Genomic DNA, 115,343 nt, shown 5'->3' on the forward strand with positions numbered 1-115,343 from the left:
CATACCTACTCGTTGACGCTCTCGGCAGTTGATGCCTCCACAGGGCGAATTGGTATAAAAGTACCCGATATAGACCAGATTAGAGCAGGATGGATTCTGACCTGGAAAGCACTTTAGCAAACTAAATGGTTACTTGTTTCGTTGTGTATGGGTTCCATCAACAATTGCAAATTTTGAAAGGTCAAAGTATAATCTCTTTATTTCTGATACTGAGTAACTTATTTGTTATATCAGCAAGTTTTGCACAAACAAAAACGATACGTTTCAAGAACAAATCAACGCAACGCACAAGTACGATTTCGCACCAGCCAGTACGTTTATCTCCCCAACGTTTACATTTTTGCGGAGAAATCGTTCCGATAGAGCAAGGGGATGTTTCATCAAAACTTGCGCTTGCCTTAGCCAGTAATTCGGGCTACGTCCGTCATCTCAATGGACTTAAAACGCGCTCGGCTCCTTTCTTTTCGCAGATTGAGCCGATTCTGGCGCGCCATAATATTCCCAACGATTTTAAGTACCTACCGCTCATCGAGAGTGCCTGGAAAGCCAATGCCGTATCGTCGGCAGGTGCTATTGGTTACTGGCAGTTTATGGACGATACAGCTCAGGATATGGGCCTTTCGATCGCGGCTGGCAACGATGAACGTACTGATCTGCTTAAATCGACTGAAGCCGCTTGCAAATATCTGAAGTTTCTTTATCGAAAATTGGGTTCGTGGACACTGGTGGCAGCGGCCTACAATGGCGGGGTCGGTATGGTACAGCGTAAAATGTTAAAAACGGGTCATCGAGATTATTACGCAATGACCATGAACGCCGAAACGGGTTATTATTTATACCGGATTCTGGCCATGAAGGAGTTATTTACGAACCCGTCGTATGGCCTTGGTTCAGTAGGTTTAATGCTCGCATCCGTTGGCAATGAATATGAAAAAGAGCGTGAACAAGCTCGACGTATGGGCTGGCTACAGGATGAAGAACCCGAATCAACTGGCATGCCCATCGAATCGCTTGATGAACCAACAACGGCAAGCCGAAGCGAGGCAGTTCTGATGGACAGTTTGCTGGCTGATATGCTCAAAAAGCACTCGTTAAAGCCGTTACTTTTCCCAAGTGATGCCGCTGCCAAACTTGTTCGGGCCGGATTACCTAAAATTGGACAAAGCTGGACATTTGCCCTTACGGAGCCAATTCAGATCGATGATTACGAGCTTAAACCCGGCGACATTTTGTATGCGGTTGTCGATGACATTGACAACCAGAACAATCTATTTCTGCGCGCCACCAAAGCCATTTCAGCCGAAACAAAGACAATTGTTCCGCTTACGTTGATTGCCATGAACCCTGCTACCGGTTTAGCGGGTATACCTCGCCCCAAAATGATCAAAACAGGCTGGGTTGTGCAGTGGAAATTATAAAAAGCAAGCCGAGCTAGAGGATTGCCAATGAATGTAAACAGAAATACCCGACAAGCGCGTTGGGTATTTCTGTTTGTAAACTCTATTTTTTTCACTAGGTCACAGCTTGAAAATTTGCTTCATAAGCACCCATTTTTCGCCGGGTTGTGCCATTGGCAAAGCTTGCTGATACGTCCACATCAATTGCTCCCATTTTTGCACAATCGGGCTGGCGGCATCGGCTGCGGCTTTGGCTTCGAATGAGAACGTAGCCTCGGTTTCCATGATCATAAACAGCCGGTTTCCAATACGGTAAATATCCATCACCGTAATACCCGATTCGCGAATACTGGCTTCAATCTCGGGCCAGATTTGTTCGTGCTGACGCTCGTAATCAGCAATTATGGCAGGGTCGTCTTTAAGGTCGAGGGCGAAACAATAACGCATAGAGTCGTGAAAGCAGCAGAATTACGGTACGTAAGTTTCCAGAACGGTCATATCGCCATCAGGAATAAGCGTAATGTTGTTGACCGAAGCCGGAACAAGTACGCATTCGCCCATCTTAAGCGATACGGAATAACCACCTTGCGTTTCAAGCGTTAAGCCACCAGCCACGCAGATAAGAATTACAAACGAGTCGATGTGTGAATAATCATGTGCAACTTCCTGATTGAAATTCAGCACGTTAGTCACAAAATAATCCGACGTAACAGCATTTACACTCTCGTTAAGCTTCTTATCATACTGCGTTTTGTACTGATCGTAGTGATGATAATCAATCGCATCGACGGCCAGTTCAGTATGTAGTTCGCGTTTTTGTCCCGTTGTGGCATCTACGCGGTCAAAGTCATAAATCCGATACGTAGTGTCGGAGGTTTGCTGAATTTCGGCCAGTAACAAGCCTTTACCGATATAATGCACCCGACCAGCCGGTAGAAAAAATACGTCGCCGGGATTAGCCGATTCAATGTTGAGCAGATCCTGAATCGTATTGTCGGCAACAGCCGCTACGTATTCATCTTTGCTCACTTCCCGATTAAAACCTGAGTTCAGTTTAGCGCCTTCATCGGCCTGCATAATGTACCACATTTCGGTTTTCCCGAAACCGCTCTTCCGTTCTTTTGCCAGTGCATCGTCAGGATGTACCTGAATCGACAGGTCGTCATTGGCATCGATGAATTTGACCAGTAATGGAAATCGGTTTCCGAACTGCTCATAAACGTGTTTGCCAACCAGTTCGCCTTTGTATTCTTCAACCAGTTCACGTAACGATTTACCCTGTAAACTGCCTTCCTTTACAATCGATACGTTGCCTTCTACATCGGATACTTCCCAGGTTTCACCACAATTGGGCAACGGAGCGAAATCCTTCTCCAGAACGGTTTTGATTTTCTGTCCTCCCCAGATTTTATCCTTAAAAATGGTTTCGAACGTCAGCGGATATAACATGTATATGAATGGAAACTAAACAAATGAACGATGCCTGATTAACCTGCAAGGTAAGCTATTTGTTGGCCGATGGCAATTGGCACTACGTTGCTCACCAGAACGAACAGGCTAACTACGTGATTTATATCAGCTTACCAGTTGAACAAATTCATAGTAACAGGACGTAGCCAGAACGTACTTTGCTTTATCAGACTTATCAACCAACGCGCTGATATGTAGCATTTTCAGCGCGGTTAAAACGCTGATAGGTTTCTATCTCTTTCTAAAAACTATAGATATGAAAAAGGAATTTTCTGGTAAAACTGCTCTCATAACTGGCGCTTCGTCAGGCATCGGTAAAGCCATTGCCCTATTATATGGCGAATATGGTGCCAACGTAGTATTATCTGATATTGATGAGGCTAAAGGACTTGACGTAACCGAACAAGTCAAAGCAACGGGAGCGAAAGCCCATTTTGTTAAAACCGATGTATCCGATCCGCAACAATGTGAGCAACTAACTGAGGAAACCATTTCGGTATTTGGTCAGCTTGATATGGCTTGTAACAACGCTGGCATCGGTGGTGAGATGAATGCAACTGCCGATTATTCGCTGGAAGGGTGGCATACTATCATCAACACAAACTTAAACAGTGTGTTCTATTGTCTGAAGTATGAACTGAAGGCCATGCTACGTCAACGTAAGGGCGGCTCTATCATTAATATGGCCTCCATATTGGGGCAGGTTGGTACGGCGACTGCACCGGGCTACGTGGCCGCTAAACATGGTCTTTTAGGACTGACCAAAACCGCAGCTATCGAGTATGCAGCCAAATGCATACGTATCAATTCGGTTGGACCGGCTTATATCGATACGCCTTTGCTCAACGGCTTGCCAGCAGAAGCCAAACAGGCACTCGTTGGCCTGCACCCGATTGGACGGTTAGGCCGTTCTGAAGAAGTGGCCGAACTGGTTATCTGGCTATCGTCCGACAAGGCTTCTTTTGTAACGGGCTCTTATTATCCGGTCGATGGCGGTTATCTGGCTCAATAATATTTTTAACCCCACTCCTAACCCCTCCCCTGAATTCAGGGGAAGGGGATTTTGGCGTAAGATTTCGTCCAAATTCAGAAGTAAGATCAGACAACAAGAGCAACTTTTTGAATTCTATATCAAAAAACGACCTCGCGCTTTTTCTAAACACGAGGTCGTTTTTATGTCAGCTTATTAACCAACTACTACGCAATCTTCCGGCAAGCGCTGGTGTTCAAGATAGGTTAAATTATTGAGTGTGGTGTACGCAATCTGCTCCATTGCTTCGCGTGTGAAAAAGCCCTGATGCGACGTAACCAGTACGTTCGGCAAATGAGTCAGCATGTCGAGTTCAGAATCGGGCATTTCTTTTTCTGACCAATCGGAATAGAAAAAATCGTCTTCCAGTTCATATACATCCATGCCCAATGCGCCCAGACGGCCATTTTGTAAAGCTTCCAGCACCGACGTAGCATCCATCAGCCCTCCCCTGCCTGTATTGATCAGGTAAGCGCCAACTTTCATTAGCTTTAGCGTGTCAGCGTTGATAAGATGGTGCGTTTCGGGCGTTAACGGACAATGGAGTGTCACTACGTCGGCATGGTTCAGGAGTTCGTTAAGCGGCAAATATTCAACGCCAAGTTGCTGCAAAACAGCCGATTTAACTTTATCGTAAGCCAGTACGTGACATCCAAAACCAAGCATAATCCGGGCAAAGGCAATTCCTATTTTACCCGTACCAATAACCCCAACCCGCTTGCCATATAAATCGAAACCCATCAGCTCATCAAGACGGAAGTCATTCGTTTTAGTACGTTGATAGGCCAGATGCGTTTTTCGATTCAAGGCCATCAATAACGCCACCGAATGTTCGGCAACCGAATGGGGTGAATACGTTGGCACACGCAGAATACGAATACCAAGCTGACGAGCCATTGACACATCGACCTGATTATAACCCGTACAACGTAGCGCAACCAAGCGAATATTCTGCTTGGCGAGTTGCCGAAGTACAGTTTCTGTCAGTTTATCATTCACAAATACGCAAACAGCATCGTTCCCAGCCACCAGATGAACGGTTTCGGGAGTTAGCGTTTGTGGTAAAAAAGTTAGTCGATGCCGATGATTCTGGTTAGCAGCTTCCAGAAAGGGCTGCTCATACGGATGACAGCTAAAAAATGCTACGTTCATAATCAACTCTGTTTGAAGATTTATTACTACCACTCGTATCAGACTACAGCCAGTAGTGGTACATCGGTCAGGCGGGCCATGCGTTGCGTTTCTCCTTCTGAGAACAGTTTCCAGAGCCAGCTACGTGTTTGTGGCAGCATAATCAGCAAGTCGGCTTTGGTGTCGCGCGTAAATGCCAGCAAAGTAGTATAGAGTTCGTTGCCAGTAATCAGGCTTAAGGTATGCGGCTGATCGATCAGCAAGCGTCTTATTTGCTCCGCTTTCTCTCTCACGCGGCTATCGTTTGGATCTTCGCACACACAAGCGACATTGATAACGATACCTAATGCTTTCGCAAACGTGAGGGTTTTTTCAAGTGAAATAGCATTTGGAGGTTCGGCAAGATTGATGCTCAGCACAGCATTTTTCAATCCGGCATAGCCAACCGTCGGCGGAATAAGCAACAGAGGAACTTCTGTTTCGGCCACCATACCTGTTGCAATACTTCCTAATAATTGCGTACTCTGTGGAGCCGTACCAACGGTCGACATCACCAGTAAATCTGCCCGTTCGGTCTTCGCAACCTCTCGAATAACGTTCATGACACGCCCTTCTCTGGCAATGCAGCGTATCGATACATTACCCTCTATTTTACTCTGAAGTTCGCTGGCTAACTTTCGTAATTCCTTCGCGCTTTGGTCCCGAACAGCTTCCTGCGAGAGCGGAAAATTGCCCGTTTTAGCCGGATTCTCAGGCCAGACATGGTATGCATGGCACAAGACCAACGTAGCATTCAGATCGAGAGCCAGTTTACAGGCGAATTGGGCGGCATGGCGGGCATTTATCGAAAAGTCGGTAGCATAGACGATGGTTTTCATAGCAGGCAGAGGATGGTTTGTTCTTTTTTGATGATGTAAAACTACCATCACTCCGGCCAGCTAGCCCTGATAAAAATCAGGCGGGCAGGTAACTTTTACCTGCCCGCCCAACAATTAACACTATTGATAATCAACTTAATTTTCCTGTTCCGATGCTTTATAAACACCAACTTCGGCTAACTCAACAGCGCCATTGGCATTAGTAATAAATAGCCGGATTTTCGATGATTTCACAGCGGGGAAACGTAGCAGTCGTTTATGACCAACAGTGGTGAAACTCTGGATTGATTTCCACTCGCTTCCATCCCAATATTCGACGCGGCCGCTGGCAATACGTTGTCCGCTGGCAATATTTTCCTGAATCGAAATGCGGTCGAATGATTGCTCGCCAATCAGATCAATTGTAATCGGTTGATTAGCCGCAGCTTTCACAAACGTATTCAGTTGTTTATCGATCAGCTTTGGCTGTTTTGCCACCAGATTGGTTTTAAAGGTTTGGTTCAGAATTATCCGAAACTCCTTCAGGCTGGCAACATCCGCGTCCGAAAAAAGTCCTTCCCGGTTTGGTGGTACGTTGAGCAGCAACAAGCTATTACGTCCGACAGACTGGTAATATAAATCGACAAGATTTTTACCCGAACGCACTTTCGCATCTTCAGCAGCGTGATAAAACCAGCCCGGACGTATCGATACGTCGGTTTCGGCAGGTACCCACTGTTTCCCCGCAGCATCGCCCCGATTGAGGTATTTTGGATCGGCCTTACCCGGCGTCAACCCTTCGGTATTGATAGTCGACCAGCAAGTTTCACCCGCATTCCCAGCTTCGTTACCTACCCAGCGCACATCAGGGCCAGCGTCGGAAAACATAACAGCATTCGGCTGTAATTCACGCACTAACGCCCAATAACCCGCAAAATCGTAGGTCATGTCTTTGGCATTTTCACCCTTTGCCCCATCGAACCATACTTCCGAAATCGGGTCGTAATTAGTCAATAGCTCGCGCAACTGACTTTTGTAATAATCGTTATAGGATGCGGTGCCGTAACGTGGCTCATGACGATCCCAGGGCGAGAGATAAACGCCAAACTTCAAACCAAATTCGCGACAAGCGTCCGCAACTTCTTTCACTACGTCGCCTTTACCGTTTTTCCATGGGCTATTTTTAACCGAATGTTCCGTCATTTTAGACGGCCACAGGCAGAAACCATCGTGGTGCTTGGCAGTAATAATGGCCATTTTGAAACCTGCCTCTTTCAACGATTTAATCCACTGACGAGCATCGAGCTTGGTCGGGTTGAAAATAGCCGGACTTTCGGTACCGTCGCCCCACTCTTTGTCGGTATACGTATTGACGGTGAAATGCAGGAACGCTGTCGTTTCGAGTTGCTGCCAGTTAAGCTGGCGGGAAGTAGGCTTAGGTTGTGCAAAAGCAAGCGTTGTTGCCAGCACCGCTAACGTAGTAGTTTTAAGAAAGTTAGAGGCTTTGAAACGTACCATCAATTCTAGTTTTAGTTATCGTTTGTGGGCTTTACATTAAAGAATCTGTTCCAGCATCTGAATATAGCCTTTGACGCCTTCGTCGATTTCGCGCAGATAAATAAATTCATCAGCCGAATGCGAACGCCCGGAGTGTCCCGGCCCGCATTTCAGCGAAGGGCAATTCAACAGGGCCTGATCGGACGTAGTGGGTGAACCGTATGTATGACGCCCCAGCGCAAGGCCCGCCTTTACAATCGGATGATCGACCGGAATACTCGATGGCTTAAGCCGAATCGATCGCGGATGCACGTCTGCTTTAATATTCGCCTTAATGGTGTCGATGATTTCCTCCAAGCTATACTGTTCGGTTACGCGCACATCAATCGTAAACGTACACGTATCAGGTACTACGTTATGCTGCGTACCTGCGTTAATGATCGTCACCGACATTTTTACCGGCCCCAGCGTAGGCGATACGTTCGGAAACTGATACGTAGTGAGCCAGTTAATATCCTGAATGGCTTTATAAATAGCATTATCGCCTTCGTTACGTGCCGCGTGACCGCTTACACCACGCGCCGTACAATCGATTACAAGCAATCCTTTTTCAGCTACTGCCAGTTGCATCTCAGTAGGTTCGCCCACAATTGCAAAGCTGATAAGTGGCAACAAGGGTTCAATAAGCTCCAGCCCTTCCTTACCTGATATTTCTTCTTCGGCCGTGGCCGCCATTACGATATTGTAAGCCATGTCGCTACGTTCGTAGAAATACGCAAATGTGGCTAGTAACGAAACCAGACAACCACCGGCATCATTACTACCTAGGCCAAACAACTTGTCATCCTGCTCCAGTGGATTGAATGGGTCGAGCGTCCACGATTTATTAGGCTTAACGGTGTCGTGGTGAGAGTTGAGTAGTAATGTCGGTTTAGTTTCGTCGAAATGACGGTTTTTCGCCCATATGTTATTTTTGAGCCGCTCAAACGGAATATGCTTTTCCGTAAAGAAAGCTTCTATCAGTTTGGCCGTCTGATCTTCTTCACGGCTAAACGAAGGCGTTGCAATCAATTGTTTCAGAAGAGCAAGCGCATCGGCAGCAAGAGCCGTTTGCGACGCATTTGACGTGGTTGGTTGGTTCATAAAAAAAACGTTGGCCGCCCAAAGATACAGCCAACGTTACAATTAATGGTCGTTCTAAACAATCGTCGTGGTTACGCTTCGTCAAATTTGACCCCGCGCTCACGCAGAAAGGACTTGATGACATCGACGTGCACACATCTACCTACGTTCAGAAACGGATAGTTCGATACGCGGGTTTTTCGGCCATTGATCAACACTTCCTGATTTTCGATATCGAAACCGAGGTGCAGATGGTTCGTAGCCGACTGCATACCATAAACTATACCATTTGTATCGAACAAAGGGCCGCCACTTTGTCCGCGCAGACCGGGCGTACTCATTTCGACCCCAACAATTCCACTCTTATCGGCCGTTAGCCGGGTCACAATTCCATCAATCGGAAAGCTTGGCGAAACCAGTCTTCCTACGGTTGTCCACTCAATATCATCGACAGATGGATTGTAGCGAAAGTTTGTAAACTCAGGAAATGGATAGCCTAATCGACACAAAGTCCGACCAGGCTTTACGCGGCTTGAATCGCCCAGAAACGTAGCGTGTGAGCGATACAACAAACGATTGTACCCTCTGAAACGTAGCAAAGCCAAATCCTGAGTTGGATGCAAATCAATGTCCAGGTGCTCAAACTGATCGACACAACCAACAAAATTGTTACGTATCCGAGTAATGGTATCGATACTCAGCTTAAACTCTGTTTCAAGTTTACTGATGAGATGAGCCGCGTTTTTATCACGTAGCGCGTCGCGCCTGGCCCCCTGAAACTGTCGATAGTTATGATAAATAGCATCGCTTTGCGCAATTAATTCGGCAACATGCTTACACGTAACGGCACAGGCTTCCTGATTCACAAAAAAAAGTGTAGCCGTACCGGGTACAATGTCGTTGTGACCGTAAATGCGAATAATGGAATGTAAGGAGCGGGTAAACGAATCAACGCGTTCGATGGCGTCAACAAACATAATGGATTAGTAGAGTTGAAAACTGCCCAAATCGGGTAGCACGCAAGTTAACCAATCCTGTTCACCCGCGAATCAGGTGTGGCCCAAATTCTAACAACTCATCGTGGATTTGTTTTTGTGGAATCGCGAATACCCAGCGGCCCTGGCACTGTTGAGTCAGTTGTTTGCCCGTTGGCTCCTTCAATACTTTTTCGGGTAGCTGCCGACGTATCTTCAACTTCATTTGATTCAACCCGTGCTGTGGAATCGGTACTAACTCCATCAATACTATTCTGATTCTGGCTGCATTTCTGAATAATCAATCCCAGCACCAGCACAGCCATAGCGATAACTGCCCAACGTAGCCAGCGAACATTTTCATTTCGACGGTCGCCCTCTGCACTTTTTGGAATATTTGGGTTTACTACGTTGCTACTAAAACTATCCACTCCCTGCACTTCGGTCTGTGGACCTGCGGTTGTTTGTAGTTCATCGAAACCTAACAAACTTTCTATGCTTTCAAGGCCATTAGGAATGGTTTTACGAAACTCTGTTGCCTGACCTAGCAATAAGGTTTCGAGGCTCTCACTGGTCAGTCCTTTATCTTGTTCCTGACGGCCTAAGACGCCCATCAGTGTGGAGGCTACCAAACCAAGAATGGTCTGTGCAGATTGGGGCTTCACTCCGCTATACGTGCTAATCAGCTCAGTAACACGTATTTGTTTTTCATCGAAAATATGCGTCAGAAAGTTTCGGCCCGCTGTAACAACCTCGGATATATCCGGGTGATGATCCAGAGTTTGACTAATCTCTAGAGGTGTGTTACTATAATCGCCTTTATCCAGAAAGCTTACGGTATCCGATGAGCCACCCGTTGCCTGGATACGACGCGTAAGGCCACCCAATAATGTAGGAATAGCCCCATTAATAGCTTTTAACGTATTGGCGGGCGATTCGTTTAGTACGCTACTCAGTTTATCGACTACACCTGGGGTAAACTGTTCTTTCAGATAGGATATTAAATGGACAGCCATGTTATCATCGTTGAGTTTGTTCAAATAAACAGGCCACCAACCCGAATGTTATAGCTTAGACCATAATGTTATAGAGTTATGAGGTTATAGGGTTGGTTATAAAGTTATAGGGTTGTAAAGTTGGAGAACGCGTCAGCCAACCTTACAACCCTATAACCTTCTAACTCTACAATTCTACAGTTGCGGGATGCGCAGAACCTGATCAGGATAAATTTTATCAGGATCGCTCAACATTGGCTTGTTGGCTTCGAAGATGACGCCGTATTTCATTGGATCGCCATATACTTCTTTGGCAATTTTCGACAGCGAATCGCCCGATTTTACGGTATAGTATTGTCCTTCTGGAGTTGGTTCATCAACCACCAGTTGGTTATCTACTGCCGATACGCCTTCTACGTTACCAACGGCAAGCGCAATTTTTTCAGCGTCTTCCTGCGTTTTCACTGAACCCGTTAGCGTAACCGTATCGCCTTTTGTTTTCACAGTCAGACTATTATACGAAAGACCTAACTTCTTCACATGATCGAGTAGTGCCTGAGCCCGTACTGGTTCCACTTTTTCAACTTCGGCAGGAGCCGCTGCTGGTTCGTCGTTTTTAAATATTTTTTCGCCTACGCCTTTAAAAAATGATAAGAGACCCATTGGTTTGGTTGCGGTTTAATGAAACATGTAGTAAATGGCTGGCAATTACGCCAACCGATTGAATTTAAACAACATCTATGTGTATAGATTGTTCAACATAAGACGCAAACGAATACAGGAAGTTACGCGAAAGCAGGTTAATTTTTCGTTACGTTCTAAATCACTTTTCTCAAACGCTATAGTCCCAATGCTACGTTCTGGAAAGCCCTGCTGGCAATTTACTCTGCTGGTAGCTGTATGTTTAAGTGCCTGTCGGAATAACGACTTCGACCCGAATGGAACCACCACTACGCCCTCAAAAGGGAATGCCGATTTCGCAAAATACGTAGCGGTAGGAAATTCATTAACCGCCGGCTATGCCGATGGTGGACTTTATCGGGATAGTCAGTTAAATGCTTACCCTAATATTCTGGCGAATCAGTTTAAAACCGTGGGTGGTGGCAATTTTGTGCAGCCGTTGTTTACAGAAGCACAGGCAACGGGCACTGGCTATCTTAAGCTGATTCGTGTTCCCGACCCAGCCAATCCGTTATCGTTATTAACGTCTATAACTCAGGCGGCACCGGGAGCCGTTCGGGCTACAAATTCGAGTGGAAACCCTTTGTACACTAAGTTTACCGACACCAACCAAAATCTGGGGGTGCCTTCAATTAAAGTTGCTGATATTTTCACAACGGGTTATGGTTCTGTAATGGGCAATCCCTATTTCGAACGGCTGGTTGCCGACCAGACCACTACGTATTTTCAGTACGTTAGCAACAATCTGAACGGAGCCACTTTTTTCTCATGTTGGTTGGGCAATAATGATGCACTCACCTTTGCTATCACTGGGGGCGTATCGCCGTTGACGAGCACTACGTTGTTTACTACCAATTTTGCGGCTATAATGGATAAACTGACGGAAGGGGGGCGTAAAGGGGTTGTTGTGGGTATTCCATCGATTACCAATTCACCTTATTTTACTACGTTGGCGTTGCCACTGGTTGTTTTACAACTCAACTTTTTGTTGAAACCAGCAACACCAATTACTGGGTTGGTGATTCAAACCGCAAAGGGCATTCGGGCTACTCAAACCGGCGATTTACTCATGTTACCTAACGCCACGGAATACGCAAACCTGGGTAGTACTACTGTGGGTAGCAAAAATGGGCCGTATGGATTAAGCACAACCAATCCACTACCAACGCAATACGTGCTCGACTTCGATGAAGTAACTCAGTTAACTACGGGCATTTCGCAGTTCAACTCCATTATGAAAGCGCAGGCCGATGCCAAAGGAGTTGCCTATGTTGACCCAAATCCGATTCTGGCTCAAATTGCTTCAGCAGAAGGGCTTACCCAAAATAGTATTACCTACAGATCCAGCTTTATTCAGGGTGGCGTGTTTAGTCTCGATGGTATTCACTTAACACCTGCGGGTTATGCACTGATGGCCAATGAGATCATTAAAGGAATCAATACAAAATATAACGCTACTATTCCACAAGCTAATCCAGCCAGCTACCGGCGTGTGTTGCTTCAACAATAACCTATCATGAAGTTTTTTGAATCTTTCTTAATTGCCCTTCTGCTTTGCTTCAGCAATGTAGTTATTGCCCAGATTCCCAATCTTGAACTTGGCGTTAGAGCGGGCGGTACGTTCAGTCACGGTTTTACAACAATTCCGAGCCAAACGGTTGGAACTGTGCAGACACCCTCTCTCGAAAATAAAAGTAATGGTATTGGCATTGGATATACTGCTGGCATCTGGGCCCGAAAAAATTTCAGCAATTTTTTCATTCAGGCCGAGGTTACTTATAACCAATACCTGTTGAAGCAGAAAGCGAACGTAACACTCGATGTAAATGCGAGTTCCAGCTTAGCGAATGCGCTCCCGATCAGTGTTCAGCCGGGCCTACTGAGTGCTACGTTAGACGCAGTCTCGGAATCAGTACTGGAAGGTATCAACGTCCCGATTCTGGTTGGGAAACGCTGGATGGATGGAAAACTAAGAGGTTACGCTGGCCCAACGCTCATTTTTGTGCAAAAGGCAGAAGTTCGGCGGGTTACGTCAGGGATTATCAATGCAAACTCAAACGTGACGTTTCCAGAGACACCTATTCCGCCCACAACCGGCACAACCAATCTACTGAATAAGTACGAAGCGCAGAATCTGGAAGTGAAAGATATTACGTATGCACTGGAAATTGGGGCAGGTTATACACCCTTAAAAAATCTGGATGTAGACATACGCTACGCCTTACCTGTTGGTGGTGTTTATAAAGACAATACCATAAAAGGCTTCCTCGGTATAGCTTCTATTTCGCTGGGATACAAGCTATTCTAATTGTAGGTCAGCCGTCGCTTTTTAAGATGAAAGCAACGGCTGACTCGTTTATTCTTCTGTAAGTCGATAATTAAGCCCGGCCGGATTGAGTTTATAACGCTTCATCTGGATACCGCCCGATGGCTCAGCGTTTGCGTCTCCGGAGCGATAAACCGGAAATTTCCGGCACAATACGTCCCGTTCAACCCAAAGTGTGTCATGGCCCATATAACCTTCTGCTGGCGGCAATTGCCAATTCGTTAGCGTAATATCGGCTTTTCTATCGGCCAGAAACTGCCAGGCATATACGCGGCCAAACGAGCCACTTCCATTACTGACGGTATAGACATAGAGTTCAGGAAATCGGTTTCCATCTAAATCGGCAACCTCAGCCCCTTCTACGGCTCCGTCGATACGTACCCGAAAATTTGTTAGCAGTAACTCTCCACGATATGCCTTCACAACCAACTCACGAACAGCACCTGTATCGGCCGTAGTTATGGCAAACCTGAATACGTTGAATGTCAACACTTTGTTATAAAGCGGAGCTGTCTGTTTTTGCAGATTGCCTACTTTCGTTTGCACAAAGGCATTACGTTGCGGGTTGCCCTGAGCCAACTGGGCAAGCCATAGCAGACTCAAGAAACAGCAACCTAATTTCACATTCATTGATTTCGTATACGGTAATCCCTAGCCCATAACGCTCCGAAATCAAAAAAAGTTGATTGCTTTACACTTCCAGAAACGTTTCGCCAACGGAGGTCAGCTTAAGCAGGGTTGGTAACACTTGCCGACCTTTTTCGGTCAGACTGTACTCAACGCGAGGGGGCACTTCATTATACGATTTCTTTTCAATGACCCCTAACGTAGTTAACGCCTTGAGCTCCTGAATTAGTACTTTCTCGCTAACATCAGGAATCATCCGCCGTAACTCACCATACCGTCTTGCTTCGGTGCCCAATTGGTAAATAATGTATAAACGCCATTTACCACATATAATGTCCAGTGTTTTTCTAAGAATTAATTGCCTCGAATCTGTAGGCGTTTTCAGTTTGACTTGTTCATTCATAGGATAAAAATAACTAACCTTTTGGTAGGCAATGCACTGATTAAAAGGCATTTATGACCCATAAATATAGGTATTTATAGCTAACCTATACAATATGGCTCCAGTCAAAAACTAGCAAATATTTTCAGCTAATAGTTAACTAATTGCTAATCAACTACACAAGAAGTTAAATAGAGGAATCAGCATACACTTCTTGCTATCGTATAAGTCGACTGCGTAGAACTAATACGATTTTTTACATACAACAACTTCTTGAATTAGTTGTTTTGCATACCTTTATTTACAGTACGATTAAACAAACTATTTCGATTCCTGCTTGAAAACCTTGCTTGTTGTGGCTGGTCCAACGGCCGTTGGGAAAACCGCCCTTTGCATTCAATTAGCCAAGAAATTAAACACTGCTGTTGTCTCTGCCGACTCCCGGCAATTATATCAGGAGTTGACAATCGGTACGGCTAAGCCTTCTGCCGATGAAATGGACGGCGTGCCCCATTATTTTATCGGCTCACATTCAATTACCGATTCTGTAAATGCCGGACGTTATGAGCGCGAGTGCCTTGCGCTCTTGGGTGAGTTGTTCCAGAAAAACGATGTTGTTATTTTATCGGGAGGAACGGGCCTGTATATCAACGCTGTTTGTTTCGGGCTCGATGATATGCCCCTAGTTGATGCTACACTTCGCCAGCAAATTTTTCAGCGTTTGCAGCAGGAAGGCCTTGAATCCCTACAGAAAGAATTACACCGATTAGACCCTGTTTATGCGCAAACGGCCGACTTACAGAATCCCGTTCGCGTAACGCGTGCGTTGGAGGTTTGTTTGACAACTGGCCGACCTTATTCATCGTATCGACGTAAACAGCCTGCCGAGCGACCGTTTCGTTCTGTGCTGGTTACGCTTGAACGGCCACGTGAAGAGCTGTATGAGCGAATTGAGAAGCGAGTTGATAAAATGTTAGGTAACGGTCTACTCGAAGAAGTAAGGTCATTGACCGACTATCGTTTATTACCTGCTTTACAGACAGTTGGCTATCAGGAAGTTTTTCCTTATCTGGATGGGACCTATGATTATGAAGAAATGGTTAGTCTGCTTAAACGAAACTCCCGACGTTACGCAAAACGGCAGATGACCTGGTTTCGTAATCAGGGTAATTATAAATCAATATCTCTGCGAAATAATCAGTTAGCAGAACAGAATATCCTCCGTCTGCTAACCAATTCATAATTATTGGGCTCTATAGGCCAGCATACCTCCAATTACGTTACGGACGTTGTTAAAGCCGTTTTGTTCCAGAATTTGCTGAGCCATTCCGCTACGTTTACCCGACCGGCAGTGTACAATAACCTCCTCATCCTGTAAGCCATCCAATTCATCCAACCGATGTGGCAAATCGCCCAGCGGAATCAACGTAGCACCGATGTTATCCTCTTCGTATTCGTTTGGTTCGCGAACATCGAAAAGATTCAATTTTTCGCCCTTGTCGAGCCGTTCTTTTAGCTCCTGTACGGTAATATCCATAATAATTGTGTCAATAGCCGCCCACAGCGACTGTACATAAAATGTTTATTAGTGTTGAATGATTATTTTCTGTACGGCGGTACGTTGGTCAGCAAAAAGCCGAACCAGGTAGAGTCCGTCGGGTAGATGACTCACATCTAACGTTTGCTGTCCACGACCGGGTTCAACTGCGAGTACTGTCCGGCCGCTGCTGTTCATAATTTCCAGCCGATTCAGCGTCTGATTATCCCAACGTAACAAACCAGCCGTAGGGTTCGGATACGTATATAATGGCGCAAGCGGTTCAGGTGTTGCCGTAACAATACTATCAGGGCGTGCGCCCATAACCGGACGTAGCATAAAAGCACCAGGTACGTTAAGCGATGACGATGCCAGATTTTGCTCCCAGTTTGTGCCGCCGTTATAGAAAATATGTGCGCCAAATGGACTGTTCTTATCAAAGCCGATACGTAGCAATGTGGTATCCGTGCTGCTAATTTGCTGATAACCAACATAAAATGTATCTTTCACCGATACGCTTTTGGTAAACTTAAAATCTACAAATCCATTACGTGTATTCGGATACTGTGTAGTGAACGCCTGCTGATAGATCGCCGTACCGGGTCTGCCCCCATTGTTCGAAAATACTTTAATCACAAACGACTGCCCCGTCTGATTCGTTGTAAACGGAACAATACAGGCACGAACGCCCCCAATTGCATCGGGTTTATTAAGAATAAACCGTACGGCAATTTGTTCACGCTGTCTGATTTGCTGAGCATATTCCCACGTGCCATCGTCGTAGGCATAATAATCATCTAACACGGCCACAGACGAAATTGTATCGTTACGTCGTAAATCTACTTCTGGAATGGAAGGATTCTGGTTATCAGTTGTCCCTAAAGTGACTTTATAACGTAGTAAAGCTCTTGTAGCCGAGCCCAGGTTGGTAGCGGGAGTCGCTTTTATAGACTTGCGTAGTGAACTTAACTGCCCTAAAATCAAGCCATCTTCTTTATAATCCTGTATAACACGCCCAGATACCTCATCCCTCACAAGAAGACCAACTCCAATCACATTGAAGCCATTGAAGAGGTTATTTATGTCGGTCGTAACGGTATCAGCCGTTTCAGCAACGGGGTTCACGTTATATTGTGATAACGGCATTGCCATGTACCGCTTAAAAAACGACGTAAGAGGCTGTCGGGTAGCTACGTCCTTAACGTATATATCGTTTAAAGAACGGCCCTTGTTTACGTAAATATAGTCTATGTTCCACGTATCGAATGGCCCTGAAGACCGACCAAACGACCTAAATCTAAATGCAAAATTTGCGTGCAAAAAGATTGACCTATCTACGGCAACAAACTCCTGTAAAAAATTATTATTGATTGTTCCACCTGCTTTCGCCCAGACCGTTCGCCAGATACCACCATTATCCAAAAACTGAAGGGTTAACGAATCAGCAGGCAAACGGCTCAACGAATCTCCTGCATCGGGCAATTCACCCAAACCTCTGATTTGCCAATAAAAACTCAGGTATACCTTGCTATCGGCGGTCAGACCAGATAAATTGATAGGTAGCGACTCCAACGTATCAGTATAGTCCTGTGCGAGTGGATTGTTGATTTGGTACGGCCGACCATTTTGTTTTAACCCATCGAACGACGCTACGTTAATGGTCGGATGGTTTATCGACATGGTGTTATTGATATACACACCACTACCCCCTCGCCAGCGAGCGGGGTCGGCCACATCGATACCGGGTCGACCGGTCGCCGTTGAAAAATCCTCGAAAAAAGGTAAACTCAGCGGTGTCTGTGCCAACACACCTGAACCGCACAGCACAAGCAATAAACCGCACAAAAATCGGCTGGCAAACGGTAAAAAAACCTGTCGAAGAAAAGCAATTTTCATGTACTGATGTTGCCAGAAGCGGTTTTTACTGATCGGGTTCTACGGGCCCAACGATCCATAAATCCATTGTTTCGCCCACACGAATGCGCTCGCCCGACCTAGCTTCGGGCCGTTGCCGAACTACCGTGCCTACTTCCTTTTCGGGGTCATCAACAGAAATAATCGTGCCGACTTTCAGACTCGAGCCTTGAATGGTCAGTTTAGCTTCGTCGAGCGGCTTACCTACAACGTCAGGAACCTCAAACATCGTATTACCCAGCCCATCACCAATTTCAAGATCTATTTTCGCCCCCTTCGGCACGGGTGTTCCGGGCGTAATTTCTTTTCCGTTATAGAGCTGATGAAGCACTTTATTTTTACCAACATCGGGAACATAGGTCCGTTCGCCTTCTTCCAGCCCAAGTGAACGTAGCATCAAAGCCGCACTCCGGTCAATCATATCGACCAGTTTGGGCATGGCTACCATCGGAGCAACGCGCTTGGTGAGGGTTATGTATATTTTTCGATCCTCTTTCACTTTGGCATTGGCTCTGGGATACTGCTGAATCACCGTAAGCGGTTCCTTACCCGCTACAAACGTACAATCTTCTACTTCGTAGCGCAGGTCGCGATCTTCCAGTACGTTGGTCATTTCATCATAACTCATCGACGTAACATCGGGTACCGTAATAGTCTGGCCGTGGTTGGTCGTAAAAGGTAGGTAGATAAAGAAAAAACCCAGAAATAAAACAGCCAGCAAAGCCAGAATTATTCCTAGTTGAACCAGCAAGTCTGAAAACGAGCGGGTGCTGATTTTTGCCATTCAGATGGGAGAATTTGGTAAATCGAATAACCGTTGTTTACAAAAGTAGTAGAAATCCAATGCCTACTATCGATACGCAAACAGCATTTTTTTGATGTACTTTCCAATAATGTCGAATTCCAGATTTACCATATCACCAACTTTCAGGTCGGAGAACGTAGTGTGCTCGTAAGTATATGGAATAATGGTTACCCGAAATTGATTGGATTGCGCATTAAAAACGGTTAAACTCACGCCATTGATACAAATAGACCCTTTTTCGACCGTCACGTTCTGTTCTGTGGCTTCGCCGGGTAGCGGTTCGTACGAAAAATCGTAAAGCCAGCTCCCGTTCATATCCGTTACGTTGGTACAAATTCCTGTCTGGTCAACGTGTCCCTGCACAATGTGCCCGTCAAAACGACCGTTGGCTGGCATGCACCGTTCGAGATTCACTCGGTCGCCAATTTTCAGAGCACTTAGATTGGTTTTTTTGAGAGTTTCGTCAACAGCCGTTACGGTATAACTGCCATCGGCAACACTCGTTACGGTCAGGCAAACACCGTTGTGACTTACACTCTGGTCTATTTTCAGTTCAGCCGAAAGAGCCGCTTCGATTCGAAAAGTCAGGTTGGTTCCGTCAGGTTCAATAGCCGTTACGCGGCCCGTTGTTTCAACAATTCCAGTAAACATGAGAGTCAATAATCGTCAGTCAATAATCCTTCGAAGGTGCCGTATACTACGTAGTGCTACGTATGTTTTACTTCCGCACGACTTCTATGAACAATGAACTTCCAAAAGGGGTTCGACGTAGCATTTTTTGCTCGGTTCTAACAATTCGATATAGCGTCTGATTAATCCAGTTAGCCGGTAAATACACATCGGATTCGGGTTGTGCTACGTTACGCCGGCCGAGTTTGAGCTGTAATTGCTGCCATTGACGTACCGGGAGAATCAAAAACGCTAACAGAAAGCTCCAATACGTTGACCAAACGATACGTAGTCTGGCCGAAGGCAATAGTTTTTCAAACGTAGCCAGCGTAAACCGGCGCGTACTTTTTACCGCCAGATCATGTTCTCCCCGGAATAGATCGAACGCATTGTTGTTGCTAATTAATAAGCCCTCTGGTCGCAATCGATTCGCCATCGCGGTAAGAATACTTGTTAATTTTGTATCGTCGAAATAGCAAAATACGTCGTTACAGACAATAGCGTCGTACTGCTTTTCAGGTTCAAATGTTGTCAATTCGTTCATATCGAGCAAACTAGCCGAGAAACCACGCTCCTGACAGAATGCCACCGCATCTGACGAACCGTCGATGCCACGCAGATTCGTATAGCCACTTCGGTGCAAAAAATCGAGCAAACCGCCAGTACCACAACCCGCATCCAGAATTGCAATATCACGACGGTTGCCAAAACGTTTTTCCAGTGATTCAAGTACGCGTTCGTGCAGATGACGGTACCACCACAGTTGGCCCTCCACCTGAAACATCTTCTCATATTCTTCCGAACGACCAATCATATATTTGTTGGTATTGGGAGTAAGGAGCGGGTATTGGGAGTGAACAATGTTGCCACGCAAATACATTTATCTGCCGGAAGGTTTTTCACTCCTAATACTCACTTCTCACTACCAATACTCTTTTTTTCCACATACGGCGGTAAGCCGCTATAAGCCATAAATAATTTGCCAAGGTATTCGCCCAGAATACCCAAAAAAAGCATTTGTATGCCCAGTACTGTCCCGATGCCCCACAGAATTAGCCCCGAATTGGAAACCGAAAACTGATTGGTAAGCCAACTAAACAGCAGAATGCTTCCTGTTAACAAACCGACAATCAGCAGAACAGCGCCTAACACGGTAAAAATCCGAATGGGCCAGAGCGAATACCCAATGAATACATTCAGAAAGAGCGCAATTAGTTTTCGTGCAGTATAGCTTGAACGCCCTTCGGCTCGTGCTTCGTGCGGCACGTCAACACTTGCTACGTTGCGGGTAACGCGAAAAATAAGTCCATCAATATATGGGTATGGGCCTCTATACTTGATAATCTCGTTAACAACGTCGCGGTGAATTAACTTAAAACTCGACAGGTACAAATTGCGGGGCTTGCCTATCGAATAAGTTGTCAATGTATTAACTAACCAGCTTCCCAAGTTGCGAAACCAGTGATGCTGCTTCTCGGCATAACGGCTATACATTACGTCGTAATGCCCAGATTCGGCGGCCGTTACCAGCGTCAGAATCGACTCAGGCGGGTTTTGAAAATCGTCGTCAATAATTGCTACGTATTCTCCTCGCGCATGATTCAGTCCACATAAAACCGCGTTGAACTCGCCAAAATTCTTACGTAGTGAAATAAACTGCACGTTGTTGTGTTGCTCAGCAAGCTGCTGACAGATACGTTCTGACTCATCTCTGCTCCCATCATTAACCAGCACAACTTCAAACACTCGCCCCGACAGGCAAGTCTGTAACCGTTCGACCAATGGCCCAATGGTTTGTTCACTATTGTAGACCGGAATTACGACAGACAGGTACATAGATAGTGAAAGAGCGAAAGAGTGAAAGAGCATGCTGTAGTTACCATTCGCTCTTTCATTCACTCTTTCGCTCTTTGAATTTCGTCAAACTGGTTGATTGTTTCAATAATATGAGCTACCTCATCATCCGTTATAACCGGATTCAATGGCAGACTAATGACTTCGTGATGAAGCTGCTCAGAAATTGGCATCGACAGATGTGCTAACGACGTATAGGCTTGCTGCTGATGTGGTGGAATTGGGTAATGCACATCGGTTACGATACCTTTCTCTCTTAAATAAGAACGTAACACTTCACGGTTAGGATGACGTATCACAAATAAATGCCAGGCATCTTCCTCAAGCTGATCGGCTGGCGGCAACGTAACATCTGCATGGCGAATACCGTCCAGATAGGTTCGCGCCAGAAAACGCCGTCGTTTGTTTTCGGCATCGAGCTGAGTCAACTTTGCCGATAAGATAGCAGCCTGTATTTCGTCGAGCCTGCTATTGTGCCCCTGAAAGTCATTTACATATTTCTGAGCTGAACCGTAATTACGTAGCGCTCGCAGCTTTTCAGCCAACGTAGCATCGTTTGTGGTGATGGCACCCGCATCGCCCAGCGCGCCCAGATTTTTACTCGGATAAAAACTCCACCCGGCCGCATCGCCCAAGCTTCCGGCTTTTTTCCGATTCAACGATTTGTCCGGATAAATAGCGCCATGCGCCTGAGCAGCATCTTCAAGAACTTTCAGCCCATACTGTTGTGCAAACGTATTAATCGCTTCCATTTCACAACAACGTCCATACAGATGAACAGGCAAAATGGCTTTGGTACGTACTGAAATGGCAGCCTCCAGTTTGGTTGGATCGAGCAGGTACGTTTGTGGATCTGGCTCTACCAGCACGGGCGTTAAACCAGCTTGTGTAATACTAAGAATAGACGCGATATAGGCATTCGACGCAACGAGCACTTCACTACCGGCCGGAAAATCCCAGGCTTTCATCACCAATGTCAACGCTTCGAGTCCATTTGCAACGCCAATACAATAGCTTGTTTGGCAATATTGCGCAAATTGTTGTTCGAAGCTATCGACCTCACGGCCCAGAATATACCAGCCGCTGTTCAGAACCCGTGAAGTAGCTTCCAGTATTGCCGCCAGATGAGGCTCATTCACGCGCTTCAGATCAAGAAACGGAATCATTAGGAACCAGCTAACACCGATACAGCGGTCCAGCGACTATTGGGGTAAGGTTCGTAGATATAGTCGTCTTTATCGTAAAGTTCATTCGAAACGACGAGCAAAATCGCGTCTTCCGAAAACTCATCCATTACGTGCCAGTCTTCGGGCTTAAGCACCAAACACTCGCGTGGATTTGTCAAATGGACTATTTCTTCATTGATGCCATTATGTGAATAAACGCGACAACTCCCATTCAAACAAATAAGTGCATTCCAGGCTTTAACATGCCGATGGCCTGCCCGAGACGCATGACCAGCTTCGTAGATATAAAAAACACGCTGAATTGCGCCCGGAATAATGTTTTCGAAAACGGTCAGATTTCCGTTTTCTGAATTAAATGTTTGTAGCTCGTAGAGTTGGGCCATATAAAGACCTTTTTATTTATGGTTACTTAGGGATAAATACCCTTAAAATTATTAAAAAAACATTAAAGACCAATTAAGTATGTACGAAATGAACTTACCTGTACATCAGTTCATTTAAACGGATCGATTGGCAAAAACAGGATGAAAATTATGGTTAAAAACTGAAATTTCCTTTTTTTTCAATAAAACTTCCTTCAATTGACTTCAGTAATAAATTTAGTTTAATTTTTTGTTGCCTTATTTCACGACATATACATTTTCAGACAACAGTTTATTTACTTCACGTTTGCGTCAATTATTAGAACACATGATAAAAAATAAATTCTTTCTGACTGGTCTTTTTGTCGTTGCACTTATTGTCATTTATTACTCTTTTTTCGATAACGGAAACATGTCATCGGCCAGTGGATTGGAAACCGTACTAAATCCAGAAACGTATCGTCAGCAGATGGCCGCTAGCCGAGCCGAAAAAGATAAGTTTTTAAGAACCGATGGAGAGTCTCCCATTACGGATAAAAAAGCGTTTTCGGGGCTGCACTATTTTGGGCCAGATCCGGCTTATCGGATAATTGCCCGGCTCGAACCATTTGCCGATAAAACCCAGAAACTGGTTGTAAAAATGAGCGATGGTAGCGAAGAAGTGTACACAAAATTTGCCCACGCTGTCTTTAGTCTCGAGGATCAGCCCTGCCGCTTACTGATTGTAAAGCTGGAAAATACATACACAATCCTGTTTCGGGATGCTACGTCGAACAAAGAAACGTATGGCGGTGGACGCTATCTGGAACTAGACCCAAAAGATCTTACCGATGCGCAGGCAGTTCTGGATTTCAACAAAGCGTATAATCCGTATTGCGCCTATAATCCGACCTACGCCTGTCCAATTCCGCCCGCCGAAAACACGCTTTCTATAGCCGTAAAAGCGGGCGAACGGTATCACGAGTAAGTTCAAAAGATTGAGCATGAAAGTGTCGGTTGAAATTTTTCCTTCCTGTTGGCCTTACCTTTCCTGCCTTTCCTGCCTACCTTTGTGTAATTTTCTGTTTAGCTGAGGTATGGAAGTTTCCTATAAATGGTTACAAGATTTTATTGATTTAACTGAATCGCCCGAAGAAGTAGGCAAACTGTTAACATCGACGGGGTTAGAAGTTGAAGGAATTGAAAAAATAGAGGCTGTTCCGGGCGGATTGGAAGGAGTTATCATTGGAGAAGTGCTCACCTGCGCCAAACATCCGGATGCCGATAAATTAAGTTTAACAACAGTTGATGTTGGAGCCGAGCAGCCATTACCCATTGTTTGCGGAGCCCCGAACGTAGCTGCTGGCCAAAAAGTGATTGTTGCACTTGTCGGTGCTACGTTGCATCCTCGTTCGAGCGACGAAAAACCAGCCGAGCCGTTTCAGATCAAAAAAGCTAAAATCCGGGGTGCTGCCTCGGAGGGAATGATTTGTGCCGAAGACGAGATTGGTCTTGGAACATCACATGCCGGGATTATGGTGCTCGACACCGACCTGCCAAATGGCACACCTGCAGCCCGTTATTTCAACCTCGAAGCAGACTATCAAATTGCCATTGGCCTGACACCGAACCGTATTGACGCAGCTTCGCACTACGGCACCGCCCGCGATTTGAAAGCTGTGTTGAACCGTCCGCTTCGAATGCCATCGGTCAACGAATTCAAGGTCAACAACACCGATTTGCCAGTTGATGTAAGAATTGATGATTTGGACGCCTGCCCACGTTTTACCGGACTAACTATTTCGGGAATTACGGTAGGAGAATCACCAGCATGGCTAAAACAGCGTTTGTTGGCCATTGGTCTGAATCCAATCAACAACGTAGTCGACGTAACGAACTACGTTTGTCAGGATTTGGGGCAACCGCTTCATGCGTATGATGTCGATAAAATTGCGGGCAAACAGGTCATTGTAAAAACAGTAGCCGAAGGCACTTCTTTCATTACGCTTGATGGCGTAGAGCGGAAACTGACGGCCACTGACCTGATGGTCTGCGATGCCGAAAAACCGATGTGCATTGCCGGTGTATTTGGCGGTCAGGATTCGGGTGTATCAGCGCAGACAACGAGCATTTTCCTCGAAGCCGCTTATTTTTCGGCTACGTCTGTTCGGAAAACGGCTCAGCACCACGGTTTGAAGACCGATTCATCGTTCCGATTTGAGCGCGGAACCGATCCTAACATGCCCCTTTTTGCCTTAAAACGGGCTGCTTTGCTGATTCAAGACGTAGCGGGTGGCGCAATTAGCTCGAACGTAACGGACCTCTACCCTACCCCCATCGAGCCTTTCCGCGTGCCTGTTCGCTATCGGAACATCGACAGACTCATTGGTATTCAGATCGATCATATCGAAATCCATCGGATATTGAATGCGCTGGATATTCAGGCCGAAAACGTAACCGACAATGGGTTTATCGCCATCGTGCCACCGTATCGTGTCGACGTAACGCGGGAGGCCGATGTGATCGAAGAAATTCTGCGTATTTATGGATTGGATAACGTACCACTTTCGACTAATTTGTCGGCCGATACGTTGTCGGAGTTCCCAAAAACCGATCCCGACCAATGGCAAAGTCGTGTAGGTCAGTTGATGGCTGCTAACGGGTTTTACGAAACGCTGACACTGTCGCTAACCCGCCCAACGTATCACGATGCGATACGGTCGTCGTTGCCCGGTGCCGATGTTACGTTGATGAATCCGCTCAGCGACGAGCTATCGGTTATGCGCCAGACGTTGCTCTTTTCAACGCTCGAAACATTGGTATACAACCTCAATCGTCGGCAGAAAGACCTGAAACTGTTTGAGTTTGGCAAAGTGTACCATCAGAATAAAACCGACGATGGCAACACCAAATACGTAGAACAAATGCGCCTGAGCCTGGCTATTATGGGAAATCAGCAACCCGAAAGCTGGCTCCAGAAAGGCCAATCGGTTGCTTATCATGATCTGGCAACAGCCGTACAGCGCGTATTGAATTTGTTCAGAATCAAGACAATAGAGACGCAGCCCGCCGACGCTACGTTGTTCCAGTATGGGCTAACCTACGTAGTGAATCGTAAACCGATTGTCAGTCTGGGTCTGGTTCATCCGAAACTGACGAAACTGGTCGATCTGAAGCAGCCCGTTTTCTACGCTGATTTCGACTGGCAGGCACTGCTAAAACTGACCCGTTCGGAGAAAGCTCGTTACGAAGAGGTTCCCCGTTTTCCGGAAGTTCGGCGCGATTTATCGCTCGTACTCGACAAGAGTGTTACGTTCGAGCAAATCAGTAAACTGGCCCGACAAACAGAACGTAAATTGCTACGTTCCATTAATGTGTTCGATGTCTATGAAGGTGAAAATCTGGGTACCGATAAAAAATCATATTCAGTAAGTTTCATGCTTCAGGATTCGACACAAACATTAACTGATACGACTATCGACAAAACCATGCAGCGACTCATGGGTATTTTTGAGAAAGAACTAGGTGCTGTCATTAGAAAATGATTGAATGATAGAATTTTGAATGATTGAATAGAGATCACATTCAACAATTCTATCATTCAAAATTCTATCATTCACTTATTAATAGCCGTGGTAAGCGAACATCAGATTATTGCGCTGGTTGAGCGTTTTGAGCATAAACTCGAACTGCTCAAAAATTTGTATGCCGATGCGAAGAAGCAAATTGAACTTCTTGAAGAGGAAAATGAGTCCCTTCAGGATAGTTTAAAAGCGCAGCAGCAACTCATTCGTGACCTACGGAAAAAACCTGTTATTTCAGAAAAAAATACACCAAAGTCAAAAGATAGTAGTATACTTGTAAAAGACAACCCGTCTAATACAGATACGAATGCTCGATTAAAACTACAACTCGACGAATATATCCGGGAACTGGAACGGTGTATAACTCACTTGAGTAGTTTGTCATAAACCAAATTGGCTCCGGGGTTTGCCCCAATTGGGCCGACTGCAGCGATGGAAGAACTGCCTATTCGCGTACAGATTGCTGACCGGCCCTACAACTTGTTGGTAGAGCCGGAAGCTGAGGCTGTTGTGCGCCAAGCCGCCAAGCTGATTCAGGAAGAACTGAATAGATACCGAAAAATGGGCTTTACTGAAACTCAGGAAGCTCTGGCAATGATAGCCTTCGATTGCTTAGTCACTAAGCTCAGAGGAGAAAAACAGATGCAGCGATTACAACAAATGGTGTTTGACAAAATAACTCAATTAGATGAGGCCGTTACACCGGCCATTACTACGTAATAAATCGGCGGACTTTCTCCCCCGTATGAAAACGGGTTGAGGTCAGAGCACTCATATCGCGACAGGTTGATGGTTTATTTGTTCAACTCTAACGATATAGTCCGATGGACATTTTATTAACGATTCTTGCCGCCCTCGTTGGGGGAGGTATAGGTATAGTGCTGGGCCGACAGATGATGGCAGGCACCGTTGCCAAACAGGAAAAAGAAGCAGAAGAGAAAGCAAGTGTTATTGTAAAGAATGCAGAATTACAGGCCGAAAACATAAAAAAAGATAGAATCCTCGAAGCCAAAGAGAAATACCTGAAACTAAAATCTGAATTCGAAGAGTCAACCAACCAGAAACGCTCTCTACTCCTCCAGAACGAAAGCAAACTCAAACAGCGCGAGCAGCAGCTCAGTCAGCAGGCCGACCAGCAACGTAACCGCGAAAACGAGCTGAACCAGCAACGTAACGAAATCAATCAACAGAAAAATAGCCTGAATCAGCAGGTTGATTCTCTAAATAAAAAACGCGAAGACGTTGAGCGCCGTCAACAGGAAGCCGACCGTATGTTGGCCGATCAGCTAGCACAGTTGGAGAAAATTGCGGGTTTATCGGCCGAACAGGCGCGTGAGCAGTTGATTGAAAACTTAAAAGCTGAAGCCGAATCCCGCGCTAGCTCCTATATCAAAAACATTGTTGAAGAAGCGAAGCTGACGGCCACTAAAGAGGCTAAAAAGGTGGTTATCGAAACCATTCAACGCACCGCCACCGAGCACGCTATCGAAAACTGTGTGTCGGTATTCAACATCGAATCAGACGACGTAAAAGGCAAAGTAATTGGCCGTGAGGGACGTAACATCCGAGCGCTGGAAGCTGCTACCGGCGTCGAAATTATCGTTGACGATACGCCCGAAGCCATTATCATTTCCGGTTTTGATCCAGTACGTCGTGAAATTGCTCGTTTATCGCTTCACCGACTCGTTCAGGACGGACGAATTCACCCGGCACGTATCGAAGAGATTGTGGCCAAAACCCGCAAGAATATTGAAGATGAGATTGTTGAAATTGGTGAACGTACCGTTATCGACCTTGGCATTCACGGCCTGCATCCCGAACTGATTAAGATGGTTGGCCGGATGCGTTTTCGGTCGAGTTACGGGCAGAACCTGTTGCAGCACTCGCGCGAGGTAGCCAAGCTTTGTGCTACGATGGCGGCTGAACTGGGTCTAAACGCCAAACTGGCTAAACGCGCTGGACTCCTACACGATATCGGCAAGGTTTGGCCTGAAGAAGCCGAACTCCCCCACGCTATTCTGGGTATGGAACTGGCCAAAAAGTACAAGGAAAACCCGGAAGTCATTAACGCCATTGGCGCCCACCACGACGAAATCGAGATGACGAGCATGATTTCGCCCATCGTTCAGGTGTGCGATGCGGTGTCAGGCTCACGTCCGGGTGCCCGTCGGGAAATGATGGAATCGTACATCAGACGCCTGAAAGAGCTGGAAGAATTGGCAGGTAGTTTCCCCGGCGTAACCAAATGCTACGCGATTCAGGCAGGCCGCGAACTACGTATTATGGTTGACGCCGACCATGTTTCAGATGAACGGGCAGGTGGTTTATCATACGAAATTTCGCAGAAAATCGAGAAAGAAATGCAGTATCCGGGCCAGATAAAAGTGACGGTTATCCGGGAAATGCGTTCCGTAGCTTACGCTAAATAATACGTAGTAAACAGATAAAGTACGAAAGAGAGTATAAGAAGGCAATAACTCGATTTATTCCTTTATACTCTCTTTCTTTTGTTATTGACAGTATCATGGCTTTCGGAGTAAACACTACGTTCGGCAAAAAAAATACGTATCGATACGTGCTCGGCAGCTGGTTGGGGCTATCGGTTTGTTTTCTACAAAGTTGCGTACAAAGCAAATCAGACGATGCAAAGGAAACGGCTAGTGCCAGTGACTCAGGTGCTTTCTGTCATACAAAACTTCCCAGCCGGTTTGCCGCGACCCAATCACAATCTACTACGTTATCGACTGGTAAAGATGATCGAACGGGTATGCTTTTGATTCCCGGAGGCAGTTTTCAGATGGGTGCCGATAACGATCAGTCCCGCTCCGACGAATTACCCAAACATGCCGTAGCAGTCGACCCATTCTGGATGGATGCTACTGAAGTGACAAATGCTCAGTTTAAAGCTTTTGTGGATGCAACGGGCTACGTAACAACCGCCGAGAAAAAACCGGACTGGGCCGAAATGCAAAAGCAACTTCCGGCGGGAACACCTAAACCACCCGATAGCGTATTGGTGGCCAGCTCACTCGTATTCACCGCTCCCAAACAAGCCGTATCAACCGACGATTATAGCCAATGGTGGCGTTGGGTTCCCGGTGCCGATTGGCGGCATCCGGAAGGGCCGAGTAGTTCAATTAAGGGCAAAGACAACTATCCGGTTGTACAGGTTTCGTGGGATGATGCGATGGCGTATGCACAATGGGCGGGCAAGCGTTTACCAACCGAAGCTGAATGGGAATGGGCTGCCCGAGGTAGTTTGTCGAACGCAATTTATCCGTGGGGTAATGAAGCCATCGATGCCGGGAAAGTGAAAGCCAATACGTGGCAGGGGCGTTTTCCAAACCTGAATACCAAACGGGACGGTTACTTTACGTCGGCCCCAGTAAAGTCATTTACGCCCAATGGCTATGGTTTATATGACATGGCAGGTAATGTCTGGGAGTGGTGCAGTGATTTTTACCGCCCCGATTATTATCAGCAACTCAGCCAGCAAGGTCAGAGTCGCAACCCAAAAGGGCCGAACTCAAGTTATGACCCCGATGAGCCCACCGTACCGAAGCGTGTGCAACGAGGAGGTTCTTTTTTATGCAACGATTCGTATTGTAGTAGTTATCGGAATTCAGCCCGGATGAAAGCGAGTCCAGATACGGGTTTATCGCATACCGGGTTCCGTTGTGTAAAAAATGGATAAATCTGCCTTACTTTTCTGTCCGAAGCCCGTCTAACCCAAATAGCTCATCTGTGCTCAAATGGATTTTTTTACGACACTTCTTCTATTGATTGTTGGGGCTGGCGGAGGTATTACGTTGGCCAACGTATTACGGAAACGTAGCAACTCCACGACCGACGTAACGGACATCCGATACGAATCGACCATTCTGCTGGAACGTATCGAAAAGGTGTTTAAAGTGGTAATGGCCGAAGGATATTTCTCAGAAATCTACAATTATCAGGACCAGAAAAAGATTTTATACGTACTGAACGACCCGAAAAAAGCGATGATTATTGCAAAATCGAAAGTGCTGGTCGGCTTCGATTTTGCAAAAGTCCGGTTTCGGGTGCCAACCGAAGGCGAGAAAAATCTCATTATCGAATCGTTTCCCCAACCCGAAATTCTGTCGATCGATACCGATTATAAATTCTACGACATTCAGGCTGGTTTTCTCAATCACTTTAGCGGAGCCGATTATACGCAGATTCTGGACGAAGCCAAGCAGGTGATGAACGAGCGCGCTTTGCAAAGTGATTTACCCAAAATTGCCAATAATCAGATTCAGTACATGATGTATCAACTGGCAGGTTCGATGGGTTGGCATCTGCAACTTCCCGAAGCCGAACAACGGCAATTAGAAGCTTTAAAAGCAGAAGCTGATAAGAAAGCGGGTAAAGCGAAGGAATTGCCGTCAGGGAAATAACTTTTCAGATAGTCAGCCGTTTATTGGATTGATACGTCAAAATCCCCTTCGACTCTCTTGCGATATCTATACTTCCTTTGGCTATTACCGATTTTTGCGCCTGCTCAATCGCTACCCGATGGTGGCGACTATTGTCAGGCTGGTAAAATTCGTTTTTTCGAACGATTAGCCGCCAATCCTAAAGCCCGAGTTGCTTACCCCGGCGATGAAACCATCGACGTAACGTATTACGGTCTTGACTTACGCCTGACGCATACACCGGCCAGTATGCGTGCAACGGCAACAGTTACGCTCAAGAGCACTGCGGCTTCACTACGTAGTTTTTTTCTGGACCTTAACTCCAACACTACTACGGAAGGTCTTGGACTTCGGGTTGATTCGGTAAAAACTGGAAATCAGAAGCTAACTTTTCTGCACGCTCAAAACCGGCTTACCATTACACCGGCACAGCCCTTAGCCAACGGGCAGGCTTTTACGGTCACGGTGTTTTATCAGGGTGTTCCGATCAGTCGCGATTTGGGGAGCTTCCGATTCAGTCGCCATGAAAGGACTACCGATCCGGTTATCTGGAGTTTGAGTGAGCCTTATGGTGCACCCGATTGGTTTCCGTGCAAAGACACGCCCGGCGACAAAGCTGACTCATCAAGTGTACGTATTACGGCACCAGCTCAGTTTGTATCGGTTTCCAATGGTACGCTCGTTAGCACGATCAACAATCCAGACGGTACCCGAACGTATCATTGGCGAAACAGCTATCCGATTGCGCAGTACCTGATTTCGGTAGCCATGAGCAACTACACTCGCTACGATACGCCTTTCACTTATGGCAATCAAACGCTTCCGATTACGCACTACGTCTACCCCGAAGTGTTGCCACAGGTTCGCTCTAATCTCGATCTAACACCAGAAATGATGGGCATCTTTTCGGAACGTTTTGGGCCATATCCGTTTCTTCGGGAAAAATATGGACATGCACAGATTGGCCTCGGCACAGGCGGTATGGAGCACCAAACCGTTAGTTCGATGGAAGCCGGAGCGTTTAGCCAGAACGTAATTGCCCATGAACTAGCCCATCAGTGGTTTGGCGACAAAATAACCTGCCGCGACTGGCAGAATATCTGGCTTAACGAAGGATTTGCGTCTTATGCCGAAGCCATCTATGCAGAGTCGATTGGTGGGCAAACAACCTATCAGACAACCATGGATAATTTCATGAGTCGTGCCCGTAATGCACGCGGGAGTCTGTACGTACAGGACATTTCGAACTTTACCAACATCTTCAATGGCAATCGGACTTACGCCAAAGGGGCATCGGTATTACACATGCTACGTAACGTAGTGGGCGATAGTGCATTTTATCGGTCGTTGCGTACCTACGTAGCAACACCATCCGTGGCGTATAACAACGCCGTTACCGAAGATTTTCAGGCTGTTGTTCAGCAGGTAGCGGGCAAAGACCTAACCTATTTCTTTAAGCAATGGATTTATGGAGAGGGCTTTCCAACGTATCAGGTTAGTTATACGCAGGGAAGCAGTGCTACGTCGGCTATTGTTCGACTAACGCAACGTAATACCATAGCCAGTAATCCGGTCTCATTTACAATGCCCGTTCAGCTCCGAATTCGGTCTGCAGTAGGCGATACAATTGTGACTGTTTTCAACGACCAAACGACGCAAACGTTTACGGTGCCTAGTCGCGGTCTTATTACAAATGTAGTGGTTGACCCTAACAACTGGATTCTGAAAAACGTAGAGGCATCAACTCAACTGGTTACAGCCATCAGCGAACCAGTCGATGTGAATTTGCGCGTTTATCCAAACCCAACAACCGAACAGATCGAAATTGATTTTAAAACCTATACAAGCGGCACTGTTACGTACTCGCTCACGTCCCTACTCGGTCAAAATGTTCGGACAGAGCAAGATAAGGCTTTACCTTCCGGCAAGCATCATCGGATTATTCGTTTACAAAGTTTAGCAGCAGGTCGTTACACCCTCACGGTTGACACACCAGATGGATTGGTTAGTCGGGTAGTTCTGATACAATAGCCGCTTTACGTAGCATGAAAAAATTAACGCTACTCTGCTTCTTTGTTAGTTGTCATTTACTTTCATTTGGCCAAGATAAACTGGGTATTACCCGACACAATCATATCTCCATTCATGTGAAGAGCGTACCGACCAGTGCCGCTTTTTACCGCGACGTAATGGGTTTGAAACCCATACCAGTTCCCGAAAACCTGAAAGCGATACGTGCCTGGTTCGATTTAGGAAATGGCCAGCAGGTTCACTTACTCGACGGCCGTACCGAGCAAATTGTTCACGACCGTAACGGTAGTCATTTTGCGCTTTTTGTGGCCGACATCAACAAATCTGAACAATATTTGAAAGATCAGAAGATAACGTACCATCGGCAAGTACGTTTTGATGGTGTGGTTCAGCTTTATTTCTCTGACCTAGACGGTTATCTGTTTGAGTTGAATGAAGAGAAGAAGTAATAAAAAGGGGGAGAAAGTACTGGTTGCTTTCTCCCCCTTTTTATTACTTCTTGATCAGTTTCTTACTATACATTTTCCCGTCGCTTTCTATCTGAACTATATATACGCCCGTTGGCCAGTCAGATAAGTCGATTTCGGCATCAACAGCCGATAGTTGGCGACTATCACTCCATTGGTGAATGACTTTCCCCTGTGTATTTAGTATAGTGCCTTTTATTGCCGAAGGTTTTGGCAGGGTTAGTTTAAACCGCGCTATCCCTTCCGACGGATTAGGCATAATTAACAAGTCAGCTTCTGGCTTACTACTTTCAATCGCCGGTAAACGGCCTGCTCCAGCACTGAGCGTTGTATTGAGCGTAACACGACAATTTTCGGTTGTACCAGATCCTACAGTTACCGAATAAAGCCCACTCTGAGTAGCTGTTAGTGATCGACCAGCAACTCCCGAAATTACTACCCCATCTTTAGCCCAACTGTAGGTTGGGTACTGATAGTTTGTACTGGCGGCTGTCAGTGTCACGGCTTGCCCCGCAGTAATGATCGATCTACTGGCAGTTAATGTCACTATCGGAGCAGGATAAATCGGAATCAGTACGTCGTCAGAAAGCACTTTGCGTCCGTCAGCATCAGTAACTTCAGCTGTATAATAGGTATAGTCTGGATTTACAACCGTTGTTTGCGAAGTAGCCGCAGTGTAAGTTGGGTTCAGACCAGCCAGACCAGTTACAGGTACTCCAGCAGTTAACCAACGAACGGTATAAGGCGCTTTGCCGCCTGTTACAGAAGCAGATAAAGAAATCGGGCTGCCCGCACATCCTGCTTTACGATCATTAAGCGAGCTGGCGTCGACATTAAACGCCACAGTTGCGGCATCAACGGCAATAGTGGAAACAGCCGTGGTGGTTGCATAATCAGTTACTTTCAGGCTGTACGTACCCAGATCGCTGTCTTTGACACTTACATTACTTAATTCAATACGTCCGCCAGCGGCATAAACCTGACCGCCCGAAATCGGTTTTACAGAGCCATCGGCAGCGGTATATTCCCACACACTATTGTAGTAAGGTGTTGTGCTGTTGATATTAAATGGATAGCCACCTGTTACGTTCGCTACCAGATAAGCTCCTCCCCCGCTAAATGGAGCACTCCGACGTAGTATCTGCACTTTGGGTATATCGTTGTATATCTGAAAATTGCTGTTCGCTACACAACCATCTGCTATACCTTTCAAGCCTAACTTGTAAATACCAGTCTGCCGAACACGTATCGAATCAACCGTTCCAGACTGTAGCACTGTAGTAGTATCGCGTATCCATTGGAGTGTGTGGTAATAAATTTGTGATATGTCTCCCCGGTACGTAACGCTGGACGCTGGCTGGCGTTTTAGGGTCATTAACGAATCTTTTCCGGGGGCAAGCACAATAACACGACTGTTCCAGTTACTCAATCGGTCTTTGCTGGCTGAGGTTGGGTAGCTCAAAATCAAGCATTGGCGTGGTGCAGCAGAGGGGTCAATAACCAGTAGGTTATCGCCCGAGAAACGCTTGCCAATCTGCCGACCATTAATTGTTCCGAGTATAGAACTCACATACTCATTATTGACCAGCGTGCTATTTATATCACCATAGTTCCGAATATCAGCCAGTCTTCGAATACTATCTGAAGGCGTCGATGTTAATTTCAGGATTACTCCATTAATTCCATACAGAGCGCCATCTTTTGCCACTACTTCTCCAACCCCACCCGGATAATTATTTACTTGGCCGATACGTAGTGTTCCGGCAGCCGTACTGTCGTATTTCCAGACATCAATTTTATACCCTGTTAATTTTTTGTCTTTGTCATAATTCGATACGTAACCGACACCATAAAGACCAGCATCGGTACTTAATACCGACGGACCAAACTCATAAGCACTTAACGATTTTATTACTTGCTTGGTCTGCCCATCTGTAACCCACAGCGAATACGCATCTTTAGTGCCTTTCCGGCTCACAATCATCAGTTTACCACCTGTTCCAGCCCGTTTACCGTCTGAACTAAGCTGCCGTATAGAATAGCTGGACATGTTATCTTCCAGCACTTGAAACGTGTTGGTTCGAGTATCGAAAAATGACAAGGTATACCGGTTAAAAGCCCCTCCAGTCGAATCGGCAGCTTGTGAAACAAACAGTTTACCTGTAGGCGTATCATACGTCGTATAAAACTGCTCATCACCTTTTGTGTACGTGTACTGGTTGTTCGTTAATGCCTGCGTAAAATCATACCGTTTCACACGCTGTACACTGTCGGTAGTCATATCCACCCGCCAGATTTCGTAAGAACCTTTGCCAGCAATCGGATTACTGGGTAAATCATAGGCCAGAATCCATGTCTGCCCGTTCGATGAACCTAAACTATAGGCATACTGACTACGGCTTCCCGTAGCTGGCCGGGCCATTGTTATCTGACGTAGTAGTTTCTGTTTGCGGGCAGCATCTACTCTTGTCACGGCGTAATTGACCTGCTTTGTGTCGGCCACATAAGTACTATATACAACGCCTTTTGCATCGGCACCTAGCACCGTCGGGTATTCATTTACGTTCGACAACAGTGTTGTTGGCGTCGACGAACCTGCGTCCTGCAACAAACTATAATATGACCTGCTCTTGTCATATACGGATGAGGTCATAAACAACTGACCATTGGCGAGTGCTATCTGATTAAGGTTATTGGCCCGATACTTAACCGCTTCATAATTTAGTACCCGTGTACCGGCAGCCGTTCCATCTGTTTCCCAGGCTACGTTATTAACCAGATTAGACCAGAATATCAGTTTATTCTGGTTCGCCATAAATCGGCTAGACCAGTATGAGGCATTGGTATACCCTCCGTTAACACCCCCAAGATACCCGCCATTGCTAACAAGAATATCATACTGATTTCCGGCACTAATTGGCCCCGGTACTAAATCAACGGCTATACGTGTACCGGCTTCAGTACCATCTGATTGCCATAGCTCCACACCATTGACGCCATCATCGGCCCAGAAATACAGTATGTTATTCAGTACGTATGGACGAAATGAGCGTAAACTATTCTTAAGTTTAGTAGCATCAATGTCGTAACGTCCTGCTGAACTGTTATAATTAGTGTAGTAGTAAAATGTAGAATCTGAAATGAAAGCACTGGCTTTCCCGGGCCGGATATCCTTTACGAGTTTAGTGCCAACTGTGGTACCATCGGTTCGCCAAAGCTCATACCCTGTTTTCCCGTCATCAGCCAAGTAATACAAAAATCCATTTACGTTCTGAGCGGCACTCAATGGAATAATGACATCAGCCTTCGTCATTAATGAGTCGATACGTTGGGCCTGAGCAGAAAATCTTGTCAGTAAGCCCAGCGCAAAAATCAAAGAAAGGTAACGAAACGTATACAGATAGATATTTTTCATAGAAAGTTTTGGCTTGAATAGATTGGTTTAAACCGCAAATAAAAAGCTTAAACCTGAGCCCAAACTTTACTTATTCATAAATGAAGGCTATATAAATGCCATATTTATTATACGTAACAAACTTTTTAGTAAGTTTTGACTGATTTACTACCTGATTAGCTATAGGATCAACATTCCTTGTAACCTTACTCCCCTCTAGGCTCTACCATCACTACGTCTTCCTTTTCAACCAATACCTGGCCCTCTGCCAAGCCTTTGGGTTTACGAACGAATTTTTTGGGCGTGACGATAACCGGGCATAAGCTATCTGTTCTACGTTTCGAATACCAGGCGGCCAATTCAGCGGCTCGTTCTATTACGTTCTTTGGGAATGATTTTCCGGCCTGATATTTTATGATAACGTGCGAACCTGATACGTCACGAGCATGAAGCCATAAGTCTTCTTTAAAGGCGAATTTCTGGGTAAGCAAATCGTTATTTTTAGCATTTCGGCCAATAAGAATACGAAACGAATCAAGTACTACTTCTTTGAAAAGTGGCCCTGAGGCATCGCTGTTCCTCCCTGTTCCATCTTCGATTAATAGGTTGTTCTGCTTAACGTAGCGTCGTAAATCCTTTAACGTTTCAATGGTTTCCAGTTCTTCTTTTTGCGTATCGATTTTTAGAAGTTCTGTTTCGCAGGAAGTTAGTTGTTGAAGCAAATGATCTTCTTCGATTTTTTCGTTTTTTGCTTTTCTGTAGAAATTCTCGGCATTTTTCTGCGGATTGATGTCCGGTTTCAGTTTTACTATGATCGGCTTTTCGCGGTAAAAATCATATAGTTCGACCTGCTCTGGCGAGGGATTTCCGGGAGAGGTAGGAATATCGTGCAGGTTTGCCATCAGAATATGTCCCATCTCTTCGTGGGTTGCGCCCGACTCTTGCTTGGTCAAACGCTGCATATTTACATCCAGACGAACTTCAGCCCGTTTTCGGCGTTTTTCGAGCAGACGTAGCAGTTGCGCTTTTTCGTGTTCAAACGTAGTGAGTCGGTTATAGGTACCATAAAACCGATTGGTGGCCTCAATAGGGTCGGAAAATGTCTGCTTTATTTCACCTACTGGCAACAGACTCAGGGTTGGTTTATAATTGAGCTGTGTCAGATAATACGTTGGCTGTTCCAACTGACGTACTACGTCCTGAATAATAAGCCATTGCTGTTCTGGATCGGTTTGTGTATTTCCAACTCCCAGTTTAGCCAACCAGTCATTCACGACACGCCCGAACGTTGGGAACAATTTTCGATGGTCAAAACCAGCCCGTTCGAAAGCCTCAAACGACTGATCAATTGGCCGATCGAAAGCATCGAGTTTCAACTGTTGATCAGTTAAAAGCTGCCGATTAAACTGGTCAATAACATCGTTTTTATGGAAGGCTAAGAGGTTAGGACGATTTCCGAAAAATTTGAACAATAACGTGAAATGACCTTCCAGCAAAATGGCTAAACAGCGTTCGTTCAGAAACGATCTTACCCCCACAACAGTACGCCCTTTTCCCTCCTCGCCAACGACCGTTTCAAACAAATCAATACTGTTATGACGCGCCCGATGAACGGCTTCCGGTAATACTATTCCCGAGAAATCAGGACGTAACGTGGCTTTAATGTAGAGTGGCTTATAATAGTTAGTTTTCCCCTTTGCCTGCGCAAAAACAAGCACAACCTCGTCGCGATCCTGACTGAAACAGGCCATAAGTCGGAGGCTAACTGGTGACTCGTCGGGTTGAGTATTACTACGTATCAGATGCTCTTCCAGCACAGGAGCCATCTGCCGAAGGAAGTAAAAATTAGTATGCATAAAGGCAAAAATAGAAGAATATAGTTTTATTAAATTCTAATTAGAAATTAAGATTTTTTAACATTACGAATGCTCTAAAAAACTGCAAAAATCCTAGTAGTCAGAAATATACATAGTAAATAATACTTTGGTTATCAACCAATTAGATCATTCACTAAATATGATTTTTCCTATACAAATTAATCATTTATTGATGGTAATATGGTATTTTTATTAAAATTTCCCTTTGAAATATAATTTAACTAACCTAATATTGACCTGATTACTCATTTTTAAACCAACCTAATTTTCATGAAAGCATTGTTCTACAGGCATCTGCAGACCGCTTTACTGGGTGCAGTTTTACTGCTATGGGGCTTGAGTGCTTCTGCTCAAGATCGTCGTATCACTGGAAAAATCAGCGGAGCCGACGGCGCCGTTCCAGGTGCCAACGTTGTGCTGAAAGGCAGTCAAACAGGAACGGCTAGCGACGCGAACGGTGATTTTTCCCTAAATGTTCGGGGCGACAATCCAGTACTGGTTATTTCTGCCATAGGTTTCAAAACCCAGGAGGTTCAGGTAGGCAACCGTACAGCAGTTACTGTTACACTTGAAGACGAAGCAACTGCACTGAACGAAGTTGTTGTAACAGGTTATACCACAGAAAACCGTCGGGATGTTACTGGCGCTGTTGCCACTGTAAAACCTGCTCAGCTGAAAGTTGTTCCATCGGCCAACGTTGAGCAACAATTGCAGGGGCGCGTTTCAGGGGTTACCGTAATTACCAACGGTCAGCCGGGTACTAGTAGCCAGATTCGGGTACGTGGTTTTGGGTCGTTTGGTGGTAACCAGCCTTTGTATGTAATTGATGGTGTTCCTTCGCAAACAACGGCGTTCATTCCTCCTGATGATATTGAGTCGACAACGGTACTGAAAGATGCTGCCGCTGCTTCTATTTATGGTGCTCGTGCTGCTTCAGGTGTGATTGTTATTACAACCAAACGTGGCCAGCGTAAAGCGCAAAAATTATCGGTTAGTTACGATGGTCTCTATGGCGTAACAGACCCAGGTAAAAGCTTACCTATCCTGAACCCACAAGAGCAGGCCGACTGGGCATGGCAGGCACGTAAAAATGACCTTTTTCAGCAAGGTGTTACTCCCGGCCCTACCAGCTTTACGGGTATTGCCAGTAACCAGTATGGTACAGGTCAAACACCTGTTTTACCAGATTATTTGCTGGTTGGTAGCCAAACAGGCTTAACCGCTTCTCAGGTTAATTTAGAGGCAGAACGGGCAAAATATAACGTTAACCCAGCCAACGGCGCTGTTTATAACGTTATTCCTGCCAACAAAGCAGGCACCGACTGGTATGCAGCTATCACTCGTCAGGCGCCTATGATGCGTCACCAGCTTGGCTTTTCGGGAGGTACGGAATCCAGCCGTTTCTACGTGAGCCTAGGTATGCAACAACAGGCAGGGGTTGTTATTTTTAACGATTTCTCACGTTATACGCTACGTGCCAATACTGAATTCGACATCACCAAGAAATTGCGTTTTGGCGAAAACTTTCAGGTTGGTTACCTGCAAACCAAAGGTCTTCTTGGCGGTACAGGAAGCATTTTAGGGAACAGCACGAACAACAACTCAAGCTCATCTGCGGATGAAAACGAAGTGTTATCGGCATTCCGGATGCCTCCGATCATTCCTGTCTATAACTCATTTGGTGGCTACGCTGGTACGGCAGCCCCTGGTTTCAACAATCCACGAAATCCGGTAGCTGATCGTCAGGCACGGGCAAATGATTCGAACAACACGATTTTCGGCTTTGGTAATGCATATCTCGAATATGATGTTATTCCATCGTTAACACTACGTAGCAGCCTTGGTGGTACGTACTTCAATAACTACTTCTACACGTTCGGTCGTGTTCAGTACGAAAACTCGGAAAACAACACTACGTATACTTATAACGAAGGTGCTGGTTTTGGCTTAGCCTGGACATTTACAAACACCGCTCACTTCAAGCAGAAGTTTGGTGTTCACGATGTTGATGCGTTAGCCGGTATTGAGGCACTGAACACGGGCTTAGGACGTAACATCAGCGGTTCGGGACAAAACCCGTTCTCTACTGATCCGAACTACGTAACAATTGGAAGCACGACACCAGGCGCAACTCGTTCGGTGAACAGTGGTAACAACCTCGGTAACCGGTTCTACTCTCTGTTTGGTCAAGTACGTTATACGTATAATGACAAGTATATTTTCACCGGCGTTGTTCGTCGTGATGGTTCGTCTCAGTTTGCTGCCAGCGACCGTTATGGCGTTTTCCCGGCTGTCTCGGCGGCATGGCGTCTTTCTTCAGAAGAATTCATGAAGAACTTACCTTGGTTATCTGATCTGAAAATTCGGGGCGGTTATGGTACTATGGGTAACTCAAACTATCTGAGTTCAACCAACCAGTATAGCCTTTACGTTTCGAACCCAGGCAACGGATATGACATTAGTGGTTCTAACGGTAGCATTGCTTCTAGCTTCTTCCGCAGTCAGATTGGTAACCCAAATGCAAAATGGGAAACCAGCGTAACGTCTAACATTGGTATCGACGGTGCTTTCTTCAATAACAAATTAGAAGTAGTTCTTGATTTCTGGCGGAAAGACACCAAAGATCTGCTCTACCCACTGGCTCTGCCAGCTGTAGTCGGTCCTCGCGCAAGTGCTCCCTTCCTGAACCTGGCCGGTATGCGTAACCAAGGTATCGACCTGTTAATCACGAACCGTGGTAACATCACGAGCGATCTGAGCTATGAAGTAACGGGTATTGCCAGCTATCTGGATAACAAAATTACGTCTATTGCTCCAACAGTTCCTTTCTTCGGAGGTGGCGGTACACGTATCGGAACGGCGGTTGTACGGAACGAACCTGGTCATGACCTCTCGTCGTTCTTCGGCTATAAAGTAATAGGTCTGTTCAACAGCAAAGCAGAAGTTGATGGTGCTGCTAAACAAGACGGTGCTGCCCCAGGTCGTTTCCGGTATCAAGATCTAAACAACGATAACAAGATCGATGCTGATGACCGCACTTATTTAGGAAGCCCAATTCCGAAAGTTACGGGAAGTATTACGTTGACCCTGAAATACAAAGGGTTTGACCTGAACACAAACGTTTATGCATCGTTAGGTAACAAAATCTTCAATAACCAGCGTTGGTTCACTGATTTCTATGCGTCGTTCACAGGTGGTGCAGTTAGCTCTCGTGTGAAAGATTCATGGTTACCTACACGGACGAATACAACTGTGCCTATTTACGAAAGTGCTTCAAACTTCAGCACCCAGACACAGGCTAACTCGTACTACGTAGAAGATGGTTCTTATGGTCGTATGCAGTATTTGACGCTGGGTTATACCTTCCCATCTTCTTTCTTGAACAAAGCGAATTTAAGCCGTTTGCGGTTGTCACTATCTGCCATGAACGTATTCACGATCACTAAATACTCGGGACTTGATCCTGCTGTTGGTGGCTCGGCTGATACGAACTTTGGTATCGATATTGGTAACTATCCCGTACAGCCTGGCTATAACGTTGGCCTGAGCTTTGGCTTCTAAAACTCTTTAAACGAAGGGCTATTGTCTTATAAAATAGCCCTTCACATAAAACTTCGGTCAATCTAATTGATAGATAAATTCATTATGAAAACATTCGTTGTAAAAAGCCTGGTAGTCACTACGGTGTTTACTATGATCGGCTTCGCCTGTTCAGATAAATTTCTGGACTTGGTTCCGACGAGCTCATTACGTGGAGGAGACAATCAATTGTTTTCTCAATCTGGTCTGGATGGCCAGCTCATTGCCGCTTATTCAATGCTAAACGGTCGTGGTACGAACCAATCAACCGCTTCGCTTGACTGGACACGCGGTAGTGTATCAGGTGGTGAGGCCAACAAGGGTTCAAACTCTGGTGACTTTAATACCCTGATTCCTTTCCAGACGTATCAGTTTATCCCGACCAACGAAAACTCTGATAACAAATGGCGGGCTTTATATGAGGGAATTAGCCGCGCTAATAACGTAATTCGGGCGGTTGCTTCGGCAACGCCAGACGTATCGGCCGAGAACAAAACACGTATTACAGCCGAAGCTCGTTTCTTACGGGCTCACTATTATTTCTGGCTGAAACGTACGTTCAACATGGCACCTTATGTCGATGAAACCGTCGATTATGGTACGGGTGTTGAAAAAGTGGTTAACAATACTGACCTGTGGCCTAAAATTGAAGCTGACTTCAAATTTGCCTACGACAATCTGGCGGAGAAACAAAACGCTGTAGGCCGTGCCAATAAATGGGCTGCTGCTGCTTATCTGGCGAAGGTTTACCTGTATCAGAAGAAATATACTGAAGCCAGAACATTGTTCACGCAGGTAATTACAAACGGCAAAAACTCAAACGGTGTAGCTTACGCGCTGGTCGATAATTTCATGGATAATTTCAATGCGGAAAAAGACAATAATACCGAGTCTATTTTCGCTGACCAGGCTGCTGCTAATACTGGTAGCGCCGATAATGCTAACCCGAACCTGAACCTGAACTTCCCTTATAACACAGGTTCTAATGGTCCTGCTGGTTGCTGCGGATTCTTTGCGCCTAGCTTTGAGATGGCTAACTCGTTCCGTACAACAGCAGCAGGTATTCCTTTGCTTGATGGCTCATACAATTCTACAGCCAATCAGTTAAAGAATGATCAGGGCGTGCCTTCGAAAGAAGCTTTTACACCCGATGCTGGTCCTGTAGACCCTCGTCTGGATTTCTCTATCGGTCGTCGTGGTATTCCTTATCTCGATTGGCAGGTACACCCCGGTCAGGACTGGATTCGTGATCAGGGTTATGCAGGTCCTTATTCGCCGAAGAAGTTTGTATTCTACAGAACGCAATCGAAAAAGCTAACCGACGGTAGCTCATGGACAGACGGTTATCCTGCTCTTAACGTAAACTTCATCCGTCTGGCCGACGTACTCTTGATGGCTGCCGAATGTGAAGTTGAAGTAGGTAGCTTAACTGAAGCGCAGAAATACGTAAACATGGTTCGGAAACGGGCCGCAAACTCTACGTACTGGGTCAAAACGGCAGCAGGTGCCAATGCCGCTAACTACGTAATTAACGAGTATCCGGCTTCTGCATTTGCAACGAAAGAGGCTGCCCGAGCAGCCGTTCAGTTCGAACGTAAACTTGAGCTATCGGGCGAAGGTCACCGCTTCTTCGATCTGGTTCGTTGGGGAACAGCCAACACCGTGTTGAATGCCTTCCTGACCTACGAGAAAACGAAGTTAACCAGCACTTATACAGATGCACGGTTTACGCCAAACAGAGATGAATATATGCCAATTCCTCAGGCACAGATTGATCTGCAAGGCAAAACGATTCTGGTACAAAATCCTGGTTATTAATCAGCTTTATTGCTTTGTCAAATCCCTGCTACTTCGTGGCGGGGATTTTTTTGTTATAACCAATTTGCCCATTCATGCGTTAATAATCTACAAAACAACAAGACTAACGTTATGGCACACAACAAAACAACAAACCAACCCGGCTCTAACGATTTGCAGCCCGGTCGCGAACGTAGCCGCAATCAACAGGCAAACGACACAGGCGGCCAACGCCCGAATGGCGAACGTACAATGACGAACACCAACAAAACAAAACAAGGCCCGGAAGATAATCATCATACACAGAGCCAAACTAAACACGAACTCGCGGAAGAGCGTGGCGGGCATGGCCATTCGGGCCATAGCGGTAACCGAAATGGCAGCAGGTAAATTAAGTAGTGTAGTGAACAGAAAATGGTCAATGAGTAATGTTTTGCATCAATATGCTTCATTAGTCATTGACCATTTTCTATTCTACGTTTTCGTATGGATCTCGCTCAGCTTCAGGCCGAACTGCGGCAGGAACACAAAGATATTCTGGCTTACTGGCATCGGTATGCTCCTGACAATGAACACGGTGGTTTTTATGGACGAGTCGATTATCAGAACCAGCCTGACCCAAAAGCCGATAAAGGTATCGTATTGAATGCCCGTATTTTATGGACGTTTTCGGCCGCGCTACGCCATACCCACCACGAGGAATATCGCCCTGTTGCTGACCGCGCTTTTCAATATATTCAACAGCATTTTATTGACCCGCAATACGGCGGAGTTTATTGGTCAGTCGATGCTGGGGGTCAGCCTAAATACCCGCTCAAGCATCTATATGGACAGGCTTTTGCGCTTTATGGGCTAAGCGAATATGCGTTTGCTACGCGCTCTGCCCCTGCCCTTGAACTAGCCAAAAAGCAGTTTCAATTGATGGTGAAACATGCGTACGATCCTAAAAAGGGTGGCTACGTAGAAGCTCTTTCGCGTGATTGGTCACCAGCCACGGATTACATAATCAGTAAGTACGACAATCACGAAAGTAAGACCATGAACACGCACCTCCACATTCTGGAAGCATTCACAAGTCTGTATCGCGTTTGGCCCCACAAATCAGTAGCCGATCAGATACGTGGTATGCTACGTATGTTTCTGGACCATATCGTTGACCCAAAAACGTATCGCATGAATATGTTTCTTGATAACGATTGGAACGTGCGCCGAACGGCTATTTCTTACGGACACGATATTGAAGCATCATGGCTCCTACCCGAAGCCGCCGATGCACTTGCGGCTAAAAACCCTACAGATAAAGCGTTACAAAAAACGGTACGCGACTTATCGGTAAAAATGGCAAAAGCAGCCATAACTGGCATTGACCCTACCGACAATGGAATGAATTATGAACTGGAACCTAACGGACACCTCAATCAGGAACGCTCGTGGTGGGTGATGGCCGAAGCAATGGTTGGTTTCATGAATGCCTACCAGATCACGCATGAAAAACCATATCTTGAACGGTCGTCACAGAGTTGGGAATTCATAAAAAAATACCTGCTCGATTTGAAAAATGGCGAGTGGTATTCCGGTGTTACGGCCGATCACAAAATATTGGGAAAAGATAAAATCAGTATGTGGAAATGCCCGTATCACAACAGTAGGGCATGCCTTGAAATGCTGGAACGTATTGAACACCTTCGGTAAAATCGGCCTGTTTAGCAACACAATATCCACTTTATAGTCATTACGTTACCTCAGCGAACCCAGAGCCACTGCTCGACGTTACATTAGTAGCGCCTTTTCGGTTAACGTAACATCAGCAAATCCGAAGTGGCAATCATTTAGAATGCTTTACCCAAATACCTTAGAAAACAAATTAGGTTTCGATACAATCCGCGAACGACTAAAAGAAGCCTGCGTTAGTCCATTAGGGCAGGATTACGTAGACAAAATCCGTTTTGTCGACAACGTAACGCTTATCGACAAACTACTACGTCAAACAACTGAATTTAAGCAGATTGTTCAGTACGAAACCGATTTCCCCAATAGTAACTATATCGACGTCCGGCCTCACCTGGCTCGGGCTCGTGTAGAAGGACTGGCGCTAACAGAAGCCGAATTTTTCGACCTCAAGCTGGCGTTACGTACCATACAGGATTGCCTGCGTTTTTTGTCGCGTCATAGCGACACCCGCTCAGGCGAAGAAGATGCTACGTTCCCCTTTCTGCGTGAGCTGGCTGGTCCCGTAGGTGTCGACAAAAAGTTAACTGATGCCATTGAACGGGTTATTGATGATCGGGGTAACGTCCGCGATTCGGCTTCTCCCGAACTGGCCAGCATTCGACGACGGATCATCAGCGAACAGGCTAACCTTCGGAAACGACTCGATAGTATTCTGCGTCAGGCTAAGCAAAATGGCTGGATGCCCGACGACCTGTCGCTTACAGTACGGGGTGGTCGACTGGTTATACCGATTGCTGCCGAACATAAACGTAAGATTAAAGGCTTTGTTCACGACGAATCACAAACAGGGCAAACGGTTTTTCTGGAACCAGCCGAAGTCTTCGATGCTAATAACGAAATCCGGGAACTTGAATACGAAGAACGACGCGAAATTTACCGGATTCTGCTCGCACTGACCGATCAGATTCGGCCCCATCTGGAGGAGTTAAGGAAAGCTGTTAACTTTCTGGCACAGATTGATTTCATCCGTGCCAAAGCCCGACTTGCCGTTCAGTTAGAGGCTATCATGCCCAAACTCCACGAACGGCCTTTCGTAAACTGGATCAATGCGCGCCATCCATTATTGTTTCTGTCGTTTGCCAAACAGGGCAAACACGTAGTACCACTGAACGTTCGGCTCGATGAAAAAGCCCGGATTCTGGTTATTTCCGGACCTAATGCGGGTGGTAAGTCTGTTGCGTTGAAAACCATCGGTCTGGTTCAATATATGCTACAATGCGGGTTGCTGGTTCCGATGGATGATTATGCCGAAATGGGCGTTTTTCAGAATTTGTTTATCGACATTGGTGATGAGCAATCACTTGAAAATGACCTCAGTACGTATTCATCGCACCTGACAGCGATGAAAAAATTTCTGGTCGGGGCTAATAAACGAACGCTGTTTCTGATTGACGAATTTGGTACCGGAACTGAACCCGGTTTAGGCGGGGCCATTGCTGAATCGATACTGGAAGATCTCAATAAATCAGGTGCTTATGGCGTGGTGAATACACACTATACCAACCTGAAAGTGATGGCTAATAAAACACCGGGCCTGATTAACGGAGCGATGCGTTTCGATGGTGAGCATCTTGAGCCGCTTTATCAGTTAGAAATTGGCCGGCCGGGTTCGTCGTTTGCGTTTGAAATTGCGCAGAAAATCGGCCTTCCCAAAGGTGTAATTGACCGGGCAAAAGAGAAACTCGGCAATCAGCAGGTTAACTTCGAAAAACTCCTGAAAGAACTGGATATTGAAAAGAAAGTTTTCTCGGAGAAGAATCTGGAAATCAGCATCAATCAGCGAAAACTGGCACAACAGCTTGCCGAATATACAGCGCTGAAAAACCGGCTGGACAATGATCAGAAAAAGATTGTTAACGATGCCAAACAGAAGGCCAAAACGCTGATTCAGGAGGCTAACCAACGTATCGAAAGCACCATTCGGACAATTAAAGAAAATAAAGCCGAGCGTGATCCAACGAGGCAGATTCGGCAGGAACTCGAACAATTTACGCAGAAAGAGCTTGTTCCTGAAGCAATTGTAATCGAAACCCCAAAGCCCGCCGAAGAAGAGTTTGTAAACGATGGCGGAGCCATTGCAGTTGGTAGCTACGTTCGTATTCAAGGCCAGAACGCGATTGGCGAAGTGCTGTCGATACGTAACAAAGACGCTGAAATTCGAATTGGTGATCTTAAATCGAACGTTAAGTTGAATCGGCTCGAAAAGGTCAGCAAAAAAATATTTAAAGAAGCAACTGAAGTACGCGATGACCGGCCACGTACACAGGGAATGGACATTAATGAGAAAATGCAAAACTTCAGCTTCAACCTCGATATTCGTGGCCGACGTGGCGAAGAAGCCCTTGGTGAAGTAGACCGTTTTGTTGACGACGCATTAGTGCTGGGTTATCCCGAACTGCGCATTGTTCATGGGAAAGGCGACGGAATTTTGCGAACGCTGATACGTAATCATTTGCGTGGCTACAAGCAGGTAGCCCGTATGGAAGACGAACACGTTGACCGTGGTGGTGCTGGCGTTACGATTGTGAAAATGAAATAAATACGTATTTATATACTGAGCTTACATCCATAAAACCCAGTAGATAAACAGAAAATTACCCCTATGAAAGCAGCTATTTTTGATATGGATGGCGTGATTGTTGATACGAATCCGCATCATAAAACCGCCTGGCGCGAATACTACCAACGTAACGGCAAAACTCTCAACGATGATGATTTTGTGCAATACGTATCAGGCAAGCACAACAACGATATTGTAGCTCATTTATTTACGGGTCAGTCACTTGCAGCCGACGAGGTTTCACGGCTTGGGCATGAAAAAGAGCAGCTTTTTCGTGAGCTTTACGCCCCTCACGTTACGTTGGTAGCGGGATTACTCGATTTTCTAAAATCACTGAAAGAGGCCGGTATCCGTACGGCTGTTGCTACGTCGGCGCCGGTCGAAAATCTTGATTTTGTAATTGATACGTTAGGCATTCGCTCTTATTTCGACGTATTGCTGAACGAGAGCATGGTACGCCATCCTAAACCCAACCCGGAAATCTACGAAAAGGCAATGGCGATGCTGGGTGTTGAACCCTCAGAAAGTGTCATTTTTGAGGATTCCATGACTGGCATTCAAGCGGCTAAAGCCTCTGGAGCTACAGTAGTTGGTCTGGCAACAACCCAATCGGTAAATGAATTACGTCCCTTTGTTGATGATGCCGTCGTTGATTTTACTGAAATAAATCTGAATCGGATTCAAGCACTGCTTAAGGTTTTTTAACAGGTTTGAATCCACATAAACTGTATTTTTGTAAAACGCTGTCTTTCAGATAAGTCCATTTCGGACGTTTGGCCCAGATATAACCGCTAATAAACGTAACGATACGCTCTGTTCCGATGCTCAAAAAATTACTCTTCTCCATCATCTTCGTCGGCCTGATAAGCTGGTCGGGCACTACGTTGGCGCAGGGTAAATATATTATTGGCACTGTTATCGATCAAACTAGCAATCAACCTGTTGATAAAGTAACGGTTGTGAATCAGCGCACTCGCCAGCGTGCACGGACAAATACAAGCGGGCGATTCTTCATGACCATGCAACCGGGTGATTCGCTGATTTTGACCAGCCAGCTTTATGCCCGCATTGGCATTCGGTACGATGGTTCGGCAAATCCCACAATTGTTGCCCGTGCTCTCCCCCCTATGCCCTATCGCGTGGTTGACCTGGCCGAAGTAACCGTAACGGGGAAACGCTATGAAGAAGTGAAACGGGAAATTCAACAGATTCTCGATGAACCCGTGGCATCTAAGAAAGTAACCGGCGAACAGGCTTTCGACCGACTTGCCGATGGAGCTGGTGTTACGTTACTGTATGAGATGTTTGGAAAACGTCCCAAATCGGACCGAAAAGCGTATTACATTATCCAGCAGGACAGGCGGCACGCGCTGGCTTTGGAGCGGTTTCGGTTGCTGGTTGAGCAATCGACGAATCTGAAAGCCGACGAAATCAACCGTTTTTTCGAATTCTGTGATCTGGACGACGATTTTCTGCTCAAGTCAGAAGACTACGATCTCATCAATACCATTCAGCAACTCCGCAACCGCTATCGCGACGGTTTTAACCGTCCTAGTCGAATCTCACCAGACCCCGAGCAGTCAGCTACCAAACCACGTTAGCGCTGATTTTTCAGCAGACTAACAGGTCATACAAAGAAATGAGCTTACGGTCCATAAGAAAAAACCGGGACTCTGGAAGAAAAAAGGCCAGCCCGGTCAGACATATGTTGCGCTTCAAATAAGAAGTCTGCAACTTTGGTAGAGAACGCTTCTATCCTTACCATTTCTATGGTTTTTCACCAAATGCTTTTGTCGTTTGCTTCATCGATAGAAAAAGTATTTGATACCAAACACAAAGCCGTAATCACACTATCAGTCCATAGAAAATGGTCTGATAGTTCTATGGTTTGTGGTATCATTTATCTACCTGACGTCTTCAATTTTAAATTCTTAATCCGTTTCATGATGTCGATAGCCTAAATAGCTCCGGTTATGAGATAGATTCCTATGCCAATAGTGTAGCTTACTTTTTCTTCTTCAATTACTTCCACAACTATCTCAATCACTCTATGACGCTTCTCTACAGGATTATCAGGTACCGTCTTCTATTTACTGTACTTGCTGTGTTGTCCAGTTTTTTTTCGCTTGGAGCCATCCCAACCGACAGCGTGCAGCATGCTTCAGGGACGGAAACAGCTAGTGTTTTTGCCTGTCCATTGCCCTACAACCTAAGTACATATAGCGTTAATGCAACAAGTGCCACGCTATACTGGTATGCTTCTAGCTACACTTCACTTGAATATCGGTATAAAACTACCTCTTCGGCAACATGGATAACCGTTACTACAACACAGAATGGCTCTATCAATCTAACCGGATTAACGCCGAGTACTGCTTATGAATGGCAGGTTAGAAGTTTATGTACGGGAGGTGAAACATCAGGTTTTACAGCCTCGACCAACTTTACCACAACAGCCTGTAATGCCCCTACTTCGGCTAGTACAGATAATATAACCCATACATCGGCACGATTACGTTGGTATGATGTAGATCGTACGAACAACTATACTGTATCGTATCGGGTTGGTGCGGGAGCCTGGCAAACTATTCCAAATATTCCGGGAGATGGAACCAATACGACTATTTACTACACACTAACAGGGCTTACTAATGGCTCAACGTACCAATGGGCAGTTCAAAAGGCCTGCACCGGAACCATTTCTTCTCCTTTTAGCACAACCCAGAACTTCACGGCTGCCTGTAATACGCCCACCTCTGTATATCCAGGAACAGTCAGATACAATCAGGCCATCCTAAACTGGAGTAGTTATGGGCCTGCTACTACGTATAATATCCAGTATAAAGCGGGCCTTGCCGGAACATTCCAGACAATTTCAAACGTAGCAAGTACCACAACCGGTACAACCAGTTATACGCTTACTGGCCTTACGCCTAACACAACGTATTATTTTCAGGTGCAGACCAACTGCGGTGGCGGCACTACGTCTCCTTACTCTGCAACCAGCAGTTTCACAACCCAATGCTTTACGCCATCGACTTACGTAAATACGGTTGGCTCAGTTACGGCAGAGATACAACCCTATAACTCGTCTAATGATGCCAGTACGCTTTATAATATAGAATATACGCCACAGCCAGGCGGTACTCCAGTGATCGTATCAAACGTTACGTCGCCGTATACGTTAACAGCTTTAACCGCGAATGTTACCTATAGAGTGCGGTCACAGGCCGTTTGTGCACCGGGTGTTACCTCTGCTTATTCTACTACTACGTCGTTTTCTACCTCCTGTCGGGCGCTGGACAATAATACCAGCATATCTACCATTACCTCAAAATCGGCCGAATTGCGGTGGTATGATCCTGACAATACATCGACTTATGAGGTGCAGTATAGGACTACAAGCCCAACAGTAGGTACATTCCAGTCGGTAACCGGTATTGTGGGCAGTACGAGTAGTTATAAGGCTTACTCACTAACGGGCTTAACAAATAATACGGCCTATGAATGGATGGTCCGTAAGGTTTGTGGTAATGTAAGTAGTCTGACCTTCACTACGCCCAGAAGCTTTACTACGCAGTGCGGCACTACAAATTCAGCCTATGCGATTTATAATACGGTTACGTATAACTCGGCTGGTCTATCCTGGTATACAAACGAAATTGGTACGCCACATGAGTTGCAGTATAGACCCCAAAATTCGGGCACGTGGCAATCGGTTTCCAATATTACAGGCACCAGTTCACTCTATAGCTATACGCTAACAGGGCTGGATGCAGGCACTACGTATGTTACACAGGTACGAGCCGTATGTGGGGCAGGGGCTACGTCGCCATTCTCTTCTACTACGTCGTTTGCCACACAAAGCTGTGCAGGGCCAACATCATTAGCCGTTAGTAATATTACGTCTACTTCAGCCCTATTGAATTGGTACAGTGATTATTACAATCCTGCTGGCACCACCATGGAAGTGTCCTATACGCCTGCCAGTCAGAGTGCTACGGGGCCGTGGACGGTGGTTAGTAGCTTAACTGCTACGTATACTTCATTCTCTTATTCACTCACAGGACTTACGCCCAATACAGATTATGCCTGGCGGGTTCGGTCGTTTTGCACACCAACCGGCAGTTCAAGCTACGTAACAGGGCCTATTTTCCGGGTTGAATGCCGTATACCAGATAACCCAAGTACCTACAGCATTACGTTCAATTCAGCCTCCCTTGGCTGGAATGGTTCATCAGGCCAAACGTATGAGGTGCAATATCGTCAACAAGGCAGTACGTCGGCTTTTACATCAGTAACGACTACGTTTAGCAGCTATCAATTGCAGAATATATCCGGAAGTTACGAATGGAAAGTACGGACAATCTGTGGAGCTTATGGAACATCGGCATTTGCTCCCTTACAGATATTTTCTACCGTTTGCAGCCCGCCAAGTTCACGCTATACAAGCAATATCAGCTCGTATGGTGCTATTCTTCAATGGAATAACGCAGGCAATGGGACCCGATACACGATTCAATACCGTCAACAAGGCACTACTCCGTGGACTCAGGTTAGCGATATTGGTGGCACTATGTATGCGTTGCCGGGGCTGGCCAACGCAACTACCTACGAATTTCAGGTGCAAAGTGTATGCTCGCCTAGTGTTAGCTCCACGTTCAGTGCATCAACCCAGTTCACGACGTCGTGCCCAACGCCTACCGTTACGCTGAGCAGTGGCCTTAGCAATGGTAGTCCTCAAATTTACTGGACTCCAACCTATGGTGTTGGTTATGTTGTTGAATGGAAAACCCGCGCCAGCGCTACGTGGGATAATACTTCACCAGTATTGAATGAGCTTTCCTTTTCCAATAGCGGAAGTTCTATATCGGCAAACAGTGTTTTCTTTACCATTACGGGTTTGTCTCCCAGTACTACGTACGATTATCGGGTAAGAACAATTTGTGCCGATGGTAATACGAGTAACTATACGCCTGTACAAAGCCTGACTACCGTTAGTTGTAATCCGGCTGTTCCAACTACTCACAACAGTTCCCCGTCGTTTAATCTGGCTTCGCTGAGCTGGTCAACCAATGTAAGTACGTTCGGACTTTCGTGGGAACTACGCTGGCGGCCAACCGGTGCATCGACCTGGAATACTACTCAGGCTTTGTCATCTACTTCGCAAACGCTACGTGGTCTGAGAGGTAATACAGCTTATGAATGGCAGGTTAGAAGTTCCTGCGCAACAGGTTCTCCATCGGCCTATGGAGCTTTGCAGAGCTTTACAACGGTATGCGCCCAGCCTACCAATCTGTCGGCCCTATGTATCACCAATAGCAGTGTTAATTTAGACTGGACGGGTGTTAGTGGCGCTACGTATGAGCTACAATGGCGGGCCGTTGGGCAACCTACCTGGACAACGGTTAGCAGCCTGACCACAGACGCCTATCGACTAACGGGCCTGAGTGCAAATACGGCTTATGAATATCAGGTGCGCACAATCTGCGGAGCCAGTGAGAGTACAAATTTTGTTGGACCAGTAGCTTTTACAACGCTCAGCAGTTGTCCGGTTCCAACCTTCCTGAATGCCTATAATTATAACTCAGACTGTGGCGTATATTATCTGTCGTGGGGCGGCTGCACAAGTAGTGGAACAACCTATGAAGTGCAATATAAACTACAATCGTCGGGAACCTGGCAAACAGCAACAACGACAACAAATACAAATTATACGCTAGCAGGTTTGGTTAGTAGTACGGCGTATGATGTACGGGTACGAACTGTTTGTCCGGGCGGTAGTACATCTGATTTCGTTACAGCTCAGTTTGTTTCGGTTGGCTGCGTCTCTAACTGTTTACCACCGACTAGTTTAGCTACGCAAGACATTACCAATGCTGCTGCTACAGCAGTCTGGTTTGGTTCGAATAGCCAGAGTTATGAATTCCGCTGGCGCGCTGGTTACAGCACAAACTGGACTACGACAAGCACATTTAGCGGCTACCGGATGACGGGTCTGAACGGTGATACTCCTTATGAATGGCAGGTTCGTAACGTTTGTACAAATGGGCAATCGTCGGAATATTCGCTGATTAATTTCTTCCGCACGGTTTGTAATATTCCACTAAATCCAAACAGCTTTAATGTTGGTGCTACGTCGGCTACGTTGAGCTGGAATGGTTTTAGCTCGGGCGTTCAGTATGAAATTCGTTATCGTGTTGGCGCAGGAGCGTGGCAAACCGTTTCGTCGATTGGGACTGAAAATTATAATCTGGCGGGCCTTTCCAATAATACAACGTACGAATGGCAGGTTAAAACGTTGTGTAGTGGTGGTGGTGGTTCTAATTTCTCACATTCACTGTTCTTTACTACACAGTGTGCAATGCCGACGAATGCTTACTCGCAATTTATCGATTTAACATCGGCACAACTTGTCTGGAATGGCCCAACGGGTACAACGTATGAATTGCAATATAGGCCAGTCGGTGGTACGTATACTACTGTTTCGGTTGGCAACGTAACAAGTTATACGCTCACCGGTTTGAATAACGGTACGGCTTATGAGTGGCAGGTACGCACACTTTGCAGCGGAGGTAGCACATCGGGTTATCCAACGCAGCCACTTACTTTCCAGACAGTTAGTTCAGCTTGCGCGGCTATGTTTACTACACAACCCGGAAACTGGAATAATGCCTCAATCTGGTCGTGCGGGCGCGTTCCAAATGCAACCGATAACGTAGAAGTTCGCCATGCTGTGAACGTAACAGGAACCAGCAACAACGCCCTTATTATTCGTTTCACGGCTCAGGGAGGGCTAACTTATAGCGAAGGAGCCTCACTACGACTTGGATTCTGACGTATGCTACTTTTATGATAAAGCAAATGCGCCAACTACATTAGTTGGCGCATTTGCTTTATCAGACTAATCCGGTCAACGTTTATCGGTTCCCGGTTTAGTACGTACTACGGTCATTCGTTTTAAGAGTTCTTTACGACTCGTTGCCGGAATAGGAAGTATAGTCTGATTGTCGATCAGGAGAAGTTCGCCATCTTTCAGGCGTTTGATATAATCGAGATTTACGACGTGAAAGCGAGAAAGGCGAAAAAAGTTATTTACCCGGAAATACTGTTCCAGTTGGCCCAGATTTGTGCTAACGGTGTGAACAAATCTATCGGCCAGAATCACTTTCGCATAGGCTCCATCGGCTTCCAGATACATTACGTCGGCTAAGTCAATCTTTTCCAATCCTTTACCAACTGGCAGAAGGAGGTACTCCTGAGCAGACATATCGGCCGGTATCGAACGGGTATTCTGAAAGTTATGATAAGCTAGTTCTATCGTAAACAGAATTTCGTTGGCTTTAAACGGTTTAAGCAAATAAGCGGCCGGTTGTGTAGCCATCGCCGATTCGAACATGGCAGGTTCTGAATTAGCTGTCAGGTAAATAATTGGCATTGAATGAAGTATCAGCAACTCTTTTGCGGTATCGATACCGTTCGCTGTTGAGCTTTTCTCCAGTTCAATGTCAATCAACGCCAGATCAGGCGGGTTGGCAATAACTGACTTTCGGGCTGCATCAAAAGTTCGGGCAATTCCGGTGACTTTATGACCAGCTTTTTCCAGAATCTGGCGAAGATCCATCGCCGTAATAATTATATCCTCTACAATCAGAATTTTTAACGAAGTCATACCTGAATTCACACGTTAAATTCCATCGCAAACACTGTGCCTTTTCTCCGATTTGAGTCAAAAGATCCGCGTCCGTTGAGCTGAGCCACCTGCGTCTGTATCAGCGACATACCGAATGAGCCATTTTTGTCTACGAGCCAATCGTCGGCATCAAGAACAGGAACATTTGCGAAACCGGGGCCATTATCAGCCACTTCCAATTGAATACTACGTCCATTTCTACGGCAACTGATACGTAGTGTGGGACTGTTAGTAGCAGGAAAAGCATATTTACAGGCATTTGTAATCAGCTCGTTCAAAACTAACCCTACCGAAATGGCTTTATCTGCCGAAACATGAATCGAGTCAATCGTAAACTCAACTGGTACGTTGTCATAACCGAAAGCCTGCAAAACTCCACTGACCAGTTCCCGAATAAAATCATTCAGTTCTACTTTAGCCAGTTGTTCACCATCGTACAAGCGCCGGTGCACAATGGCCATTGCCTGTACACGAAGCTGACTTTCTTCTACGGCCCGTTTCGCCGTTTCGTCGGTTAGCCGTTCCGATTGAAGACTAAGCAGGCTGGAGACAACCTGTAAATTATTTTTGACCCGGTGATTCTGTTCTTTAACCAACTCTTCGTTTTGCCGACTGATACGTTGATTCTTTCGAGATAATCGAAAAAAGACAAACCCAACGCCCACAGCTACAACTAATAAGATAGCGACAGCAAACGTTCCTAATTGTTGTAATCGCAGATTTTGCTCATTCAGCTTTATTTCTTTGTTTTTGGCCTGTAGTAATGCCTCCTTTTTTTCGGTTTCATACTCCACATTCAAGCGGCTAATCGCACCGTCACGATCCGACAGGATTTGGCTTCGTTCGAGTGCGTTCAGCTCTTTGAGGTGCTCAAACGCTTTCGGCCATTGGCCTGTTTTTTCATAATACCGAACCAATTCATGTTCCAGAACCATACGAACATCGTATTCATTCAGTTTTCGATCAGAATAGAATTGTTCAGCCTGTCGAAGTATCTGATAGGCTGAATCTGGCTCGCCAAACGTCAGATAAGCCGCAGCTAATCTTGCCATAGCCCGTACCCGAATACCATCTTTATTCTTCAGTGTAAATAAATCAAGTGCTTGTTTTAAGTACGGAATAGAACGTCGATCATTTCCCTGAGTCAGAAATGTACCCATATTCATAACCGATTCGGCAATTCCGGATGTATCCTTAATCTTATAGCAAAGGCTTGTTTCTTTCCGGTAATAGGCCAGTATTGAATCATAGAGTGATTGCCGACGCGGCACCTGTTTACTCCATATGCTTTCATAAAGAAGCCCTAGCGTGCCGTAGCTACGTATCAGTGCTTTATCCTGATTTAGCCGAACGCGCTTTGCAATAGACAGGGCATTTTGAGCAAACTTCATGGCCTGTTCTGAGCGCCCCAGCATATTTTCGTTTTCACTTAGCCGTACATATAACCGACTTAGCTCGTCCGAATCTCCCCTGGTTTCCTGAATACGTAGTGCTTTTAGAAAGTATCGTTGTGCGGTGTGATAGTCGCCAGCAAAGGCGTAGGTTTTCCCGTATAGATACCAGGCTTCGGCCAACAATAGCGAATCGTTCTGAGCGATGGCCTGTGCTTCTACTTCACGGGCATTTTGCAACCGATCAGTACGTAATTTGAGATAAACCTGCTCCTGTGCCGTGCTTATACTGGGCGCAATTAGCCATAGTATAAACATGCAGTTTATGCATATAGCCAAACGAGAGAGCATAGTGGTTGTTAAAAGAGAGTGCAGACTGCAAACAAATATCAAATTTACTGTAACAATCACTATTTCTCCTACGGGCGTTCAGAAGAAAAAACTACTATCTGGAAAGAAAAAACAACGCATTTGCCAAACATTACCAGTAAGTAGGCCAAGAAAAGACTATGTACTAAGTCAAGTGGCTAACACTAGAGGCTGGTTTTAATGCTACGTATCATTTGACGGCAAAACCATAACGGCATCTCCCACTCGAATTGTGCCGCCTTTTATCACCTTGGCGGTCATGCCCCCATGTCCACGCATAGCATTGTAACCACCCGGACCAAGCGCCGTTTCCATTTGCGAACAAGGATGACACTGCCCGGTGATGAGCAGCACTACGTCGCCAAGTTGAATCTGAAGATCTTTAAGGGCCAGTAGATTCAGGCCCGACACAACAATATTCCGACGTAGTAAACCAGGATCAATGGTGTCGTGGTTCGATAGAGAAGCAATGGCGGGCAGGTGTTCGGCCTGAATCAGCGTTACGTGTCGATTACCGCTTTGTCCGCTATAATGATCGCCCAGAATTCCTTTTTTCTCCGAAACGTCGACCGAATCAACAACCTGTACAGACGTCTTTCGGGCCGGACGAATTCCAATCCAGTCGACACGGCCAGAACGCGAAAAAACCGTAAATAATTCTTTGATACTCTGCACCGGGATTACACAGATTTAAGGATTAAACAGATTTTGTTCTTAACTCCGTATGAACCCAATCTGTTTTAATCCATAAATCGCGTTCAGCTAGAAATAGCAAAATCCGATCAATCCCGCAGGGCTACCCGGCAGTTCAGACATAACTTACGTAGCGATTCTCGAGCGTACCATCATCATACAAATCAACGACGGCGTAACCGGCTCCGGTATGGTGGTATTTCCCAAACCACCAGGCACCACTAACAGCACCATTGCAGAAATACGATACGTTATTATAATCGACCCGGTCGACCAGATGAATATGACCACTGATGGCCGCTTTTACGTTCGGATACCGATGAAAAAGATTTGTAAGCCGAACCGTATCGCTATGCATCCAGCGGGCAGGAATGTTCCAGTTTCCGTCAGCAAATCGTTGTCCATCGAAGAAAACACAAGCCGCCAGAATCGGAACGTGCGACACGATCAGAATGGGTACGTTTTCGGGCGTAGCTTTCAAATCGGCTTCGAGCCAGTGGTATTGTTCCTCGTCCAGATGGGCGGTGTACCAACTGCCGTCGGCTTTGGGCTGAACACTATCTAACACCACAATATGCCAGCCGTTCTGGGTATGACTGTAATACGGTCGCGCGAGTTGCAGTTCATCCATCGCCCATTTACGACCATCGCTAAACGCGGCAGCGGTTTCCTGCTTACACCATATATCGTGATTGCCAACACAGCTCAGCAAAGGCAACGCATTTTCGCTACGTAACACATTCTGATACAACTCCCACTGACGCCGAACACTATCTCGGCCCCGGCCGTGGGCTTCCATAATGGCATCGCCCCCGTTGATAATCAGGTCAGGTTTCTCGGCCATTGCCTGAACGTGGTGCAGGCATTTTTCAAAGCCTTTGGCAGCCCCTACCAACGGCTGCATATGAACATCGGTAAGGTGAGCGATACGTACCACCCGCTGACGGGGCGGTGGTGCTACCTGGGCGGTAGCCAGATTAGTAACAGAAAGAGCCGCAAGGCCCGTACCCATTCGTCTAACTACGTCGCGACGATTCATGCACGGTGTATTGGTTTGCGCAAAATAAGGCTCTATCTGTTACGTATTGATTACAAGGATTTTATGAATTTATTAGCAAATCTACCTACTCTATTCAACTTGTTCACAAACAGGAAATGTAGCCGTGTTACGTTCCAATTATCGGCCAAATTTTAACGTAGTACCAATTCTAAAACCTAAACCCTGATACTTGGCATCCTGCCACTGCGAGATCACTTCTACCCGAAAGAAAGGCAACACCTGCGGAATCAGCCCATCCAGACCGTAACCGATTTCGGTATAATGCCGCGAATTGGGCGTGTTGAGGTAGTGAACAAACAGGTTTTCTTTCAGGCCAATCAGTCGCATTAAGGTTAACTGTGTAACAAAAAACTTACGAAACTCAGCCAGTACGTGTCCTTCCAGAAACCGTTTGCCCGTGCTGTATTGGTAGTATGGCAAAAGTCGATAACTCGACACTACGTCGCCCTGCTGAAAAAAGAACTCGTTGCCAGCAAAGTGTTTAAAATCGGGCAGATACAATTGACGATCGTTGAAAAACATACCCGCACTAAACTGATAATTCAACCGACTCCGGATTCCTGTTTCGAACGAATGGCTAATGGTTGCCTGCGCGAAATCATAGTCCAGATCGGCCATACCTTTTCGGTAGTTCAACGTTAGTAGAGGAGCATCGTTATCGCTTCGGGCAATTCGCCGACCATTACGAATGGTATATTCGGTTGCCCCAAGTTTTGCCGATGCCGTAAGATTTAAAATAAGTGCATTATGAGTTGGGAAAGCGGTTGTTTCCAGTTCTGCGTTATCGGGACGGTTCGCGGTAAACGACCGATTACGCCAGTTGAACCAAGGTTTTATATCTTCTTTAAAATTGGCCAGCTCTGTACGTTGTGCATATTCCAGGCTACCAATCAGCTTTAGCCGACTGTCGAAGGGAGCAGCACTAAACGTTACGTTCAGGTAATCTTTCTGATACAGTTTAATCAGATTCTGCTCGAAGAGCAACGTAGTAAACGTATTAAGGGCCGGACTGATCGGATTATCGGGATTAAACTGAAAGAAATAACGCCCACCCGATACGTTGATACGTGTCGATTTGTGCTGATAGCCAGCATGTCCATACCCAACAAACTGCTTTCGGCCAAACTGATACCGCAAATTTCCGCCCAATGTCCACTCACTCAACGGAATCTGAACAAACCGACTTACCGAATCTACTTTGGGACGATACCGCCAGGTCAAGCTACTTTCTACGCCGTATCCTTCCACCGTGTTGTATTCAATTCGGGTAAGCGGTCCACCGTATTGCAGTGTACTGTACTTCGAAAGACGCCAGTTATAATCGCCAAGTAACTGCCCCGGCTTAAACTTATTGCGGTTTTTCCGACGGTTAAGGCTATCGCTACGTGTACTATCGCCGGGTGCTTTTAGTTCACGTATCAAGCCCAGACTATCGGCCTTCCGATAACTTTTGGATTCGGCGGTAGTAAGTGGCACCGAACGTAGCGAATCCCAGAATACATTCGAGCGTTTTCGAGCCATCGAATCAACTACCATCGAGTCATCACGTATTACCGCTACGTCCTCTTTTCGTTTTTTACGAGCCTGTTTTTCCTGCTTCTCATATTCTTTGACCAATTGACGCAGGTTTTTTGTCGAAAATTCTTTTTGCTTTTTCACTACGTCCTCAAGCTGGCTATTCTTGATTTCGCCTTTGGAGAGCGTTGTTGCAGGAGGACCTTTCTTTTCGTCGGCCACTTCAATATCAGCGGCAAACGCAGGGTTTACGACAAATTCGCTGAATGTCAGGTTACGAACATAGTAGCCCGATGCACGCACTCCCAAATAAGAACCACTTCCGGTATAGCGCTGATTAACAGGCATCCAGACACCTTGAACTGGGCTACATATATGCCTGATTCCAATTGTAACGCCAATGTTATTTACTGTTTCGAGTTGTAGGCTATGGATGGCCCAGCTATTTTCGAGAATATAGATTGTTCCGCGAAAAACGCCTTCGCCATACTGGCGCGGAATAACCTGAATTTTACTGATTTCGACCGGTTGTCCGTCGGGCCCCGGCTCACGAAACGTGCCTTTATATTCGAATTTGTAATACGCAAACGCCTTAGGCGAAAGGGGCGATACCGTTCCGCCAATGGTTGGCGTATAGAAACTCGCGTTATAAAACCGGCTAGGGCTCAGAAAATCGCCCGACGAATTTCGATTAGCAACAATACGTTGTCGATACGTATTCGGCTGATTAAAAGCAACTTCAGCAACTGTTTCGTTTAATATCGGTACGCCTACTTTAAAATTAGCCTCCCGTTCGGCTTCTTTCAATTGCTTCCGAAACGTCATTTCGGCCAGCTTCGGAATATCGAGCACCGTAACCGACGATTTGGTATAAACTCGGGCTTTAAACCGGAGCACCTGCAACTGGTGATACCGACTCTTGGCAATGGCCCGACGCATGATGGTATAAGCCGGATCTTCGTTACCAGCTTTGGTTTGTACTTCGGCCAGTTTCAGGGCTTGTTCCTCCAGTGTAACCTCTAACGTAGTGAAGCCCGTTTGCACCTCAATTGGCTTTTGAATTGTCTGAAAACCCAGATACTGAAATACAATATCATATTTGCCCGGTGCCAGTGCGATTTCGTAACGGCCCTCGTCGTTAGAGATTGTGCCATTGGGCGTTCCCTTCACAATAATAGCCGCGTAAGGTAATGGATCTCCCTTGCTGTTTTTCACCGTACCACGCAACCCCGTAGTGTTTTGTGCAGTGGCGATACTAATATGACTTAAGAAGAATAGGCTAAGCAAAAAAATTTTCATGCACGAATGAAGTTGGATTCGGTATGGGACCAATAAGCTAACGAAACCGTAGCGTGATACCATACATAGTTAGGTTTGGCGGTTTATCAAAGCTATCACTTTGTAGATGCGAAACAACACCCCGACGTTGCCTGAGCACGCTGTTAAAATAATAAAACAGCTTCGTTCTTATTCTTCAGCCGCGCAGCATGTAAACGTTCGTTGCGCCAATTGGCGGGTTCGTCAAGAAAATACCGGGATTGGTAAAGTTGCCGAATCGCCCTGGGTAAGTGACAGTATATTCATTAAAAATAATGAAATCATTTACTCTATGAATTCAAAAGCTGGTTCACTTAAGCAATCTATTCCTATACTTTTAGCCCTAGTAATTCTCTCTAATGCTTGTACCGTTCGCGTTCCGATGGGTCAGATTATTCAGACATCGCATCACGGTGCGCAACGGATTCAACCGTCCTATCAAGTTTCTAAAAAAGGTGGTAAGCTAGCCGGTTATTTAGGTGTTACGGCAGGAGCGGCACTCCTGCTGGGTGGGTTAGGTTACGCGCAGAGTCAAGACAAGAATGGCAACCCATATTCCGACCAACAGCGTATAAATAATGCCAAATCGCTGGGACTAACAGGGCTTTATGTAGGAGGATTATATGGAATTTATGTGCTTGTTGGTAAAAGAAAACCTTCCAGAATTGAGCAAGTTGCAGCCAATAACTTCAACAATTGGCTTTCCGATTACAATCGGAAACAGAACCAGAATTTTGTTAAATACGACCAGAGTACATATCCCTATCTGTTGATTCCCCGAAACAACGTAGCAGCTTACGAATCTGAAGAGCAACGTACTAGAGATGAGCAAGAAAAGCAACGAGTACTAGCTGAGCAACGTCGTAAAGAACTGGAAGAAAAGGAACGGATTGCTAAGCAGGAGCAAGAAGCAAAGGAAAAAAAAGAGCGGGAGGAGCAAGAGCGTAAAGCTCGTGAGTACGCTGCATTAGTGGCCAAAAATCCGGATAAATTAGACTGGAAGCCACTTATTGAATTTAATGAGGATATTATATTCCCATCGTACGTATTAAGCCGCGCCAGTTCACGCTTAATTAAGCTTATTGGTTGCGAAGACCCCAGTTTTCACGAGGCTAATGATTGTGCTAGCGTATTGGGAATCGTAGTTACCAGCCCTAGCACTGATTTTGAATTTAGCCTCGAAATTAGCGATACTGATGGTCGATACATCGTACCTAATAAGCGGAATTATGTGCTTAAAGAGCGAGGAAAACGATATATATTATTTCCTACAATTGCCTGGAAAACTGAATCATTGCGTAATCAGGAGCAAGAGTTTGTAGTGAATCTGGAATATAAATTAGCAATGCCTATCTCCGGAATAACTTCCCAACGGTTTAAGACTGTTAAAATGAAAACTATCTACGATTGCATTTTTGGTTATCAGGCCAAAGGTGAGCCTTTCAAAAATCGTAGATTTATGTTCACTGCCTATGTAAATGAAAAAGACCCTACTGTAGATCTAATTACACAGGAAGCATTAAAGATGCGTGTAATCAAATCATTTGGAGGTTACCAAGGTGATCGTAGTGATGTAATCGATGAGGTAGCGGCCATTTGGGCATCTATGCAAAATCGAGGTATAAAATACTCCAGTTTAACAGGCTCCGATTTAAGTTTAACAACTGGAATTGTTAGTCAATATGTACAGCCACTAAGTAAAGTGTATCAATATGCCCAAGCAAACTGTATTGACGGGACTGTTGCCTTTGCATCTGTACTTAAAAAAATAGGCATAGACCCACTCATAGTTACAATTCCAGGCCACGCTTTTTTAGGGTTTTGTACTAAACCTAAAACCAGAGATGGTCAAACATGGAAGGAACGAGATCCAGTTTTTTTAGAAACGACACTAATCGGTTCAAAAAACCTTTCCCTGTATACTGATACGATGGATAAGATTCAGGTTTCGCGTGATTCTTTCGATAAAGCTCTTTCAATCGGAACCAAGCGATTTTCTGAAACAGTATTACCAAACCTAAGTAACGAACGAGCCTACTCTGTTCTGGACATCACATTTTATAGAGAGCTTATTGACCCAATTGGCAAATAAATACGTATGAAATCTCTATCCACACCATTCCTGTTTATCCTGTTAGGGATATTTACGCTAGTACTTTCCTGCAAAAAAGAAGAAAGCCAGCCAACACCAACTACGCCATTGGGCAATGCAATAACCGCGAACCCAGCCGTAACCGGGCTAGCCAGTGCAAGTGTTATTGCTGACGCCAGTGGTTCAGCCTATACCATTACCGTTCCGGCAGGAACTGATGTCAAGACTCTCAAAATCAGTATTCCGATTACAACGGGCAGTAAAATTGATCCTGACCCAACCATTGCCCGCGACTATACCAATCCTGTTACGTATACCATCACCAAAACCGATGGAACAAAACAAACAGTAACTGTTAAAGTGGTGGTACTGGCTGCACCTAAATCTTCTGAAAAACAGATTACAGCATTCAGCTTCGCGGCCCTGAGCCCTGTTGTTACGGCTTCAATAGATCAAAATACACGTAAGGTTGCAGCTATAGTCCCCTCCACCACCGACATTACTAAGCTTGTACCAACCATCACTACGTCGGCTAAAGCAAACCTAGCACCCGCATCAGGCGTAGTGCAGAATTATACCAATCCGGTTAGTTATACAGTAACAGCAGAAGATGGCAGTACACTGGTTTACGAAGTGAAGGTGGAGAAAAGTGCTGTAGTGCCGAATAGCACCCCTTGCCTTCTCACTCAATTTGAGGATACGTACACTACAAGCTCAGGCAGTTCCCGCACTGATATAACCAACTTTGGCTATGATCAAACGGGGCGCATCAATCAGATAAAACGTACATCTTCAGGAAGTAGTGCAAGCACATTGTCTATCAGTTATGATACAGACGGGAATGTAGTTCAGGTGATAGAAGCAGGTTCGGGAAGCAGCACCACCCGTTTCTCTTATCAGAATGGAAAAGTAACAAAGATGGAAATATATGATGCCAGTAATAAGCTTGTGGGCGATTACATTGCCTCTAGCCGGTTTAAATTTAACGACCAAAATGAGCCTATTGAATCGAATTCAAATCCCGGTCAGACTACCAATGAGAAAACAACATTTGGATACTTAAATGGGAATATTGTCAGAATCACTGGTTTATGGGGCGACAATCGAGAGCCGGATACGTTTGAATATAGTTATGATACTAAAAACAACCCATTGCTGGCCAGCAAACCTCAGCGAATTTTGTTAGTCTACCTTATTCGTTACAGTTCATTTGGCATGGCTAACAACATTGTTCAAGCTAAAAACACAAAGGGACAGACAGGCACAATTACATATACCTATAACAAAAACAACTACCCAATCGATGCTAAAGCTGTTGCTTTGGATGGCACAGTATCAACTTATAAATACACATACTCCAATTGCCAATAACTCACTAGGTATTTTATGCTATTTCTGGCAGAATTTCAGGATTTTTAGTAAGAAATCATTCATATATCCTATTGAAAATTCTGCCAGAAAACATTTTACGTATCTTGCCTGAAAACAACCTGTTTCAAGCAATTGTATGATACGTTACGTCTATCTGGCTTTTTTCCTCTTCATCACCCAACTTAGTACGCTGGCTCAGCCTTCCCCTTCCAACATCCTGCCCGAGCGCGAGCGGGCACGTATTGTCGACGAAATTCTGGAAGATCGATTTGCAAACTTGCTGCCACAATTGATGCGTCGCGAAGGTATCGATATGTGGGTTATCATTTCCCGCGAATACAACGAAGATCCGGTGCTACGTACCATGTTGCCCAGCACCTGGCTTTCGGCCCGTCGACGTACCATTATGGTCTTCTTCGATAATGGGAAAGAAATAGAGAAGTTAGCTATTGCCCGCTACGATGTTGGTAATCTGCTAAAAGGTGCGTGGGATATCGACGTACGCCCGAATCAGTGGGAAGCTTTGGCGAAGGTAATTGAAGATCGTAAGCCAAAGAAAATCGGCCTGAACGTATCACTCAACTATGGCCATGCCGATGGATTGTCGTTTACCGAACACGAAGAGTTTTTGAAAAAGCTACCTGCCGATTATCAGAAACGTATCGTATCGGCAGAGAAAGTGGCCGTTGGCTGGCTCGAGACACGTACCGAAAAAGAAATGGCGATTTATCCGCTTATCTGTCGGCTGTCGCACCAGATTATTCAGGAAGGCTTTTCGGAACAGGTTATCCAGCCGGGCGTGACCACTACCGACGACGTAGTATGGTGGTTCCGCCAACGTATCACCAGCCTTGGCCTCGATACGTGGTTTCATCCAACGGTTGACGTACAACGGGCCGACAATCAGCAGTTTGAACACCTTCGTACGTTCTCGAAACGTCCCGATAAACAGGTGATTATGCCCGGCGATTTACTCCACGTTGATTTTGGTATTACGTATCTACGTCTGAACACCGATCAGCAACAACATGCCTACGTGCTACGTCCTGGAGAAACCGACGTACCAGAAGCTATTAAAGCGGCTTTCAAACAGGGCAACCGTTTGCAGGATATTCTGACTGAGCAATTTAAGTCAGGCAAAACCGGAAATCAGATGCTGCTGGCCGCACTTGAACAGTCGAAAAAAGAAGGCATCAACGGCACAATTTACTCCCATCCGATTGGCGTACATGGTCATGCGGCAGGACCAACTATTGGTTTGTGGGATCAGCAAAAAGGCGTTCCCGGCTCCGGCGATTATCCGTTGCTATCGAATACGGCTTATTCGATTGAATTGAATGCTGCTGTCGAAATTCCGGAGTGGAAGAAAGTGGTACGTATCATGCTCGAAGAAGACGGCTTTTTCGATGGACAAACCTTCCGTTATATTGACGGCCGCCAGACTGAGATTTATACCATTCCCCGCAAATTGGGGTATGTAAAATAGTTTTCGACAGGGTTAACAAGATGGACAGGATTTCAACAGTTCCATCTTGTTAATCCTGTCGAAAAAATCATTTCGTTTTAATGGCCGCGCCATCGCGCATTTCTTCAGAAGCGGTTTTCACCAGTTTATCATCATCGCTCAGTTGGCCGAAAACTTCAACTTTTTCGTCAGCTTCAAGACCTCTTTTTACCGGTACCCACTCCGCTTTCTCATCTTTAACCCGAATCACGAAAACGCCCGACGTAGCGTTTACGATGGCTGATTTAGGTACAATAAACGTATTGCTTTGCGTAGGCAACGGCAGGTTCACTTCGGCAATCATACCAGGCAACAGTTTTTTATCTGCATTCAGTACGTCAACTTCAACCCGTTCCGACCGTAGGCGTTTATCCAGTGCGCCCGATAGTCGTTTTACCGTACCTGTAAACTTCCGGTCTGGAAACGCTTTTACGGTGAAACTAACCTGACTATTCTGGTTAACGTAACCAGTATATGCTTCAGGAATAGAAATGACGAGACGAAGTTTTTTCTGCTCGGTCAGCACGAACAGCGGAAATTCTGAACCTTTCCCAGCCGGGCCAATATATGCTCCTGTGCTCGCGTTACGTGCACTGATAACCCCGCTAAACGGGGCTCTAATAGTCAGGTAATTTTTCAACGTAGCAACTTCCCGATAGGCTGATTTAGCGGCTTCCAGTTGCGCGAGATCTGCGTTACGTTTCGCTAGTGCCTGATCGACGTCGTTTTTCGATACGGCTCCCGAAAATTTGCTGGCTTCCAGAATCCGTTCGTAGTTGGCTTTGCTGGCAATCGAGAGCGCTTCCTGACCCTTTAATTTTGAATCGGCCGATGCTAATTGTGCGCTCAATTCGGGTGCTTCGGCCACGGCCAGCACCTGTCCTTGGCTCACCTCCGAACCAACGTCGACAGATAGCTTGCTGATAAAACCGCTCACCTTTGCATAAATATCGACATCCCGAAACGCAACCAGCTCACCCGGAATTTGTAGGGCGGATGATAATTTACCTCGTTTCAGATCGAAAACTTCGGTAGCCGCTGGTGCATCGGCCAGAGCATTTTCTTTCGATTTGGATTCCGCTTTGCTTTCTGGCGAGTGGCATTCTGTTGCTATAGCGACCAGCAGCAGGCAGCTTATTCCAACAAGCAGACTACGTACTGGTTTACTAATTGGCCGTTTCATAGGAACTAGATGTACTGGGGATGTAATATTTACTTTCTTTATCTTCAGGATCAAGCGATACCGATTCGGTTGTGGTTTTATTCTGTACCCAGGCAAAAACCAGTGGCAGAATAAACAGCGCGGCAAACGTCGACGCGATGAGTCCACCAATCACGGCCCGGCCCAGCGGAGCCGCTTGAGAGCCGCCCTCGCCAATTCCAGATGCCATCGGAATCATACCAACCACCATCGCTACGCTGGTCATCACAATTGGGCGCATACGTACCGATGCCGCTTCCCGAGCCGACAGTAATGCATTGCCGTTGCGTCGGCGAAGCTCTTCCGCATTGGTCACCATCAGTACCGCATTGGAAATTGATACGCCTACCGACATGATCATGCCCATGTACGATTGCAGGTTGAGTGTCGAGCCTGTCAGCATTAATAAAGCGAGCGAACCAACCAACACCGCCGGAACGGTACATAACACGACCAAGGATACTTTGAACGATTGGAAATTAGCCGCCAGCATCAGGAAAATAACCACAATGGCCGTAAGTAATCCGGTTTCCAGGCTATCGAGCGTATCGATCAATACCTGGGTTAATCCCTGCATTTTTATGGTCAGACCGCGCGGCAATTCGCCGAGTGAGTCAATAGCTTTCTGCACGTCTTTGGCGGCTGTTCCTAAATCGATATCGTTCAAATTAGCCGTTACCGACAGTACTGGAATAGCTCCGATGTTATCGTTTTCGCCATAGGTTGTGCCTTTTTTCAACGTAGCAACATCGCTCAAAATTGGTCGGTTGGCATTTGGCACTATCGGAATTTCGCCCAAATCGTTGATACTCGTCATCTGATTTTCCGGTACCTGAACCATCACCGTATAACTCTGGCTCGATTTCGGATCAATCCAGACACTCTTCTCCGTATAGCGTGACGACGACGTAGACGCGATCAATGAGCGAGAAATCGACGAAATATCTGTACCCAATTGTGCAGCACGTACCCGATCAATTTCAACGTTAATCGTAGGGTATTTTATCGCCTGACCAATCTGAACGTCGCGCAGATACGGTATTTGATTTAGCCGGGCAATTACTTTATTCGCATATTCTTCATTCTGTTTCTTGTTCTTTCCTGTAAGTTTCACCTCAATGGGCGTTGGCGAACCCTGACTTAGAATTTTGTCGGTCAGTTCAATTGGCTCGAAGGAGAGTTTGACATCGGGCATGGCCTTTTTCATACTTGCCCTGAATTTGTCTTTCAATACATCTAGGTCAACGTCATAATCTTCCTTCAAACTCACCTGTAGAACGCCCTCCTGCGGCCCCGCCATGAATAAGTAAATCGGGCTAGTCGAGAATTGAGAACCGTGCATACCCACCATCGCCGACGTAATCTCTACGTTCTCTTTTCCCACCATATCGTAAAGTACATCAATGGTTTTGAGCATAGTCGCTTCGGTTTTCTCCAGTCGGGTACCATCCGGGCTACGTAAACGTACCTGAAACTGACTTCCGTTCACCCGTGGCAATACGTCGCGGCCAATTATGGTAATTAATACGCCCGCAATTGCCATAGAGCCAAGCACATAAATCAATACGATAGGTCTGCGATACGGCAACGTCCGACCGATAAACCGGACAAATCGGGCACGAATACGTTCGAAGAAACTGATCGTGCCATCGTTATTGAGGTCTTTCCGATGAGCCAGTTTTTTCTTTTCTTCGATAGCATCTTCATGCTCCTTATGTCCATTTCCGTTCGATAGTGTTTTTCCGTTTTGGCCGTTGACTTTAGCAGATCCGTTGGCTATCAATTCCTGCTTTGCTACGTGTGCCTGCTGAGCCGGATGGTGTGCTTTCATCATCCAGTTTGCCAGCACAGGCACCAGCGTTTGCGCCATCAGATACGATGTAATCATCGAGAAACCAATCGCTAAGGCCAGCGGCAGAAACAGTGCGCCCGGAATGCCCGTCATAGTGAAGGCAGGAGCGAATACGGCCAGAATACAGAATAGAATCAGCAGTTTCGAGAACGCGATTTCCTTACAGGCATCCCAAATAGCCAACGCCTTGGGTTTGCCCATGTCGAGATGCTGGTGAATATTCTCTATTGTCACCGTACTCTCATCGACCAGAATACCGATAGCCAGCGAAAGTCCGCTCAGCGTCATAATATTGATCGTCTGCCCAAAGAGTGACAGAAACAATACACCCGAAATGATACAGGTCGGAATCGTGATAATTACAATCAAGGCACCACGCCAGTCGCCCAAAAAGAGCAGTACCATAAGCCCCGTCAAGATAGCCCCGATAGCCCCTTCGGTCATCAAACTCTCAACAGCATTGATTACATATACAGACTGGTCGAAGGTGTAGGTCAACGTAACGTCTTCGGGGAGTAACGACTGAAACCGAGGCAAAGCGGCTTTTAAGTTCTGTACAACTTCCCAGGTCGACGCATCTGCCGATTTGGTAATAGGCAGATAAACCGACCGTTTTCCATTTACCAGTACGTACCCCTGCGTAATGTCGGCTCCGTCTTCAATGGTTGCTACGTCTTTCAGATACAGGTTTTGAACTGTTCCGGTATAAAGAGGAATGTTGCCAAAGTCGGCAATGTCCCGAATTGTGGTGTTAGCTGGCGTAAAATAGTTCAGATCGCCGATACGTACATTACCGGCCGGAGTCGCCTGATTATTAATACGCAGCGCGGCCACCAACTGATCGGGGGTTAGATTATGGGCACGTAGCAGTTCAGGATTAGCTTTAATCACAATAGAGCGGGAGTTCCCGCCAAATGGCGCGGGCGATACCAGACCGGGAATCGACGTGAATCCCGATCGGATATACACGTTGGCCATATCCTGCAACTCATTGTTCGTTCGGCTCGGACTACTTAATACTAATTGCCCAACAGGTAACGTAGAGGCATCGAATCGGAGAATAAAGGGCGGTTGCGATCCGGGCGGAAAACTCGACTGCGCCCGGTTCGAATAAGCTGATACTTCGGCAGCCGCCTGCGCCATATTCGTGCCTTCGTAAAAAGTTAATTTTAGCAACGTAATACCCTGAATATTTTTGGATTCGATGCTTTTAACCCCCGATACGTAGAGGAGCAAGTTAACGTACTGTTTCCCAAAGAACGACTCCATCTGGTTAGGCGTGTACCCGCCAAATGGCTGCGAAATGTAAATGACCGGGAGGTTGAGGTTTGGGAAAATATCAATCTTGATATTACGAACTGCGCCCACGCCAAAATAAAACAAACTGGCCACGATCACCAGAATTGAAATAGGTTTACGTAAGGCGGCACGAATTAAATCCATAGTTTATTCAAAATCTTCTTAAATCCATCACTCACCCATTGCAAATACAGCTCATTTTTTTTGCTGTATTTGCAATGGGTGAGTGCCTTCCCATAAAAGCCAATTTTTTCCATGATCTATACTATCTCAGTATATATCATCCTGAAAGTTAATGAATTTGGTCGAAACTCCCACCCCGTTGGCTCGCGTCTTCATGGCATTTTAAGATACGTTGTTAAGCAATGAGAAACTTACTTAATGGTCGGTGTTTAAGTAAAAACCCTTATGCATATACGAGCTATTTATTCGTAAAATGTAGTATAAATCAGGTTGCACTACGGGTTTTATCACAGTTGCTACGTGTATCTTCTTTGTCTGGAATAAACCTGAAAAATACCCAGCGTAGTGCGTAGTAAAATTCATAAAAAAATGTCGATCTCGTTTGAGATCGACATTTCGTAAAAACAACGTAATGCGATATTAATTACTACGCAAGCCGGTTGATACAGTTCAAATCTTCGAAAGCTAGTTTCAAACGCGATACCATGCTTTCTTCGCCTTTACGCAGCCACACACGTGGATCGTAGTATTTTTTGTTTGGTGAATCGGCACCTTCGGGATTACCCAACTGCGATTGCAGATAGCCTTCTTTTGCTTTGTAGTATTTCAGAATACCTTCCCACATAGCCCATTGCATATCGGTATCGATGTTCATTTTGATCGCACCGTATTTGATGGCTTCGCGGATTTCTTCGCGGCTCGAGCCCGAACCACCGTGGAATACGAAATTCACTGGCAATGGCCCTGTGTTGTATTTCTCCTGAATATACTCCTGAGAATTGTGCAGGATAATCGGCGACAGTTTCACGTTACCGGGCTTATAAACACCGTGTACGTTTCCGAAAGCAGCCGCAATAGTGAAGTTCGGCGAAATCTTGCTCAGCTCTTCATACGCATACGCTACTTCAGAAGGCTGGGTATACAGTTTCGAATCGTCGACATCTGAGTTATCAACGCCGTCTTCTTCACCACCCGTTACCCCCAATTCAATTTCAAGCGTCATGCCAATTTTGGCCATCCGCTCGAAGTATTTCGCACAGATCTCGATGTTTTCTTCGATTGGCTCTTCCGACAGATCGAGCATGTGCGACGAGAACAGGGGTTTACCCGTTTCTTCGAAATGCTTTTCACCAGCCGTTAGCAGACCGTCGATCCAGGGCAATAATTTTTTAGCGCAGTGGTCGGTATGCAAAATAGCCGGAACGCCGTAAAGTTCAGCTACACGGTGCACGTGCAACGCTCCCGAAATAGAGCCAGCAATAGCCGCCTGTTGCTTATCGTTTGGAAGCGATTTACCAGCATAAAAAATGCCGCCCCCATTTGAGAACTGAATGATTACCGGCGAGTTAACGACTTTTGCCGTTTCAAGAACAGCATTTACCGAATCCGTTCCAACAACGTTGACGGCTGGTAACGCATAATCATTTTCATTGGCGTGACGAAAAAGTTCGCTAACGCCTTCACCGGTCACTACGCCGGGGGCAAATCGAGTGGCAGCTTCGCTCATAAGTTAGTCTATTTTTGTATTATTCTCAGAAAGAGTTTACCAGAAAGACTCTCAGCAACTCTATTTGATTTCGGAGGGTAAAGTTGGGGATATTAGACCAATTTTGCTACTATTGCTTTCCACTCAACTAATTTATAAACATGATATTCTCCAGATATTTAGTTCTCCTTTTTATCAGCCTAGGAAGATTATCAGCGCAAAATTACCCTGATCAAACATCTCATCCGTCACTACCCGATAAGGACTACATAGTTTTTAGTGCTATACTTAACCATTTTTCGAAATGCGGCAATGCAAAATATACTTATCTCCAGAATCGGGTATTGTTTATTAATCCGGTTACAGAAGTACAAACTCGTTACGGTTTCAGATTTGACTTTACAAAAGCACAAGAAAGCTTAACCTATCTACTTCCCAAGGAATTCACATTTTATAAAGATCCGGCATGGCAACAGTTTATCGCTTCGGTTGACAGTAGTAGGTTCCAAAAATTTTCTATTCAAAAACCACTTGATTTACAATGCAATAAGACTGCTGTCTGGTCATCAGAAATGCAGGAACATTATTTTGGTAAAGATTCTCGCTTTCGTGGTTATTATGCGCTGCAAGCAGACTATAGCAATTTTGGCGCTATCGTCAGTTTATCCAATGCTGTTTACTCTGGCGATACCAATAAGGCAATATGCTACTGTTCTAAAATCAGTGACTCAAAGGCCGGTTCGGGCAATTTGGTGTTCCTAGAATTGAAAAACGGGCACTGGATAATCGTAGGGTCGGCTCAATTATGGGTTGCATAATCCTAAAATCTCAGTAAAATTTCATTGCTTTCTATAAACCAAGCTCCTTATCCTTTTGAAAACGCTATTCTTCTGCCCAACGTGGGGCATGGAAAACCTGTCTTATTCTGATGCGGCAAAACGAATCAAAACCGCCGGATACGATGGTATGGAAATTGCCGCCGGTCGCGACAAACGTAAAGAAGCCATGCAGGTCACTCGTGACAATGGTCTTGAGGTAATTCTGATGGCTTTTGGCAGTGGTTCGAACTTCGCCGAACACAAGAAAAAATATCACGACGACCTGCTCGACATTACCTCGTATAAACCATTGTTTATCAATGCACACACGGGGCATGATTACTTCACGTTTGAGCAAAACGCAGAACTAATTCAGGTAGCTACAGATGTGCAAAAGCAAACTGGTGTTCGTATTCTGCACGAAACCCACCGGGGCCGATTTTCATATAGTGCTCCAGCTATTCAGTATTATCTATTGAAAATACCCGAATTGCGTCTTACTGCCGATTATTCGCACTGGGTCAACGTAGCAGAATCGTACATGGCCGATCAGGCCGATAATGTAAATCGCGCTATTGCGGTAAGCGATCATATTCATTGCCGGGTTGGCCATCCCGAAGGCCCGCAGGTAAACGATCCGCGCGCACCGGAATGGAAAGACGCCCTCGAAACTCATGCCAAATGGTGGGATGCGATTCGGGCACGGCTTCAAAAAGCAAACGTACCAACACTCACGGTTACGTGTGAATTTGGTCCAGCGGGTTATTTACCAACCTTACCGTTTACTCAGCAACCCGTTGCCAGTCAGTGGGATGTGAACATATTCATGAAGGATTTCCTAAAAAAACGCTGGCAATAACGTAACGCGGACATTCTGTCCGTCTGGTTTTAATAAACATCACAGCGAACAGAATGTCCGCGTTACGTAGTAATTGTAGTATGATTTTTGCTCTGAACAGTAAACCTGTTCGCAATTCAAAAGTCGTATTCGTAAATTTGACTCTATGCTCCGAAAGCTCTACATAATCTGGTTATTGCTCCTAATCTCCCACTGTTCGGTACGGGCACAGTTGGCGCATTCGCTACGGATCGAAATTCCGTCGGACCCAGATGAAGCAGAATCTTTCGACGTAACACCCCTTCAAGAACAAGGTATATTAGTCACAATTAGAACAGGCGGTTTTCTCGACAATCATTCTCCTAAGTTTAATTTCCAGAAATACGATGTTAACCTGAAACGTATCTGGCAAACTACTTTCGAACCAAACGCTACGTTCAAACCCGTAATGGGGTACAATACAAACCAGTTCGTTTATCATATTTTTCGCGAAGACGATTCCGATAAGTTTCAGTTTCTCCGCCTGCACCTCGACGATGGTACGTTAGAAACGTTTGAAGGTAAACTCATCGACCAGTTCGACGTACATGAATTTAAAGTGATGGGTAGTCAGGCCTATATTGGCGGTTATCGGCACGGCCGCCCTGTAGTAATGGCATTCTCCTTCTTCGACCACTCAGCGAAAGTACTACCGGGGATGTACGTCAATCGAATGGAAATCAGCAGCCTGGAAGTTGACGAAACACGACAGCAGGTTAACGTACTGGTTCATTCGCTGAAGCGTCATTGCAAATTTTCACTACGTACCTATGATTACGACAGCAAACTGCTACGTGTCACAGATTTTGATGGAGCGCAGAATAGCTTGATTTCGGGTAAGTTATTACCCCTCAATGATCAGGAGTCGTTGCTTGTAGGCAATTATTCGACGGATTGCACACCTTATTCACAAGGAATTTACGTAACACGTTTACGTCATGGTGAAACAACCGCTGAGCCAATCGATGCGATTCAATACATTGAGTTTTCGCAACTGGAGAACTTTTTCAATTTCCTAAAGCCACAACGTCAGCAGAAACTGCTGGCTAAAGCCCAGAAAAAGAAGGAAGAAGGTAAAGATTACAAATTCCATTATCGGTTGTTGGTCCACGATCTGCAACCTACGCCCGAAGGGCTGATATTGGTAGCAGAAGTATATTATCCTCAGTATCGCGGCAGTACGATTGCTTATGGTGGTTATGTACGTAATACCGATCGCTATGATGGCTATCGGTATACGCACGCCTTCATTTGCGAATTCAGCAAACAAGGAAAATTACTCTGGGATAATTGCCTGCCTATTAAAGAATTAATAAGCCGGGATTTAACAGAAATGGTGCAGGTTTCGCAGCAGGGCGACCGGATTGTGCTGGCGTATCCGAGCGATGGAGAAATCACCACAGAAGTGATTCAGCGGAATAAAATCCTGAAAGAAAGCGAGAGATTTAAACTTCACACGAATGCCGAAGAGGAAAAAGTTACCTTTTCGGCTCAGGATAACCTGATGGCTTGGTATGGGCAGCATTTTCTGGCCTGTGGATTCCAGAAAATTGCCCCATCGAAAAATGTGGCACAGCAACGAGAGGTGTTCTATCTCAATAAGCTAACGTATCAAGAGAACTCTGAAAACCAACCGGCGAAATCAACCAGTGTTAAGAACCGAAAAACCGACGGATCAGAACGATAATCAGATTTAGTAAGAGGCTGATAACAATACACGTAACGACGGGAAAATAAAAGCCTCCTCCCTCTTTACCCTCGATACGTATGTCGCCCGGTAAGCGGCCGAGCCAGTGCAGTTTATCGCCGAAATAGTAAACGACCAGCCCCACTAGTATTAGAGCAGCACCAATCAAAATAATATATTTGCCAACTGTAGGCTTCATAGCCTGTAAAACAAAAAGTAAATAATCCCGAATGAATGCTACGTAGCATTCAGGAGTTCCAAATATAGTTTGGTATTACGTTTCTCAGCACTCTTTTCACGAATGACCAACGTACTGGGCAATTACTAATTCTCGAATAAATACAATAATTACTAGCTTATACTTGCTTATTCAAGTATTTCTCCTTACTTTTGCACCAGATTTCACAAGCGACATCCGTCGCGTCTCTGTTTCTCTCCTTTTTGCACGCTGAGTTAGGTCTGACAGAGCCCAGTACGGATGTACAGATGGGTTTTCTGTGTGGACGCTCCCGGGTTGGAGCAATTGCGCGTGGGCTAATCGTCAATCGGTCGTAATCAGAACGTCGTGGGTCGACGTTGATACGTTGTCTTTTATCCTTGAAATAGTTGGCTGGGCCATCGATGCATATAACTAGGGCCTTGTTGGGTAGCATCGTTCGTTGGGCAATTTTAGCAATATCGCGCCGTTCACTGGCCAATACTCGTCTTCGCTTGGAGAGTTAATAACATTTATTTCCAAGTTACATGAAAACGAAAACAACTAAATCCGTTGATCAAAACGATCTTCTGGATATTGAAAAAGTGGCTCAGGACATGGCTAATAGTGCTGTCTCCTCGAAGGAAACCACAACTGAACCAAAACCAAAAACTTCCCGTAAAAAAACTGAAAAAGCTACTGCTGAATCAGTCGATACTACACCGTTTGATGTTGCTACTGAGACTGTAGTGGAAGGCATTGCTGATAAGGTCGTGATTGTTGCCGATGAACCGCATATACCTGCGGGTGAAGCAACCGCAACCGACGCAGAACCAGTTAAACCAGCCACGCCTAATCAGCTTCTATTTTCGGACCTGAATATTTCAGACGAAGTTCTTCAAGCGGTTACAGATATGGGCTTTGTTAGCCCATCCCCTATTCAGGCCGAAGCTATTCCTCCCATTCTGGATGGTCGTGACGTAATTGGTCAGGCACAGACAGGTACAGGAAAAACAGCAGCGTTTGGTATTCCAGCCCTCGAACTTGTTGATGTTCAGAGTCGTTCGGTGCAAACGCTTATCCTCTGCCCCACCCGTGAATTAGCCTTGCAGGTAGCCGACGAAATTCGGAAACTAGCGAAATATAAGCGAGGTGTTAAAGTCGAAGCGATTTATGGTGGCGATTCGATTGAGCGTCAGATTCGGTCGCTCAAGTCGGGCGTTCATATTGTGATTGGTACGCCGGGCCGGGTAATGGATCACATGGAGCGGAATACGCTTAAGCTCGACAATGTGAAAATGATGATTCTCGACGAAGCCGATGAAATGCTAGACATGGGCTTCCGCGAAGATATTGAAAGCATTCTCGACGATATGCCCGAAGATCGGCAGACGATTCTGTTCTCGGCAACCATGTCGAAGCCGATTATGCAGATTACCCAGAAATTCCAGCAAGATCCTGTACTGGTGAAGGTTGTCAAAAAAGAATTGACAAACACCAACATCGAACAGGTTTATTTCGAGGTAAAACCGAAAGCAAAAGTAGAAGTGATGTGTCGTCTTATTGACACCTATGACCTGAAACTGATGCTGGTATTCTGTAACACGAAGCGGAAAGTCGATGAGATTGTTGAAGATCTTCAGATTCGTGGTTATCAGGCAGAAGGCTTACACGGCGATTTACGGCAAGCTCAACGGAACAACGTAATGAGCAAATTCCGCTCAGGTACAACCAATATTCTGGTTGCTACCGACGTAGCAGCCCGTGGTATCGACGTAGATGACGTGGACGCTGTTATCAATTTCGACATTCCGCTCGATGAAGAGTACTACGTTCACCGTATTGGCCGCACAGGACGTGCTGGCAAATCGGGTCGTGCGTTCTCTATGGTTGGTCGCGATGAAAAATTTCGTTTCCGCGAAATTCAGAATTATACAAAAGTTCGGGTCGAAAAAGGTGTTATCCCATCGTTCGAAGATATTGTTGGCATCCGTAAAGCTCGGTTCATTGAGCAGTTGCAACAGACAATTGCCGAAAGCCGTGACTTGAATTTATACGATGACCTGCTCACCCAATTGCAACACGCTGGTTTTTCGACTGAGCAAATCGTATCGGCTCTGGTGAAACGTAGCATGGGCATCGAGAAAAACGAATTTGCTGATCAAAACCTTGGTCTGGAAGATGACCGTCGTCGTGAAGATCGTCGGGGTGGTCGCGATGACCGGGGTGGTCGTTTTGAGGATCGCCGTGGCGGTCGCGATGATCGGGGAGGCCGTTTTGAGGATCGCCGAGGTGGTGGTCGTTTCGAACGCGATGATCGTGGTAGTGCTGGTGGTAGTCGTTTTGGCGACCGAGATCGCAACGACCGTGGAAGCCGCTTTGGATCGGATCGTGACCGTAATTCAGGACCACGCGAAGGAGGACCGGGCCGTAACGGTTACTTCGAACGCGACGATAAACGTGTTCCTCGCGAACGAGAGGCCAATATGGCTCGATTAATGGTGAGCATTGGTCGTCGGGATTATGTAAGACCCGGCGATATTGTAGGGGCCATTGCGGGCGAAGCCAATATCCCAGGCAATAGTATCGGCAGCATCGATATATTCGACAAATTCACCTATGTCGACGTACCAAAAGACGTAGCAAACCGAGTGATTGATGCTATGGAAGGTAACACAATTAAAGGTCGCCGAGTGAATATTGAAATGGCACGCTAATTGCTAACATTAAATCAACAAAAAAGCCGAAATGGACTCACATTTCGGCTTTTTTGTTGATTTAATAGACAATACGAAAACAAATCATTGATTAAACGGCATTCGGTTAATCATATAATATCTAAAATACTATATTCCAATAAGGTACATTACACAATCAGACCGGATTGACTCAACTAATTTTCTATATCTAGTTCAAAGAAGTATATCTTCACTGAAAATCGCAATAAAACACCTTAAGTATGTATTTACTTTTTTCTACAAATTTACTACAAATAAGCAATATATTACTATTATACAACCAAAAAAGACAATAAAATTACTAATAAGAAGTTTTTTTAAGCTATTCTTTCTCTAGTTCTATTTTCTGGTGCACTTATTGCATACCTATTAAACGAGACAAATAGCAGATACAACTCCCTTAGTTAAGTATAAAATTTGCCATAATTGGTAACATTACAAGTTAGCGGAGAGGCTCGTGGCTATTAAAGAAGATTGGTTATTAACTATTACCATCGTCGGATAATCTAGCAGAACGGGTGGTTATTGTGTGCCATAGTTCATATAAGAAACTAGTCTCAACTTTATCAATACAGTTTAATAAGAAGCTCTAAATCAGAGCTATTTTTTCGGTAAGTCCATCCAGAATATGGGACTGAACGGGCGAAGCTGTAAAATATGTCTTTTAGTCTACTCTAAACAATTTAATACATTCTATACATTTAACTATATGACTCTCAGAAAACTAGCAGGATTCCTTGCTATCAAATTCTTAGTAGTAGTATTGTTGGGTTCGTGCGCGGTCGTGAAACCTTTACCCCCAGAGCTAGAGTATTTTCAAACTAGCGATTCATTATATCCAGCACAGATAAAAACAATTGCCCCGCTAGTATCCAGAATTGAGAAGAGAGATATTCTAGGAATAATGGTCAGTAGTTCGAGCAAAGAATATAATGACATACTAAACTTTAATAACGGAACATCCTTACCACAAGCTACATTTTCGCCCGGAGAAAACGGAGCGGGTAATCAAACGATAGGCTTCCCAGTCGATTCATTGGGCTATATAACATTACCCCTGATTGGTAAGCAGAAACTGGCCGGATTAACCTTACAGCAAGCGGAAGAAAAACTACGTGTTGAGCTCGAAAAAACGCTTAAGTTTCCCTCGGTAATTATACGATTTGTCAATCATAAATTTACTGTATTAGGAGAAGTCGGGCACGTTGGAACGTTCAGTTTATTGAATGATCAAACTACGCTTATTGACGCAATTGCAGCGGCTGGAGATTTATCAGTACATGCCAAACGCGACAGTATAAAAATCATCAGAACAGTAAATAATAGAAAAGAAATTGGTATCGTAAGTTTAAAAGGTACAGATGTGTTTTTATCGCCCTATTACTACGTTCATCATGACGATATAATTTATGTAGAACCAACAAAAGATAAAGCAGTACCAGCACCGCCAACTACAAATGGAATATTCCTTCAACGTGCTGTTCTTTACATGGGTCTCTTAAGTACACTTATTTCATTAGGAACCTTGATTTCAAGATTTTAGTCTTGAATCTGAATTCGGTAGTAATATATAAATCTGGATTAATAGATAATCTGGCGAATAAAAAAACGATTGTTACGGATGCTTCCAGCGTAATGAGCTGATCTCAGGCTGATTGCTGTGCTAATATTAATGCCATTATGACAATGAATAACGAGAATCTGACTATTGAGGACGAAGAAAGCAACACAGCTATCCTCGATTATCTATACAAATTCCTTAGATATTGGTATTGGATTATAATATCATTAATCGTTAGTATTTCGTTTGCGTATTTTTATCTAAAAAAATATACGCCAATCTATCAAATCAATGCTACGCTTTTGATCAAAGACGAAAAAAAAATGAATTCAGATGTAATTGAAAAATTAGATATGAATATCAAAAGTAAACTCGTTGAAAATGAAATTGAGGTACTAAAATCCAGAGCATTAATTGGCAGAGTAGTAGATAAATTAAATCTGGTAGTTACTTACTGGAAAGAAGGAAAATTTCGTAGTACAGAACTACACAAAGAAAGCCCTATTGATATTAAGGCTAAAGAGCTAACTATTTTCTCTCATAAAAACCCTATGTATGTACAAATAGGGCCAAACAAAAGTTATCAGTTACTCGACGAAGGCAGAAATGTTTTAGGAACGTTTGAATATGGAAAAGCAATAACCAATAAATATGGAGAATTTACGGTTTTCGATCGAGATAGTATATACGATCAGCCCGCTTCCGAAATTAAGGTTCTTTTTCGTAGTCGCGATGGGCTGGTTAATAGTTTAATTACTGAACTTCAGATTGCTTTACTTAACCCTCAAAGTACACTTATTTCATTAAGTCTCGAAAGCGCAATTCCAAAGAAAGGAAAAGACATTCTTAACCAGCTTCTTAACGAATATTCGTTAGCTTCCTTAGAAGATAAAAACAAAGAAGCAGCAAACACGCTACGTTTCATTGAAGAACGTCTAAAACTCATTACGACCGAATTAGGCGGTGTTGAGCAGAATATAGAACAATATCGCAAAGCACAGGGAGTCAATGATTTAAGCGCAGAAGCCGCTACGTTCTTAAAAAAAGTTGAAGAGAATGACTCAAAACTCAATGAACTCGATGTTCAGTTACAACTTCTGGATAGAGTCGAAGAGTATTTGAGCAGCTCGCAGGCTGGTGTAATTGCCCCCGCCACCATGATGGGTTTTAGCGACCATATTTTAAGTTCGTATATTAATCAGTTGTCGCAGTTAGAAACAGAGCGGAGCAAATTATCCCAAGCCGTCCAACCAGGAAACCCATCACTGGAAGCATTAAATACCCAGATACGTACTGTTAAGCAATCGATCCGAGAAAGTATAAGCAAACAACGGACTAGCTTATCAGCCAATAGATTAGGAATAGCTGGCGTCAATAAAGGCCTTGAGAGCGCCATGCAGAAAATTCCTAGAAAAGAGCGTGAATTTGTGGGTATCAAGCGGCAGGCAAATATTAAAGAGGATTTGTATCTTTTGCTGCTAAAAACACGGGAACAAACGTCGTTATCCTATGCCTCAACGGTTACAGATAGCCGAATTGTGGATGCTCCTTATTCATCAGAAGGACCTATTAGACCGGACAAGAACAATATTTATTTAATGGCTCTTTTATTGGGATTGGTCATTCCAATTGCATTAATAGCAACTAAAGAAGCACTAACTAATACTGTTCAATCGAAAAAAGAAATTGAAAAGAAAACCGGGCTAAAAGTTTTCGGAGAAGTAGGCTTGCAAACTAAGGTTGATAAGGGCGAAATAATTGATATTAAGAGTCGAAATTTTGTAAGTGAGCAAATACGAATGCTACGTTCAAATATGCGTTATTTATTTCTTGATACGCATGATAGTATTGGCAAATCTATTCTGATTACTTCTTCGATTAGTGGAGAAGGTAAAAGCTTTATGACATTAAATATCGCTGCTTCTCTAGCCTTATTGGGAAAAAAAGTAGTGATTATTGGTATGGATTTAAGAAAGCCTAAAATCCATGAACATTTGCAAGTAAGTAATAAGGTAGGCATGTCTAACTACTTGATTGGGCAATTAGGGTTAGCTGATATTATCATGTCGACTTATATAGACAATCTTTATATTATTCCAAGTGGGCCAGTTCCTCCTAATCCATCAGAATTAATTAGCAAAGGACGTATCAAAGAACTTATTACAACGCTACGTCAACCTTTCGATTATATTCTTATTGATACTCCTCCTGTAGGGCTAGTTACGGATGCGCTTCTTTTAGAATCATGCACGGACGTTTGTTTTTATCTGGTACGCCATGAAAAAACGCCCAAATTGAATTTATCGACTATTAAAGAATTGAGTGACAAAAAAGTATTTAAGTCGATAAATATAATTTTCAATGCTGTAAACTATAAAAATTCATCATCGTATGGATATGGTTATGGCTATACGAAAAACGAATATTACGCTGAAGAAGAAAAAAGGAGCTGGATTAAAACGTTAGTCACTAAAGAATAATACGTAAGGGCAAATTCAGGATTTAATTTCTGTAAAAGCTGAAACACATCTACTCAAGTGACAATAGCCATTCAATCTGAGTTATCGGAGCTTATTACTCCGATGGATTTCCCAATAGCAGACTTAATACCTTTGCCACCAGATAAAGTTGCAATAGGTATAATAGGTCTCGGTTATGTTGGGCTACCATTAGCCGTTGAGTTTGGAAAAAAATATGCAGTGGTAGGGTTCGACATCAACAAGAGTCGGGTAAAACAATTATCGGAAGGATATGACTCAACGCTTGAAATAAGTGATGAGCAAATAGCTTGCTCCTGTAACCTGACGTTTACGCACGAAACTGAGCAGCTCAAGGAATGTAATGTGTATATCATTACGGTGCCAACGCCCATTGATAATTTCAAAAAACCAGATTTAAGTTTTTTAATAAAAGCATCAACAACAGTCGGTAGGCTTTTAAAGAAAGGAGACATTGTTATTTATGAATCAACTGTGTATCCTGGCTGTACGGAAGAAGATTGTGTGCCTGTTTTAGAAAAGAGTAGTAAACTAGTTTATAACAAAGATTTTTTTTGCGGCTACTCCCCCGAACGTATTAATCCGGGAGATAAAGAACGAACACTGGCAAAAATTCTAAAAATTACGTCTGGTTCTACCCCCGAAATTGCTACATTCATTGATAAGCTCTATGGTTCAATCATTGAAGCCGGAACACATAAAGCCCCCTCTATTCGTGTAGCAGAGGCAGCCAAAGCTATCGAAAATGCGCAGCGAGACATTAATATTTCCTTTATCAACGAACTGGCGTTAATCTTTGATCGGATGGGAATCGATACAAACGATGTTCTTGAGGCTGCCAGTACAAAATGGAATTTTTTAAACTTTAAGCCCGGTCTGGTTGGCGGCCACTGCATTGGTGTTGATCCATATTATCTGGTTCATAAGGCACAAAGTTTAGGATATTATCCACAGGTAATATCATCAGGCCGTCTGGTAAATGATAGAATGGGCGTATTTATAGCAAAAAAAATCCTCAAACAATTAATTGCCAACGGCGTACAAATCCAACAAAGCAATGTGCTTTTGTTAGGCTTTACATTTAAAGAAAATTGCCCCGATACTCGTAATACAAAGGTTATAGATATTTATCACGAACTTAACGATTTTGGTATCGATGTCGATGTTTATGATCCTTGGGCTTCAACCAAAGATGTTTATGAAGAGTATAGCATTAAATTACTTGAAGAACTTAGCCATAAACAATATGACGGCATTATACTAGCGGTAGCTCATAAACAATTTTTCAGCTTAAATATAAATGCACTAAAAAAAGGGAGTAATTCTATAGTATTCGATGTAAAGTCAATTTTTGATAGAAGCCTAGTTGATATACGTTTATAACGTACTACTGATTATAACTATATCAACCTATAACATTCCGCAAAATGTCTTATAATCAGTATAATATATCTGGAGATAATACATTTAACTCTACGTTTTCAGATCGAGATTCGAACTTACTAGAATCCAGTGAAAACGCTATTTCAAATAAGCTACATGATTTTTTATCAAAGTTTAGTGGTATAGAATCATGGGATTTAACTTACCTGAAAGATCTTAATTCCGACAGTTCAAATAAACGTGTTAACAATATATTTATAGGGGATATTTTACTAAAAAAGCATGACCCTAACTTAGTATTTAACACTATACGACAAATAATAGAATCTGACAAATATTTTGCTTTTAGAACCACTACGTCTGAAAACATAAAAACAAAGCTTCAGCATAAATTCCCAACATTACTATTTTATTTCTATTATCCCTTCTATTTTTTAATACGTAGAGTGATTCCCCGAGTTAAGGGAATTAAAGAAATAGCTAGATTTCTCCACATGTATGCAGATATGCCGAGAGCTGAGGTTATTGGGCGGTTGATTTATAAAGGATTTGATATTGTTGATTTTATCGACACAGGCTATGAAACTGTCCTAATTACTAAAGTTAATCTTACCAAGAACCCAAGCATGACAAAAGATTTTGTATGTGAGGGATTCATATTTAAAATGGACAGGCTGGGCAAGGAGAAAGAAAATATTATTGTCTATAAAATACGTACAATGCATCCTTATGCAGAATATATATCAGATTACTTACACAAAACATATGGTTTAGACACAGGTGGAAAATTCAAAAATGATTTCAGAGTTAGCACCACCGGGCGCGTGCTACGTAAATACTGGATCGACGAATTTCCTATGTTTATCAATCTCTTAAAAGGGGATATAAAATTAGTAGGAGTAAGACCAATAAGTTCGTATTATTTTAGCTTATATCCACCAGAAGCTCAAGAAATTAGAAGTAAGCATAAACCGGGTTTGTTACCGCCTTTTTATGCCGACATGCCTAATACATTCAACGAAATTGTTCAGTCAGAGATAAATTATTTAAACCAATACGAAAAAGCGCCTTTTAAAACAGACGTTACTTATCTAATAAAAATCGCAAAGAATATTCTTATAAAGAAAGCACGTAGTAAATAGCTATATCGAAAGTGGTCCAGAGTAATCATAAACAAATACAGATGGTTGATTTAAAAAATCAATACCTGACTATTAAATCGACCATCGACGCAGCTATTCAGGAATGTATTGATACAACTGCCTTTATTAAAGGGCCACAAGTTGGCCAATTTGAACAGCAGCTAGGTCAATATCTGAACGTCAAACACGTAATAAGTTGCGGCAACGGGACAGATGCGCTGCAACTAGCCATGATGGCATTGAGCCTGCAACCCGGCGATGAGGTGATTGTTCCAGCATTTACCTACGTAGCAACCGCCGAAGTTATTGCCCTTTTGGGGCTTAAGCCCATTATCATCGATGTCGATCCCCGCACCTTCACGATTAATCAGGACTTAGTAGAAGCCGCCCTTACATATAAAACAAAACTGGTGGTTCCTGTTCATTTGTTTGGGCAATGCGCTGATATGGAAGGAATTCGGCAGGTTTGTGCAAAAAACAACATTGCGATTATTGAGGATAACGCACAGGCAATCGGTGCTACGTACAGGTTCAGTAATGGTACATCTGCTGCGGCTGGTGCCATCGGCGATCTGGGCACTACCTCGTTTTTTCCTTCGAAAAATTTAGGCTGCTTTGGCGATGGTGGAGCCGTATATACCAATAATGACGAGCTTGCCCATCGAGTTCAGATGATTGGTAATCATGGTCAGGTTCGGAAATACCAGCATGAGCTTATCGGCATCAACTCCCGGCTCGATACGATTCAGGCGGCTGTTCTGATTGAAAAGTTGAAATACCTGGATCGCTATACGCAGTCACGTCGGCAGGTTGCAGACCACTACGATGAAGCTTTTCGACATATTCCAGCGATCGAAATTCCTCACCGTCGGCAAAGCTCTACGCACGTTTTTCATCAGTATACTTTGAAAGTTCCAGCCACTGCCCGCGATGGCTTAAAAAACTATCTGGCACAAAAAGGTATTCCCAGTATGGTCTATTATCCTATTCCGCTAAACCATCAAAAGGCTTACCAGCATCTTGGGCGCGTAGTGGGCGATCTGGCAATTACTCAGGATTTGTGCAAGCGGGTTTTATCACTACCAATGCATACTGAACTATCCATTTCAGAGATAGACTATATAAGCGATACTGTTATTGACTACTTCTCCTGAGTCTATGGAAGCCATTTTTATTCATCCGACTGCGGTTGTCGATGAAGGTTGTACAATTGGCGAAGGCACCAAAGTATGGCACTTCTGCCATATAATGCCCGATAGTACAATTGGGAAACAATGTAACATCGGGCAGAACGTAGTGATTTCGCCCCAGGTCGTACTGGGCAATAATGTTAAAGTCCAGAACAACGTATCGATTTATACGGGTGTGACCTGTGCAGACGACGTATTTCTAGGCCCTTCAATGGTTTTTACGAACGTAACAAATCCACGTAGTGCCATAAACCGGCGTAATCAGTACGAAAAAACGTACGTGGGCAAAGGTGCCAGCATTGGAGCCAACGCCACTATTGTTTGCGGAAATGATATTGGCCAATACGCTTTCATCGGTGCGGGTGCAGTAGTAACTAAAAATGTTCCTCCCTATGCGCTGGTGGTCGGCAATCCGGCCAAACAGATAGGTTGGATCAGCGAATACGGTCACCGTTTGTCTTTCGATGAAACAGGTAAGGCCACCTGCCCTGAGAGCAGGGCTATTTATGAACTAAAAAACGGTGAGATTTCTCTCGTCGCTTCTTAATCAGCTTCCTCTATGAAAAAATTCGCCCTGATTGGTGCGGCAGGTTTCGTTGCCCCCCGGCATATGAAAGCTATAAACGAGACGGGTAACGTACTGGTAACGGCTTTCGATAAATTCGATTCGGTTGGCGTTCTGGACAGTTATTTCCCAAACGCTAATTTCTTCACAGAATTTGAGCGCTTCGACCGCCATATCGACAAGCTTCGGCGTCAGGCCAACCCAATCGACTACATCACAATTTGTAGCCCCAATTATTTACACGATGCGCATATCCGTTTCGGCTTGCGTAGCGATACGGATGTTATTTGCGAAAAACCGCTCGTGCTAAATCCATGGAATATCGACGCCCTCGCTGAGATGGAAAATGAAACGGGAAAGCATGTTTACAACATTCTTCAGCTCCGCTTACATCCAAGTATCATTGCGTTAAAGAACCGAATTGAAAATGGTCCGGCAGATAAAATTTATGATCTGGATCTGGCCTATATCACATCACGCGGCAAATGGTATAATATTAGCTGGAAGGGCGACGTAGCGAAATCGGGCGGTATTGCGACCAATATTGGGGTTCATTTTTTTGATATGCTGGCCTGGATTTTCGGAAAAGTGCAAAAGAACGTAGTACATATCCGGGAGCACAATACGGCATCTGGTTATCTGGAATTGAGCAAAGCGCGGGTTCGCTGGTTTTTAAGCACTGATCCCGAATCGCTACCAACAGCCGTCAAGCAAAAGAATAAACAGACGTATCGTTCGCTTCAGATTGAAGGCGAAGAGATTGAATTTAGCGACGGCTTCACCGACTTACATACAAAAAGTTACGAAGCGATTCTGGCTGGTAACGGCTTTGGATTGCAGGAAGCCTATCCGTCGATTGAGATTGTTCACGACATCAGAAATGCAAATTTGACACAGTTAAGTAGCGATTATCATCCATTGGTTCAACATTTACGCTATCGAATTGCTGCTTAAATAACCTTCTGGTTCATTTATGCTACGTTCCATTTTCAATATATTCTGACGTGATTGCCGAAGAAAAGCGCTATTCAAATTCGATTACGCACGAAAATAGCCTGCTCGATTTACGCCTAGCCGAAATCTGGCAATACCGCGATTTGCTAATGCTATTTGTTCGGCGCGATTTGGTTGCAAAGTACAAACAGACGATTCTGGGACCGATCTGGTTTTTTATCCAACCCATCTTCCAAACAATCGTATTAGCCATTGTTTTTGGGCGAATGGCTGGCCTTTCAACCGACGGAGTACCTCCTATTCTGTTCTATTTGGCTGGAATCACAGCCTGGAATTACTTTTCGAGTTGCCTTCGCTCAACCTCAAATACTTTTACGACCAACGCGTCTTTATTTGGCAAGGTTTATTTCCCAAGGGCCGTAGCTCCGTTATCGGTTGTGATTAGTAACCTGATTCAATTCGGAATTGGCTTACTACTTTTCCTAACCATTTTCACATTTTATAGCCTGACCAACAGCGATTTATGCCCTAATAGTGTACTGCTTTTACTGCCACTTTTAGTACTTATAATGGGGCTGATGGGCCTAGGTTTAGGGATGTTGATTTCGGCACTAACAACTCGCTATCGCGATTTACAGTATCTGGTTGAATTTGGCACACAGCTATTGATGTATGCAACGCCAATTATTATTCCGTTGTCGGCAGTTCCTGTAGCATACAAACCCATCATGCTGGCAAACCCAATGACGGGCGTTATCGAATTATTTAAATACGGTTTTTTTGGGGTTGGCACCTTCTCGTGGTCGCTACTTCTGTATTCAGCGAGCTTTACAATAGTAGTATTGTTAATAGGCTTGATAATATTCAATAGGACTGAAAAAAACTTTATGGATACTGTTTAGCAGCAATCTATTCAGATCATAAAACGCAACGTATCTATTATAAATCAAACTAAAAATTAGCTCAATACGTAGTAATGCTTGCCCAACTGTTCTCTTTTTTACTCTGTAGCTCCTGCTTTCTTCTCCTCGGGGCGCTAACCAAAAAGTTGACAAATTGGTCAATCTCGTACTATTATGATTTCTTACTTGGCTTTTGCATTTCAAACAGTATTTTCACATTTATATCTATCTTCTACCCAATAAATAACTTAGTAACCAGCACGTATTTAGTTGTATTAACTCTCCTTAGCATATTAAATAAAAATTGGCTAATCAGTTACGGAAAAGCTATTTACAAAAAACTAGCAATCGAACTAGTAGATCAACCAATTATATCCGGCATTACATTATTATTTATTGGTATCACGTATTTTCAATCATTGTATCCTCCCACTTTACATTATGACGCTGCTTTATATCATATTCCAAACATAAAATGGATATCAGAATATGCAACGATACGTGGATTAGCCAATTTAAACATTGTATTCGGATACAATTTCAATATATTCCCATTATATGCTGCATTTTCGTTTCGTAATCTATTCGGGCAAAATATTTATTCTATTAATTTGATAATTACTTGCGTATTCTTAGTGTGGATATTTTCGAATATCAAAAAAGCAATTGTAAATACAAATCACCTGTTAGGCATAAGCTATTTATTAGTCCTTTATTACTTGATAGTAAATTATTGGATTCACGTATCAACACCTTCTAACGATATTGTTGTTTTCATATTAGTTATAATCTTACTGCACTCTATCGCCGACATAAATGTTAATAAAGATGCTATTTTCCCGATTTTTATTCTTTCATTCTATAGCATTACTGTTAAACTCTCAGCAGGGCCAATACTATTATTAGCGTGTTACGTAGCATTTCTAAGATACTTTTGGTCATCTGGCTTAAGATTAGCCACAACTCTAATTTTAAGTAGTTTTACGTTAACACCTTGGCTTTTTAAGAATGCGATTATTTCTGGCTGGTTACTATTTCCTTTTCCAAATATGGACTTATTTTCTGTAGACTGGAAAGTACCTATTACAGATGTTATTACACGCAAAGAACTGATAAAAGGATTTTACATGCCTAATCGTGGAAACATAGAAGGTAATTGGCTACATACTTGGTTATTTAGTCAAGATAAAATAGATCTTTTCACAATAAGTTTCACAGCAACAGTGATTTTTATTGTGATTTTGAAGGCAATAAGAAATAAAAAGAATATATTTTTGTATGACAACGTGGCAATTTTCATATCTATAGTTGGTATAATTTATATGTTTCTGAATTCGCCTAGCCTTCGCTATTGCGTTGCTTTCTTTCTGATAGCTATTATATTTTCAATAAGAGTTATCAACAATAAATCTAGCGTCAGTAAATATTTATTCTATAGCTTAAGCTCATTATTAGTTATTTTTTTCCTAAAAGATAATTGGTTCCATCCATTACATTTTTTCAAGAATATTAGCAACAGGGCAGTTGTCCCTTATTCACATGTAAACTTAGATAGCAAAGAGTTTGCATATTTCCTGATCGACAATAAGGTAAAGTGTTACTACCCAATTGGTTCTGACCAATGCTATGATCAAAATCTACCTTGTGCTTCTATAAAATTAGAGGGACTACATCTAAGAGGTAAAACAATTCAGCAAGGATTTTATAAAAGCCTCGTAAGCGACCTTAAGTAATCTGCATAGATGAAACCCATTATTAAAGTCGAAAATATTTCCAAGCAGTATCGGTTAGGAACAGTTGGTACTCGCACGATCCGCGACGATTTTCAGCGATGGTGGCATCAGCTACGTGGTAAAGAAGATCCTTTTTTAAAAATCGGCGATGTAAATAATCGAGCTACAAAAGGCGAAAGCGAATATGTATGGGCACTGAAAGATATTAGCTTCGAAGTAATGCAGGGCGATATTTTGGGGATAATTGGCGAGAATGGCGCCGGCAAGTCAACATTACTGAAAATTCTCTCTAAAGTAACAGGGCCAACCACGGGACGTATTGATTTTAATGGCCGAATAAGCAGTTTACTGGAAGTAGGTACAGGTTTTCATCCCGATCTGACCGGACGGGAAAATATCTTCCTGAATGGAGCTATTTTAGGAATGAGCAAACGGGAAATACGTAGTAAACTCGACGAGATAATCGATTTTTCAGGCTGCGAGCGCTACATAGATACGCCAGTAAAGCGCTATTCGAGCGGCATGATTGTACGTTTAGGTTTTGCTGTTGCTGCCCATCTCAATCCAGAAATTTTAATTGTCGATGAAGTATTAGCCGTTGGTGATGCCGAATTCCAGAAGAAAGCCGTCGGAAAAATGCAGGATGTCAATCGAAACGACGGACGTACTGTTTTATTTGTGAGCCACAACATGTCAGTTATTAGTGATATGTGCACGAAAGGCTTGTTGATGGAGCAAGGAAAAATAAAAATGCACGATCAAATTAATAATGTATTACTTAACTATTTAGCCAGTGACAATTCAAAAACAGAAAAAGAATGGTCAGATTTAAATGCGCCAGGTAACAATACAATAAAACTAAGAAAAGCATACGTAGTAGATACAAATAATACGATAATTAGTCATGCATATATAAATGAATCTATCGGTTTTTGTGTAGAATATGAGTTGTTAGAGGATATTGATTTTTTCACACATGGAATAAATGTTTTTAATAGCATGGAAATGCATTTATTCTCTTCTCATGATAGTTTAAAATTTGACCGTAAAAAGAAATTAAATAAAGGATTATACAAAACAACTGCGTGGGTGCCAGCAAACTTGCTCCAGAATGATTTGATAGAGTTCAGTTTCGCCTGTATGCGTTACAATCCATTTGAGCTCCTATTCCATGAAGCAAACGTACTGAGATTTAACGTATTAGAGCCAGCTATTGCATTGACCCGTCCAGAAAGCTACAATGGCAAGTTACCGGGTTTAGTTAGGCCTCTTTTAAAATGGGATGAGAGGAGATTATTGGCCTGAATCCGCGATTAATAAACCACCTTATCAAGATGACAGTAAATCAAATGGAATTCACGGGAGAACGATATATTCCTGAAATGTCAGGAGAAATTGCCTATGAGCACATGAATAGGTATTATTTTGTAATTAACCAATTAGATATTACAAATAAAGTTGTTCTTGACATTGCTTCTGGCGAAGGTTACGGCACAAGATTATTATCAGATCACGCTGAACATGTTTACGGAGTTGATATCAGCGACGACGCGGTTAGTCACGCCAAGGTCAAATACAAGAAAAATAATTTAACTTTTTTAGTAGGAGACGCTATATCTATTCCTATACAAAGTAATTCTATTGATGTTGTTGTAAGTTTTGAAACCATAGAACATATAGATAAACATCAATCGATGATCGATGAAATAAAAAGAGTATTAAAAAAAGATGGTGTACTAATTATTTCTTCGCCCGACAAACTTCATTATACAGATTTAAATGATTCCGTAAATCACTTTCATGTCAAAGAATTATACTACGAGGAGTTCAAATCTTTAATGAATAACAATTTCAAAAAATCACTTTTTTTTAGTCAAAAAATATTTGCGGGGTCCGTAATTGCTTTAGACGAAGAACATAATCAATACCAAAAACCATTAATAATTGATAGAACGGGGACTAAAACATCGTTTGAACCAAAGTATAATATAGCAATCGGCACAAATGGTGAAAATCTATCTTTTAATTATACGATGGTAAATTATACAGATATAGAAAGGATCATTATTCCAGCCGAGCTTGCCCATGCCCATTATGAAGGTCAGTTGCACATTACCAAGTCCTTATCATATCGCATAGGCTCTATATTTGTAAAGCCACTTAGAAGTATAAGCCGCTTTCTAAAAAAGTAGTATTTACATAATGGATGTGCTCAAAAAATACATCCAATTATATGATTTCAATCGTCGTATCTTCTCATAATAAGTCCTACTTCAGAAAATTTATACAATCTGTTCAACAAACAATAGGTGTTGACTATGAAATCATACAAGTAAAAAATCCAGGCCTAATGGGCATTTGTGAAGCCTATAATCAGGGCGCTCAGCAAGCCCAATTTCCTTATATATGTTTCTCTCACGAGGACATTATTTTTCATACCGATAATTGGGGTAAAATATTAATCAATGATTTCGAGAGTGATCCGGCTATTGGTTTAATAGGAATAGCAGGTTCTGGATACAAATCCTGGACATTATCGGGCTGGCACACATCTCAAAAGTCACCTAACAGATTTCTGGCAGTCAATGTAGTACACGTTAGCCCAGAACAGTCGACCAGACATAATATAAATGAAAGCAATGACTTTTTAGTACCTGTAGCATCGATCGATGGCTGTTTCATGTTCACAAGCAGAAACGTAGCACAACAAATACACTTTGACCAAACACTGTTTACCAGTTATCACTGCTACGATATTGATTATTCATTACAGGTGAATCAGCATTTCAAAGTGGTTGTCGATTTCAACATCTTATTATCACATTTTTCAGGGGGGAGCTATGACGAAAAATGGTTTACTGAAACGATAAAACTTCACAAAAAATGGAAGAACAAACTCCCATATAAAATTGGAGAAGTTACAAAATCAGAAATAGCATCTGAAGAAGAAGCTGCCTTTTACGGTATACTTAGTGCTGTATTTAGAATTAACAAGAAATTGTTTATTAATTTTTTAAAGGAGTGTATATCTTTTAAATACATAAAATTAGTTGGCATAAAACGGATTCCTCAAATAGTAGTAACATCTTATAGAGTCATAAAAAATTACATATAATTATCAGAATGTCAAATGATTAATAAATTAAACTATTTAGTAAGTGTTAATGTAATAACTTTCAATCACGGAAGGTTTATCCGGGAATGTCTAGAAAGTATATTATCTCAAAAGACGGATTTCTTATACGAAATAGTAATATGTGACGATTTTAGCAATGATGATACAAGAAATATATTAGAAGATTATAAAGACAAGTTTCCAGAAATAATTAAACTAAGGTTTCGAAATAAAAATCTAGGATTAAAGTATAATTATTTCGATAATATTCAAGCATGTACAGGCAAATACGTAGCAATATGCGAAGGAGATGACTATTGGACCAGTGAAAATAAACTTCAAAAACAAATTGATATTCTAGAGAAGAACCCCGACTATAGTATGTGTTTCCATAGTGCATTGGAATTGCATCAGTACGATGGTGAAGAATCAAGGTCTAATATTTTCAGTAATTTACAAGACAGAACCTATTCAGGACAGGAAATTCTCTCTAAATGGTTAATTCCAACAGCTTCAGTTGTGTTTAGAAAAGATGTATCGACAAATTTTTCTTTTTTAGACAAATTTCTTTTTTATGATATTGTTTTATTCTTGAGATTATGTGAATATGGTAAATTATACTGTCTAAATGAGGTTATGTGTGTTTATCGTCGCCATTCTAAAAGCATAACAAATAGTAATTTAAGTTATAAATCTTATATAAATCATTTATTATTTATTAATATGGAGTTTCAGAAACGGTATGATAAATTAATCAAAGAATTGGTTGCAATTGAGTATTTCAAGCAGGCTAGGCATAGGTTTAAACAGAAATCACTGTCCTTCGTTATTTATTCATTAGCCTCCCTATCCTACAGTATACGTCCTTTTTATTTTATAGTATCGTCAAAATTAAAAAATGAAAAAAGGCCGTTTTAGTGTACCTATTTTATTTATTATATTTAATAGACTAAAAGAAACTCAAGCGGTTTTTAACGCAATACGCTTACTCCAGCCTGAACATTTATTTATAGCTGCCGACGGCCCACGCTATCATATTGTTGGTGAGCAAGTAAAGTGTACTATTGTTCGAGAATGGGTTGTTGATAATGTAGATTGGCCTTGTTCGATCCATACCTTATTTAGGGATCAGAACATTGGCTGTGGCAAAGGCCCGTCAGAAGCTATAAGCTGGTTTTTCGAGCATGTAGAAGAAGGTATTATTCTGGAAGATGATTGCCTGCCTAATTCTTCTTTCTTTGCATTCTGCGAAGAGCTTCTGACTAAGTATCGTAACGATGAACGAATTTCGGCTATTTCTGGGAATAACTTTCAGCCTGTACAGCCGATGCATCTTAGCTATGATTATTATTTTTCAATTTTTCCGTCAAGTTGGGGATGGGCAACCTGGCGAAGAGCTTGGAAAGGGTTTGACTTTACCATTAGTAGCTGGCCAACTATAAATAAAAAAGATGTATTGGTAAATCTTTTTGTAGATAAAAAATATGCATTGTGGTGGAAGCGTCAATTTGACTGGATGTATAAAAATCAACCGCAGGATATGTGGGATTTTCAGTTCCATTATCATTCAATACAAAAAAAACAGTTAGCTATAATTCCAAAGGCTAATCTAGTCTCTAATATCGGGCATAATAGCAATGGCACTCATTTCCAAGACCCTAACAGCCTGATTTCCAAATTACCTACTTACAATATAGAACCTCAGTTACGTCACCCAAATGAAGTTCTAAGAAATTATGAAGCCGATGTTTATATACAAGATCTATTGTTCGGGCAGGTTGAAATAGTTAGTAATGTCAAGAGAGTAAAAAGAGCTATAAAAAAAGCTATTCAATTCTTCGCTTAGCAATTTTTAACCAGACAAAGACAAACATATTTAGTTAGGTTATTTTTCAATATGGCGACTTTACAGGAAAAATTAAAGAAATTCATAGTGGACATATTGCCGAAATCACTAATCTACTTTATAGAAGAAGAATATAAAAATAAAGAAGATTTTTTATACAGAAATTTATCTTATTCACAGGAAGGTGAAGACCTGATTCTTAATCGATTATTATCGCACAAAGAGCGCGGTTTTTACATAGATATTGGAGCGCACCATCCTTTACGTTTTTCAAATACTCATTTATTTTATCTTAAAGGTTGGCGCGGTATAAACATCGATCCAATGTCTGGCAGTAAAAATATTTTCAATACAATCAGGCAAAGAGATAGGAATTTAGAAGTAGCCATTAGTAATAAAGAAGAAAAAATAAAGTATTACATCTTTTCAGAAGAAGCCTATAATACAATTTCAGAAAACATTGCACAGCAACATATTCAAAAAGGCGATTCTACGCTGGTTGCGGAAGAAGAGATTATTTGCTTACCATTAGCAAAAATTCTGGATACCTATATCGAAGAAGGTAACGAGATTGATTTTATTTCAATTGATGTAGAAGGACACGAATTACAAGTTCTGGAGTCAAATAATTGGCGCAAATACAAGCCTCAATATTTATTATTAGAAATGTATGCTACGTTAATTGAAGAAATATATCATACCAATATACATAAGTATTTATCCGATTTAGGTTATAAGCTAGTTGCTCGCACGCCAAATACATCTCTCTATAAATTATTCTTTTCATAAAATGCATATAGCTAAAGTAGATTTATTAAGAGGAGTTGCAATTATAACTGTATTCTTCTTCCATTGCTATTTGGAGCTTTTCACTAGTTATGTTATACCTAAATTTGAAGATGGATTTATTGTTATTGACAGTTTATCTTATCTTTTTGTCAGTTTTTCACCAATTAGTCTGGGATGGTCGGGAGTTGAGTTATTTTTTATTATAAGTGGGTTTCTTATTCATCTCAATTTTTTACAATCAGATAAATCATTTAATATCACTACGTTCTACAGTAAGCGTTTCTGGAGAATTTATCCGCCTTATTTGCTGGCTTTACTCTTTTTTAGTATCTCAACTCCAGATGCTATATCTTATTTGCGGTCTGGTTTTGGGCTCATCGACTTTTGTCTGCACGCCTTGCTGACCCATAATTTAACTCACCGCACATTTGCTAGCATAAATCCATCTTTTTGGAGTTTAGCACTAGAAGCCCAACTTTATCTTTTATATCCAATATTATTAATTTTACGTAACAAAATAGGCATCAAGAATGTAACGCTATTTTTTATTTTCTTATCGCTCTTATTTCTAATACTACAAAATACATTCGTTACAGAAAATACTAAAACACTGCCTATTGTTCGTTTATTTGTTCATCAATCTGTTTTATTTTACTGGTTTGTCTGGGCTTTAGGGGCTTATCTCGCTGAAGTCTACCACAAAAAGCAGCGTATTTTTGGAAACCACGCTTTTAGATTCGTTATATTCTTATTTATCTGTTTTACTTTTTGTAAGGTTAATATTTATACAGCTAAATTTTCTATTTACATCGCTACTATATTTTGGTTAAGTGTCTTTGAATGGATTCTTTACAGCGAAAAAGTCAACATTAATTCTTCCATTATAAAAAGTATAATTAGTGTTGGTTTATGCAGTTATAGTATTTACTTATTCCATCAACCATTTCTAGGTAAGTTACTCGGTATCTTCGACTTATCACACATAAATCCTTACCTAAAAATAGTAAGTATTTTACCTGTATTTTTGGTTATTTATATAATTGCTCAAGTTTTATATTGGTTTGTAGAATTGCCTTCAATTGAATTGGGAAAACGAATCAGGAGCAGAAAAAGCCAAAAAAAACGCCCTTCATCACATACAACCATTAGCAATAATGTCAGTGTTGAGTAAGCGTTTGTCGGTTATCACTATAAACCTTAATAATGCGTCAGGTTTAGAAAAGACGATCAATAGTGTACTAAGCCAGACGTATCAATCAATTGAATATCTAGTTATCGATGGCGGCTCTACTGATGGTAGCCTTGACGTACTAGAAAAATATAGTAATAAAATTACGTATTGGCTTTCCGAGAAAGATACTGGTATCTATAATGCCATGAATAAAGGAATCAGGCTCGCCAAAGGTGATTACTGCCTGTTTCTTAACTCTGGCGACTGGCTTGTCGATACCGACGTAGTGAGCAAGATATTTTCAGGAAACCCTATTACAGATATAATTTCTGGCGATGTTTATTACTTCGACACCCAATTAAATACAATCAAGTGGCTTGTTACTTCGCCAGAACATTTAACAGCAAAAGCATTGTTTCTCGGTACGCTTCCTCATCAGGCTACGTTCATCAAAAGGTCGTTATTTAATCGTATTGGATTATACAATGAACAGCTAAAAATTGCTTCCGACTGGCTTTTTTTTCTGGAAGCGCTATTGATCAATAGTGCTACGTATCAACACCATAAAGGCGTTGTTTCGTACTTTAACATGGATGGAATTAGCTGTAATCCAGTAAACAATTCATTACCACGTCGCGAACAGCTAAGCATACTTCAGCAGAAATACCCCTTGTTTCTGGCAGATTATGAACAGCTCGACACGCTGGAGAAACAAACTTATCAATGGCGCGAAAGTCGGGAATATAAAGTGTATAAATTTCTGGAACGTACTGGTGTGATTCGCGCGGGTGTTTTTTGCCGACGTGTAAAACGTAGCCTACAACGTACTGTTTTGCGGCTATTCTAAAAATGAGAAAAATCCTAAAAAATATAGCGCAGCAGTTTGGGTACGATATTCTGCATCTACCGACCGATCCTGTACTACGTCAACAGATCGACCTGTTTCAGAAATATGGTGTCAATCTGGTTTTCGATGTAGGTGCCAACACAGGCCAGTATGGCAAACGACTCCGAAAAATGGGCTATACGGGGCGCATTGTTTCGTTTGAGCCGCTTCCCGATGCGTTTCAGAAAATAAAGAAAAATGCGCAACAGGATGGCGACTGGACTGTTGTTCATACCGCCATCGGCGATGTTTTCGGTGAAATAGCCATAAACGTTGCCCAAAATTCATATAGCAGCTCAATACTCGACGTACTGCCAATACACGTAGCAAGTGCTCCGGAGTCGATTTCGATGTACAAAATCAACGTACCAATTCAGACTGTTGATTCGCTAATTGATCATTACTACGGCGAAAACTCCCGCCTGTACGTCAAAATAGATACGCAAGGTTATGAGAAACAGGTTTTTGACGGCTGCCTTCAATCGCTCGATAAGATTAGCGGATTTCAAATGGAATTGTCGCTATTACCACTCTACGAAGGAGAAACACTCATGTTCGACATGGTGAATCTGCTTCGCGATCATGGGTTTAAACTCATGCTTCTGGAAGGTGGCCATCGAAACTATGATACGGGCGAAATTCTGCAAGCCGAAGGATATTTCTTCCGGGATCAATTCCACTACGCATAAACGAATCTTACTTTGCTAAACAGCAACTTATAACGTATCACTGCCAAAAATCATGGTTCAATCGCTCAAAAAAGGCTTTCATTCGGCCGTCAATGGTTTAGGTTACGAGCTAAAAAAAATCAGCTCCAATAAATTCGCCAACCAAACCGACGAAGGCTTTTTTATTCCAACAAAAGGGCTGACCAAGATTCAGTATGGCTGTGGTACAAAGTTGTTGAAGCAGTGGGTAAATGTCGATTCGCTTCCGGTAGAATTATTGGCGGCCTGGCGCAAAAATCAACTGCCCGACTCCGATCAGAATCCGGTTGAGTTATTTTCCTATCATGCGCTCGACCTTACCTCTCGTCAGCCATTTGCCGACAATAGTTTTGACTATGGTTTCTGTGAAGATTTTATCGAGCACCTGACACAGGCCGATTCTATCAATTTTTTGAGCGAATGTTATCGCGTTTTGAAACCCGGCGGTGTGCTAAGAATGAGTTTTCCAGGTCTGGAGGGCGTTTTAAAAAATCATTATTTCAAACCAACGTCTTATAAATCAGCCAGCGAAGCCAAGCAGGATTGCTATGATCAATGGGAGCATATTCACTTCTATAGCCGCGAAGAACTTCGCCTGGTAGCCACACATCTGGGGTATTCCAACGTAGCATTTACTACGTATGGCGTATCGCAACATTCGGAGTTAAACGGCTTGGAAACTCGAGCAAATCAGGACAAAGTAAATACATACGTCGAGTTGCAGAAGTAGGCAACGCTACGTTGGTTCTCGCAACTTCATGCAGAAAAAAATTTCCATAATCACCATTAATTGGAATAATGCTGTAGGGCTAAAAAAAACCATTGAAAGCGTAATTTCTCAACTGAGTGATGATTGTGAATACATAGTGATTGACGGCGGCTCAGACGATGGTAGTCAGGAAGTTATCCGGAAATACGAGCCTAAAATTACCTACTGGCAATCAGAGCCCAAAGCCGGTATTTATGCCGATATGAATAAGGGAATCGTTAAAGCAACGGGCACGTATTGTCTGTTTCTTAACTCCGGCGACTGGCTCAATCAGAATATATTGTCAGCCGCCGTTAGCGAATGTACAGGCGAGGATGTCATTTACTTTAATACGTATCTCAGCTATAAGAATGGTCGTGTTGAGCCGGTAACATACTCGCCAACGCTGACGATGAAGAATTTCTTTAAAAGCACAATAGGGCATCAATCCACACTGATAAAAAAAGAGTTGTTTACCCGATTGGGTGCGTACAATGAATCCATGCACTTACACGCCGATTACGAGTTCTGGATTAAATCCATCATCTTCGAAAACGCTACGTGCAAATACGTCAACCAATTCCTTTCGTATTACGACATGAGCGGGCAAAGTTCGGAACCCAACCCGCATACCCTTCTCGAAGTCAGCTCTGTACTTAATAATAACCTCCCCAAACGCGTACTCGCCGATTATGAGTATTGGCACAAGCGTGAGCGAGAACTGGAAATATTGGTATGGTATAAAGATCAGAAAGTGCTCTACCCAGCACTGGTATTTCTGTATAAAGTCATAAAGAATTTCCGAAAGCTGGTTTCTAGACAGTAGATTCATTTTTCTGCCGAAAATATGTTTTTGAACGTAGGATGTGGTAGCAAGTTTCACAAGGATTGGGTCAATATCGATATGGTGGCCTCCCACCCTACCGTTATCGAACATGATATTCTAAGCGGCCTTCCCTTCCCGGAAAATCATTTCGACGTAGTGTATCATTCGCAGGTTCTGGAGCATATTCCGAAAGAAAAATCGGAAGATTTTATAGAAGAATGTTTTCGGGTTTTAAAACCCAACGGCATTATCAGAGTGGTGCTCCCCGATCTTGAGAATATCGTAAAGGAGTATCAGAAATACATGCAGTTGTGTGTTACTGAGAAAACCCAAATAGCAGAAGCCAACTACGACTGGATACTGCTCGAAATGTATGACCAGACGGTACGTAACAAGCCGGGCGGACAGATGGGGCCCTACTTTGCCAGTCCAGAATTACCCAACGAACACTACGTACTGGAACGTATTGGCTACGTAGGACGGGCACTGCGAAATTATTATCAGCAACCCAATCATACAAACGTAGCGCGTTCAGGTATTAAAAACACATTCACGAAAATTGCCCGGAACCTCAACTATAAAAAGATACGTAGCAAGCTTCTTTCGACGGTTCTGACTTCAGAAGAACGCGAATCTATTCGACTGGGACAATTCAGAAAAGGGGGCGAAATTCATTATTGGATGTATGATCGTTTCTCATTGTCGCGGTTGCTTTTGAAAGCTGGTTTCGAAAAATCCGTTCAAAAAACACCCTTCGAAAGCGATATTACGGGTTGGTCTGCTTACGAACTCGACGTGAAAGACGGTCTTGCATTCGACCCAACGGCTTTGTTTATCGAAGCCCGAAAACCTGTCAACAAGTAGTATTTCATGCTTGCGACGCCCGTTTTACTCATAATTTTTAATCGACCCGATGCTGCCCGTAAATCGTTCGAGCAGATTAGGAACGTTCAGCCTCGTCAGTTATTTATTGCCGCTGATGGCCCTCGCCCGAATAACTCTCAGGATGTTCTATCATGCGCGGCCAGTCGTGAAATCATCAATCTGATCGACTGGACTTGTGAGGTAAAAACGCTTTTTCGCGACGAAAACCGAGGATGCGGATACGGTCCTGCGGAAGCTATTACGTGGTTTTTTGAGCACGTAGAACAGGGCATTATTCTGGAAGATGACTGTCTGGCTCACAGCAGTTTCTTTGCATTTTGCGAAGAATTACTCCAGAAATACAAGGGCGATGATAGCGTATCTATGATTTGCGGAACAAACCCGGTTGTTGACTGGAAAATTGCCCGACATTCTTACCTATTCTCAAACATGGGCTTCAGTTGGGGGTGGGCAACGTGGCGCGAAGCCTGGCAAAAGTTCGACTACGTAGCAAGCCGATGGGCAACCGCCGAAGGAAAGGAAAAAGTGAAAAGCCATCTGAAAAATGACGCACTTTTCAAGCATTTGTCCAGCGAATTCGAGTACTATTTTTCAGAAGTCAGGTCCGACGTCTGGGATTTCCAATGGCTTTTCTGTCGGCTTTATCATAGCAGTTACAGCATCGTTCCAGCTGTAAATCTGATTGCAAACATCGGCTTCGACGAACATTCTACTCATACGTTCGATATCAATTCAAATTACGCTCATCTGCCCTTTTCGACCTTAAAATGGCCGTTGAAACATCCAACATTGAAAAAAGCAGATACGTATTTCGATTGGTACGTGTTCGAACGGTTTTTCAACCCCGGCAAACGGAGCTTTGCCAAGAAAGCCGTATTAAAACTGGTCAAATCATTCGTAACGAGTTAGTCAACATAGCGCCCTAAAAAGCTTTCAATTCATTGACTATCCTAAACTTGTCGGCACTCGACTACGGCGGAGCTGGAAAATTCTCGGTCGATTTCAATGACTTCCTAAGTCAGTCAGGTTACGATACGCACTTGGTTGTCATGGACAAAAAAGGCCAGTCGTCGAATGTCATTCAATACGCCGATAGCCCGTTAAGTAGTCCGTTTGCGAAGCTGGCACGAAAAGCCGCGAAGGCGAAATGGTCAAACGTTACGTTCAATTACGACTATTATTTCTATAACATTTACGAACGCTACTCAACTATATCGGCGAAGAAGATTCTCGAATCAATCCCCGCTAAACCCGACGTAATCTTTATCCATTGGGTAACCGATTTTATCAACGCAAAAGTTATAAACGAACTCCAGAGTCTGACCGGCGCCAAAATGTACTGGTTAATGATCGACAACGCGCCTATAACCGGTGGTTGTCATTATCCCTGGTCGTGTCAGGGCTATAAAACTGATTGCGGCACGTGTCTGGCCATTCCATCAGAAGCCGATCAATGGCTGGCAAAAGAAAATCTAAAGCAGAAGATTCAGTATTTGCCCGCTACGTTGGGAATAATGACCTTTTCGAACAGTGATTATGAACGGGCGCAGCAATCAAGGCTTTTTAGAGATAAGCCAATTGTTAAGCTGCTGGGATACGTAAACGAAGAGAAATTCAAACCGGGCGATAACGTAGCAGCCAAAGCATTTTTCGGCTTACCGTCCGATCATAAAATTATTTTTTTCGGTGCTACGTCCCTGAAAGAACGGCGTAAAGGCATGCAATTGTTACTAAATGCCATCGACGTAGTAAAGCTGGAGAACGTAACGCTACTCGTAGCTGGTGACTCTCCATTGTCGGTTCAGGATAAGCCGATTAAGCTTACCGGACACTTAAACGAGTCGGATTTAATTAAGGCGTATCAGGCTGCCGATCTGTTTGTTTGCCCATCGATTGAAGACTCCGGCCCACTAATGATTAACCAATCGATTATGTGTGGCACGCCAGTTGCTGCATTCAATACGGGAGTGGCGCAGGATTTAGTCATAAATGGCAAAACAGGCTATTGTGCTCAGCTTGGCAACTTCGATGATCTGGCAACTGGAATACAGAAAATCATGCAGTTGACTAGTCTCGATTACCGTAAAATGGCTCAAAACTGTCGAGATATGGCGGTTTCACTTTATGGTAAACAATCGTTTCAGCAGCAGATTGGCCAACTAATAGACACATAAGATTTAGCGATTCTGAAATTGCCCAAAATGGCGACTGTAGAGCACTTAAACTGGGATAGTGATTTCTTCGGGAAGAAGATCGGCAAGTGCGAATTACGTACCTCAGGGGACATTCAGGTAAGTGTTACGTTGTTAAGCGAAGCCCAGAAACAAGACTATGCGCTAGTCTATTTATTTGCTCCAGAGAACATCTCGCTCCCCGAAACCATTCATTCATTGTTTGATGCCCGATTGGTTGATACTCGTCTGATTTATACCCTTGAAACTGATCAATCAATGAGAGTATCAGACCCGAATGTGTTCTCACTTCAGGCTACTGACGATAAAAACAAACTGTATGAATTAGCCTATCAATCAGGCCATTACTCAAGATTTAAGCAGGATTCAAACTTTTCAGAAGCCGACTTTAAGCGGTTGTATCGGAACTGGATGGATAAATCGCTGGAGGGACAACTTGCCGACGAAGTATTTGTCTACAAACACGAAGAGGCTATTCTGGGAATGATTACGGTAAAAATCTCAGGAGACATAGGCACACCAGGGATTTTAGCAACTGATCAGGACCATCGCGGCAAAGGAATCGGAACCGCTTACTTTAATCACATGCTGGCTTATCTGCATAACAAAGGTGTTTCTCGGATGAACGTAGTGACCCAAAAAGCCAACCGTCAAGCTTGTCAATTTTATGAGAAAATAAACTGTCAGCAGCTATCGGCCACCGACATTTATCATGTTTGGTTATGAATTCGATTGAGATTCCATTCAATAAACCTTATTTAACCGGTAAGGAAACTCAATACATCATTGAAGCAGTCAACTCAGGCAAGCTATCGGGCAACGGGTTGTTTACGCAAAAATGCCAGCGTTTTTTTGAAAACAGATACGGTTTTCGGAAGGCGTTGCTGACAACTTCCTGCACCGATGCGCTTGAAATGGCGGCTTTATTGGCCAACATTCAACCCGATGACGAAGTCATTGTACCATCCTATACTTTTGTTTCAACCGCTTTACCCTTCATTCGGCAGGGTGCCAACGTAATATTTGCCGACAGCAGCGGCAGCAGTCCGCATATTGATGTCAATCAGCTGGAAGCACTCATCACGTCGCGCACGAAGGCGATTGTTCCTGTTCATTACGCAGGTACGGCTTGTGACATGGACAAGCTCATGCGGCTCGCCCAGCAATATAATCTGATTGTTATTGAAGATGCCGCTCAGGCTATTGAGTCATTTCATAAAGGCAAGGCGCTGGGTTCAATCGGTCATTTGGCCGCATTCTCGTTTCACGAAACCAAAAACATTATTTCGGGCGAAGGTGGCATGTTGGCCATAAACGACGAACGGTTTCTTCAACGGGCCGAAATTATCTGGGAAAAAGGCACGAACCGAAGCGAATTCTTCCGGGGCGAAGTCAACAAATACGGCTGGGTCGATATTGGTTCTTCGTTTTTGCCTTCTGAGGTTATTTCTGCCTTTTTATATGCTCAGTTAGAGAATATTGAGCAAATCCAGAATCGTCGAATGGACTTGTGGAGTTATTATTATGAAGCACTACGTCCACTGGCCGAAGAAGGATATTTTAAGTTGCCTTGCCTTCCAGAATATGCCAGTAACAATGCACACATGCTCTATCTGGTGTGCAACTCATTAGACGAACGTAACAAACTGATTTCAGCTCTGAAAAGTCAGGGCGTATTGGCCGTTTTTCATTATCTGAGTCTGCATAAAAGCGCCTACTATACGGATAAACACGACGGACGAGAATTGTATTATGCCGACCAATACTCGGATTGTCTGCTCCGTCTGCCTCTGTTTTATGAACTAACGTATCAACAAATCGATAAAATAGTTAACGTCATCTATAATGTATATGCTTACTCAAAAAACGCCAAAGCTATCCATTATAACTATTAATTATAATAATGCACAAGGCATAAAAAAAACGATAGAAAGCGTTGTTAATCAATCTTCTATCGACTTTGAGTATATCGTTATCGACGGCGGATCAACAGATGGTAGCGTAGAAATCATTCGACAACATCAGGACAAAATCACCTACTGGATCAGCGAATCCGACAACGGCATTTACCACGCCATGAATAAAGGCATTCTGAAAGCCCGTGGTGAGTATTGCCAATTTCTGAACTCTGGCGATTACTTACTAGCTCCTGACGTAACGGCACGAATGCTGGATGAATTTGAAGATTGCAGTATTTTATACGGAAATAAGGTACGAGAAATAGACGGAAAACGTACTGTTGAACGTAGTTACGCCGGGCGTCAGATTACGCTGATGGATATGTATTATTCAACTATTTTCCATTCCCCCGCCTACATAAAACGATCATTGTTCGATCAATATGGCCTGTATGACGAGTCTCTTAAAATAGTATCTGACTGGAAATTCTATCTAATAACTGTTGGTCTACACAATGAAAAGGTTCTTTATCGAGACATCAACGTAGTGTGGTTCGATACAAACGGAATAAGTAGCAATACCGAGCTAGATTTACAGGAACGAAAAGCCGTACTAAATGCTATCTTACCTAAAAGTATATTACTGGATTATCAGGAATTCTCACTTGATGGAAGAATTATAAAAAGATTAAAAAGAAATAAACTGGCGTGGTTTATGATACTGAATATATATAGGTTGCTTTTCAGGATAGATAAATATAAAAGTATAAGAAATCAGGATGAAAAAAGGAGTGATCAATCTTCTGGATAAGCTGGGATTTATCGTCTTTACAAAGAAAACAATAAAATCCTACAAAACTAACCAAATAGAAAGTATTCATCCATCTTTATTAGGCAAAGGTTCATATATAAAAGCCGGAGAAAATGGAGGACTTCGCGCAAAACTATTAATTGAAAATAAAAAAAGATGGTTGGAAGTAGGTTGTGGCGGTACATTCGATGATCATTTCACTTATATAGACCTCTTTCCTGAGACTCTCGTTAATAAAAAAGGAAAATACTATCGGATCGATATGACAACAGTTACGGATTCGATCTTAGAAAAATTAGGCAAATTTGATTTAATACGTATGCAGCACGTTTTCGAACATTTCACTCCTGAAACAGGCTTAACAGTCTTGAAAAATTGTGCAAAACTATTAAACAAAGATGGCTATATTCTTATTTCAACGCCTGATTTAAAAAAATATATAAACTTATACTTAACAGGTCAAATTCGACAAGAATCTGATTGGGCATTGAACAGGATTTCGAAAGAAAGTCCAGCCAGTTTTTATTTCTCTGTATTTTCACACAGTGTACCGACAGAGAAGCATGAATGGTGCTACGATGCAGAAGGATTGTTGTATCAACTAACAAGATCAGGAGAATTTAAAAATATGCAGGAAGTAACCCTCTCCGATGAGCTGGCTAACATTCCATTTACGCACAATAGACCTAATGAAGATGTTTGTGTAGTTGCACAGTTAAAATAAATTAATCCTAGAAATTGTGAAAGTATATATAGACCCTAATTCCAATATAGACTACACCTCCTTTTACATCAAAGGACTATATGACGTATTTGGAGAATCTAATATCAATTTTGCAAATCAATATTTCACAAAATTAAAGATAAGCAGAGCACTAAAATTTGTAGTTATTAATAATAAAATCATAAACAGGTATATAATTGACTGGAGTGACGATTCAGCAATTGAAGATTCAGATTATGAATGGTGTGATGTTTATGGGAAAATTAATTTAAACCCAGAATATACGTCTGAAAAATATAATCAAAAAATAATAAGTGTTGCTCCAAGTTTCGGTATAAAGATTTGGGACAATTCATTAGCTGGTTTTTATGGATTCCGAAATTTACTACAAACACAGAGAAGTTTTAGAGGAATAAAAAGTTTCCTATCCAGTTATTATAAACAAAGTAGACAAATATCTATAAATGCCTATAAACCAGGGAAAGCAAGATCAAATTACATATATTCTATAAATACGCTCTGGAGTAGTGATCAATGGATTAATAACGATAATACTGTAAATCAATATAGAGCAAATTTTATGAATGCCTGCAAAAGTATGAAAGAAGTACATTTTGAAGGTGGTTTTGTATATAGTAAAATAAAAAACACGAATATTCGCTTCCAAAATTTAGTGGTAAATGAGAAATGGGTGCCAAAGCAAATTTATATTAATAAGATTAAAGCATCTACGTTGGTGTTCAATACACCAGCGTGGGCTCTTTGCCACGGCTGGAAACTAGGCGAATACCTTGCATTAGGCAAAGCTATCATCTCTACGCCTTTAGTAAACGATCTTCCCGAACCCCTTGAACACGGAAAACATATTCATATAGTATCCGGAAAAGAAACTGAGATCAGAGAAGCGATTGAATTAATTAGAAGTAACGAGGATTATAGAAAAACGCTTGAGAAAAATGCGTACGAATATTACCTACGATACGTATCACCTAGCCAATCGATACGTATCGTGCTTAATAAGTGTGAGAATAATATATTACAAAGTGCATATTAAAAACTGAACTATGTTAAAAAATATAGCAATAGGTCTAATTAAGAAAGTAAGTGTATATATTAGTAAATTATTACTAATGAAGCCTTTCTACAAGACCTATAACATGTTATATGAATATAGTCCCAATTTTATTACTCACGTAGCAGGAAAATACATAACCTTACCAAACAGGAACGATAATTGGAAAATCGTTCTTAAAAATGGCAAAAAAGTAAATACTTCTATACTCAAAAATAATGATAAAACACGACAATTTGCTGTTTCATATAAATGGCATTCTCCTGAATTAAATTTCACTGAACATATTTTAAACAAATATTTTGACAAAGATATCCCATGGATAGATATTGGAGCAAATCTAGGCATGAGATCGTTGTTATCACTATCAGAAGGAAGACCCGTATTTTTCGTTGAGCCTAACAAAGAATTGAATTTAATAAACAAGGAACGATGTGTACTAAATAAATTCTCAAACTACACTTTTTTTGAAGTAGGAGCTTCTGACAAGGCCGGTTACAGTAGTTTCTTTATTGATACAACCTCCTATAATAGCACATTAAATAATCAACTTCTCACTAAACAGGAAATAGAGAAGGAGGAATTAATCAAGATCGAAACAATAGATAATTTATTTTTGGATTTATTAATCGATTCAAAAACGGCTTGTGTCAAAATAGACGTAGAAGGTCATGAATTACAGGTTTTATCAGGAGCAAAGGCTTTTATTAAAAAGTTTACACCCACAATGATTGTTGAGGTAAATAGTACTTCTGATAATTTTCTAGCTTTCAATCAGCTCACGAGAAGTTATGATTATGAGCTTTTCGCAATCGGTTCTATTAAACGTGGAAAATATTTTAAGCGAATAAATAATCAAGAAATTAAAACATACGAAGCATCGAATGATTTTCTGCTTACAAAAGATAAAGGGCTGATTAAGGAGATCGAAAAATATTCATGTTGATCATGCATAAAGATGTTTTCAGTAGTTATACCTCTTTATAATAAAGCACCATACATTGCCAAGGCAATCACATCTGTCTTAAATCAAACGTATGTAAATTTTGAACTTATAATTATTAATGATGGATCAACGGACAATAGTATTGAAGAAGTCTATAAATTTAATGATCAACGAATAAACTTTATAAGCCAGAAAAATGCGGGAGTTTCTGTAGCACGTAATATCGGCGTAAAGCATGCACGCTTCCAATACATTGCTTTTCTGGACGCTGATGATTGGTGGGGTTGTCATTTTTTAGAGGAAATGGCTACTCTAATAAACCAATATAATGAGGCTAACTTATTCGGAACAAGTTATTACTACGTAAAAAACGGCAAAAATCAATTACCTAACATTGGATTGCCTTCAGGTTTCGAAGCTGGTTATATCAACTATTTTGCTGTATATGCAAAAACATTCTGGGTCCCCATCAATTGCTCTTTTGTAGTTATTTCTAAATCAATTTTCGAGAAAGAAAGCGGATTTAATAGTAATATAAAATTTTCTGAAGATTTTGATCTTTGGGCAAGAGTCGCAATACAATCAAAGGTTGCGTACGTTAATAAATTCCTAGCCTATTCAAATCAAGATGTAGATATACATAATAGGGCACTTAATGGCAAGATTAGATCTAAAGAAACGCACATTATTTTTAACATAGAACATTTAGAGAGAGCCGCTAAAAATAATCGATCATTAAAAAAACTGCTAGACGGACTAAAGGTACGCTCCCTCTATAATTATTACCTAAAAGGATTATATACCGACGAAATAAATAAATTGTTAGAAACTGTCAACTGGTCACAGCAGCCGTTCATATACAAGTTCATTTATAAAGCTCCTAAAATCATCGTATACTTATTTACAGGAATCAAGCAGTTAGGTTCGGCAATAAAAACTAACCTGTATAATACGTTTGTCTCTGTCAAGTAATAAAATGATAAATAAAGTAATTTATCTGCCTGGTATAAACGGTTTAAGAGCTATTGCTGCATTATCAGTAGTAATGGGGCACACTATAGTAGGAGCCATCATGAACTTTGGATTAGCTGATGATATTGGTCTACCTATGTCACAATTTGCCGTTACGTTATTTTTTGTAATTAGTGGCTTTATAATTACCTATTTATTATTGATCGAGAAACAATCTAATCAGGTAAGTATAAAAAAATTTTATATTCGACGAGTATTACGAATATGGCCTTTATATTATTTATTTATATTAATCTGTTATTCTTTTTCTGATTTAGTGAGTATCCATACTAACCGGATTCACTCGAACCATCTTTATTGGTATATTCTACAACTAGCCGATGTGCCAGCAATTCTAAACTTACCTATTGATATACTAGCACATTTTTGGAGTCTTGCAGTCGAAGAACAGTTTTATTTAATATGGCCATGGCTGTTTACAATAAACCCTAAGAAGTATTTACCAGTCATTATTATAGGAATTTCTATTTTACTATCCTTAAAGTTTGGCAGTTACTTTTTTCTTGGCAAATCTTCTATTGCATATATTTCATTCAGCATCATACGATTCCCGTCAATGATGTTAGGCGGACTTGGGGCAATACTCTATTACAGAGGTAACGAACTATTTATAGACATATTATCAAAAGAATCTGTACAGATTCTAGCGTGGTCAATATTTATTTCAATAGGTTTTGGTATCATTTATTGCCCATCGCTTATTGCCCATGAATTAATATCACTGTCATCATTGACATTAATTATCGGGCAAGTAAGTACACGCAATAAATTAATTAATTTAGAAAGTAACCTATTAAATTTCCTCGGAAAAATTTCTTACGGCATGTATGTAATTCATCCGTTATGTATATTTCTCCTTATGCCATTATTAAAAGAATTACCAATAAATAGCCTAGCTAAATTTTTACTTGGCCTTATACTTGTTTTCTCATCAACTACAATATTCTCCTATTTATCTTATCAATATTTCGAAAAATTCTTTTTACAGTTAAAAGATAAATTCTCTACAGTTAATTCTAATGCTACTAAACCTCTGGAAGTGAGTAATCAGTATGTAACACGATGAAAAAAAGGATACTACTAACATTTGGAACTCGGCCAGAAGCTATAAAAATCGCTCCGTTAATTCGGGAATTCCAGCAGCATCAGCATCTTTTCGACGTACTGGTTTGTGTGACAGGTCAGCATCGGGAAATGCTTGATCAGGTTCTTGAGCTATTTGACATCGTGCCCGATTATGATCTAAATATCATGAAACAAGGGCAGGATTTACATGATATAACCGCACGCCTTCTGGTCGAGATGCGGGAAGTTTTTTTTAACAGTAGGCCTGATATAGTTTTCGTACATGGCGATACGGTTACGTCTATGGCTGTGTCACTGGCAGCATTTTATCAAAATATTCCCGTAGCTCATGTTGAAGCTGGACTTAGAACACACAACCGTTATAGTCCATGGCCTGAAGAAATGAACCGACAAATCACTGGTCGACTTGCTACGTATCATCTCGCTCCAACATATCAGGCTAAGAGTAACTTACTGAATGAAAAAATAACCGACACATCAATTATAATAACAGGAAATACAGTAATTGACTCACTAAAAAACATAATTAATAAAATAGTTAATAGTTCGGGCATGGAACTTGCTATCGTACAAGATATCCGAGGCAAGGGTTATTATAATCTTCGGCAGACCAATAATAAACGTATTGTACTTATAACCGGGCATCGACGAGAAAACTTTGGCGAAGGCTTTTCCAACATCTGCCTTGCAATAAAAAGTCTGGCAATCAGGCACCCAGATGTAGATTTTGTTTATCCTGTGCATTTAAATCCGAGTGTACAGGAGCCTGTAAACAGAATCTTGCATTCGGAACGTATCGACAACGTGTTTCTGATTTCTCCGTTAGAGTATTCGTCGTTCGTCTACCTGATGCAGGCTTCTTATCTTGTTTTAACAGATAGTGGTGGTATTCAGGAAGAAGCGCCAAGTCTAGGAAAGCCAGTTCTGGTTATGCGCGACACAACTGAACGACCGGAAGCAGTAGAAGCCGGAACCGTTAGGCTGGTTGGCACCGATCAGGACAGTATTGTTAACAATGTAAGTTTATTGCTCAACGACTGGGAAACATATAATGAAATGGCACAAGCTATTAATCCTTACGGCGACGGAAAAGCGTCGACCAGAATCGTAAATTATTTTATTGAAAAAAGCCATCCACACGTAGTAGCTGCCTGATGATTCCCAAAGTAATTCATTATTGCTGGTTTGGTAGAGGTGCAATGCCAGCAATGGCCTATAAATGTCTCGACTCCTGGAAGAAATTCCTACCCGATTACGAATTACAACTCTGGAATGAAGATACGTTCGATATATCGAGCGTTCGTTACGTTAGGGAAGCTCATGAAGCCCGAAAATTCGCATTTGTTACGGACTATGTGCGGTTATATGCGCTCTATAATTTCGGTGGTATTTATATGGATCTGGATGTTGAAATACTAAAAAATCTGGACAATCTTTTGCATTTACCAGCTTTCTCCGGCTTCGAAAGTGATACCGAAGTTCCAACTGGAATTATGGCGAGCGAGCAATATAACGAATGGGCCAAAGAGCAGTTAGACTACTATACGGGCAGGCCTTTTCGGCTTCCAGATGGTACGTATGATATTACAACCAACGTAGCAATTATATCGGATATAATGGCCGAAAATGGTTTTATTTTGAAGAACAGTTATCAGGTTTATAAGAACGTAATTCATATTTTCCCGAAAGACTATTTCTGTCCAAAATCGCATTCTGGTATAATCACGCTAACAGATAATACGTATTGCATTCATCATTTTGAAGGCTCTTGGCAGCCAAAACGCATAAAACTAAAGAAGTATATTTTCAGAAACATATTAGGCCCCAAAATTTCAGATTTTCTAGTCCGTATCAAACGTCGGTATTATTATACAATTTTCCCAAATCAGCATAGTTCGTAGCCAATGGTTATCCCAAGCAATACACCTTTTTCAAAGTATTATACCAATAAGGCAATTGCTTTTTTTAGCATTATTTTAGTCATTTGCTTTTTTGCTTTTTTCGAGAAATTCTTAAAAGCCGAATGGGTTGCATTTTGCTTTATCGAAGTAATTGGGTTTTTCTTTTTTGTTTATACAATTTCTAACAATTGGGCAAAAGTTATTCAGAAATCTTTTTCTAGTAAACTACTCTGGACTTCATTCTGGATTCGAATAGCTTGGGTATTTTTTAGCTATTTCTATTTTTTATCATCCACAGGTAAGCCATTTGAATACGAAACTGCCGATGCCCTTGGCTATCACAACGAAGCTATTTGGTTAACATTCCTTTTGAAGTATCACAAATTCGATCAGTATGTAGAATATGTTGGCAAAAACTACTCAGATGTTGGTTATCCCTTTTATCTGGGTATGATCTACTATAACCTGAGCGACCATGTTCTTATTCCACGTATCATTAAAGCTTATTTAGGGGCTCAAACCTGTGTATTTACTTACAAACTGGCAAGCAATAATTTTGGCGAGCCAATTGGCCGTTTAGCAGGTATTTTAACGATGCTTGTTCCTAATATGATTTATTATTGTGGGCTGCATGTTAAGGAAACAGAAATGGTTTTTTTAACGGTATGGTTCGTTTATCTGGCCGATAAAGTAATACGTACAAAGACGATAAAATCTCTCGACGTATTTCTATTAATTCTTGCAATCACATTGTCCTTCTTTTTTCGAACGGTTTTAGCCGGCTGCTTAATTGGGGCAGTGGCCGTGGCAACTGTTTTTTCATCGAGCCGAATTTCATCATTTAACAAGCGATTATTTCTTGTGCTTTTATTGATAGCGGGCGTTTTTGTGATTTCACTGACGCCCCTAGCCGATAACATCATGGACCATATCAACGAAAGTGCCGACAACCAATCCGCTCAGATGAAAAGTTACGCGACTCGTGGAGATGGCAATAACAAATACGCCAAGTACGGATCACGTAGTGTTTTTATGCCATTCATGATTATGGCACCCTTTCCCTCGCTTGTCGATACGTTACAGCCTAATGCTATGATGTTGGCCGGAGCTTATTTTACACGTAACGTCTATGCATTTTTTGTCTTTATTAGCCTCTGGGCACTTTATAAACGAAAACAGCTAAAGC

94 protein-coding genes (2 of these 94 running past the window's edge) are annotated in these 115,343 nt (G+C 43.2%); 64 read left to right on the forward strand and 30 right to left on the reverse strand.

Features of this window, described 5'->3' with window-relative positions; genetic code table 11:
• Together ACYVD4_RS13665 and ACYVD4_RS13670 are read left to right on the forward strand one after the other, a co-directional pair.
• Window positions 1-117, forward strand: partial view of a lytic transglycosylase domain-containing protein gene (locus tag ACYVD4_RS13665; RefSeq protein WP_460946484.1) — the end only. 1,107 nt of this gene lie to the left of the window's left edge; 117 of the gene's 1,224 nt are visible here — the last part of the coding sequence; its start codon lies beyond the left edge, outside the window; the stop codon is at window positions 115-117.
• Window positions 118-173: 56 nt separating this feature from the next.
• Complete coding sequence (locus ACYVD4_RS13670; protein WP_460946486.1) at window positions 174-1,418, forward strand: lytic transglycosylase domain-containing protein; 1,245 nt, start codon at window positions 174-176, stop codon at window positions 1,416-1,418.
• A 99-nt stretch (window positions 1,419-1,517) separates the two neighbouring features.
• Here the strand turns inward: ACYVD4_RS13670 and ACYVD4_RS13675 are convergent, their stop codons facing one another.
• Both ACYVD4_RS13675 and ACYVD4_RS13680 read right to left on the reverse strand, forming a co-directional pair.
• On the reverse strand, window positions 1,518-1,844 hold the full coding sequence (locus tag ACYVD4_RS13675; protein WP_460946488.1) for an L-rhamnose mutarotase: 327 nt from the start codon (window positions 1,842-1,844) through the stop codon (window positions 1,518-1,520).
• Between the two features lie 21 nt (window positions 1,845-1,865).
• The gene (locus ACYVD4_RS13680; protein WP_460946490.1) at window positions 1,866-2,846 is read right to left on the reverse strand and encodes a type I phosphomannose isomerase catalytic subunit; all 981 of its coding nucleotides are present in this window, start codon (window positions 2,844-2,846) and stop codon (window positions 1,866-1,868) included.
• A 277-nt stretch (window positions 2,847-3,123) separates the two neighbouring features.
• Between ACYVD4_RS13680 and ACYVD4_RS13685 the strand changes: the two genes are divergently transcribed.
• Window positions 3,124-3,879 carry an SDR family NAD(P)-dependent oxidoreductase gene (locus ACYVD4_RS13685; RefSeq protein WP_460946492.1) on the forward strand — a complete coding sequence of 252 codons (756 nt, stop codon included), beginning with the start codon at window positions 3,124-3,126 and terminating at the stop codon, window positions 3,877-3,879.
• Between the two features lie 174 nt (window positions 3,880-4,053).
• Here the strand turns inward: ACYVD4_RS13685 and ACYVD4_RS13690 are convergent, their stop codons facing one another.
• From ACYVD4_RS13690 to lysM, 7 genes are all read right to left on the reverse strand, one after another.
• Entirely contained in the window at window positions 4,054-5,049 is a 996-nt protein-coding gene (locus tag ACYVD4_RS13690; protein WP_460946494.1) for a 2-hydroxyacid dehydrogenase, read from the reverse strand.
• Window positions 5,050-5,087: 38 nt separating this feature from the next.
• Window positions 5,088-5,906 (reverse strand): universal stress protein, encoded by an 819-nt coding sequence (locus tag ACYVD4_RS13695; RefSeq protein ID WP_460946496.1) that lies wholly within the window; start codon window positions 5,904-5,906, stop codon window positions 5,088-5,090.
• Between the two features lie 135 nt (window positions 5,907-6,041).
• Window positions 6,042-7,403, reverse strand: coding sequence for an alpha-L-fucosidase (locus ACYVD4_RS13700; protein ID WP_460946498.1), 1,362 nt, complete (start codon window positions 7,401-7,403; stop codon window positions 6,042-6,044).
• A 36-nt stretch (window positions 7,404-7,439) separates the two neighbouring features.
• Window positions 7,440-8,525, reverse strand: coding sequence for a M20 family metallo-hydrolase (locus ACYVD4_RS13705; protein ID WP_460946500.1), 1,086 nt, complete (start codon window positions 8,523-8,525; stop codon window positions 7,440-7,442).
• A gap of 71 nt (window positions 8,526-8,596) precedes the next feature.
• Entirely contained in the window at window positions 8,597-9,481 is an 885-nt protein-coding gene (locus ACYVD4_RS13710; protein WP_460946502.1) for a trypsin-like peptidase domain-containing protein, read from the reverse strand.
• Window positions 9,482-9,579: 98 nt separating this feature from the next.
• Window positions 9,580-10,494, reverse strand: a complete 915-nt coding sequence (locus ACYVD4_RS13715) for a DUF937 domain-containing protein (protein WP_460946504.1) — start codon at window positions 10,492-10,494, stop codon at window positions 9,580-9,582.
• 174 nt (window positions 10,495-10,668) lie between these two features.
• On the reverse strand, window positions 10,669-11,136 hold the full coding sequence (gene lysM, locus ACYVD4_RS13720; RefSeq protein WP_460946506.1) for a peptidoglycan-binding protein LysM: 468 nt from the start codon (window positions 11,134-11,136) through the stop codon (window positions 10,669-10,671).
• Between the two features lie 187 nt (window positions 11,137-11,323).
• On the opposite strand from lysM, the gene ACYVD4_RS13725 reads away from it, so the two are divergent.
• Together ACYVD4_RS13725 and ACYVD4_RS13730 are read left to right on the forward strand one after the other, a co-directional pair.
• On the forward strand, window positions 11,324-12,664 hold the full coding sequence (locus ACYVD4_RS13725) for an SGNH/GDSL hydrolase family protein (RefSeq protein WP_460946508.1): 1,341 nt from the start codon (window positions 11,324-11,326) through the stop codon (window positions 12,662-12,664).
• A 6-nt stretch (window positions 12,665-12,670) separates the two neighbouring features.
• The gene (locus ACYVD4_RS13730; RefSeq protein ID WP_460946510.1) at window positions 12,671-13,462 is read left to right on the forward strand and encodes an outer membrane beta-barrel protein; all 792 of its coding nucleotides are present in this window, start codon (window positions 12,671-12,673) and stop codon (window positions 13,460-13,462) included.
• A 48-nt stretch (window positions 13,463-13,510) separates the two neighbouring features.
• Here the strand turns inward: ACYVD4_RS13730 and ACYVD4_RS13735 are convergent, their stop codons facing one another.
• Entirely contained in the window at window positions 13,511-14,110 is a 600-nt protein-coding gene (locus tag ACYVD4_RS13735; RefSeq protein WP_460946512.1) for a hypothetical protein, read from the reverse strand.
• Between the two features lie 61 nt (window positions 14,111-14,171).
• Window positions 14,172-14,510, reverse strand: a complete 339-nt coding sequence (locus tag ACYVD4_RS13740; protein WP_460946514.1) for a winged helix-turn-helix transcriptional regulator — start codon at window positions 14,508-14,510, stop codon at window positions 14,172-14,174.
• Between the two features lie 316 nt (window positions 14,511-14,826).
• Here ACYVD4_RS13740 and miaA point away from each other — a divergent pair, with 316 nt between their 5' ends.
• Complete coding sequence (gene miaA / locus ACYVD4_RS13745) at window positions 14,827-15,732, forward strand: tRNA (adenosine(37)-N6)-dimethylallyltransferase MiaA (RefSeq protein ID WP_460946516.1); 906 nt, start codon at window positions 14,827-14,829, stop codon at window positions 15,730-15,732.
• Here the strand turns inward: miaA and ACYVD4_RS13750 are convergent, their stop codons facing one another.
• The 8 genes from ACYVD4_RS13750 to ACYVD4_RS13785 all read right to left on the reverse strand — a co-directional run bounded on the left by ACYVD4_RS13750 (window position 15,733) and on the right by ACYVD4_RS13785 (window position 22,838).
• Window positions 15,733-16,026 carry a rhodanese-like domain-containing protein gene (locus ACYVD4_RS13750; RefSeq protein WP_460946518.1) on the reverse strand — a complete coding sequence of 98 codons (294 nt, stop codon included), beginning with the start codon at window positions 16,024-16,026 and terminating at the stop codon, window positions 15,733-15,735. It abuts the gene before it with no gap.
• Window positions 16,027-16,074: 48 nt separating this feature from the next.
• A complete protein-coding gene (locus ACYVD4_RS13755; protein ID WP_460946520.1) occupies window positions 16,075-17,922 on the reverse strand; it encodes a T9SS type A sorting domain-containing protein in 1,848 nt (615 codons plus the stop codon).
• A 25-nt stretch (window positions 17,923-17,947) separates the two neighbouring features.
• Window positions 17,948-18,724, reverse strand: coding sequence for a PASTA domain-containing protein (locus ACYVD4_RS13760; RefSeq protein ID WP_460946522.1), 777 nt, complete (start codon window positions 18,722-18,724; stop codon window positions 17,948-17,950).
• 66 nt (window positions 18,725-18,790) lie between these two features.
• On the reverse strand, window positions 18,791-19,396 hold the full coding sequence (locus tag ACYVD4_RS13765) for a riboflavin synthase (protein ID WP_460946524.1): 606 nt from the start codon (window positions 19,394-19,396) through the stop codon (window positions 18,791-18,793).
• Between the two features lie 67 nt (window positions 19,397-19,463).
• The gene (locus ACYVD4_RS13770; protein ID WP_460946526.1) at window positions 19,464-20,294 is read right to left on the reverse strand and encodes a class I SAM-dependent DNA methyltransferase; all 831 of its coding nucleotides are present in this window, start codon (window positions 20,292-20,294) and stop codon (window positions 19,464-19,466) included.
• Window positions 20,295-20,326: 32 nt separating this feature from the next.
• Window positions 20,327-21,250: a glycosyltransferase family 2 protein gene (locus ACYVD4_RS13775; RefSeq protein ID WP_460946528.1), complete on the reverse strand. Its 924-nt coding sequence runs from the start codon at window positions 21,248-21,250 to the stop codon at window positions 20,327-20,329.
• Window positions 21,251-21,309: 59 nt separating this feature from the next.
• Window positions 21,310-22,434: a DegT/DnrJ/EryC1/StrS family aminotransferase gene (locus ACYVD4_RS13780; protein ID WP_460946530.1), complete on the reverse strand. Its 1,125-nt coding sequence runs from the start codon at window positions 22,432-22,434 to the stop codon at window positions 21,310-21,312.
• Window positions 22,434-22,838, reverse strand: a complete 405-nt coding sequence (locus tag ACYVD4_RS13785; protein ID WP_460946532.1) for a sugar 3,4-ketoisomerase — start codon at window positions 22,836-22,838, stop codon at window positions 22,434-22,436. Before ACYVD4_RS13785 ends, ACYVD4_RS13780 begins: the two co-directional genes overlap by 1 nt.
• Before the next feature lie 307 nt (window positions 22,839-23,145).
• Here ACYVD4_RS13785 and ACYVD4_RS13790 point away from each other — a divergent pair, with 307 nt between their 5' ends.
• From ACYVD4_RS13790 to ACYVD4_RS13830, 9 genes are all read left to right on the forward strand, one after another.
• Window positions 23,146-23,784 carry a DUF1684 domain-containing protein gene (locus ACYVD4_RS13790; protein ID WP_460946534.1) on the forward strand — a complete coding sequence of 213 codons (639 nt, stop codon included), beginning with the start codon at window positions 23,146-23,148 and terminating at the stop codon, window positions 23,782-23,784.
• A gap of 109 nt (window positions 23,785-23,893) precedes the next feature.
• Complete coding sequence (pheT, locus tag ACYVD4_RS13795; protein ID WP_460946536.1) at window positions 23,894-26,341, forward strand: phenylalanine--tRNA ligase subunit beta; 2,448 nt, start codon at window positions 23,894-23,896, stop codon at window positions 26,339-26,341.
• Window positions 26,342-26,428: 87 nt separating this feature from the next.
• Window positions 26,429-26,767: a hypothetical protein gene (locus tag ACYVD4_RS13800; RefSeq protein ID WP_460946538.1), complete on the forward strand. Its 339-nt coding sequence runs from the start codon at window positions 26,429-26,431 to the stop codon at window positions 26,765-26,767.
• A gap of 45 nt (window positions 26,768-26,812) precedes the next feature.
• A complete protein-coding gene (locus ACYVD4_RS13805; RefSeq protein ID WP_460946539.1) occupies window positions 26,813-27,100 on the forward strand; it encodes a cell division protein ZapA in 288 nt (95 codons plus the stop codon).
• Window positions 27,101-27,204: 104 nt separating this feature from the next.
• On the forward strand, window positions 27,205-28,809 hold the full coding sequence (gene rny / locus ACYVD4_RS13810) for a ribonuclease Y (protein WP_460946541.1): 1,605 nt from the start codon (window positions 27,205-27,207) through the stop codon (window positions 28,807-28,809).
• Between the two features lie 95 nt (window positions 28,810-28,904).
• Window positions 28,905-30,074: a formylglycine-generating enzyme family protein gene (locus ACYVD4_RS13815; protein WP_460946543.1), complete on the forward strand. Its 1,170-nt coding sequence runs from the start codon at window positions 28,905-28,907 to the stop codon at window positions 30,072-30,074.
• A 58-nt stretch (window positions 30,075-30,132) separates the two neighbouring features.
• Window positions 30,133-30,798, forward strand: a complete 666-nt coding sequence (locus ACYVD4_RS13820; protein WP_460946545.1) for a DUF4230 domain-containing protein — start codon at window positions 30,133-30,135, stop codon at window positions 30,796-30,798.
• Window positions 30,799-30,855: 57 nt separating this feature from the next.
• Window positions 30,856-32,847, forward strand: coding sequence for a M1 family aminopeptidase (locus ACYVD4_RS13825; protein WP_460946547.1), 1,992 nt, complete (start codon window positions 30,856-30,858; stop codon window positions 32,845-32,847).
• Between the two features lie 14 nt (window positions 32,848-32,861).
• Window positions 32,862-33,296: a VOC family protein gene (locus ACYVD4_RS13830; RefSeq protein WP_460946549.1), complete on the forward strand. Its 435-nt coding sequence runs from the start codon at window positions 32,862-32,864 to the stop codon at window positions 33,294-33,296.
• Between the two features lie 43 nt (window positions 33,297-33,339).
• On the opposite strand, the gene ACYVD4_RS13835 is transcribed toward ACYVD4_RS13830, so the two are convergent.
• Window positions 33,340-36,729 carry a T9SS type A sorting domain-containing protein gene (locus tag ACYVD4_RS13835; protein WP_460946551.1) on the reverse strand — a complete coding sequence of 1,130 codons (3,390 nt, stop codon included), beginning with the start codon at window positions 36,727-36,729 and terminating at the stop codon, window positions 33,340-33,342.
• Window positions 36,730-36,914: 185 nt separating this feature from the next.
• Window positions 36,915-38,564 (reverse strand): NFACT RNA binding domain-containing protein, encoded by a 1,650-nt coding sequence (locus tag ACYVD4_RS13840; protein WP_460946553.1) that lies wholly within the window; start codon window positions 38,562-38,564, stop codon window positions 36,915-36,917.
• Between the two features lie 291 nt (window positions 38,565-38,855).
• On the opposite strand from ACYVD4_RS13840, the gene ACYVD4_RS13845 reads away from it, so the two are divergent.
• The 8 genes from ACYVD4_RS13845 to ACYVD4_RS13880 all read left to right on the forward strand — a co-directional run bounded on the left by ACYVD4_RS13845 (window position 38,856) and on the right by ACYVD4_RS13880 (window position 55,090).
• Window positions 38,856-42,146: a SusC/RagA family TonB-linked outer membrane protein gene (locus ACYVD4_RS13845; protein ID WP_460946555.1), complete on the forward strand. Its 3,291-nt coding sequence runs from the start codon at window positions 38,856-38,858 to the stop codon at window positions 42,144-42,146.
• Window positions 42,147-42,230: 84 nt separating this feature from the next.
• The gene (locus ACYVD4_RS13850) at window positions 42,231-43,982 is read left to right on the forward strand and encodes a RagB/SusD family nutrient uptake outer membrane protein (protein ID WP_460946557.1); all 1,752 of its coding nucleotides are present in this window, start codon (window positions 42,231-42,233) and stop codon (window positions 43,980-43,982) included.
• A gap of 111 nt (window positions 43,983-44,093) precedes the next feature.
• Window positions 44,094-44,351, forward strand: coding sequence for a hypothetical protein (locus ACYVD4_RS13855; protein ID WP_460946559.1), 258 nt, complete (start codon window positions 44,094-44,096; stop codon window positions 44,349-44,351).
• 96 nt (window positions 44,352-44,447) lie between these two features.
• Window positions 44,448-45,653: an AGE family epimerase/isomerase gene (locus tag ACYVD4_RS13860; protein WP_460946561.1), complete on the forward strand. Its 1,206-nt coding sequence runs from the start codon at window positions 44,448-44,450 to the stop codon at window positions 45,651-45,653.
• Window positions 45,654-45,795: 142 nt separating this feature from the next.
• The gene (locus ACYVD4_RS13865) at window positions 45,796-48,231 is read left to right on the forward strand and encodes an endonuclease MutS2 (RefSeq protein WP_460946563.1); all 2,436 of its coding nucleotides are present in this window, start codon (window positions 45,796-45,798) and stop codon (window positions 48,229-48,231) included.
• Between the two features lie 63 nt (window positions 48,232-48,294).
• Entirely contained in the window at window positions 48,295-48,957 is a 663-nt protein-coding gene (locus ACYVD4_RS13870) for an HAD family hydrolase (protein ID WP_460946565.1), read from the forward strand.
• 116 nt (window positions 48,958-49,073) lie between these two features.
• Window positions 49,074-49,853 (forward strand): peptidase associated/transthyretin-like domain-containing protein, encoded by a 780-nt coding sequence (locus ACYVD4_RS13875; protein WP_460946567.1) that lies wholly within the window; start codon window positions 49,074-49,076, stop codon window positions 49,851-49,853.
• Between the two features lie 503 nt (window positions 49,854-50,356).
• Window positions 50,357-55,090: a fibronectin type III domain-containing protein gene (locus ACYVD4_RS13880; RefSeq protein ID WP_460946569.1), complete on the forward strand. Its 4,734-nt coding sequence runs from the start codon at window positions 50,357-50,359 to the stop codon at window positions 55,088-55,090.
• Window positions 55,091-55,165: 75 nt separating this feature from the next.
• Here the strand turns inward: ACYVD4_RS13880 and ACYVD4_RS13885 are convergent, their stop codons facing one another.
• From ACYVD4_RS13885 to ACYVD4_RS13905, 5 genes are all read right to left on the reverse strand, one after another.
• Window positions 55,166-55,924 carry a LytR/AlgR family response regulator transcription factor gene (locus ACYVD4_RS13885; RefSeq protein WP_460946571.1) on the reverse strand — a complete coding sequence of 253 codons (759 nt, stop codon included), beginning with the start codon at window positions 55,922-55,924 and terminating at the stop codon, window positions 55,166-55,168.
• An 8-nt stretch (window positions 55,925-55,932) separates the two neighbouring features.
• Window positions 55,933-57,654, reverse strand: a complete 1,722-nt coding sequence (locus tag ACYVD4_RS13890) for a tetratricopeptide repeat-containing sensor histidine kinase (RefSeq protein WP_460946573.1) — start codon at window positions 57,652-57,654, stop codon at window positions 55,933-55,935.
• A gap of 234 nt (window positions 57,655-57,888) precedes the next feature.
• Window positions 57,889-58,380: an MOSC domain-containing protein gene (locus ACYVD4_RS13895; RefSeq protein ID WP_460946575.1), complete on the reverse strand. Its 492-nt coding sequence runs from the start codon at window positions 58,378-58,380 to the stop codon at window positions 57,889-57,891.
• 133 nt (window positions 58,381-58,513) lie between these two features.
• Window positions 58,514-59,437 carry a metallophosphoesterase family protein gene (locus ACYVD4_RS13900; protein WP_460946577.1) on the reverse strand — a complete coding sequence of 308 codons (924 nt, stop codon included), beginning with the start codon at window positions 59,435-59,437 and terminating at the stop codon, window positions 58,514-58,516.
• A 138-nt stretch (window positions 59,438-59,575) separates the two neighbouring features.
• Window positions 59,576-62,272 carry a DUF5686 and carboxypeptidase regulatory-like domain-containing protein gene (locus ACYVD4_RS13905; RefSeq protein WP_460946579.1) on the reverse strand — a complete coding sequence of 899 codons (2,697 nt, stop codon included), beginning with the start codon at window positions 62,270-62,272 and terminating at the stop codon, window positions 59,576-59,578.
• A 106-nt stretch (window positions 62,273-62,378) separates the two neighbouring features.
• On the opposite strand from ACYVD4_RS13905, the gene ACYVD4_RS13910 reads away from it, so the two are divergent.
• The 3 genes from ACYVD4_RS13910 to ACYVD4_RS13920 all read left to right on the forward strand — a co-directional run bounded on the left by ACYVD4_RS13910 (window position 62,379) and on the right by ACYVD4_RS13920 (window position 67,239).
• On the forward strand, window positions 62,379-64,382 hold the full coding sequence (locus ACYVD4_RS13910) for a hypothetical protein (protein WP_460946581.1): 2,004 nt from the start codon (window positions 62,379-62,381) through the stop codon (window positions 64,380-64,382).
• Window positions 64,383-64,388: 6 nt separating this feature from the next.
• Window positions 64,389-65,753: a DUF5018 domain-containing protein gene (locus ACYVD4_RS13915; RefSeq protein ID WP_460946583.1), complete on the forward strand. Its 1,365-nt coding sequence runs from the start codon at window positions 64,389-64,391 to the stop codon at window positions 65,751-65,753.
• 136 nt (window positions 65,754-65,889) lie between these two features.
• On the forward strand, window positions 65,890-67,239 hold the full coding sequence (locus tag ACYVD4_RS13920; protein WP_460946585.1) for a M24 family metallopeptidase: 1,350 nt from the start codon (window positions 65,890-65,892) through the stop codon (window positions 67,237-67,239).
• 67 nt (window positions 67,240-67,306) lie between these two features.
• On the opposite strand, the gene ACYVD4_RS13925 is transcribed toward ACYVD4_RS13920, so the two are convergent.
• From ACYVD4_RS13925 to fbaA, 3 genes are all read right to left on the reverse strand, one after another.
• Complete coding sequence (locus tag ACYVD4_RS13925) at window positions 67,307-68,440, reverse strand: efflux RND transporter periplasmic adaptor subunit (RefSeq protein ID WP_460946587.1); 1,134 nt, start codon at window positions 68,438-68,440, stop codon at window positions 67,307-67,309.
• Window positions 68,424-71,753 (reverse strand): efflux RND transporter permease subunit, encoded by a 3,330-nt coding sequence (locus ACYVD4_RS13930; RefSeq protein ID WP_460946589.1) that lies wholly within the window; start codon window positions 71,751-71,753, stop codon window positions 68,424-68,426. Before ACYVD4_RS13930 ends, ACYVD4_RS13925 begins: the two co-directional genes overlap by 17 nt.
• Before the next feature lie 466 nt (window positions 71,754-72,219).
• Window positions 72,220-73,299, reverse strand: coding sequence for a class II fructose-bisphosphate aldolase (gene fbaA / locus ACYVD4_RS13935; RefSeq protein WP_460946591.1), 1,080 nt, complete (start codon window positions 73,297-73,299; stop codon window positions 72,220-72,222).
• Between the two features lie 140 nt (window positions 73,300-73,439).
• Here fbaA and ACYVD4_RS13940 point away from each other — a divergent pair, with 140 nt between their 5' ends.
• The 3 genes from ACYVD4_RS13940 to ACYVD4_RS13950 all read left to right on the forward strand — a co-directional run bounded on the left by ACYVD4_RS13940 (window position 73,440) and on the right by ACYVD4_RS13950 (window position 76,660).
• Window positions 73,440-74,096, forward strand: a complete 657-nt coding sequence (locus tag ACYVD4_RS13940) for a hypothetical protein (RefSeq protein ID WP_460946593.1) — start codon at window positions 73,440-73,442, stop codon at window positions 74,094-74,096.
• A gap of 55 nt (window positions 74,097-74,151) precedes the next feature.
• Entirely contained in the window at window positions 74,152-74,955 is an 804-nt protein-coding gene (locus ACYVD4_RS13945; protein WP_460946595.1) for a TIM barrel protein, read from the forward strand.
• A 145-nt stretch (window positions 74,956-75,100) separates the two neighbouring features.
• Window positions 75,101-76,660 carry a hypothetical protein gene (locus tag ACYVD4_RS13950; protein WP_460946597.1) on the forward strand — a complete coding sequence of 520 codons (1,560 nt, stop codon included), beginning with the start codon at window positions 75,101-75,103 and terminating at the stop codon, window positions 76,658-76,660.
• On the opposite strand, the gene ACYVD4_RS13955 is transcribed toward ACYVD4_RS13950, so the two are convergent.
• Window positions 76,626-76,859: a DUF2905 domain-containing protein gene (locus ACYVD4_RS13955; RefSeq protein WP_460946599.1), complete on the reverse strand. Its 234-nt coding sequence runs from the start codon at window positions 76,857-76,859 to the stop codon at window positions 76,626-76,628. The two genes, ACYVD4_RS13950 and ACYVD4_RS13955, sit on opposite strands and share 35 nt — an antisense overlap.
• A gap of 545 nt (window positions 76,860-77,404) precedes the next feature.
• On the opposite strand from ACYVD4_RS13955, the gene ACYVD4_RS13960 reads away from it, so the two are divergent.
• From ACYVD4_RS13960 to ACYVD4_RS14130, 35 genes are all read left to right on the forward strand, one after another.
• Window positions 77,405-79,573 carry a DEAD/DEAH box helicase gene (locus tag ACYVD4_RS13960; RefSeq protein ID WP_460946601.1) on the forward strand — a complete coding sequence of 723 codons (2,169 nt, stop codon included), beginning with the start codon at window positions 77,405-77,407 and terminating at the stop codon, window positions 79,571-79,573.
• 730 nt (window positions 79,574-80,303) lie between these two features.
• Window positions 80,304-81,137 (forward strand): polysaccharide biosynthesis/export family protein, encoded by an 834-nt coding sequence (locus ACYVD4_RS13965; RefSeq protein WP_460946603.1) that lies wholly within the window; start codon window positions 80,304-80,306, stop codon window positions 81,135-81,137.
• Window positions 81,138-81,280: 143 nt separating this feature from the next.
• The gene (locus tag ACYVD4_RS13970; RefSeq protein ID WP_460946605.1) at window positions 81,281-83,635 is read left to right on the forward strand and encodes a GumC family protein; all 2,355 of its coding nucleotides are present in this window, start codon (window positions 81,281-81,283) and stop codon (window positions 83,633-83,635) included.
• A 102-nt stretch (window positions 83,636-83,737) separates the two neighbouring features.
• Window positions 83,738-85,036 carry a nucleotide sugar dehydrogenase gene (locus ACYVD4_RS13975; protein WP_460947545.1) on the forward strand — a complete coding sequence of 433 codons (1,299 nt, stop codon included), beginning with the start codon at window positions 83,738-83,740 and terminating at the stop codon, window positions 85,034-85,036.
• A gap of 44 nt (window positions 85,037-85,080) precedes the next feature.
• Complete coding sequence (locus tag ACYVD4_RS13980) at window positions 85,081-86,178, forward strand: sugar transferase (RefSeq protein ID WP_460946607.1); 1,098 nt, start codon at window positions 85,081-85,083, stop codon at window positions 86,176-86,178.
• 41 nt (window positions 86,179-86,219) lie between these two features.
• Entirely contained in the window at window positions 86,220-87,332 is a 1,113-nt protein-coding gene (locus tag ACYVD4_RS13985; RefSeq protein WP_460946609.1) for a DegT/DnrJ/EryC1/StrS family aminotransferase, read from the forward strand.
• A 4-nt stretch (window positions 87,333-87,336) separates the two neighbouring features.
• On the forward strand, window positions 87,337-87,915 hold the full coding sequence (locus ACYVD4_RS13990) for an acyltransferase (RefSeq protein WP_460946611.1): 579 nt from the start codon (window positions 87,337-87,339) through the stop codon (window positions 87,913-87,915).
• Between the two features lie 12 nt (window positions 87,916-87,927).
• Window positions 87,928-88,887 carry a Gfo/Idh/MocA family oxidoreductase gene (locus tag ACYVD4_RS13995; protein WP_460946613.1) on the forward strand — a complete coding sequence of 320 codons (960 nt, stop codon included), beginning with the start codon at window positions 87,928-87,930 and terminating at the stop codon, window positions 88,885-88,887.
• 50 nt (window positions 88,888-88,937) lie between these two features.
• Window positions 88,938-89,789, forward strand: a complete 852-nt coding sequence (locus tag ACYVD4_RS14000; RefSeq protein ID WP_460946615.1) for an ABC transporter permease — start codon at window positions 88,938-88,940, stop codon at window positions 89,787-89,789.
• Window positions 89,790-89,863: 74 nt separating this feature from the next.
• Window positions 89,864-91,522, forward strand: coding sequence for an LIC_10190 family membrane protein (locus tag ACYVD4_RS14005; protein ID WP_460946617.1), 1,659 nt, complete (start codon window positions 89,864-89,866; stop codon window positions 91,520-91,522).
• Between the two features lie 9 nt (window positions 91,523-91,531).
• Complete coding sequence (locus tag ACYVD4_RS14010) at window positions 91,532-92,827, forward strand: ABC transporter ATP-binding protein (protein ID WP_460946619.1); 1,296 nt, start codon at window positions 91,532-91,534, stop codon at window positions 92,825-92,827.
• Between the two features lie 29 nt (window positions 92,828-92,856).
• On the forward strand, window positions 92,857-93,714 hold the full coding sequence (locus tag ACYVD4_RS14015) for a class I SAM-dependent methyltransferase (protein ID WP_460946621.1): 858 nt from the start codon (window positions 92,857-92,859) through the stop codon (window positions 93,712-93,714).
• Window positions 93,715-93,755: 41 nt separating this feature from the next.
• Entirely contained in the window at window positions 93,756-94,637 is an 882-nt protein-coding gene (locus ACYVD4_RS14020) for a glycosyltransferase (protein ID WP_460946623.1), read from the forward strand.
• 15 nt (window positions 94,638-94,652) lie between these two features.
• Window positions 94,653-95,555, forward strand: a complete 903-nt coding sequence (locus ACYVD4_RS14025; protein ID WP_460946625.1) for a glycosyltransferase — start codon at window positions 94,653-94,655, stop codon at window positions 95,553-95,555.
• Window positions 95,536-96,483 carry a nucleotide-diphospho-sugar transferase gene (locus tag ACYVD4_RS14030; protein WP_460946627.1) on the forward strand — a complete coding sequence of 316 codons (948 nt, stop codon included), beginning with the start codon at window positions 95,536-95,538 and terminating at the stop codon, window positions 96,481-96,483. Before ACYVD4_RS14025 ends, ACYVD4_RS14030 begins: the two co-directional genes overlap by 20 nt.
• Window positions 96,484-96,534: 51 nt before the next feature.
• Window positions 96,535-97,272: an FkbM family methyltransferase gene (locus ACYVD4_RS14035; RefSeq protein ID WP_460946629.1), complete on the forward strand. Its 738-nt coding sequence runs from the start codon at window positions 96,535-96,537 to the stop codon at window positions 97,270-97,272.
• A 1-nt stretch (window position 97,273) separates the two neighbouring features.
• Entirely contained in the window at window positions 97,274-98,443 is a 1,170-nt protein-coding gene (locus tag ACYVD4_RS14040; protein WP_460946631.1) for an acyltransferase family protein, read from the forward strand.
• A complete protein-coding gene (locus ACYVD4_RS14045) occupies window positions 98,427-99,290 on the forward strand; it encodes a glycosyltransferase family 2 protein (protein WP_460946633.1) in 864 nt (287 codons plus the stop codon). The genes ACYVD4_RS14040 and ACYVD4_RS14045 overlap by 17 nt, the downstream gene beginning before the upstream one ends.
• Before the next feature lie 2 nt (window positions 99,291-99,292).
• Window positions 99,293-100,018, forward strand: a complete 726-nt coding sequence (locus tag ACYVD4_RS14050) for an FkbM family methyltransferase (protein ID WP_460946635.1) — start codon at window positions 99,293-99,295, stop codon at window positions 100,016-100,018.
• 52 nt (window positions 100,019-100,070) lie between these two features.
• The gene (locus ACYVD4_RS14055) at window positions 100,071-100,766 is read left to right on the forward strand and encodes a class I SAM-dependent methyltransferase (protein WP_460946637.1); all 696 of its coding nucleotides are present in this window, start codon (window positions 100,071-100,073) and stop codon (window positions 100,764-100,766) included.
• A 28-nt stretch (window positions 100,767-100,794) separates the two neighbouring features.
• On the forward strand, window positions 100,795-101,610 hold the full coding sequence (locus ACYVD4_RS14060) for a glycosyltransferase family 2 protein (protein ID WP_460946639.1): 816 nt from the start codon (window positions 100,795-100,797) through the stop codon (window positions 101,608-101,610).
• A gap of 21 nt (window positions 101,611-101,631) precedes the next feature.
• Window positions 101,632-102,474, forward strand: a complete 843-nt coding sequence (locus ACYVD4_RS14065) for a class I SAM-dependent methyltransferase (protein ID WP_460946641.1) — start codon at window positions 101,632-101,634, stop codon at window positions 102,472-102,474.
• Window positions 102,475-102,480: 6 nt separating this feature from the next.
• Window positions 102,481-103,404 carry a nucleotide-diphospho-sugar transferase gene (locus ACYVD4_RS14070; protein WP_460946643.1) on the forward strand — a complete coding sequence of 308 codons (924 nt, stop codon included), beginning with the start codon at window positions 102,481-102,483 and terminating at the stop codon, window positions 103,402-103,404.
• A gap of 32 nt (window positions 103,405-103,436) precedes the next feature.
• Complete coding sequence (locus ACYVD4_RS14075; RefSeq protein ID WP_460946645.1) at window positions 103,437-104,669, forward strand: glycosyltransferase; 1,233 nt, start codon at window positions 103,437-103,439, stop codon at window positions 104,667-104,669.
• Window positions 104,670-104,696: 27 nt separating this feature from the next.
• A complete protein-coding gene (locus ACYVD4_RS14080) occupies window positions 104,697-105,413 on the forward strand; it encodes a GNAT family N-acetyltransferase (protein WP_460946646.1) in 717 nt (238 codons plus the stop codon).
• Window positions 105,410-106,582 carry a dTDP-4-amino-4,6-dideoxygalactose transaminase gene (gene rffA / locus ACYVD4_RS14085; protein WP_460946648.1) on the forward strand — a complete coding sequence of 391 codons (1,173 nt, stop codon included), beginning with the start codon at window positions 105,410-105,412 and terminating at the stop codon, window positions 106,580-106,582. The genes ACYVD4_RS14080 and rffA overlap by 4 nt, the downstream gene beginning before the upstream one ends.
• Window positions 106,539-107,396 (forward strand): glycosyltransferase family 2 protein, encoded by an 858-nt coding sequence (locus ACYVD4_RS14090; RefSeq protein WP_460946650.1) that lies wholly within the window; start codon window positions 106,539-106,541, stop codon window positions 107,394-107,396. The genes rffA and ACYVD4_RS14090 overlap by 44 nt, the downstream gene beginning before the upstream one ends.
• Window positions 107,365-108,120, forward strand: coding sequence for a methyltransferase domain-containing protein (locus tag ACYVD4_RS14095; protein WP_460946652.1), 756 nt, complete (start codon window positions 107,365-107,367; stop codon window positions 108,118-108,120). Before ACYVD4_RS14090 ends, ACYVD4_RS14095 begins: the two co-directional genes overlap by 32 nt.
• Before the next feature lie 16 nt (window positions 108,121-108,136).
• Entirely contained in the window at window positions 108,137-109,174 is a 1,038-nt protein-coding gene (locus ACYVD4_RS14100) for a glycosyltransferase (RefSeq protein ID WP_460946653.1), read from the forward strand.
• 76 nt (window positions 109,175-109,250) lie between these two features.
• Entirely contained in the window at window positions 109,251-110,138 is an 888-nt protein-coding gene (locus ACYVD4_RS14105) for an FkbM family methyltransferase (RefSeq protein ID WP_460946654.1), read from the forward strand.
• 12 nt (window positions 110,139-110,150) lie between these two features.
• Window positions 110,151-111,110 carry a glycosyltransferase family 2 protein gene (locus ACYVD4_RS14110; protein ID WP_460946656.1) on the forward strand — a complete coding sequence of 320 codons (960 nt, stop codon included), beginning with the start codon at window positions 110,151-110,153 and terminating at the stop codon, window positions 111,108-111,110.
• A gap of 4 nt (window positions 111,111-111,114) precedes the next feature.
• Entirely contained in the window at window positions 111,115-112,236 is a 1,122-nt protein-coding gene (locus tag ACYVD4_RS14115; protein ID WP_460946658.1) for an acyltransferase family protein, read from the forward strand.
• Window positions 112,233-113,411, forward strand: coding sequence for a non-hydrolyzing UDP-N-acetylglucosamine 2-epimerase (wecB, locus tag ACYVD4_RS14120; protein ID WP_460946660.1), 1,179 nt, complete (start codon window positions 112,233-112,235; stop codon window positions 113,409-113,411). The genes ACYVD4_RS14115 and wecB overlap by 4 nt, the downstream gene beginning before the upstream one ends.
• The gene (locus tag ACYVD4_RS14125) at window positions 113,411-114,157 is read left to right on the forward strand and encodes a glycosyltransferase family 32 protein (protein ID WP_460946662.1); all 747 of its coding nucleotides are present in this window, start codon (window positions 113,411-113,413) and stop codon (window positions 114,155-114,157) included. The genes wecB and ACYVD4_RS14125 overlap by 1 nt, the downstream gene beginning before the upstream one ends.
• A 369-nt stretch (window positions 114,158-114,526) precedes the next feature.
• Window positions 114,527-115,343, forward strand: partial view of a hypothetical protein gene (locus ACYVD4_RS14130; RefSeq protein WP_460946664.1) — the 5' portion only. It continues 233 nt past the right edge of the window; the window shows 817 of its 1,050 coding nt (coding positions 1-817); its start codon is at window positions 114,527-114,529; the stop codon falls past the right edge of the window.

This window comes from Spirosoma daeguense (assembly GCF_054776875.1).

Excerpts from the sequence above, each read along its gene's own strand:
- ACYVD4_RS13675 (WP_460946488.1), bottom strand. The coding sequence starts at position 1,844 with ATGCGTTATTGTTTCGCCCTCGACCTTAAAGACGACCCTGCCATAATT.
- ACYVD4_RS13680 (WP_460946490.1), bottom strand. The coding sequence starts at position 2,846 with ATGTTATATCCGCTGACGTTCGAAACCATTTTTAAGGATAAAATCTGG.
- ACYVD4_RS13685 (WP_460946492.1), top strand. The coding sequence starts at position 3,124 with ATGAAAAAGGAATTTTCTGGTAAAACTGCTCTCATAACTGGCGCTTCG.
- ACYVD4_RS13690 (WP_460946494.1), bottom strand. The coding sequence starts at position 5,049 with ATGAACGTAGCATTTTTTAGCTGTCATCCGTATGAGCAGCCCTTTCTG.
- ACYVD4_RS13695 (WP_460946496.1), bottom strand. The coding sequence starts at position 5,906 with ATGAAAACCATCGTCTATGCTACCGACTTTTCGATAAATGCCCGCCAT.
- ACYVD4_RS13700 (WP_460946498.1), bottom strand. The coding sequence starts at position 7,403 with ATGGTACGTTTCAAAGCCTCTAACTTTCTTAAAACTACTACGTTAGCG.
- ACYVD4_RS13705 (WP_460946500.1), bottom strand. The coding sequence starts at position 8,525 with ATGAACCAACCAACCACGTCAAATGCGTCGCAAACGGCTCTTGCTGCC.
- ACYVD4_RS13710 (WP_460946502.1), bottom strand. The coding sequence starts at position 9,481 with ATGTTTGTTGACGCCATCGAACGCGTTGATTCGTTTACCCGCTCCTTA.
- ACYVD4_RS13715 (WP_460946504.1), bottom strand. The coding sequence starts at position 10,494 with ATGGCTGTCCATTTAATATCCTATCTGAAAGAACAGTTTACCCCAGGT.
- lysM (WP_460946506.1), bottom strand. The coding sequence starts at position 11,136 with ATGGGTCTCTTATCATTTTTTAAAGGCGTAGGCGAAAAAATATTTAAA.
- ACYVD4_RS13725 (WP_460946508.1), top strand. The coding sequence starts at position 11,324 with ATGCTACGTTCTGGAAAGCCCTGCTGGCAATTTACTCTGCTGGTAGCT.
- ACYVD4_RS13730 (WP_460946510.1), top strand. The coding sequence starts at position 12,671 with ATGAAGTTTTTTGAATCTTTCTTAATTGCCCTTCTGCTTTGCTTCAGC.
- ACYVD4_RS13735 (WP_460946512.1), bottom strand. The coding sequence starts at position 14,110 with ATGAATGTGAAATTAGGTTGCTGTTTCTTGAGTCTGCTATGGCTTGCC.
- ACYVD4_RS13740 (WP_460946514.1), bottom strand. The coding sequence starts at position 14,510 with ATGAATGAACAAGTCAAACTGAAAACGCCTACAGATTCGAGGCAATTA.
- ACYVD4_RS13750 (WP_460946518.1), bottom strand. The coding sequence starts at position 16,026 with ATGGATATTACCGTACAGGAGCTAAAAGAACGGCTCGACAAGGGCGAA.
- ACYVD4_RS13755 (WP_460946520.1), bottom strand. The coding sequence starts at position 17,922 with ATGAAAATTGCTTTTCTTCGACAGGTTTTTTTACCGTTTGCCAGCCGA.
- ACYVD4_RS13760 (WP_460946522.1), bottom strand. The coding sequence starts at position 18,724 with ATGGCAAAAATCAGCACCCGCTCGTTTTCAGACTTGCTGGTTCAACTA.
- ACYVD4_RS13765 (WP_460946524.1), bottom strand. The coding sequence starts at position 19,396 with ATGTTTACTGGAATTGTTGAAACAACGGGCCGCGTAACGGCTATTGAA.
- ACYVD4_RS13770 (WP_460946526.1), bottom strand. The coding sequence starts at position 20,294 with ATGTATTTGCGTGGCAACATTGTTCACTCCCAATACCCGCTCCTTACT.
- ACYVD4_RS13775 (WP_460946528.1), bottom strand. The coding sequence starts at position 21,250 with ATGTACCTGTCTGTCGTAATTCCGGTCTACAATAGTGAACAAACCATT.
- ACYVD4_RS13780 (WP_460946530.1), bottom strand. The coding sequence starts at position 22,434 with ATGATTCCGTTTCTTGATCTGAAGCGCGTGAATGAGCCTCATCTGGCG.
- ACYVD4_RS13785 (WP_460946532.1), bottom strand. The coding sequence starts at position 22,838 with ATGGCCCAACTCTACGAGCTACAAACATTTAATTCAGAAAACGGAAAT.
- ACYVD4_RS13790 (WP_460946534.1), top strand. The coding sequence starts at position 23,146 with ATGATAAAAAATAAATTCTTTCTGACTGGTCTTTTTGTCGTTGCACTT.
- pheT (WP_460946536.1), top strand. The coding sequence starts at position 23,894 with ATGGAAGTTTCCTATAAATGGTTACAAGATTTTATTGATTTAACTGAA.
- ACYVD4_RS13805 (WP_460946539.1), top strand. The coding sequence starts at position 26,813 with ATGGAAGAACTGCCTATTCGCGTACAGATTGCTGACCGGCCCTACAAC.
- rny (WP_460946541.1), top strand. The coding sequence starts at position 27,205 with ATGGACATTTTATTAACGATTCTTGCCGCCCTCGTTGGGGGAGGTATA.
- ACYVD4_RS13815 (WP_460946543.1), top strand. The coding sequence starts at position 28,905 with ATGGCTTTCGGAGTAAACACTACGTTCGGCAAAAAAAATACGTATCGA.
- ACYVD4_RS13820 (WP_460946545.1), top strand. The coding sequence starts at position 30,133 with ATGGATTTTTTTACGACACTTCTTCTATTGATTGTTGGGGCTGGCGGA.
- ACYVD4_RS13830 (WP_460946549.1), top strand. The coding sequence starts at position 32,862 with ATGAAAAAATTAACGCTACTCTGCTTCTTTGTTAGTTGTCATTTACTT.
- ACYVD4_RS13835 (WP_460946551.1), bottom strand. The coding sequence starts at position 36,729 with ATGAAAAATATCTATCTGTATACGTTTCGTTACCTTTCTTTGATTTTT.
- ACYVD4_RS13840 (WP_460946553.1), bottom strand. The coding sequence starts at position 38,564 with ATGCATACTAATTTTTACTTCCTTCGGCAGATGGCTCCTGTGCTGGAA.
- ACYVD4_RS13845 (WP_460946555.1), top strand. The coding sequence starts at position 38,856 with ATGAAAGCATTGTTCTACAGGCATCTGCAGACCGCTTTACTGGGTGCA.
- ACYVD4_RS13850 (WP_460946557.1), top strand. The coding sequence starts at position 42,231 with ATGAAAACATTCGTTGTAAAAAGCCTGGTAGTCACTACGGTGTTTACT.
- ACYVD4_RS13855 (WP_460946559.1), top strand. The coding sequence starts at position 44,094 with ATGGCACACAACAAAACAACAAACCAACCCGGCTCTAACGATTTGCAG.
- ACYVD4_RS13860 (WP_460946561.1), top strand. The coding sequence starts at position 44,448 with ATGGATCTCGCTCAGCTTCAGGCCGAACTGCGGCAGGAACACAAAGAT.
- ACYVD4_RS13865 (WP_460946563.1), top strand. The coding sequence starts at position 45,796 with ATGCTTTACCCAAATACCTTAGAAAACAAATTAGGTTTCGATACAATC.
- ACYVD4_RS13870 (WP_460946565.1), top strand. The coding sequence starts at position 48,295 with ATGAAAGCAGCTATTTTTGATATGGATGGCGTGATTGTTGATACGAAT.
- ACYVD4_RS13875 (WP_460946567.1), top strand. The coding sequence starts at position 49,074 with ATGCTCAAAAAATTACTCTTCTCCATCATCTTCGTCGGCCTGATAAGC.
- ACYVD4_RS13885 (WP_460946571.1), bottom strand. The coding sequence starts at position 55,924 with ATGACTTCGTTAAAAATTCTGATTGTAGAGGATATAATTATTACGGCG.
- ACYVD4_RS13890 (WP_460946573.1), bottom strand. The coding sequence starts at position 57,654 with ATGTTTATACTATGGCTAATTGCGCCCAGTATAAGCACGGCACAGGAG.
- ACYVD4_RS13900 (WP_460946577.1), bottom strand. The coding sequence starts at position 59,437 with ATGAATCGTCGCGACGTAGTTAGACGAATGGGTACGGGCCTTGCGGCT.
- ACYVD4_RS13905 (WP_460946579.1), bottom strand. The coding sequence starts at position 62,272 with ATGAAAATTTTTTTGCTTAGCCTATTCTTCTTAAGTCATATTAGTATC.
- ACYVD4_RS13910 (WP_460946581.1), top strand. The coding sequence starts at position 62,379 with ATGCGAAACAACACCCCGACGTTGCCTGAGCACGCTGTTAAAATAATA.
- ACYVD4_RS13915 (WP_460946583.1), top strand. The coding sequence starts at position 64,389 with ATGAAATCTCTATCCACACCATTCCTGTTTATCCTGTTAGGGATATTT.
- ACYVD4_RS13920 (WP_460946585.1), top strand. The coding sequence starts at position 65,890 with ATGATACGTTACGTCTATCTGGCTTTTTTCCTCTTCATCACCCAACTT.
- ACYVD4_RS13925 (WP_460946587.1), bottom strand. The coding sequence starts at position 68,440 with ATGAAACGGCCAATTAGTAAACCAGTACGTAGTCTGCTTGTTGGAATA.
- ACYVD4_RS13930 (WP_460946589.1), bottom strand. The coding sequence starts at position 71,753 with ATGGATTTAATTCGTGCCGCCTTACGTAAACCTATTTCAATTCTGGTG.
- fbaA (WP_460946591.1), bottom strand. The coding sequence starts at position 73,299 with ATGAGCGAAGCTGCCACTCGATTTGCCCCCGGCGTAGTGACCGGTGAA.
- ACYVD4_RS13940 (WP_460946593.1), top strand. The coding sequence starts at position 73,440 with ATGATATTCTCCAGATATTTAGTTCTCCTTTTTATCAGCCTAGGAAGA.
- ACYVD4_RS13950 (WP_460946597.1), top strand. The coding sequence starts at position 75,101 with ATGCTCCGAAAGCTCTACATAATCTGGTTATTGCTCCTAATCTCCCAC.
- ACYVD4_RS13955 (WP_460946599.1), bottom strand. The coding sequence starts at position 76,859 with ATGAAGCCTACAGTTGGCAAATATATTATTTTGATTGGTGCTGCTCTA.
- ACYVD4_RS13960 (WP_460946601.1), top strand. The coding sequence starts at position 77,405 with ATGAAAACGAAAACAACTAAATCCGTTGATCAAAACGATCTTCTGGAT.
- ACYVD4_RS13965 (WP_460946603.1), top strand. The coding sequence starts at position 80,304 with ATGACTCTCAGAAAACTAGCAGGATTCCTTGCTATCAAATTCTTAGTA.
- ACYVD4_RS13970 (WP_460946605.1), top strand. The coding sequence starts at position 81,281 with ATGAATAACGAGAATCTGACTATTGAGGACGAAGAAAGCAACACAGCT.
- ACYVD4_RS13975 (WP_460947545.1), top strand. The coding sequence starts at position 83,738 with ATGGATTTCCCAATAGCAGACTTAATACCTTTGCCACCAGATAAAGTT.
- ACYVD4_RS13980 (WP_460946607.1), top strand. The coding sequence starts at position 85,081 with ATGTCTTATAATCAGTATAATATATCTGGAGATAATACATTTAACTCT.
- ACYVD4_RS13985 (WP_460946609.1), top strand. The coding sequence starts at position 86,220 with ATGGTTGATTTAAAAAATCAATACCTGACTATTAAATCGACCATCGAC.
- ACYVD4_RS13990 (WP_460946611.1), top strand. The coding sequence starts at position 87,337 with ATGGAAGCCATTTTTATTCATCCGACTGCGGTTGTCGATGAAGGTTGT.
- ACYVD4_RS13995 (WP_460946613.1), top strand. The coding sequence starts at position 87,928 with ATGAAAAAATTCGCCCTGATTGGTGCGGCAGGTTTCGTTGCCCCCCGG.
- ACYVD4_RS14005 (WP_460946617.1), top strand. The coding sequence starts at position 89,864 with ATGCTTGCCCAACTGTTCTCTTTTTTACTCTGTAGCTCCTGCTTTCTT.
- ACYVD4_RS14010 (WP_460946619.1), top strand. The coding sequence starts at position 91,532 with ATGAAACCCATTATTAAAGTCGAAAATATTTCCAAGCAGTATCGGTTA.
- ACYVD4_RS14015 (WP_460946621.1), top strand. The coding sequence starts at position 92,857 with ATGACAGTAAATCAAATGGAATTCACGGGAGAACGATATATTCCTGAA.
- ACYVD4_RS14020 (WP_460946623.1), top strand. The coding sequence starts at position 93,756 with ATGATTTCAATCGTCGTATCTTCTCATAATAAGTCCTACTTCAGAAAA.
- ACYVD4_RS14025 (WP_460946625.1), top strand. The coding sequence starts at position 94,653 with ATGATTAATAAATTAAACTATTTAGTAAGTGTTAATGTAATAACTTTC.
- ACYVD4_RS14030 (WP_460946627.1), top strand. The coding sequence starts at position 95,536 with ATGAAAAAAGGCCGTTTTAGTGTACCTATTTTATTTATTATATTTAAT.
- ACYVD4_RS14035 (WP_460946629.1), top strand. The coding sequence starts at position 96,535 with ATGGCGACTTTACAGGAAAAATTAAAGAAATTCATAGTGGACATATTG.
- ACYVD4_RS14040 (WP_460946631.1), top strand. The coding sequence starts at position 97,274 with ATGCATATAGCTAAAGTAGATTTATTAAGAGGAGTTGCAATTATAACT.
- ACYVD4_RS14045 (WP_460946633.1), top strand. The coding sequence starts at position 98,427 with ATGTCAGTGTTGAGTAAGCGTTTGTCGGTTATCACTATAAACCTTAAT.
- ACYVD4_RS14050 (WP_460946635.1), top strand. The coding sequence starts at position 99,293 with ATGAGAAAAATCCTAAAAAATATAGCGCAGCAGTTTGGGTACGATATT.
- ACYVD4_RS14055 (WP_460946637.1), top strand. The coding sequence starts at position 100,071 with ATGGTTCAATCGCTCAAAAAAGGCTTTCATTCGGCCGTCAATGGTTTA.
- ACYVD4_RS14060 (WP_460946639.1), top strand. The coding sequence starts at position 100,795 with ATGCAGAAAAAAATTTCCATAATCACCATTAATTGGAATAATGCTGTA.
- ACYVD4_RS14065 (WP_460946641.1), top strand. The coding sequence starts at position 101,632 with ATGTTTTTGAACGTAGGATGTGGTAGCAAGTTTCACAAGGATTGGGTC.
- ACYVD4_RS14070 (WP_460946643.1), top strand. The coding sequence starts at position 102,481 with ATGCTTGCGACGCCCGTTTTACTCATAATTTTTAATCGACCCGATGCT.
- ACYVD4_RS14080 (WP_460946646.1), top strand. The coding sequence starts at position 104,697 with ATGGCGACTGTAGAGCACTTAAACTGGGATAGTGATTTCTTCGGGAAG.
- rffA (WP_460946648.1), top strand. The coding sequence starts at position 105,410 with ATGAATTCGATTGAGATTCCATTCAATAAACCTTATTTAACCGGTAAG.
- ACYVD4_RS14090 (WP_460946650.1), top strand. The coding sequence starts at position 106,539 with ATGCTTACTCAAAAAACGCCAAAGCTATCCATTATAACTATTAATTAT.
- ACYVD4_RS14095 (WP_460946652.1), top strand. The coding sequence starts at position 107,365 with ATGAAAAAAGGAGTGATCAATCTTCTGGATAAGCTGGGATTTATCGTC.
- ACYVD4_RS14105 (WP_460946654.1), top strand. The coding sequence starts at position 109,251 with ATGAAGCCTTTCTACAAGACCTATAACATGTTATATGAATATAGTCCC.
- ACYVD4_RS14110 (WP_460946656.1), top strand. The coding sequence starts at position 110,151 with ATGTTTTCAGTAGTTATACCTCTTTATAATAAAGCACCATACATTGCC.
- ACYVD4_RS14115 (WP_460946658.1), top strand. The coding sequence starts at position 111,115 with ATGATAAATAAAGTAATTTATCTGCCTGGTATAAACGGTTTAAGAGCT.
- wecB (WP_460946660.1), top strand. The coding sequence starts at position 112,233 with ATGAAAAAAAGGATACTACTAACATTTGGAACTCGGCCAGAAGCTATA.
- ACYVD4_RS14125 (WP_460946662.1), top strand. The coding sequence starts at position 113,411 with ATGATTCCCAAAGTAATTCATTATTGCTGGTTTGGTAGAGGTGCAATG.